This window comes from Microvirga mediterraneensis, from assembly GCF_013520865.1.
GTDB classification, from domain to species: domain Bacteria; phylum Pseudomonadota; class Alphaproteobacteria; order Rhizobiales; family Beijerinckiaceae; genus Microvirga; species Microvirga mediterraneensis.
In genome coordinates, this window is sequence record NZ_JACDXJ010000001.1 from 1,831,130 (window position 1) to 1,943,296 (window position 112,167).

108 protein-coding genes and 1 riboswitch (2 of these 109 only partly in view) are annotated in these 112,167 nt (G+C 63.7%); of the genes, 52 read left to right on the top strand and 56 right to left on the bottom strand.

The window, feature by feature from the left end; all coding sequences use genetic code 11:
- Positions 1-1,106, bottom strand: partial view of a pseudouridine synthase gene (locus H0S73_RS08630; protein ID WP_246388781.1) — the 5' portion only. It extends 958 nt beyond the left edge of the window; the window shows 1,106 of its 2,064 coding nt (coding positions 1-1,106); its start codon is at positions 1,104-1,106; its stop codon lies beyond the left edge, outside the window.
- 105 nt (positions 1,107-1,211) lie between these two features.
- Between H0S73_RS08630 and H0S73_RS08635 the strand changes: the two genes are divergently transcribed.
- Complete coding sequence (locus H0S73_RS08635) at positions 1,212-1,640, top strand: nucleoside deaminase (RefSeq protein ID WP_181054285.1); 429 nt, start codon at positions 1,212-1,214, stop codon at positions 1,638-1,640.
- Positions 1,641-1,724: 84 nt separating this feature from the next.
- Here the strand turns inward: H0S73_RS08635 and H0S73_RS08640 are convergent, their stop codons facing one another.
- The 3 genes from H0S73_RS08640 to purD all read right to left on the bottom strand — a co-directional run bounded on the left by H0S73_RS08640 (position 1,725) and on the right by purD (position 5,896).
- The gene (locus tag H0S73_RS08640; RefSeq protein WP_181051767.1) at positions 1,725-3,434 is read right to left on the bottom strand and encodes a calcium-binding protein; all 1,710 of its coding nucleotides are present in this window, start codon (positions 3,432-3,434) and stop codon (positions 1,725-1,727) included.
- Between the two features lie 126 nt (positions 3,435-3,560).
- Complete coding sequence (locus H0S73_RS08645) at positions 3,561-4,469, bottom strand: alpha/beta fold hydrolase (RefSeq protein WP_181051768.1); 909 nt, start codon at positions 4,467-4,469, stop codon at positions 3,561-3,563.
- Between the two features lie 149 nt (positions 4,470-4,618).
- Complete coding sequence (gene purD, locus H0S73_RS08650; RefSeq protein WP_181051769.1) at positions 4,619-5,896, bottom strand: phosphoribosylamine--glycine ligase; 1,278 nt, start codon at positions 5,894-5,896, stop codon at positions 4,619-4,621.
- 184 nt (positions 5,897-6,080) lie between these two features.
- Here purD and xseA point away from each other — a divergent pair, with 184 nt between their 5' ends.
- Both xseA and H0S73_RS08660 read left to right on the top strand, forming a co-directional pair.
- Positions 6,081-7,655 (top strand): exodeoxyribonuclease VII large subunit, encoded by a 1,575-nt coding sequence (gene xseA, locus H0S73_RS08655; protein WP_181051770.1) that lies wholly within the window; start codon positions 6,081-6,083, stop codon positions 7,653-7,655.
- A gap of 70 nt (positions 7,656-7,725) precedes the next feature.
- Positions 7,726-7,947, top strand: a complete 222-nt coding sequence (locus H0S73_RS08660) for a DUF2093 domain-containing protein (RefSeq protein WP_181051771.1) — start codon at positions 7,726-7,728, stop codon at positions 7,945-7,947.
- A 55-nt stretch (positions 7,948-8,002) separates the two neighbouring features.
- Here H0S73_RS08660 and lpxK read toward each other — a convergent pair whose 3' ends face one another.
- From lpxK to H0S73_RS08695, 7 genes are all read right to left on the bottom strand, one after another.
- Complete coding sequence (gene lpxK / locus H0S73_RS08665; RefSeq protein WP_181051772.1) at positions 8,003-9,019, bottom strand: tetraacyldisaccharide 4'-kinase; 1,017 nt, start codon at positions 9,017-9,019, stop codon at positions 8,003-8,005.
- Positions 9,019-10,308 (bottom strand): 3-deoxy-D-manno-octulosonic acid transferase, encoded by a 1,290-nt coding sequence (locus tag H0S73_RS08670; protein ID WP_181051773.1) that lies wholly within the window; start codon positions 10,306-10,308, stop codon positions 9,019-9,021. The genes lpxK and H0S73_RS08670 overlap by 1 nt, the downstream gene beginning before the upstream one ends.
- Positions 10,305-11,039: a lysophospholipid acyltransferase family protein gene (locus H0S73_RS08675; RefSeq protein WP_181051774.1), complete on the bottom strand. Its 735-nt coding sequence runs from the start codon at positions 11,037-11,039 to the stop codon at positions 10,305-10,307. The genes H0S73_RS08670 and H0S73_RS08675 overlap by 4 nt, the downstream gene beginning before the upstream one ends.
- A 14-nt stretch (positions 11,040-11,053) precedes the next feature.
- Entirely contained in the window at positions 11,054-11,287 is a 234-nt protein-coding gene (locus tag H0S73_RS08680) for a DUF4170 domain-containing protein (protein ID WP_181051775.1), read from the bottom strand.
- A 60-nt stretch (positions 11,288-11,347) separates the two neighbouring features.
- Entirely contained in the window at positions 11,348-12,151 is an 804-nt protein-coding gene (locus H0S73_RS08685) for an inositol monophosphatase family protein (RefSeq protein ID WP_181051776.1), read from the bottom strand.
- Positions 12,152-12,231: 80 nt separating this feature from the next.
- Positions 12,232-13,161, bottom strand: coding sequence for a 4-hydroxybenzoate octaprenyltransferase (gene ubiA, locus H0S73_RS08690; protein ID WP_181051777.1), 930 nt, complete (start codon positions 13,159-13,161; stop codon positions 12,232-12,234).
- A gap of 18 nt (positions 13,162-13,179) precedes the next feature.
- Entirely contained in the window at positions 13,180-13,650 is a 471-nt protein-coding gene (locus H0S73_RS08695) for a hypothetical protein (RefSeq protein ID WP_181051778.1), read from the bottom strand.
- A 218-nt stretch (positions 13,651-13,868) separates the two neighbouring features.
- On the opposite strand from H0S73_RS08695, the gene H0S73_RS08700 reads away from it, so the two are divergent.
- From H0S73_RS08700 to H0S73_RS26080, 4 genes are all read left to right on the top strand, one after another.
- Entirely contained in the window at positions 13,869-14,615 is a 747-nt protein-coding gene (locus tag H0S73_RS08700; RefSeq protein WP_181051779.1) for a 16S rRNA (uracil(1498)-N(3))-methyltransferase, read from the top strand.
- Positions 14,616-14,788: 173 nt separating this feature from the next.
- Positions 14,789-15,928: a carboxylate-amine ligase gene (locus H0S73_RS08705; RefSeq protein ID WP_181051780.1), complete on the top strand. Its 1,140-nt coding sequence runs from the start codon at positions 14,789-14,791 to the stop codon at positions 15,926-15,928.
- Positions 15,929-16,068: 140 nt separating this feature from the next.
- Positions 16,069-17,439, top strand: coding sequence for a glutamate--cysteine ligase (locus H0S73_RS08710; protein ID WP_181051781.1), 1,371 nt, complete (start codon positions 16,069-16,071; stop codon positions 17,437-17,439).
- Positions 17,440-17,627: 188 nt separating this feature from the next.
- A complete protein-coding gene (locus H0S73_RS26080) occupies positions 17,628-20,126 on the top strand; it encodes a hypothetical protein (RefSeq protein ID WP_181051782.1) in 2,499 nt (832 codons plus the stop codon).
- Between the two features lie 21 nt (positions 20,127-20,147).
- Here H0S73_RS26080 and H0S73_RS08720 read toward each other — a convergent pair whose 3' ends face one another.
- The 4 genes from H0S73_RS08720 to ilvD form a co-directional block, all read right to left on the bottom strand.
- Positions 20,148-21,623, bottom strand: coding sequence for a sensor domain-containing diguanylate cyclase (locus H0S73_RS08720; protein ID WP_181051783.1), 1,476 nt, complete (start codon positions 21,621-21,623; stop codon positions 20,148-20,150).
- A 43-nt stretch (positions 21,624-21,666) separates the two neighbouring features.
- Positions 21,667-21,984, bottom strand: coding sequence for a quaternary ammonium compound efflux SMR transporter SugE (gene sugE / locus H0S73_RS08725; protein WP_181051784.1), 318 nt, complete (start codon positions 21,982-21,984; stop codon positions 21,667-21,669).
- A 138-nt stretch (positions 21,985-22,122) separates the two neighbouring features.
- Positions 22,123-22,425, bottom strand: a complete 303-nt coding sequence (locus H0S73_RS08730) for a hypothetical protein (RefSeq protein WP_181051785.1) — start codon at positions 22,423-22,425, stop codon at positions 22,123-22,125.
- 130 nt (positions 22,426-22,555) lie between these two features.
- The gene (gene ilvD / locus H0S73_RS08735; protein WP_181051786.1) at positions 22,556-24,385 is read right to left on the bottom strand and encodes a dihydroxy-acid dehydratase; all 1,830 of its coding nucleotides are present in this window, start codon (positions 24,383-24,385) and stop codon (positions 22,556-22,558) included.
- Positions 24,386-24,602: 217 nt separating this feature from the next.
- On the opposite strand from ilvD, the gene H0S73_RS08740 reads away from it, so the two are divergent.
- Positions 24,603-25,199: a cation efflux transmembrane domain-containing protein gene (locus H0S73_RS08740; protein WP_181051787.1), complete on the top strand. Its 597-nt coding sequence runs from the start codon at positions 24,603-24,605 to the stop codon at positions 25,197-25,199.
- 141 nt (positions 25,200-25,340) lie between these two features.
- Complete coding sequence (locus H0S73_RS08745; RefSeq protein WP_181051788.1) at positions 25,341-25,577, top strand: hypothetical protein; 237 nt, start codon at positions 25,341-25,343, stop codon at positions 25,575-25,577.
- Between the two features lie 9 nt (positions 25,578-25,586).
- On the opposite strand, the gene H0S73_RS08750 is transcribed toward H0S73_RS08745, so the two are convergent.
- Together H0S73_RS08750 and H0S73_RS08755 are read right to left on the bottom strand one after the other, a co-directional pair.
- Entirely contained in the window at positions 25,587-26,024 is a 438-nt protein-coding gene (locus H0S73_RS08750) for a YqaA family protein (RefSeq protein ID WP_181051789.1), read from the bottom strand.
- Positions 26,025-26,172: 148 nt separating this feature from the next.
- Positions 26,173-26,643 (bottom strand): aminoacyl-tRNA deacylase, encoded by a 471-nt coding sequence (locus H0S73_RS08755; RefSeq protein ID WP_181051790.1) that lies wholly within the window; start codon positions 26,641-26,643, stop codon positions 26,173-26,175.
- A 468-nt stretch (positions 26,644-27,111) separates the two neighbouring features.
- Between H0S73_RS08755 and H0S73_RS08760 the strand changes: the two genes are divergently transcribed.
- From H0S73_RS08760 to H0S73_RS08780, 5 genes are all read left to right on the top strand, one after another.
- Positions 27,112-28,290, top strand: coding sequence for a BaiN/RdsA family NAD(P)/FAD-dependent oxidoreductase (locus H0S73_RS08760; RefSeq protein WP_181051791.1), 1,179 nt, complete (start codon positions 27,112-27,114; stop codon positions 28,288-28,290).
- 75 nt (positions 28,291-28,365) lie between these two features.
- On the top strand, positions 28,366-28,605 hold the full coding sequence (locus H0S73_RS08765; RefSeq protein WP_181051792.1) for a hypothetical protein: 240 nt from the start codon (positions 28,366-28,368) through the stop codon (positions 28,603-28,605).
- Between the two features lie 109 nt (positions 28,606-28,714).
- Complete coding sequence (locus H0S73_RS08770; RefSeq protein ID WP_181051793.1) at positions 28,715-29,653, top strand: D-alanyl-D-alanine carboxypeptidase family protein; 939 nt, start codon at positions 28,715-28,717, stop codon at positions 29,651-29,653.
- A gap of 127 nt (positions 29,654-29,780) precedes the next feature.
- Entirely contained in the window at positions 29,781-30,338 is a 558-nt protein-coding gene (locus H0S73_RS08775) for a DUF1269 domain-containing protein (RefSeq protein WP_181051794.1), read from the top strand.
- 28 nt (positions 30,339-30,366) lie between these two features.
- A complete protein-coding gene (locus tag H0S73_RS08780; RefSeq protein ID WP_181051795.1) occupies positions 30,367-30,939 on the top strand; it encodes an HdeD family acid-resistance protein in 573 nt (190 codons plus the stop codon).
- Between the two features lie 37 nt (positions 30,940-30,976).
- Here the strand turns inward: H0S73_RS08780 and H0S73_RS08785 are convergent, their stop codons facing one another.
- Positions 30,977-32,170: an aminotransferase class V-fold PLP-dependent enzyme gene (locus H0S73_RS08785; RefSeq protein WP_181051796.1), complete on the bottom strand. Its 1,194-nt coding sequence runs from the start codon at positions 32,168-32,170 to the stop codon at positions 30,977-30,979.
- A gap of 15 nt (positions 32,171-32,185) precedes the next feature.
- A complete protein-coding gene (gene kynA / locus H0S73_RS08790; RefSeq protein WP_181051797.1) occupies positions 32,186-33,016 on the bottom strand; it encodes a tryptophan 2,3-dioxygenase in 831 nt (276 codons plus the stop codon).
- A gap of 166 nt (positions 33,017-33,182) precedes the next feature.
- On the opposite strand from kynA, the gene H0S73_RS08795 reads away from it, so the two are divergent.
- Together H0S73_RS08795 and H0S73_RS08800 are read left to right on the top strand one after the other, a co-directional pair.
- Complete coding sequence (locus H0S73_RS08795) at positions 33,183-33,425, top strand: DUF3297 family protein (RefSeq protein WP_181051798.1); 243 nt, start codon at positions 33,183-33,185, stop codon at positions 33,423-33,425.
- A 92-nt stretch (positions 33,426-33,517) separates the two neighbouring features.
- Positions 33,518-33,811, top strand: a complete 294-nt coding sequence (locus tag H0S73_RS08800; RefSeq protein WP_181051799.1) for a hypothetical protein — start codon at positions 33,518-33,520, stop codon at positions 33,809-33,811.
- A 30-nt stretch (positions 33,812-33,841) separates the two neighbouring features.
- On the opposite strand, the gene H0S73_RS08805 is transcribed toward H0S73_RS08800, so the two are convergent.
- The 5 genes from H0S73_RS08805 to ampC all read right to left on the bottom strand — a co-directional run bounded on the left by H0S73_RS08805 (position 33,842) and on the right by ampC (position 40,271).
- Positions 33,842-35,236 (bottom strand): virulence factor family protein, encoded by a 1,395-nt coding sequence (locus H0S73_RS08805; RefSeq protein WP_181051800.1) that lies wholly within the window; start codon positions 35,234-35,236, stop codon positions 33,842-33,844.
- Complete coding sequence (mprF, locus tag H0S73_RS08810) at positions 35,233-37,893, bottom strand: bifunctional lysylphosphatidylglycerol flippase/synthetase MprF (protein ID WP_181051801.1); 2,661 nt, start codon at positions 37,891-37,893, stop codon at positions 35,233-35,235. Before mprF ends, H0S73_RS08805 begins: the two co-directional genes overlap by 4 nt.
- 134 nt (positions 37,894-38,027) lie before the next feature.
- Positions 38,028-38,390 (bottom strand): hypothetical protein, encoded by a 363-nt coding sequence (locus H0S73_RS08815; RefSeq protein ID WP_181051802.1) that lies wholly within the window; start codon positions 38,388-38,390, stop codon positions 38,028-38,030.
- Positions 38,391-38,828: 438 nt separating this feature from the next.
- Positions 38,829-39,095 (bottom strand): DUF7696 family protein, encoded by a 267-nt coding sequence (locus H0S73_RS08820; RefSeq protein ID WP_181051803.1) that lies wholly within the window; start codon positions 39,093-39,095, stop codon positions 38,829-38,831.
- A gap of 54 nt (positions 39,096-39,149) precedes the next feature.
- Positions 39,150-40,271 (bottom strand): class C beta-lactamase, encoded by a 1,122-nt coding sequence (gene ampC / locus H0S73_RS08825; protein WP_181051804.1) that lies wholly within the window; start codon positions 40,269-40,271, stop codon positions 39,150-39,152.
- Positions 40,272-40,656: 385 nt separating this feature from the next.
- Here ampC and H0S73_RS08830 point away from each other — a divergent pair, with 385 nt between their 5' ends.
- The gene (locus H0S73_RS08830) at positions 40,657-41,298 is read left to right on the top strand and encodes a Crp/Fnr family transcriptional regulator (protein WP_343058286.1); all 642 of its coding nucleotides are present in this window, start codon (positions 40,657-40,659) and stop codon (positions 41,296-41,298) included.
- Positions 41,299-41,378: 80 nt separating this feature from the next.
- The gene (locus H0S73_RS08835) at positions 41,379-41,621 is read left to right on the top strand and encodes a DUF6894 family protein (RefSeq protein ID WP_181051805.1); all 243 of its coding nucleotides are present in this window, start codon (positions 41,379-41,381) and stop codon (positions 41,619-41,621) included.
- A gap of 19 nt (positions 41,622-41,640) precedes the next feature.
- Here the strand turns inward: H0S73_RS08835 and H0S73_RS08840 are convergent, their stop codons facing one another.
- From H0S73_RS08840 to H0S73_RS08850, 3 genes are read right to left on the bottom strand one after another with little or no spacing between them, the layout of a single operon-like run.
- Positions 41,641-42,411, bottom strand: coding sequence for an ABC transporter ATP-binding protein (locus tag H0S73_RS08840; RefSeq protein WP_181051806.1), 771 nt, complete (start codon positions 42,409-42,411; stop codon positions 41,641-41,643).
- Entirely contained in the window at positions 42,405-43,445 is a 1,041-nt protein-coding gene (locus H0S73_RS08845) for a FecCD family ABC transporter permease (RefSeq protein ID WP_425488216.1), read from the bottom strand. The genes H0S73_RS08840 and H0S73_RS08845 overlap by 7 nt, the downstream gene beginning before the upstream one ends.
- A gap of 28 nt (positions 43,446-43,473) precedes the next feature.
- A complete protein-coding gene (locus H0S73_RS08850; protein WP_181051808.1) occupies positions 43,474-44,610 on the bottom strand; it encodes an ABC transporter substrate-binding protein in 1,137 nt (378 codons plus the stop codon).
- A 207-nt stretch (positions 44,611-44,817) separates the two neighbouring features.
- Here H0S73_RS08850 and H0S73_RS08855 point away from each other — a divergent pair, with 207 nt between their 5' ends.
- Positions 44,818-45,600: a class I SAM-dependent methyltransferase gene (locus H0S73_RS08855; RefSeq protein WP_181051809.1), complete on the top strand. Its 783-nt coding sequence runs from the start codon at positions 44,818-44,820 to the stop codon at positions 45,598-45,600.
- Positions 45,601-45,665: 65 nt separating this feature from the next.
- Positions 45,666-46,349 (top strand): hypothetical protein, encoded by a 684-nt coding sequence (locus H0S73_RS08860; RefSeq protein WP_181051810.1) that lies wholly within the window; start codon positions 45,666-45,668, stop codon positions 46,347-46,349.
- 148 nt (positions 46,350-46,497) lie between these two features.
- Here H0S73_RS08860 and H0S73_RS08865 read toward each other — a convergent pair whose 3' ends face one another.
- Complete coding sequence (locus H0S73_RS08865) at positions 46,498-47,505, bottom strand: threo-3-hydroxy-L-aspartate ammonia-lyase (RefSeq protein ID WP_181051811.1); 1,008 nt, start codon at positions 47,503-47,505, stop codon at positions 46,498-46,500.
- Between the two features lie 203 nt (positions 47,506-47,708).
- Here H0S73_RS08865 and H0S73_RS08870 point away from each other — a divergent pair, with 203 nt between their 5' ends.
- Complete coding sequence (locus H0S73_RS08870; protein WP_181051812.1) at positions 47,709-48,746, top strand: hemerythrin domain-containing protein; 1,038 nt, start codon at positions 47,709-47,711, stop codon at positions 48,744-48,746.
- A 57-nt stretch (positions 48,747-48,803) separates the two neighbouring features.
- Here H0S73_RS08870 and H0S73_RS08875 read toward each other — a convergent pair whose 3' ends face one another.
- From H0S73_RS08875 to H0S73_RS08885, 3 genes are read right to left on the bottom strand one after another with little or no spacing between them, the layout of a single operon-like run.
- A complete protein-coding gene (locus H0S73_RS08875; RefSeq protein ID WP_181051813.1) occupies positions 48,804-49,577 on the bottom strand; it encodes an ABC transporter permease in 774 nt (257 codons plus the stop codon).
- On the bottom strand, positions 49,574-50,380 hold the full coding sequence (locus tag H0S73_RS08880; protein WP_181051814.1) for an ABC transporter ATP-binding protein: 807 nt from the start codon (positions 50,378-50,380) through the stop codon (positions 49,574-49,576). The genes H0S73_RS08875 and H0S73_RS08880 overlap by 4 nt, the downstream gene beginning before the upstream one ends.
- The gene (locus H0S73_RS08885) at positions 50,380-51,354 is read right to left on the bottom strand and encodes an ABC transporter substrate-binding protein (protein WP_181051815.1); all 975 of its coding nucleotides are present in this window, start codon (positions 51,352-51,354) and stop codon (positions 50,380-50,382) included. The genes H0S73_RS08880 and H0S73_RS08885 overlap by 1 nt, the downstream gene beginning before the upstream one ends.
- Before the next feature lie 353 nt (positions 51,355-51,707).
- Here H0S73_RS08885 and minD point away from each other — a divergent pair, with 353 nt between their 5' ends.
- The 12 genes from minD to H0S73_RS08945 all read left to right on the top strand — a co-directional run bounded on the left by minD (position 51,708) and on the right by H0S73_RS08945 (position 63,478).
- On the top strand, positions 51,708-52,517 hold the full coding sequence (gene minD, locus H0S73_RS08890) for a septum site-determining protein MinD (protein ID WP_181051816.1): 810 nt from the start codon (positions 51,708-51,710) through the stop codon (positions 52,515-52,517).
- Positions 52,514-52,792: a cell division topological specificity factor MinE gene (gene minE / locus H0S73_RS08895; protein WP_181051817.1), complete on the top strand. Its 279-nt coding sequence runs from the start codon at positions 52,514-52,516 to the stop codon at positions 52,790-52,792. Before minD ends, minE begins: the two co-directional genes overlap by 4 nt.
- 166 nt (positions 52,793-52,958) lie before the next feature.
- Complete coding sequence (locus H0S73_RS08900) at positions 52,959-53,894, top strand: DUF5996 family protein (protein WP_181051818.1); 936 nt, start codon at positions 52,959-52,961, stop codon at positions 53,892-53,894.
- Between the two features lie 182 nt (positions 53,895-54,076).
- On the top strand, positions 54,077-54,808 hold the full coding sequence (locus H0S73_RS08905; protein ID WP_181051819.1) for a ComEA family DNA-binding protein: 732 nt from the start codon (positions 54,077-54,079) through the stop codon (positions 54,806-54,808).
- A gap of 65 nt (positions 54,809-54,873) precedes the next feature.
- Positions 54,874-54,985, top strand: a riboswitch (TPP riboswitch).
- Positions 54,976-55,584, top strand: coding sequence for a YkoF family thiamine/hydroxymethylpyrimidine-binding protein (locus tag H0S73_RS08910; protein WP_181054287.1), 609 nt, complete (start codon positions 54,976-54,978; stop codon positions 55,582-55,584). Its footprint overlaps the riboswitch before it by 10 nt.
- A 39-nt stretch (positions 55,585-55,623) precedes the next feature.
- Positions 55,624-56,208 carry an ECF transporter S component gene (locus H0S73_RS08915; protein ID WP_181051820.1) on the top strand — a complete coding sequence of 195 codons (585 nt, stop codon included), beginning with the start codon at positions 55,624-55,626 and terminating at the stop codon, positions 56,206-56,208.
- Positions 56,180-57,880 (top strand): ABC transporter ATP-binding protein, encoded by a 1,701-nt coding sequence (locus H0S73_RS08920; RefSeq protein WP_181051821.1) that lies wholly within the window; start codon positions 56,180-56,182, stop codon positions 57,878-57,880. The genes H0S73_RS08915 and H0S73_RS08920 overlap by 29 nt, the downstream gene beginning before the upstream one ends.
- Positions 57,874-58,614 (top strand): energy-coupling factor transporter transmembrane component T family protein, encoded by a 741-nt coding sequence (locus H0S73_RS08925; RefSeq protein WP_181051822.1) that lies wholly within the window; start codon positions 57,874-57,876, stop codon positions 58,612-58,614. Before H0S73_RS08920 ends, H0S73_RS08925 begins: the two co-directional genes overlap by 7 nt.
- 150 nt (positions 58,615-58,764) lie before the next feature.
- A complete protein-coding gene (gene pepT / locus H0S73_RS08930; RefSeq protein ID WP_181051823.1) occupies positions 58,765-60,000 on the top strand; it encodes a peptidase T in 1,236 nt (411 codons plus the stop codon).
- A gap of 391 nt (positions 60,001-60,391) precedes the next feature.
- Positions 60,392-61,765: an MBOAT family O-acyltransferase gene (locus tag H0S73_RS08935; RefSeq protein ID WP_181051824.1), complete on the top strand. Its 1,374-nt coding sequence runs from the start codon at positions 60,392-60,394 to the stop codon at positions 61,763-61,765.
- Between the two features lie 15 nt (positions 61,766-61,780).
- Positions 61,781-62,803: a hypothetical protein gene (locus H0S73_RS08940; RefSeq protein ID WP_181051825.1), complete on the top strand. Its 1,023-nt coding sequence runs from the start codon at positions 61,781-61,783 to the stop codon at positions 62,801-62,803.
- 117 nt (positions 62,804-62,920) lie between these two features.
- Entirely contained in the window at positions 62,921-63,478 is a 558-nt protein-coding gene (locus H0S73_RS08945; RefSeq protein ID WP_181051826.1) for a hypothetical protein, read from the top strand.
- Between the two features lie 65 nt (positions 63,479-63,543).
- On the opposite strand, the gene H0S73_RS08950 is transcribed toward H0S73_RS08945, so the two are convergent.
- Positions 63,544-63,810: a hypothetical protein gene (locus H0S73_RS08950; RefSeq protein ID WP_181051827.1), complete on the bottom strand. Its 267-nt coding sequence runs from the start codon at positions 63,808-63,810 to the stop codon at positions 63,544-63,546.
- 351 nt (positions 63,811-64,161) lie between these two features.
- On the opposite strand from H0S73_RS08950, the gene H0S73_RS08955 reads away from it, so the two are divergent.
- A complete protein-coding gene (locus tag H0S73_RS08955; RefSeq protein WP_181051828.1) occupies positions 64,162-66,702 on the top strand; it encodes an arylsulfatase in 2,541 nt (846 codons plus the stop codon).
- A 109-nt stretch (positions 66,703-66,811) separates the two neighbouring features.
- Here H0S73_RS08955 and H0S73_RS08960 read toward each other — a convergent pair whose 3' ends face one another.
- The 8 genes from H0S73_RS08960 to H0S73_RS08995 form a co-directional block, all read right to left on the bottom strand.
- Complete coding sequence (locus H0S73_RS08960) at positions 66,812-67,138, bottom strand: hypothetical protein (protein WP_181051829.1); 327 nt, start codon at positions 67,136-67,138, stop codon at positions 66,812-66,814.
- 196 nt (positions 67,139-67,334) lie between these two features.
- Positions 67,335-68,051: an SURF1 family protein gene (locus tag H0S73_RS08965; RefSeq protein WP_181051830.1), complete on the bottom strand. Its 717-nt coding sequence runs from the start codon at positions 68,049-68,051 to the stop codon at positions 67,335-67,337.
- 35 nt (positions 68,052-68,086) lie between these two features.
- A complete protein-coding gene (gene cyoD / locus H0S73_RS08970; protein ID WP_181051831.1) occupies positions 68,087-68,497 on the bottom strand; it encodes a cytochrome o ubiquinol oxidase subunit IV in 411 nt (136 codons plus the stop codon).
- A complete protein-coding gene (gene cyoC, locus H0S73_RS08975; protein WP_181051832.1) occupies positions 68,494-69,120 on the bottom strand; it encodes a cytochrome o ubiquinol oxidase subunit III in 627 nt (208 codons plus the stop codon). The genes cyoD and cyoC overlap by 4 nt, the downstream gene beginning before the upstream one ends.
- Before the next feature lie 4 nt (positions 69,121-69,124).
- Positions 69,125-71,128, bottom strand: coding sequence for a cytochrome o ubiquinol oxidase subunit I (gene cyoB, locus H0S73_RS08980; protein WP_181051833.1), 2,004 nt, complete (start codon positions 71,126-71,128; stop codon positions 69,125-69,127).
- Positions 71,129-71,145: 17 nt separating this feature from the next.
- Positions 71,146-72,375 (bottom strand): ubiquinol oxidase subunit II, encoded by a 1,230-nt coding sequence (cyoA, locus tag H0S73_RS08985; RefSeq protein ID WP_181051834.1) that lies wholly within the window; start codon positions 72,373-72,375, stop codon positions 71,146-71,148.
- Positions 72,376-72,378: 3 nt separating this feature from the next.
- On the bottom strand, positions 72,379-73,722 hold the full coding sequence (locus H0S73_RS08990) for an MFS transporter (RefSeq protein ID WP_181051835.1): 1,344 nt from the start codon (positions 73,720-73,722) through the stop codon (positions 72,379-72,381).
- 553 nt (positions 73,723-74,275) lie between these two features.
- Positions 74,276-75,685, bottom strand: a complete 1,410-nt coding sequence (locus H0S73_RS08995; RefSeq protein ID WP_181051836.1) for an FAD-binding oxidoreductase — start codon at positions 75,683-75,685, stop codon at positions 74,276-74,278.
- Positions 75,686-75,792: 107 nt separating this feature from the next.
- Here H0S73_RS08995 and H0S73_RS09000 point away from each other — a divergent pair, with 107 nt between their 5' ends.
- The 6 genes from H0S73_RS09000 to H0S73_RS09025 all read left to right on the top strand — a co-directional run bounded on the left by H0S73_RS09000 (position 75,793) and on the right by H0S73_RS09025 (position 83,419).
- A complete protein-coding gene (locus tag H0S73_RS09000; RefSeq protein ID WP_181051837.1) occupies positions 75,793-76,698 on the top strand; it encodes a LysR substrate-binding domain-containing protein in 906 nt (301 codons plus the stop codon).
- 295 nt (positions 76,699-76,993) lie between these two features.
- The gene (locus tag H0S73_RS09005; RefSeq protein ID WP_181051838.1) at positions 76,994-78,067 is read left to right on the top strand and encodes an NAD(P)-dependent alcohol dehydrogenase; all 1,074 of its coding nucleotides are present in this window, start codon (positions 76,994-76,996) and stop codon (positions 78,065-78,067) included.
- A gap of 128 nt (positions 78,068-78,195) precedes the next feature.
- On the top strand, positions 78,196-79,029 hold the full coding sequence (locus H0S73_RS09010) for a universal stress protein (protein WP_181051839.1): 834 nt from the start codon (positions 78,196-78,198) through the stop codon (positions 79,027-79,029).
- Between the two features lie 46 nt (positions 79,030-79,075).
- Positions 79,076-79,657, top strand: a complete 582-nt coding sequence (locus H0S73_RS09015; RefSeq protein ID WP_181051840.1) for an NAD(P)H-dependent oxidoreductase — start codon at positions 79,076-79,078, stop codon at positions 79,655-79,657.
- Between the two features lie 111 nt (positions 79,658-79,768).
- Positions 79,769-81,688, top strand: coding sequence for a heavy metal translocating P-type ATPase (locus H0S73_RS09020; RefSeq protein ID WP_181051841.1), 1,920 nt, complete (start codon positions 79,769-79,771; stop codon positions 81,686-81,688).
- 126 nt (positions 81,689-81,814) lie between these two features.
- Complete coding sequence (locus H0S73_RS09025; protein ID WP_181051842.1) at positions 81,815-83,419, top strand: MBL fold metallo-hydrolase; 1,605 nt, start codon at positions 81,815-81,817, stop codon at positions 83,417-83,419.
- Between the two features lie 27 nt (positions 83,420-83,446).
- Here H0S73_RS09025 and H0S73_RS09030 read toward each other — a convergent pair whose 3' ends face one another.
- From H0S73_RS09030 to H0S73_RS09040, 3 genes are all read right to left on the bottom strand, one after another.
- Positions 83,447-83,884 carry a universal stress protein gene (locus H0S73_RS09030; protein ID WP_181051843.1) on the bottom strand — a complete coding sequence of 146 codons (438 nt, stop codon included), beginning with the start codon at positions 83,882-83,884 and terminating at the stop codon, positions 83,447-83,449.
- Between the two features lie 44 nt (positions 83,885-83,928).
- Positions 83,929-84,771 (bottom strand): universal stress protein, encoded by an 843-nt coding sequence (locus H0S73_RS09035; protein WP_181051844.1) that lies wholly within the window; start codon positions 84,769-84,771, stop codon positions 83,929-83,931.
- 63 nt (positions 84,772-84,834) lie between these two features.
- On the bottom strand, positions 84,835-85,818 hold the full coding sequence (locus H0S73_RS09040; protein ID WP_181051845.1) for a zinc-dependent alcohol dehydrogenase family protein: 984 nt from the start codon (positions 85,816-85,818) through the stop codon (positions 84,835-84,837).
- A 437-nt stretch (positions 85,819-86,255) separates the two neighbouring features.
- Here H0S73_RS09040 and H0S73_RS09045 point away from each other — a divergent pair, with 437 nt between their 5' ends.
- Entirely contained in the window at positions 86,256-87,653 is a 1,398-nt protein-coding gene (locus H0S73_RS09045; RefSeq protein WP_181051846.1) for an MFS transporter, read from the top strand.
- Between the two features lie 19 nt (positions 87,654-87,672).
- On the opposite strand, the gene H0S73_RS09050 is transcribed toward H0S73_RS09045, so the two are convergent.
- Positions 87,673-88,275: a nucleotidyltransferase family protein gene (locus H0S73_RS09050; RefSeq protein ID WP_181051847.1), complete on the bottom strand. Its 603-nt coding sequence runs from the start codon at positions 88,273-88,275 to the stop codon at positions 87,673-87,675.
- A gap of 131 nt (positions 88,276-88,406) precedes the next feature.
- On the opposite strand from H0S73_RS09050, the gene H0S73_RS09055 reads away from it, so the two are divergent.
- The 5 genes from H0S73_RS09055 to H0S73_RS09075 all read left to right on the top strand — a co-directional run bounded on the left by H0S73_RS09055 (position 88,407) and on the right by H0S73_RS09075 (position 95,723).
- Positions 88,407-88,571, top strand: a complete 165-nt coding sequence (locus H0S73_RS09055; RefSeq protein WP_181054435.1) for a hypothetical protein — start codon at positions 88,407-88,409, stop codon at positions 88,569-88,571.
- 201 nt (positions 88,572-88,772) lie between these two features.
- A complete protein-coding gene (locus H0S73_RS09060; protein ID WP_181051848.1) occupies positions 88,773-89,837 on the top strand; it encodes a patatin-like phospholipase family protein in 1,065 nt (354 codons plus the stop codon).
- Between the two features lie 219 nt (positions 89,838-90,056).
- Positions 90,057-91,205, top strand: a complete 1,149-nt coding sequence (locus H0S73_RS09065; protein WP_181051849.1) for an efflux RND transporter periplasmic adaptor subunit — start codon at positions 90,057-90,059, stop codon at positions 91,203-91,205.
- A gap of 23 nt (positions 91,206-91,228) precedes the next feature.
- On the top strand, positions 91,229-94,414 hold the full coding sequence (locus H0S73_RS09070) for an efflux RND transporter permease subunit (RefSeq protein ID WP_181051850.1): 3,186 nt from the start codon (positions 91,229-91,231) through the stop codon (positions 94,412-94,414).
- A gap of 61 nt (positions 94,415-94,475) precedes the next feature.
- Positions 94,476-95,723, top strand: a complete 1,248-nt coding sequence (locus H0S73_RS09075; RefSeq protein WP_181051851.1) for an adenylate/guanylate cyclase domain-containing protein — start codon at positions 94,476-94,478, stop codon at positions 95,721-95,723.
- An 87-nt stretch (positions 95,724-95,810) separates the two neighbouring features.
- Here the strand turns inward: H0S73_RS09075 and H0S73_RS09080 are convergent, their stop codons facing one another.
- The 6 genes from H0S73_RS09080 to H0S73_RS09105 form a co-directional block, all read right to left on the bottom strand.
- A complete protein-coding gene (locus H0S73_RS09080) occupies positions 95,811-97,514 on the bottom strand; it encodes an ABC transporter substrate-binding protein (RefSeq protein WP_425488217.1) in 1,704 nt (567 codons plus the stop codon).
- Positions 97,515-97,667: 153 nt separating this feature from the next.
- The gene (locus H0S73_RS09085) at positions 97,668-97,949 is read right to left on the bottom strand and encodes a DUF2160 domain-containing protein (protein WP_181051853.1); all 282 of its coding nucleotides are present in this window, start codon (positions 97,947-97,949) and stop codon (positions 97,668-97,670) included.
- A 10-nt stretch (positions 97,950-97,959) separates the two neighbouring features.
- A complete protein-coding gene (locus H0S73_RS09090) occupies positions 97,960-98,736 on the bottom strand; it encodes a carbohydrate ABC transporter permease (protein ID WP_181054288.1) in 777 nt (258 codons plus the stop codon).
- Between the two features lie 104 nt (positions 98,737-98,840).
- Positions 98,841-99,737, bottom strand: a complete 897-nt coding sequence (locus tag H0S73_RS09095) for a carbohydrate ABC transporter permease (RefSeq protein WP_181051854.1) — start codon at positions 99,735-99,737, stop codon at positions 98,841-98,843.
- On the bottom strand, positions 99,734-100,834 hold the full coding sequence (locus H0S73_RS09100) for an ABC transporter ATP-binding protein (protein ID WP_181051855.1): 1,101 nt from the start codon (positions 100,832-100,834) through the stop codon (positions 99,734-99,736). The genes H0S73_RS09095 and H0S73_RS09100 overlap by 4 nt, the downstream gene beginning before the upstream one ends.
- A gap of 9 nt (positions 100,835-100,843) precedes the next feature.
- On the bottom strand, positions 100,844-101,932 hold the full coding sequence (locus tag H0S73_RS09105) for an ABC transporter ATP-binding protein (protein ID WP_181051856.1): 1,089 nt from the start codon (positions 101,930-101,932) through the stop codon (positions 100,844-100,846).
- Positions 101,933-102,366: 434 nt separating this feature from the next.
- Here H0S73_RS09105 and H0S73_RS09110 point away from each other — a divergent pair, with 434 nt between their 5' ends.
- Complete coding sequence (locus tag H0S73_RS09110) at positions 102,367-103,155, top strand: SDR family NAD(P)-dependent oxidoreductase (protein ID WP_181051857.1); 789 nt, start codon at positions 102,367-102,369, stop codon at positions 103,153-103,155.
- 87 nt (positions 103,156-103,242) lie between these two features.
- Positions 103,243-104,631, top strand: a complete 1,389-nt coding sequence (locus H0S73_RS09115) for an FAD-binding oxidoreductase (protein ID WP_181051858.1) — start codon at positions 103,243-103,245, stop codon at positions 104,629-104,631.
- A 4-nt stretch (positions 104,632-104,635) separates the two neighbouring features.
- Here the strand turns inward: H0S73_RS09115 and H0S73_RS09120 are convergent, their stop codons facing one another.
- Positions 104,636-105,208, bottom strand: coding sequence for a peroxidase-related enzyme (locus H0S73_RS09120; RefSeq protein ID WP_181051859.1), 573 nt, complete (start codon positions 105,206-105,208; stop codon positions 104,636-104,638).
- A 128-nt stretch (positions 105,209-105,336) separates the two neighbouring features.
- Here H0S73_RS09120 and H0S73_RS09125 point away from each other — a divergent pair, with 128 nt between their 5' ends.
- A complete protein-coding gene (locus H0S73_RS09125; protein ID WP_181051860.1) occupies positions 105,337-106,137 on the top strand; it encodes an enoyl-CoA hydratase in 801 nt (266 codons plus the stop codon).
- Between the two features lie 14 nt (positions 106,138-106,151).
- Here the strand turns inward: H0S73_RS09125 and H0S73_RS09130 are convergent, their stop codons facing one another.
- The 3 genes from H0S73_RS09130 to H0S73_RS09140 all read right to left on the bottom strand — a co-directional run bounded on the left by H0S73_RS09130 (position 106,152) and on the right by H0S73_RS09140 (position 109,450).
- A complete protein-coding gene (locus tag H0S73_RS09130; protein WP_181051861.1) occupies positions 106,152-107,792 on the bottom strand; it encodes an acyl-CoA synthetase in 1,641 nt (546 codons plus the stop codon).
- 89 nt (positions 107,793-107,881) lie between these two features.
- Positions 107,882-108,547 (bottom strand): bifunctional 4-hydroxy-2-oxoglutarate aldolase/2-dehydro-3-deoxy-phosphogluconate aldolase, encoded by a 666-nt coding sequence (gene eda / locus H0S73_RS09135; protein WP_181051862.1) that lies wholly within the window; start codon positions 108,545-108,547, stop codon positions 107,882-107,884.
- A gap of 36 nt (positions 108,548-108,583) precedes the next feature.
- Positions 108,584-109,450: a sugar kinase gene (locus tag H0S73_RS09140; protein WP_425488183.1), complete on the bottom strand. Its 867-nt coding sequence runs from the start codon at positions 109,448-109,450 to the stop codon at positions 108,584-108,586.
- 612 nt (positions 109,451-110,062) lie between these two features.
- On the opposite strand from H0S73_RS09140, the gene H0S73_RS25715 reads away from it, so the two are divergent.
- Complete coding sequence (locus H0S73_RS25715; RefSeq protein WP_181054289.1) at positions 110,063-110,377, top strand: HU family DNA-binding protein; 315 nt, start codon at positions 110,063-110,065, stop codon at positions 110,375-110,377.
- A gap of 183 nt (positions 110,378-110,560) precedes the next feature.
- Entirely contained in the window at positions 110,561-110,686 is a 126-nt protein-coding gene (locus tag H0S73_RS26340; RefSeq protein WP_425488218.1) for an extensin family protein, read from the top strand.
- A gap of 30 nt (positions 110,687-110,716) precedes the next feature.
- Here H0S73_RS26340 and H0S73_RS09155 read toward each other — a convergent pair whose 3' ends face one another.
- The gene (locus tag H0S73_RS09155; RefSeq protein WP_181051865.1) at positions 110,717-110,938 is read right to left on the bottom strand and encodes a hypothetical protein; all 222 of its coding nucleotides are present in this window, start codon (positions 110,936-110,938) and stop codon (positions 110,717-110,719) included.
- Between the two features lie 306 nt (positions 110,939-111,244).
- Here H0S73_RS09155 and H0S73_RS09160 point away from each other — a divergent pair, with 306 nt between their 5' ends.
- Positions 111,245-112,057, top strand: coding sequence for a DUF1194 domain-containing protein (locus tag H0S73_RS09160; protein ID WP_181051866.1), 813 nt, complete (start codon positions 111,245-111,247; stop codon positions 112,055-112,057).
- Between the two features lie 52 nt (positions 112,058-112,109).
- Here the strand turns inward: H0S73_RS09160 and H0S73_RS09165 are convergent, their stop codons facing one another.
- On the bottom strand, positions 112,110-112,167 hold the 3' portion of the coding sequence (locus H0S73_RS09165; protein WP_181051867.1) for an extracellular catalytic domain type 1 short-chain-length polyhydroxyalkanoate depolymerase. 1,148 nt of this gene lie beyond the right edge of the window; 58 of the gene's 1,206 nt are visible here — the last part of the coding sequence; its start codon lies beyond the right edge, outside the window — the gene reads right to left on this strand; the stop codon is at positions 112,110-112,112.

Below are 112,167 nucleotides of genomic sequence, written 5' to 3' on the forward strand. Positions count from 1 at the left end.
ACGAGGCCGACCTCGAGGTCGCCGAGCTGGAACGGGCCGAAGGACATGCGGATCAGGCGGTTCACCTGCATGCCGAGATGTTCGAGGATGCGCTTGATCTCGCGGTTCTTGCCCTCGCGCAGGCCCATCGTGATCCAGACATTGTCGCCCTGCATCCGGTCGAGGCGCGCTTCGATGGGACCGTAATCGATCCCGTCGATGCTGATGCCGTCGCGCAGCTTGTCGAGATCCGCCTGATTGATCTCGCCATGGGCGCGCACCTTGTAGCGGCGCAGCCAGCCGGTGTCCGGGTGGGCGATGACGCGGGCAAGGCCGCCGTCGTTGGTCAGGAGCAGCAGGCCTTCGGTGTTGATGTCGAGCCGGCCCACGGCCACCACGCGGGGCAGATCCTCGGGCAGGTTGTCGAACACGGTCGGACGGCCTTCCGGGTCGCGGGCCGTGGTCACGAGGCCGCGCGGCTTGTGGAAGAGCCACAGGCGCGTCCGCTCCTTGGCGGGCAGGGGCTCGCCGTCCACGGTGATCTTGTCGGCCGCCGTCACATTGATGGCCGGGGATTCCAGCACCTTGCCGTTGAGGGTCACGCGGCCTTCCGCGATCAGCACCTCCGCGTCGCGGCGCGACGCGACGCCCGCCCGGGCAATGACCTTGGCAATGCGGTCCTCGACGGGCTCCTGCGGCTCGGCCTGCGCGACGGGGCTTTCCTCGCGGGCGCGGCGCGGACGATCCTCGGCCGAGCGGTCGAAGCGGCGCGGGCGCTCGTCGCCGGCGCGGCTGCGGAAGGGCTTGTCCCCGCCGCTGCGCGCACGGAACGGCTTATCGCCGCCTTCGCCACGGGGCCGGAAGGATTTCTTTTCTCCGCCTTCGGAGCGGCGGGGGCGCTCACCGCCTTCTCCGCGCGGGCGGAACGGCTTGTCGCCGTCGCGGCTGCGGAAAGGCCGGTCGCCATCCTCACGGGGCTTGCGGGGGCGGTCGTCGTCGCCCCGGGCGCGGAAGGGGCGCTCGCCACCCTCGCGGGGCTTTCGGAAGGGCCTGTCACCCGAGGGGCGGCCGCGGTCGGAGCGTCCCGAGGAACGGCCCCTGCGATTATCGTCGTTGCTGTCGGTCATGAGAGCCTGATAGCAGAGGAGTTCCACAGAAGCGAGGGTTAAGGAGCGAACCGGTTGACGGATAACGCCCATCACGAGCCGCTTGATCCGGGACGGCCGGATCCCATGAGCGTCGCCTTCGACGAGGCCCGCGCCGCCGCCGCGCGCGGGGAGGTGCCCGTAGGGGCCGCCATCGTCAAGGACGGCCGGGTCGTCGCCTCGGCGGGCAACCGCCCGCGCGAGCTGCGGGACCCCTCGGCCCACGCGGAAATGCTCGCCATCCGCCGGGCCTGCGAGGCTCTGGACGACGAGCGGCTCTCCGGCTGCGATCTCTACGTGACCCTGGAGCCCTGCACCATGTGCGCGGGAGCGATCTCCTTCGCCCGGATCCGGCGGGTCTATTACGCGGCCCACGACCCGAAGGGCGGCGCGGTCGACAGCGGCGTGCGCTTCTTCGACCAGCCCACCTGCCATCACGCCCCGGAGGTCTATGGCGGCATCCGGGAAAGCGAGGCGGGTGAATTGCTGCGGGGGTTTTTCGCAGGGCGGCGGTAAGGGTCTTCGGCTGACACGAGCTTCAAGGCTCCCGCAAAGGCAGTGAACCTTGCAGGGCCCGCGATGCTCATCAGAGATCCGCGGTCAGACGACGAAGAAGTCCTTTTCCGTGAGTTTCAAATTCTTATCGAGGGTCCCGATCTGGATCTGCGGCTGCTTCCCCGTGCCGTCGGCATCATAGAAAAGCTTCCCGGACTTCTTGTCGTAGACAATCCGGTCCGAGCCATCGTGGGCCTTGTTGCCGACGAAGAAGGCATCCTTCTTGAGCTTTCCGGCCTTGAGCTTTGTGAAGATCGATTTAGCCAGGTAGATCGTGTCGTCCTTGACGTTAAAGCCGATGATCTTGTCGATGTTCGTGTTCTTCTTCTTGGCCACGGCGGCATCGAAATAAAACGAGTCCGCGCCGGCTCCTCCGCTCAGGGTGTCCTTGCCGAGCCCGCCATACAGAATGTCCGCGCCGTCGCCTCCGTCGAGGAAGTCATTGCCGGCGTCGCCCGAGAGCTGATCGTCTCCAGCGCCGCCAGAGAGCTTGTCGTTGCCGCCGAGACCGTTCACATAATCTTTGCCCGTCGTGCCGGTATAAAGGTCGTCGCCCTGTGTCGCGGTCCACGCGGGGGAGGTCGGCGTCGTGGGATCCGTGGGGTTATTCGGCGTCGTGGGACCAGGGGGAGTGCCGAACGCGCCGAAAATCTCACTTTCGAAGTGGAATGTACTGTCATCCCTCCAACTGACGACGAAGGTGCCGTTGGCGAGCGGGATGAGGGCAGGATTGAATTGGTTTCCTGCCGTGACGGTGCCGACAATAACTGCGTCCTGGGTGATGGTTCCGTTGGCGGCACAGGCCGCTACGTAGACGTCTGTGTCGTTGGCGGCCTTCCTTACCTCAAAGCTCAGCGCGAACCCGCCATTGGCCAGCGCGATAACCTGAGGACTGCCCTCGATCACCAGATCGGGAATGGGGAAATCAACGGCCGCTCCCGCAGGCTGTCCGCTGGCATTGAACACTTGCAGGTGCATCACCTTGGCGCCAGCCGCTGTCTTGTTTTCCCAGACTACAACAAAGCTGCCACTCGCAAGAGGGGAAAAGCCAGGGTGAACCGCGCTTTCCACATTCGATGTGCCAAGGATCCAGTCGGCATCGAATTCGCCTGTAGTGAGACTGGTTGGCCAAGCATGGATCGTCGTCGATCCAATGCCCGATTCCGCATACAGCGTAATGGTGCTCCCGTTCGGCATGGCTCCCGTTGCCGCAATGTCTCCTTCCAAATGGGGGGCATCGTGAACAGGAGACCATGTCGAAGACCATGTCGCGTTGCTTGGACTCAGGACGCTTTTGAACAGAGCATTCTGTGAATCCGAAGTGCCAGCGTAGAGGACGGCGAAGCCGCCATCGGCCGTGGCGCCGATGCTATGCAGGTTCAGGCTGGATGCCCGTGCGTCGCTGACCGCGAGAGGATCACCCGCAAGCAAGGCATGGTTCTGCTGGGGAGAGCCGAAGAATTTAGCCGCGAGTTTGCCGTCGGATCCATCGTACCAGACCAGTACCGTTCTTCCGTCGGCCAGGGTCACGCCTTCGAGTTGTGTGAAATCGGTGCTCGCCTTCTGATATGCCAGTTCCTTCCCACGCAGAATTTGTCCTGCCGGGCTCATGATCTGAGTGAAGACGCTTGCGACTTGAGTTGGCCCATCCGTCTCTGTCCAGGCAATCATGTAATTGCCGTCAGACAGGGCAATTGCGGTGCTCGCAAATGAATTGGGGATGCTCAGAGGCGTGCTGTGCGGAAGAGAGGCCATGATTGTGGTACCGATTGATGTTTATATACGATATATCGTTAATAAACTCCGGCGCATTTGGCCATCCCTGATAGCGGAAAGACGTGCGCGAGCGCACGTCTTTCTAATTTCCTGAAATGGGCTGCATCAAGCAGCCAGAAAAGCCTGCAGTGCCTCCAGCGTCGCGCTCGGGTTTTCTTCAGCCACGAAATGTCCCGACGTGATGCCGTTGCCCGTCGCTTTGGGGGCGAAACTCCGGTGCCAGATCTCCAGCGGCTGCTTCCGGTCGCCGATGGGGCCGCTGACGAGATAGTAGTCGCTCCAGATCAGGTGGGTCGGGCATTGGATCGTCCTGCCCGCGGCCAGATCCGCTTCGTCGGCTTCGATGTCCTGTGTCGCACCGGCCCGGTAGTCCTCGCAGAAGGCGTGGATGCGGCTGGGCTCGTTGCAGCTCTGCCAATAGGAGTGCAGGGCCTTGGGATTGAAAGGGCTCAGATCGCCCGTGGCCGACCATTGCCGCATAAGACCTTCGAAATAAGGGATCGGATCGCGTCCGATCTCCTCTTCCGGTTTCGGGTGAGCTTGCGAGAGATAACCCCAATGCGTTTCCGGAATTTCCCCGGACCGCATCTGCTCCCACACATGATAGGTCGGGAGGATGTCGAGAAGGGCGAGCCGCTCCACCCGGCCCGGATGGTCGAGGGCGAGCCGGTAGGCCACGCGGGCTCCGCGATCATGGCCGGCCACGGCGAAATGCACATGCCCCAGCGCTTCCATGACCCGGATCACGTCCCGGCCCATGGCGCGCTTGGAATAAGTCTCGTGCTTCGGATCGCCCTTGGGGGCCGCGGACCAGCCATAGCCGCGCATGTCCATGCAGACGACCTTGTAGGTCTCGGCCAATGTCGGCGCGAGGCGGTGCCACATGGCATGAGTCTGAGGAAAACCGTGCAGCAGGACCAGCGGCTTTCCATCGCCTTTCGTGCGCACGAAGATGCGTCCTACCTCCGTGTCGATCCAGTGGCTTTCGAAATCAGGAAAGAGATCGTCGCTCATGGAAGGCTACTCGCTGATTTGGGACAAGGACGACGCGAGAAGATAGGGCATTTGTTCCCAAAAGGGATTGCGCCCTTACGGAAAATGTGGCGCAACTCTAACGAGAATCATCTGCCGTTGCGTCATCCCTCGATGGAAGTATGCGACGGTCAGCTCCGCTCTCGCTCCACGGCGCGCCAGCCGATGTCCTTTCGGCAGAAGCCCTCAGGCCAGTCGATCTGCGACACCGCCTCATAGGCCTTGGCCTGGGCCTCGGAGATGGTGCGTCCCAACGCCGTGACGTTGAGCACGCGTCCGCCATTGGCAACGATCCTGTCGCTGTCTTGTTTCGTGCCGGCATGGAAGACGATGACGTCGTTCAAGGCCTCGGCCTTGTCGATGCCGCGGATCTCCGATCCTTTCTCGATGGCTCCAGGATAGCCCTTGGCCGCCATGACGACGGTGAGTGCGGCCTGATCCGACCATTGCAGCGAGATGCTGTTCAGAACGCCGTCGCAGGCGGCCAGGAGCGCCGTCACGAGATCGGATTTCAGGCGCGGCAGCAGCACCTGGGTTTCGGGATCTCCGAGCCGGGCGTTGTATTCGATGAGCTGCGGCCCGTCCTTGGTGAGCATCAGTCCCGCATAGAGGATGCCCTTATAGGGAGTGCCACGCGCCTTCATGCCGGCGAGCGTCGGCTCGATGATCTCGCGCATGGCTTGGGCTTGCAGCTCCGGCGTCATCACGGCGGCGGGCGAATAGGCCCCCATGCCGCCGGTATTGGGGCCCTGGTCGCCGTCGAAGACGCGCTTGTGATCCTGCGCCGTGCCGAACGGCACGGCGTGCGTGCCGTCGCAGAGCGCGAAGAAGCTCGCCTCTTCGCCTTCGAGAAAGGCCTCGATCACTACCTCGGCCCCGGCGGCCCCGAGGCCGCCGCCGATCATCATGTCGATGGCCTCCTCGGCCTCCTCGAACGAGGTGGCGACCACCACGCCCTTGCCGGCGGCGAGGCCGTCCGCCTTCACCACGATCGGCACGCCGTAACTGCGGATATAGGTTTTGGCCGCTTCCGCATCGGTGAAGCGCCGGTAGGCGGCGGTGGGGATGTTGAACTCCGCGCACAGATCCTTGGTGAAGGCCTTCGAACCTTCGAGCTGGGCGGCTGCCCTGCTCGGCCCGAAGGCCTTGATCCCCTCGGCCTGGAGATCGTCTACGAGGCCTGCCACCAGGGGTGCCTCCGGCCCAACCACGACGAAATCGACCTTCATCACCCGGCAGAAATCGATCACCGCCCGATGGTCCGCGACGTCGAGCGCCACATTGGTGCCGTGCTGCGCCGTGCCGGGATTGCCGGGGGCAATGAGGAGATTGTCGCACAGGGCGCTCGCCGAGAGGCTTCTGGCCAGAGCATGCTCCCGCCCGCCGGATCCGATGAGAAGAATGTTCATGATCTTCGCCTCCCTGTGCTGCCTGCGCTCTTAAAGGCTATGGGCTTTTGCGCCTAGTCTGGAAAGCGTGAAGCGCCAGGGTTTCGCGGGCGCGGCGAAATGCACAGGGGATAGTTTGGCATTGTGAACGGCTGTTGCGTCCGCGCCCTTGGCAGGGTGCCGCCGGGCGGATTAGGTTCACGGCATGTTCGCAGAAAAAGCTCCCTCGAATGCTCCCGAATGGTCGGTGTCCGACCTGGCGGGGGCCCTCAAGCGCACCCTCGAGGATGCGTTCGGTCATGTACGCCTGCGGGGCGAGGTGTCGGGCTATCGCGGTCCCCATTCGTCGGGCCATGCCTATTTCTGCTTGAAGGATCAGAATGCCCGCATCGACGCGGTGATCTGGAAGGGATCCTTCGCGCGGCTCAAGTTCCGCCCCGAGGAGGGGATGGAGGTCATCGCCACCGGGCGCATCACCACCTTTCCGGGCTCGTCCAAGTACCAGATCGTCATCGAGACGCTCGAGCCCGCCGGCATCGGCGCGCTCATGGCGCTGCTCGAGGAGCGCCGCCGCAAGCTCAACGCCGAGGGGCTGTTCGCTCAGGAGCGCAAGCGGCCCCTGCCGTTCCTGCCGCGGGTGATCGGCGTCGTCACCTCGCCGACCGGGGCGGTGATCCGGGATATTCTGCACCGGCTCGAGGACCGTTTCCCGCGCCGGGTTCTGGTATGGCCCGTGCGCGTGCAGGGCGAGACCTGCGCGGCGGAGGTGGCCGCCGCCATTCGCGGCTTCAACGCCCTGGCGCCCGGCGGGCCGATTCCACGCCCCGACGTGCTGATCGTCGCCCGCGGCGGTGGTTCCATTGAGGACCTGTGGGGCTTCAACGAGGAAATCGTGGTGCGCGCTGCCGCCGAGAGCGCCATCCCGCTCGTCTCGGCCGTTGGCCACGAGACCGACACGACGCTGATCGACTATGCGTCCGACCGAAGGGCTCCCACACCTACGGGTGCCGCCGAGATGGTGGTGCCGGTGCGGGTCGAGCTGATGGCGGCCGTCAACGATCTCTCCCGGCGCCATATGGAAGCGACGCTGCGCCTCGTGGAACGCCGGCGGTCGGACCTGCGCGCCACGGCCCGTGCCCTGCCGACGCCGGAAGCCCTGTTCTCGCCCAAGCGTCAGCGGCTCGACCTTGCGGCCGCCAAGCTCTACCCGGCGCTCGCCCGCAATGCGCGCGGCCATGAGGAGCGGCTGCTCAAGGTCGCGCGCCAGCTGACCCATGTTTCTCCGGTGGCCAATGTCGCACGCATGCGCGCCCGGCTCGATGCGGTCGGCCCGCGTCCCTACAATGCGGTCTGCCGCTCCGTCCTGCTGCGCGAGGAGAGCCTGAAGCAGATCGGCCGCCGCCTGGTGGTCTCGCGCGAGGCGCTGCTGCGCGCCGAGCGGACGCGCGTGGCGCAGGGACGTGAACTCACCCAGAGGGTGGCCGAGCGCCTCGTGCCGGCCCTGCAGGGGCAGATCGCCCGCAAGGCCGACAGGCTCGAAGCGGTGTCGAAGCTCTTCGACAGCCTCAACTATAAGTCCGTGCTCAGGCGCGGTTTTGCCCTGGTCCGGGATGCGGACGGGCAGCCGCTCAATTCGGCCGATGCGGTGCTGGACGGCCAGGCCCTGGTGCTCGAATTCGCCGACGGCAGGGCGGATGCGACTGGCGGGCGGATCGGATCGCGACCGAGGGTGGCCAAGCCGAAGCTCGTGGTGGCGGAAGAGCAGGGTGCCTTGTTCTGATTGAGGATTGGAAATCCTCGGCTCACCTGCTTATGTGAGGAAAGGCGCAACGCATTTCTCGATGTCATCGATGTTGAACAAGATCGAACGCAGCGGCGGCGAAGCCGTCGTGCAATATCTCGACAGTAACCTTCGGGTCGTGAAGCCCGGGGCCTATGTGCGCTGCGCGGTGACGGGCGTCCAGATTCCCCTCGACGAGCTGAAATATTGGAGTGTCGAGAGGCAGGAGGCCTATGCCTCTCCCGAGGCGGTCATGATGCGCATCACAGGCCAGCCCGTGCCTCGACAGTAGCGCTGGAGCCCTTTTCGGCGAACCGGATCCACTTCGCCGGAAAATGAGCTAACCTTCAGGCAACGCGCAACCGCCTCTCGTTGATGTGGCGAAGGAGCAGGTTACGCAGGCCGGCCTCGTTCTCGATCCGGAGCCGCACTGGCAGTACCATCAGGTCCGGCCAAGGATTGGCATTCCCTACCGCCCAGATCCGGGCGAAGTCCTTTTCCGTCGTTACGGCGAGAAGCCCTCGTGACTCAGCCTCCCGTTGCAGAGCCGCGAGTTCTGCCGCCGTGTAGCGATGGTGATCGGGAAACGAACGGGCGACTTCGACGATGGCCCCGCAGGCGCTTAAAGTCTTGAAGAACTTGTCGGGTCGTCCGATTCCGGCGAAGGCCAGAACCTTCCTGCCATCAAGGGACTGGGCGGCGTCCAGGGGCGGTGCAAGCCTTGCCTCGAACACGCGTTTGCCGCGCTGTCCGGCCTCCTCGGCCACCTGTCTTCCTGGCGCGCCATCGCCGATGATCAGGACCGCATCGACCGCGGGCCATTGAACGTCCATCGGAGCGCGAAGCGGCCCCGCCGGCAAAGACAGCCCGTTGCCGATCCCGGTTGCTCCATCCACGACCGCGATGGCGCAATCCTTGATCAGAGACGGATTCTGAAGTCCGTCATCCATGACCACGACGGTCGCGCCGGACTCGTAGGCCAGCCGCGCCCCGGCCGGCCGGGTGCGTGACACGAAGGTGCTGGCCATCCTTGAGAGCAGGATGGGTTCGTCGCCCACATCCGAGGCCGTATGTTCTGGCGTGCGGACCTGCAGGGGACCCGGAAGGCGCCCGCCATATCCTCGCGACAGGAAGGCCGGGCTCTCTCCCGCCGCCTCGAGAATTCTTGCGACCGCCAGGGCCGTCGGCGTCTTTCCGGCGCCGCCTGCGGTGAAATTCCCGATGCAGATGACGGGAAGGTCCGCTTTTTCGCCCGGGCGGCGCATCCGGCGCGCCGCGATGGAGGTGTAGATGAGGCTGGCCGGGCGCAGCAGGTTGGCCGGCAACGTAGGGGAAGGGTGCCACCAGAAGCGCGGCGCGCGCATCAGCGGCGCGCCCCCAGTTTTGCCTGGACGATGAAGGGTTCGACCGATTGCATGGTGCGATCCACGGCGCCGCCGAGTGCCTGAACGGCCTCTCCGGCCTTGCGGGCCATGTCGCGCGTCAGCGCCGCGTTGCTCAGCAATTCGTTGACGGCGCGGGCCAGGGTCGCGCTGTCCTTCACCATCACGGCGCCTCGCGACTGATCGAGAGCCTCATAGATCTCGGTGGCGGTATGAACATGCGGGCCATGCAGGATGGCTGCGCCCAGCTTGGCCGGCTCGATCGGGTTGTGCCCACCGACGGGCACCAGGGTGCCTCCCATGAGGACGACCGGGGAGAGCCGGTAGAACAGGCCCATCTCGCCCACCGTATCGACCACGTAGACGTCCGTCGCCCGGTCCGGGTGAATGCCCTCGGAACGCCGGCCCGCCCTCAGGCCGGCCTGTCCCGCGATCGCCGCGACCTCCGGCCCGCGATGGGGATGGCGTGGGGCAATGATGGTGAGCAGCTGAGGATAACGCTTGGCCAGGGCCCGGTGCACGGCGATGATCGCACTTTCCTCACCGGGATGCGTGCTGGCGGCAAGCCAGACGGGGCGACCCGCGATCATGCCCGAAAGATGCGCCACCACCCGCGGGTCGGCCGGGGGCGGGGCCGCGTCGAACTTGATGTTGCCCGTCACGATCACCCGGGGGGCACCGAGCCGCGCCAGCCGCTCGGCGTCCTCGGCCGTCTGGGCAAGGCACAGGGCGAACTGGTCCAGAAGGCCCTTGATGATGCGCGGCATCTTCTGCCAGCGCCGGTAGGACCTGTCCGACATGCGCCCGTTCACCATAACGAGCGGGATGTCGCGCTCGGCGAGCGCCATGATCGTGTTCGGCCAGATCTCGGATTCCGCGATGAGGGCGAGGTCGGGCTGCCAGTGCTCCAGAAACCGCCTAACATAACGCGGCACGTCCAGGGGGACGAACTGATGGATGGCACCTGGTGGAAGCCGGCGGGCGATGAGAGACGCGGAGGTCTTCGTGCCCGACGTGACCAGAACCGCAAGGCCCCGCTGGGTCATCCGCTCCACGATCGGCAGGAGGGAGAGGGTCTCGCCGATGCTGGCGCCGTGGACCCAGATCAGGTGGCCCTTGGGTCGCTGCCGGCTGGGATAGCCTTGCCGCTCCCCGAGCCGAGTACGGTCCTCGCGTCCCTTGTGCCGACGCCAGTACAGGAGGCCCAGAACGGCCGGTTCCAGCGCGGATACGGCCGCGCGATAAGCCTTGAAGACGATCGGGAAGCTCATGCCCGGGAGCCTTCCATGAGCACGGGATCGGGCTTGGCACCCGGATCCCTCGATCCGACAAGAGCATAGGCCCGCTCATGGACCCGGTCGAGTTCCCGCTCGACTGTCTTCCTCAAGGCTTCCAGCGTCGGCTCGTCCGCGTCGCGCGGCACATGCACCGGCTCGCCGAGCACCATCGCTCCGCGCCCGAAGGGCAGGCCGATGCTGGCCTTGTCCCAGCTGTCGAAATCGATGCGGCGGCTCGTGACCACGGCCACCGGTACGATGGGGCGGCCGGACAATTGCGCGAGCGTGACGATGCCCTGGCCGCAGATCCGCGAGATCTTCGGGATGTCGGCGGTCATCACGACCATTTCGCCATCGCTCAAGGCCCGCAGCATGGACCGCATCGCCTGGGCGCCGCCCTTCTTGCGGATGTCGCGGCCGCGGGCTCCGGAGCCGCGGATCGCCCGCACGCCCAGATGACGCAGGGCGACGGCGTTGAACTCGCCGTCGCCGGAGCGCGACACGAGGCTCGCGGCGCGGTCCTGCGGCCTTTTGGCGAAATGGATCATGAAGTGCTGGCCGTGCCACATGGCGGCGATCACCGGCATCTCGATCCGGCCATAGGCATCGGCCGGTTCCATGACGAACCGGTTCGTGCGCTGGACGAACTTGAGATAGCCCGCGACGACGAAGCCCAGGGTTTCCTGAACGGCCCGCGACCGGATGATGCGCTTCATGAGCCCCATGGCGACTTGAAGGGTCAGCCGTTCTGCGGATCCAGAAGGCGGTGGAGGTGGACGATGAAGTAGCGCATCTGCGCGTTGTCCACGGTAGCCTGCGCCTTGGCCTTCCAGGCTGCATGGGCGCTGGCATAGTTCGGGTAGACTCCGACGATGTCGAGCTTGGAAAGATCCTTGAAATCGACGGATTCGAGGCTGCTGAGCTCGCCGCCGAAAACCAGATGCAGGAGCTGCTTGCCAGGCGTGTCGGTCATGGTGATAGGGCTCTTCTGAAGAGTGTTGGTAGGGTTTGGTGTCGATGCAAGCCGACGATGTCAGGCTCTCATGGCTCCAATAGCACGAGGATGCAACCGTGACGCAACGGCAATCATCTCATCGTGAGAGGGCTGAGGCCTGTTGTAGATCGGGGTCGAACCATCGAATCCGGTCAGGCGGCCGCCCGCCTCCTGCAGGATGAGGTCGGCCGCGGCGATGTCCCAGTCCTGGGCATTGGCGGAAACGAGCCCGACGTCGATGGCACCGTCCGCCACCCGGGCGAGCCGGAGCGCCAGTGACGGCACCTTGGGCAGGCGCTCGACCGGGCCCATGCGGCGCTCGAACCTGTCCACGAGGGGCTTGGGGCCTGCCACTCTGGCACGGGAGAAATCGTCGACCTGAGCCAGCGCCAGCCGTTCGCCGTTGCACCAGGCTCCCTCGCCGATCCGTGCTTCATAAAGACGCTCATGGACGGGCGCGTGGAGAATGCCGAGGACGGGCCTGCCGTCCTTGACCAGGGCGATGGAGACGGCCCAGTCGGATAGCCCCGAGGCGAAGGCCCGCGTTCCGTCGATGGGATCGACGATCCACACATAGCTCTGGTCGAGGCGCGACGGATCGTCGGCGGTTTCCTCGGACAGCCAGCCGGCCTGGGGGAACAGCCCGGACAGATGCTCTTTCAGGAAGACGTCCAGGGCGATGTCCGCTTCCGTCACCGGGGAGCTCTGACCCTTGTACCAGAGCCTGGCGGCCGTCTGCGCGCCGGCGCGGTAATAGGGCAGGGCCAGCTCGCCCGCCCGGCGGGCGGCGTCACGGACGGCGGGAGCGAGAGCGGCGATCGATTGGGGTGAGGAAGACAGCATCGAACCTGAGATGGTAGCTATTGGCAGGAGATACCATAGGCCGGCTATCTGAACCTTCCATTTAGAAGGATCTGCTGTCTTCAGATGAAGCAGTCGAGAATCATGGCCGCGAACAGGATCAGGCCCGCATCCCGGTTCGCGCGGAAGAGCCGCAAGGCCCCCGCGCCGTCCGCCCGGTCGATCCGCGCCACCTGCCAGCCCAGGTGGAGGGCAAAGAGGCTCAGGCCGGCGAAGGACGGCCAGCCCGCCCGGGCCAGGGTCAGGGAGGCGGTGATGAAGATCAGGGTCAGCGCATAGCAGATGCCGACGCCGAGCTTCACGTTCTCGCCGAAGAAGCGGGCCGAGGACTTGATCCCGGCGATCTCGTCGTCCTCGATGTCCTGAAGGGCGTAAATCGTGTCGTAGCCCACCACCCAGGCGATGCTGCCGAGATAGAGAAGGATCGGGGCCCAGCCCAAGGAGCCGAACGCGGCGGCCCAGCCCATCAGGGCTCCCCAGGCGAAGGCGAGGCCCAGGACGATCTGCGGCATCCAGAAAAAGCGCTTCATGAAGGGATAGAGCGCCACGATCCCCAGCGAGGCGAAGCCGGTCGCGATGGCGAAGGCGTTGAACTGGAGCAGGACCACGAGACCGACGATGCCCTGGAGCGCGAGGAAGGCCAGGGCCCCTTTCAGGCTGACCTGACCCGAGGGCAGGGGTCGCTGGCGGGTGCGCTCGACGCGGGTGTCGATGTCCCGGTCGACGATGTCGTTATAGGTGCAGCCGGCCCCGCGCATCGCCACGGCGCCAATCAGGAAGAGGAGGCAATGGACCGGGTTCGGCCAGGGCTGTCCCGCCGCGATGGCGGCGAGCGCCGCCGACCACCAGCAGGGCAGGAGAAGCAGCCACCAGCCGATGGGCCGCTCGATGCGGGCAAGGCGCAGATAGGGCCTGAGGCCCGCGGGCGCCCACCGGTCGGCCCAGTGGCCCTTCACGGCATCGGGCAGGGAAGGCGCTCCGGGACGCTCCATGGCTTTCGGGAACCCCTCTTAGAGGGCGCCTTTCGGGATGCTCAGGGTGCCGGTCAGGCCCCCGCCCATCTTGCCGCCGGCGCCGCCGCCCTGCTGGGCCTGCTGCTTGGCGCGCTTCTCCATCTCGGCCATCTTCGCGGCGGCGCCGCAGGCCTGGCCCTTGAACTGCTGGGACCGCTTGTGGTCTTCGGAGAAGCTCTGGACCAGCTGGTCGGGAACCTGACACCAATCTTTGTTGGCGGTCATCCACTTCTCACCGGCGGTTCCGTTCGTCACCAGCTTGGAGAAGATGGTGCAGGCCTCCCGCGGGTCGAGCTTCTTGTTCTTGCCGCCGTTGGTGAGCTTGTTGACCTGCTGGATGAGGCTCTGGCGTTCCTGCAGGATCTTCTGTCCTTCCTGGCAGGTGCTCGACTGCGCGAAGGCAGGAGCGGTCACGAAAATGCCGGCGACGGCCAACGCAGCCAGGATATGCGAACGGATGTGCGTCATGCCCAAAATTCCCTCACTTGACACGCGACGTCTCGCGCGCCTGTGTTCTGTTAACAGGTTCAGAGCCTTGAGGCCAAGAGGCGATTGGTCGCCTAAATCACAGCCTGTGCCATCCCGCACCTGAATTTTTAGTGACCAAAGCGGCCGTCCTCCTCCCTCTCCCCTCCCTCGGGGCGGCGGAACTTGATACAGGGGAGGCCGTCCAAGATGAGACCCCCATGGCCGAATACGACTTCAACGCCCCCCGCCTTTTCGTCGACGCGCCCCTCGCGGCCGCGTCCAGGATCGCGCTCGACCGGGGGCAGGCCAATTATCTCCTGAACGTCCTGCGCCTCAAGGCGGGGGAATCCGTCCTGATCTTCAACGGGCAGGACGGGGAATGGCGGGCCGAGGTCGCGGTCGAGGGGCGCAAGGCCGCCGATCTCGTCTGCGTGGATCGGACCCGGGAGCAGGAAGCCGCTCCCGATATCATTTATGCCTTCGCGCCGCTCAAGCATGCCCGCCTCGACTATATGGTCCAGAAAGCCGTCGAGATGGGGGCAGGCGTTCTCCAGCCCGTCCTGACGCGCCGGACCCAGGCCACCCGGGTGAACCTCGACCGCATGCGCAGCAACGCCATCGAGGCCGCCGAGCAATGCGGGATCCTGGCAATTCCCGGGGTGCGGGAAGAAGAGGATTTGGAGCGTTTTCTCAAGGGCTTGGAGAAGGACCGGCTGGTCGTCTTCTGCGACGAGAACGCGCCTGTTTCCAACCCGGTCGAGGCCCTGGCCAAGCTTGGGAACAAACAAGCTGGTCTGGCCGTTATCGTGGGCCCCGAAGGGGGGTTCACCGATCAGGAGAGAGCGCTTGTCGCCGCCCACGAGAGATGTGTTTGCGTATCGTTGGGTCCGCGAATCCTGCGAGCTGACACAGCCGCTGTGGCCGCGCTGGCGATCGTTCAGTCCGTGCTGGGCGATTGGAGCTGATCGCGCCAGCCGACAACGACTGAATTCAATCGGCCTATAGTTTCAGAAGCTTAGCAGTTTCGCGTCGATTCGCCCCAATCTGGCCCCATTGCGCCGGAGTTTGGGCCGGGTCGACGCAGGCCGATCCGTACGTGCGAAGGTCATTCCCTAATAAGAATAGAGGTAGCAAGGAAATGAGCTGGGATTTCAAGTTCGGCATCGAGGAAGAGTACTTCGTCAACGATGCGCCGAAACGGGATATCGCCAAGGGGAAGATGAGGGAGTTCTTTGCCGCCTGCCGGGACAAGGTTTCGGGTGACATCCACCCTGAAATGCTCGAGCCGCAGATCGAGATCGCCACCAAGCCCGTGCTGGAATTTTCCGAGGCCCGCGCGCAGCTCGCCGGGCTCCGGTCCTCCGTCGGGGCCGTCGCGCGCGAGTTCGACCTGTCCATCATGGCCTCCGGTACCCATCCGCTCGCCGTCTGGTCGCGGGTCCGCCCCACGGCGCAGCCGCGCTACGGCAAGGTCATGCACGACCTGCAGATGCTCGGCAGCCGGAACGTCCTGTGCGGCATGCACGTCCATGTCGAGGTGCCTGACCTGGGCATGCGCGTCGACATCATGAACCGGATCCAGCCCTATCTGCCGCTGCTGCTTGCACTCTCGACATCCTCGCCGTTCTGGCAGGCGCAGCGCACGGGCCTTCTCGGCTACCGACTCGCGGCCTATCGCGAGCTGCCGCGCACGGGTCTCCCGGACCTGTTCGAGAACGCGCAGGACTACCAGCGCTACATCGACACCCTCGTGGCCGCCCGCGCCATCGAGAATTCCACCTATGTCTGGTGGGTGATCAGGCCGTCCCTGAAGCACCCGACCCTTGAGCTGCGCGTGGCCGATAGCTGCACGCGCCTCGACGATACCATCGCGATCGCCGCCCTCTACCGCTGCCTCGTGCGCCACCTGAGCCTGGACACCACGCTCAATGCCGGGCAGACCGGCGCCTCGCGCGCCATCAACGACGAGAACGGCTGGCGGGCTCAGCGCTACGGCATCCACGGCAGTTTCGTGGACGAGAAGACGCGCACCGCCAAGCCCGTGCGGGAACTCCTCGAGGAGACGCTCGATCTCGTGGCCGAGGACGCCAAGGCGCTCGGCTGCCAGCGGGAGCTCGATCTCGCCCGCTGGATCGTGGCCCGCGGCACCAGCGCCGACCAGCAGCTGACGCTCTATACGGAAGCGGTCGGTCGCGGCCTGTCGAACCGCGACGCGCTCGCCGGCGTGGTCGACTGGCTCAGCGCGGAGACGATGGGGGAGATGACGATCCGGCACTAGCGTTAGCAAGGACCGGCGAGGGCGGCAGCGCCCTCGTCGTTTTGTGCTTTCGTCCCTCATTGCGCCCTGGCCTTAAGCCCCTTATTGAGTTCCGACCCTGAGTCGGCGCGCCTTGAACGCGCTTTTTGATGAGGTGATGCATGGCGCGGGACGTATCCGATACGACCCCCATTGGTGCGCGGTCGGAGCTCGTGGATTGGATCGCCTCCGGCGAGAAGCCGCGGGATGCTTGGCGGCTCGGCACCGAACACGAGAAGATTCCGTTCTACACGGCCGATGCCACTCCCGTTCCCTATGAGGGCGGAAAGGGTATTCGCGCGCTCCTGGACGGCTTGGCAGAGCGCACCGGCTGGGCGCCGATCCTGGAGCACGGCCAGCCCATCGGCCTTGCCGATGACGTGGGCGGCGGGGCGATTTCGCTCGAGCCCGGCGGACAGTTCGAACTGTCCGGGGCACCTCTCAAGACGCTGCACGAAACCGCTCGCGAGACGGCGCAGCATATCGCCGACGTGAAGGCGGTCGGGGAGGGACTTGGCCTCGGCTTCCTGACGCTTGGCATGAGCCCGCTCTGGACCCGTGCCCAGACCCCGGTGATGCCGAAGGCGCGCTACCGCATCATGACGAACTACATGCCGAAGGTCGGCTCGCTCGGCCTCGACATGATGTACCGCACGTCGACCGTGCAGGTGAACATGGACTATGCGTCCGAAGCCGACATGGTGAAGAAGCTGCGCGTTTCTCTCGCGCTCCAGCCCATCGCGACCGCGATCTTCGCCAACTCGCCCTTCACCGAAGGCAAACCCAACGGCTATCTCTCCATGCGCTCGCAGATCTGGCGCGATACGGACCGCGACCGCACGGGCATGATGGCCTTCGCCTTCGAGGACGGCTTCGGCTACGAGCGCTATGTGGACTGGGTGCTCGACGTGCCCCTGTATTTCGTCAAGCGCGACGCGACCTATCACGACGTGGCGGGTTCCTCGTTCCGCGATCTGTTCGCCGGCAAGCTCGCGCAATTGCCGGGCGAGCGCGCCACGCAATCCGACTGGGCGAACCACGTTTCCACCGTGTTCCCGGAGGTGCGCCTGAAGCGCTATCTCGAAATGCGTGGCGCGGATGTGGGCAACGTCGAGCACATCGTCGCCCTCTCGGCCTTCTGGACCGGCCTGCTCTACGACGAGGCGGCCCTCGACGGAGCCTGGGAACTGGTGAAGAACTGGACCGCCCAGGACCGCGAGCAACTGCGCGCCGATGTGCCGAAACTCGCCTTGAAGGCAAGCATCGCAGGACGGTCCGTGCAGGATGTCGCGCGCGATGCTTTGGCGCTCTCGCGCGAAGGTCTCAAGCGGCGCGGATCTCTCGACGAGGCGGGCTGTGACGAGACACGGCATCTCGCCTACGCGGATGAGATTGTCGCCTCGGGCCGCACGCAGGCTGAGCGGATGCTGGAGCTGTATCGCGGCGCTTGGAATGGATCGGTCATACCTGCCTTTAGGGAATACGTGTTCTAAACTGCGTTTCCCTTGCAAAGCGGGGTCTCTCCGGCCCCCTTTGCAGGGGGGAGAGCGTAACGGAAAGACCGATTCGGTTATTGAAATTATATATCGTTTAAATTAAATCTAACCTCCAAGAGCATGTCCTTGGTTGCAGGGCAGGCCCGTTGGTGCCGGTCCGAACGACAGATGGCTTGGAGGAAGTGATGCCGACCCCGGAAATACAGAATCTCGACTACATTCTGAGGGAGCCCAATACGGAAGTTCTTATCGACCGGGATCAGAATGTGATCGTGGTTGCGGGGGAACATCCCTTCCAATACCTGGACATTATCGCCTGGGGGCCTGAAGCCTTGTTCGGTGTTCGGACCGGGTCCGGTCAGGTTGAGCTTCCTCAAGGCCTCGGCGTCGGCAAGCCGGTTGTGGTCGCCGGTACCGAGATTGGAACGATCTCTTATGTCAACGGGGCTGGCATCGGGTTCGAGTTTACCGGGGCTGCAACGGAAGCCCTTGTTAGGACGCTCATCCAGTCCCTCACCTACAAGGATTTGTCAGGTTACGACGGCTTCACCACGTCACGAGGCATCGATGTGTATCTTACGGATGCCGAGGGCCAATTGGCCGTAGAAAGTGTCTCCATCGGCGATAATGTCATGGGGACCGATCTGGATGACACCTTGACGGGAGGGAATGATACCTTCTCGGCCAATCGAGACTTGATCGGCGCGGGCGACAGCCTGAACGGCGGCGGCGGCAACGATGAGCTGATACTGACCGGCGGCGGCTTTTTCGATCTCTACCGAATGGTCGGTCTTGAGGGCGTCGAGACGATCAAGGGAACGGCAGACGTCGACTATGTGACCATAAGGGCTGATCAGCTCGCTGATGTTGTGGCGATCAATGGTCAAGGAGGAGATGACAATCTCTTCATCCAGGGCTCGGCTATCGACCTGACCGGAAAAGTGATCTCCAGCTTCGACATTCATCTCATGACCAATGGTGCCACGATCACGGTCGGCAATTTGGAGACCGCGCGGCTCGTCCACGGCTATGATACCTCCAACGATAAGCTGGTCATTGATACGGGCATGGTGAGTGCGGCCGATCTTCTTTTCCTGCATCGGCAGGGAATCGATAGAATCGTTGCGCACGACCTGAATGGACAGCTGGTCGAGTCGGTTCATAACGCTCCATCGCTGTTGCGATTTGGTGAAACGGCCATTACGGCGGCAGTTGGCGCCACCGTTTTCCTGGACACGGGACAAGACGCCACACTTAGTGTGGATAGTGGACTTCTGAAATCCCTGCTCATCGGTGCGGATCAATCCAGCGACAGCGCTGCCATTGGAGTGGATCAATCAAGTGATGTGACGCTCTCCGAAGAGGGTCCCGGACATGCTGTATTCGTTTCCGGAGTCAAGATCGGACATGTTTCTGGAATAGGCTCCCACGGAGCGAGTTTCACATTCAACGATCAGGCTACGACCGAACGCGTTCAATCGCTTATTCACGCGCTGACATTCAGCAGCCCATCGGGTGGAGAGGCTGGAACCCATATCGTTCGAATGTCTCTGCGGGATGTCGGGAATCGAGAGTTGAAGACTCAGCTCACAGTCACTCTCACCCCCGGCGAAAATCCAGACAATCCTAACGAAGCCCCGACTGGTCTCACCCTCACCGGAGCTTCAATTCGTGAGGCGTCTGCCACAGGCATGAAGGTCGGCGATCTGTCCGCCACGGACGCGGCAGGGACCGTTCTGACCTATACGCTTCTCGACAATGCAGGTGGCCGCTTCGCCATCGGTGCGGATGGGAAGTCCATTGTCGTGGCCAATGGCACATTGCTCGACTACGAGCAGGCCCAGTCCCATGTCATCAAGGTGCAGGTCAGCGACGGCGGTCTGGCGACGACGAAGGAATTCACCGTCCAGGTGAGCGATGTCGATGAGGTTCCGGCCCATCTGAGCCTCACCGGTGCTTCCGCGCGCGAAGCCGCTGCAACAGGCACGAAGGTCGGCGATCTGTCGGCTGTCGATCCAGAGGGCAAGGCTCTTGTTTACACCCTGCTCGACGATGCAGGCGGCCGTTTCGCCATCGGGCAGGACGGCAAGTCTATCGTGGTGGCCAATGGAACGCTGCTCGACTTCGAGCAGACGCGGTCGCACGTCGTCAAGGTGCAGGTCAGCGACGGCATTCTGAAATCGGTCAAGGAATTCACGATCCAGGTGAACGACTGGATCGGTGAGACCGTGACGGGCACGCCCGGCCACGACATCCTGGTCGGCGGCAGCGGCAATGACGTCTTCGTCGGTGGCCTTGGCAACGACAAGCTCAACGGCGGCGCCGGCAACGACGCGCTCTATGGTGGTGCCGGCAGCGATATCTTCGTCTTCGACGTCAAGCCTCACAAGAAGGCGAACCACGACATCGTCAAGGACTACAACGTGAAGCAGGACGCCATCTACCTCGACAATGCCGTGTTCACGAAACTAGGGTTGGGCAGCGCTTCCCTTCCGAAGATGCTCAAGGCCAAGCACTTCAAGCTGAGTAGCCAACAGCAGGACAAGGACGACTACATCATCTACAACAAGGGCACGGGCGTGCTCTATTATGACGCCAACGGAAGCGTCGCGGGCGGCCGGACGGAGATCGCCAAGTTCTCCAATAAGCCCCTGCTGAAAGTTTCCGAGTTCTTCGTGATCTAACGCGGCGAGGTCTCCGCCCGCTCAGGCGGCTTTCGCGGTCGCGACGCGGTTGCGGCCATCCTGCTTGGCTCGATAGAGAGCGGCATCGGCGAGGGTGATCAGTTCCTCCGGACCGTGCCGGGATCGGTCCAGGCTCGGGATGCGGGTCGCGCTGCCGACGCTGACGGTGAGGGTCTGTGTCGGGATGTTCGCCTCGTGCCGTACCCGAAGCGTCTCGACCTTGGCGCGGATCTCCTCGGCCATGGCCACCGCGCCGGCCTCGTCGAGATCCGGCAGGAGAACCACGAGTTCCTCGCCGCCGTACCGCGCCACCAGATCGCCCGGCCTGCGGGCCGCGCCCGCGATCGCACCGGCGATGGTGCGCAGGCACTCGTCGCCGGCCTGATGGCCGTAGATGTCGTTGTAGGCCTTGAACTGATCCACATCGACGAGGAGAAGGGATACGGGAGACTTCTCCCGCGCGGACCGGAGCCACGCCGCCTCGAGCTGCCGGTCGAACATGCGCCGGTTGGCGAGGCCCGTCAGGCCGTCCGTGACGGCGAGCACGGAGAGTTCGACCTCCGCTTCCTCCCGCCTGCGCAGCTCCGCGGACAGCATCCAGCCGAGGGTGGCGATGATGACGACGAGAAAGCTCATGACCGCCGTTCGGAACACGAATTCCCGGTTCCAGCTCGCCAGCGCCTCGTCCTGCCCGACCGACGCAAGGACCCCGATGGGGAACATGGGGTTGCGATAATAGCCGCCCATGCGCGTCACCCCGTCGACCGGGGAGACATACTCGTAGGCGCCGGAGCCTCTTCTCTCCAGGAACTGCGGTTCGTTCGAGATGTCGGACCCGATGGCGCGCTCGATATAGGGATAGCGCGAGATGAGCGTCCCGTCCTTGTAGATGAGGGTGATGCTGCCCTGCCGGCCGACATCGAAGCGGCTGAAGAAATTGGCGAAGTATCGGGGCGGGATGCTGGCCTGGACGACGCCGCCGAAGCTGCCGTCCGCCCGGTCGATGCGGCGTGACAGGGTGAGCACCCAATCGCCGCCGAGCGGATCGCGGATCAAGGGCCCGAAGAACCAGTCCTTGTTGGTCGAATCCCTGTGATGCTGGAAGAAGACCTGCTTCTCGGCGTTCACCTTTCCGCGATGGCCGGGCAGGGAGCTGGACAGGAGAAACCCGTCCTCCTCGTAGACCGTGAGGGACTTGATGCGAGGAAGGGACTGGACCCGGTCCACGAGGAAGGTGTCCAGCCTCTTGACTGCATTGGGCAGCATGCCGCCCGACTCGATGCGGTCCACCACGTCCACCAGAAGGGCGTCCGCCACCTCGAAAGTATCCTCAGCGTGCTGGACGAGGGATTTGGCGAGGTTCAGGTTTTCGGCGTTGATCCGGGCGATCTCCTGCTCGCGGTCGTTCCAGTCGCGCCACCCCCCCAGTCCGAGGATCACGAGGCATACCACGACGACGAAGGCTCTCAGCCCTCGTGCCGCGGACCTCGGTCTCATCTGAGCGATTGCAGTCATGATCCCCCAACGATAACTGCCGGGGCTAGCCTGAGGCTAACTTGAGGCCGAGGATGCCGGACACGATCAACCCGATGCAGATAAGGCGCATCACGGTCGCGGGCTCGCCGAAGAGATAAATGCCCAACAGGGCCGTGCCGACGGTTCCGATCCCGGTCCAGACCGCATAACCCGTTCCCACAGGCAGGGTCTTCAGCGCCAGGCCGAGCAGGACGACGCTGACGATCATGCTCAGGGCAGTCAGAGCCGAAGGGATGGGACGGGTGAAGCCGTCGGTGTATTTCAGGCCGATCGCCCAGCCGATCTCGAACAGACCGGCCAGACCGAGCAAAGTCCATGCCATGACAGGACCTCCGTCATTGGCAGGGCCGTCCCCACCGGTGTCATGAAGGTGCGAGGTCGTCCTCACCTCTCCAAATATAGGGGGGGCAGAAAACCTTCTCAATACGGGGAATACGCAGCCGGCGGCCTGTTTGTCGGCTTAGTTACCGGCTTCTTCCGAAGGCTGCGGGGGGCGGCCGCCCAAGGCGGCGAGGGGGTTGAAAGGGGCGTAGATCTGATGCTTCCAGCTGTCGCCGCAATTGATGCAGATCGAACGCATCATATGGTCGCTCTGCTCGAGCCGCTTGAGCAGCTTCTGCTGCCGCTCCGTCGCCTCGTTGGCCTCCGCGTCGAAGCCGGAGGGCCGCACGGTCAGCTGGAGAGCCCGGCCTTCCGGGGCGTCTTGGGCGAAGCCGGGCCCGGCAAGGAGAAGGAGACTGGCGGTCAAGGCGAAACGGGTCATCAGGAATCCTAGGCTGATTTGGGCTTTACCCGAAAGGACCCCAGGAGACAATGTTTCGTCAAGGCTTGCCGGCTCCGGGGAGACGAGATGTCCCGCCGGAGCCGTCTTTGTTCGTTTCCAGCCGGAAGGGTCAGATCTGCCGGACGGCGCCCTTGGCGGCGCTGGTGGCCAGCATGGCATAGGCCTTGAGGGCGGCCGAAACCTTGCGCTTGCGCGGCGCGGCCGGCTGCCAGCCCTTGGCCTGCTGCTCGGCGCGGCGGCGCTCCAGCTCCGCCTCGTCCACGGCGAGGTTGATGCGGCGGTTGGGGATGTCGATCTCGACCCGGTCGCCGTCGCGCACGAGGCCGATCGTGCCGCCTTCCGCCGCTTCCGGCGAGACGTGGCCGATGGACAGGCCCGAGGTGCCGCCGGAGAAGCGCCCGTCGGTGATGAGCGCGCAGGCTTTGCCCAGGCCCTTCGACTTCAGGTAGCTGGTGGGATAGAGCATCTCCTGCATGCCCGGTCCGCCGCGCGGGCCCTCGTAGCGGATGACCACCACGTCTCCGGCCTTCACCTTGCCGTTGAGGATGCCGCTCACCGCGTCGTCCTGGCTCTCGAACACGATCGCAGGGCCCGAGAACACCAGGATGCTCTCGTCGACGCCCGCCGTCTTCACGATGCAGCCGTCGAGGGCGAGATTGCCGGACAGCACGGCCAAGCCGCCGTCCTTCGAGAAGGCGTGCTCGGCGTCGCGGATCGTGCCGGCTGCGCGGTCCGTGTCGACGCTGTCGTAGCGGCTCTCCTGGCTGAACGCGACCTGCGTCGGCACTCCGCCGGGAGCGGCGCTGAAGAACTCGTGCACGGCGTGGCTGTTGGTGCGGCGCACGTCCCAACGGTCGAGGGCGCTCTTCATGGTCTCGGAATGGACCGTCGGCACGGACGTGTCGATGAGGCCCGCCCGGTCGAGCTCGCCCAGGATGCCCATGATGCCGCCGGCGCGGTGCACGTCCTCCATGTGCACGTTCGCCACGGCGGGTGCGACCTTGCACAGAACCGGCACGCGGCGCGACAGGCGGTCGATATCCGCCATGGTGAAGTCGACCTCCGCCTCGTGGGCGGCGGCCAGGAGGTGCAGCACCGTGTTGCTCGACCCGCCCATGGCGATGTCCAGCGTCATGGCATTCTCGAAGGCCGCGAAGGACGCGACGGCGCGCGGCAGAACGCTCGCATCGTCCTGCTCGTAATGGCGGCGGGCGAGATCGACGATCAGATGGCCGGCTTCCACGAAGAGGCGGCGGCGGTCGGCGTGGGTGGCGAGCGTCGAGCCGTTGCCCGGCAGCGACAGGCCCAGCGCCTCGGTGAGGCAGTTCATGGAATTGGCCGTGAACATGCCCGAGCAGGAGCCGCAGGTCGGGCAGGCGGAGCGCTCGATGACCTTGATGTCCTCGTCGGCGATCTTGTCGTCGGCGGCCGCCACCATGGCGTCGACGAGGTCGGGCTTCTTGGTCACGCCGTTGAGCACGCCCTTGCCCGCCTCCATCGGTCCGCCGGACACGAAGACCACGGGGATGTTGAGGCGCAGGGCGGCCATCAGCATGCCGGGGGTGATCTTGTCGCAGTTGGAAATGCACACCATGGCGTCGGCACAATGGGCGTTGACCATGTATTCCACGGAATCGGCGATCAGCTCCCGCGAGGGCAGGGAGTAGAGCATGCCGTCATGGCCCATGGCGATGCCGTCGTCGACCGCGATGGTGTTGAATTCCTTGGCGACGCCGCCTGCCTTCTCGATCTCCCGCGCCACGAGCTGGCCGAGGTCCTTCAGGTGGACGTGGCCGGGCACGAACTGGGTGAAGGAGTTCACGACGGCGATGATCGGCTTGCCGAAATCGGAATCCTTCATGCCCGTGGCGCGCCAAAGGCCGCGGGCCCCCGCCATGTTGCGGCCGTGGGTGGTGGTGCGAGAACGATAGGCTGGCATGGTTTCCCCTGAACATCGGACCCAAGAGTGGCCTTCACCTTTGGGGTCGATCCCTTTAAGCGGCATAGTGCCGGATGCGCTGGTCTTTGCCGCCTTGTTCGACTGAAATTGCGTAACTTGCAAGAAAAATTGCCATTCCTTGTGGTCGTGCCTGCTTTGTCGCAATGGAATTGCCGGGCCGTCCGGAGTAAGCAAAGGCCGCGAAGGGGGAATTCTCGTGAATGATGCGCATTCCAGCCAGAAGCTGCGCCGTATCGTCGCCATCGTGGCGGCTCTGAACCTCGGCTATTTCGGGATCGAATTCGCGGTCGCATTGTCCATCGGCTCGGTGTCCCTGTTCGCCGACAGCGTCGACTTCCTGGAGGATGCTTCGATCAACCTCCTCATTCTCGCGGCTCTCGGCTGGGGCGCGAGGATGCAGGCACGGGCCGGGATGGCACTCGCCGGGATCATCCTGGTGCCGGGCATCGCCACTCTCTGGACGGCCTGGGATAAGTTCTGGCAGCCCGTGGCGCCGGATCCGGTATTGCTTTCCCTGGCCGGGACGGGAGCCCTGATCGTCAATCTCTCCTGCGCGTTCCTTCTCGCGCGTTACCGTCATCACAGGGGCAGCCTGACAAAGGCGGCCTTTCTGTCGGCCCGCAACGATGCCGCGGCCAATGTCGCCATCATCGGGGCGGGACTGGTCACGGCCGGAACGCTCTCGGCCTGGCCGGACCTGATCGTCGGTCTTGCCATCGCGGCGATGAACGCCGATGCCGCACGCGAGGTCTGGGAAGCCGCCCGCGAGGAGCACAGGGCTGCAACGCCTTGAGCATTCTTCGGCGAAGTGGCTCCGGTTCGCCGTCGAGAGAATGCCGCAAAGAGAAAAGGGCTGGTTGCATGGTCGTGGAACCGGCTCTGGCATGAAGAACGTTGTCCTGCTCAAATCCCCCTGACGAGGCAGGACTGCGCCATGCTGACAAAAGCCGAACTGGATGCCCCGGCCCATCTGCAATACGAGCCGATCGGAACGGCCGGCCAGGGCCACCCGAGCGACGTGAGGGAATTCGCCACCCTTCGCGAGGCCGTTCACTGGGCCATGAACAACGAGCCGCCTGCCGGCATGGAGGCCGTCATCCGGGCCGCCTCCGGCGCGGTGCTCGGGCCGCGGCACCTCGAGGAAATCTGGGCGAGCCTGCAGGGGCCGTAAACAAAACTGTCAGACCCACCCCAGGCTCAGCGCCGCAACCGCCAGATACCGGCCGGTCTTGGCGAGCGCCACGAGCGGGATGAAGAACCGCAGCGGCTCGCGCATCACGCCCGCCACGATGGTGAGCGGATCGCCGATGATCGGCGTCCAGCTCAACAGCAGGGTCCAGCGCCCGTAGCGGTGGTACCAGGCTTCGGCCCGCGCCATCTGCTTGCGCTTGACGGGGAACCAGGGCCGATCCTCGAAATGGGCGAAGAACCGACCCAAGTACCAGTTCACCACGGAGCCGAGGATGTTGCCCACGCTCGCCACGAGAACGAGAAGCCACCATGGGTAATGGTCGGCCACCAGCATGGCGAAGAGCACAGCTTCCGATTGGAACGGGAACAATGTGGCCGAGAGGAAGGCCGCGGCGAACAGGGCGCCGTATTCGGCAAGATGGGGCATGAGGCGAGGGATCACGCAAGATGGCAGGTCGGCAGGCTCAGGGCTCCAGCGGAAGCCTGAATGAACCGAGCCTTATCATGCTTCCATGTGACTGCCGAGCCGACCCGCCTTGAGCAGGCCGGCTCTGGGGCTTCACACGTTCGCGAGGCTACATCCGCTCGCTGAACGTGCCGTGCTGAGCGCGCGGATTGAGACGCGCGAAATCGTCGCCTTTCACATGAACCAGCGTGGCGTGGTCTCCGCCTTCGAAATAGATGTCGGGCTGGCGCTCCATGCTGTTTTCGACGATCACGTCGAGGCCGTAGCAGGTGCCGACGGGCGGGATGGCGCCGCGGTCGCAGTCGCGGAAGATCTGGACGATCTCATCTTCGGACGCCAGGCGCAGCTCCTGGCCCAGCTCCGACTTGAGATCAGACAGGCGCAGGTGATGCGAGGCCGGCAGAACGGCGAGCATGTAATTGCGTCCGTCGCTGAGCATGATGCCCTTGGCCATCCGGTCGCCCGGCACATGCCCCGCATGAGCCGTGCCCAGCGAAGTCATCGCCGGTTCGTGTTGGATCAGGTCGTAGCTGATGTTCTGATCGGACATGTAGCGCTGAAGAGTGGGCGCGATCGTCATGACAACCTCCTGTGAGACGAGGACGCTCGCATGCCGGGAGGCGGCTGAACTGACACACCGTCGCGTCGGGATGCGCAGTTGCTTTGACAGGCCCCGATGGTACACCCCTGGCGGATCGGCTTCAATTGGCGGAGGGTTGCAGGCGAAAATAATGCCTGGGATCGATTGGACCGAAGGCGCCTTAACCCACGTCATCACCGGCCTTGTGCCGGTGATCGCGATTCTGGAGAGCTCTCCGCTGTCATCCCCGGCGAGCCGAAGGCGAGGGAAGGGGATCCACGATCAAGCGAGCCGCCATGGTTTCCCTTCCGCTCCGCTCCGGCCGGGAATGACAATCGCCATATCATGCCATAGGCCGATACTTGCACCTTGCGCACAGGTTTAATACCAACGATTGACACGGGCCCAATCCAGGCCCGCCATGCGCCTCCCGTGAGACGCCCAGGATTTCTCTCAGGAAGACCTCACTTGGATCAATTCGACGTTGTGGTGATCGGCGCCGGTGCCGCCGGGATGATGTGCGCGGCGGAGGCCGGCAAGCGCGGCCGTTCCGTGCTGGTCGTCGACCATGCCGCCAAGCCCGGCGAGAAGATCCGCATCTCCGGCGGCGGGCGCTGCAACTTCACCAATCTCAACGCCGCTCCGGCCAATTTCATTTCGCAGAACCCGAGCTTCGCCATTTCGGCCCTGCGCCGCTACACGCAGCGGGACTTCATCGCCCTCGTGGAACGCTACGGGATCGCCTATCACGAGAAGACACTGGGCCAGCTCTTCTGCGACGGCTCGTCGAGGCAGATCGTCGATCTGCTCCTGACCGAGATGCGGCAGGCACATGTGGAGCTTCGTCTCGCGACCTCTGTCGAGAGCGTGGAAAAGACCCCGCAAGGCTTTGCGATCGAGCTGTCCCACGGTTCCGTTCAGTGCCGCTCCCTCGTCGTGGCGACGGGTGGAAAGTCCATTCCGAAAATGGGCGCGACCGGGTTCGGCTACGACCTCGCGCAGCAATTCGGCCTGAAGATCGTCGAGACGCGGCCGGCGCTGGTTCCGCTCACCTTGGAACCGACGATGCTCGAGCGCCTCACGCCTCTGGCAGGCGTGTCGGTCGATGCAGTCGCGAGCTGCCGCAAGACGTCGTTTGCCGAGGCCATGCTGTTTACCCATCGCGGCCTGAGCGGCCCCGCGATCCTGCAGATCTCGTCCTATTGGCGCGAGGGAGAAGAAATCGTGCTCTCCCTGCTGCCGGGCGTGAACCTCTTCGAGGAGTTGCGCGCCGCCCGCGCGCAGAACGGGCGGCAGGCGCTGCGGACCGCTTTGTCGGCCTTCCTGCCCAAGCGCTTGGCGCAGCTGATCGCCGAGACGGAGGAGGGGCCCGCCAATCTCGCCGATTACTCAGACAAGAGGCTTCGCGCCGTCGATGAGGCCGTGAACCAATGGCGCTTCAAGCCGGCCGGGTCGGAAGGATATCGCACCGCCGAGGTGACGCTCGGCGGGGTCGATACCCGCGAGCTCGATTCCCGCACCATGGAGGCCAAGGCGATGCCCGGCCTCTACTTCATCGGCGAGGTGGTGGACGTCACGGGCTGGCTCGGCGGCTATAACTTCCAATGGGCCTGGTCGTCCGGCTGGTGCGCCGGGCAGGCGGTCTGAAGGTCATCCGATCCCTGGGCTCTCCCCAGGCCCTGTGATATGCTTTTGATGGTCGCAGCTCATGGGGAGGGTCTCATGCGTTCGGGCATGGTCCTCATCTGGATCGGAGCGCTGTTCATCGTCGCCGGGATCGTGCTTGCAGCGGGGCGGGTTCTCTGGAACGGACGCCTGAGCGAACCGCATCGCACGGACTCGACAGCGGGCGGCACGACGCTGGAGCCGAGGGAGCGGGCCCTGCAGCCGAGGCACCACTGGCCGAGCATCATCCTGGTCGCTCTCGGCATCGTCGTCCTACTGGCGGAAGCGGCCGTCTGACGGGGGAAATGGCTCCGGACCGGCTTTCGGCAGTCCGAAAGAGGTAGAGCCGCGTGCTTTTAGCCGCTGGGCGCTTGCGCAAGGCCGCGGTTCGGGCAACGATCCCTCCATGAAGCCGCTCTCGATCCTCCTGGCTGCCGGCCTTCTCCTGACGCCCGTCTCGGCCGGCGCCTCTCCCATGCTGCTGGTGGATGCGTCGACCGGCGACATTCTCGCCGCCCAGGAGGCGACGCGCTCCTGGCATCCGGCATCGCTCACCAAGATGATGACGGCGCACCTCGCGCTCACGGCCGTCCAGGCGGGACGGGCCAGCATGGACACGTCCATCGTCCTGAGCCCGAAGGCGGCCGCCCAGGCTCCGACGAAGCTCGGCGTTCCGCCGGGCACGTCCCTCCGGCTGGAGGATGCGCTCACCGTCATCATGGTCAAGAGCGCCAACGACGTGTCGATGGCGATCGCGGAGGCCATCGGCGGCAGCGAGGAGGCTTTCGTCGCGGCGATGAACCAGGAGGCGCGGCGCCTCGGCATGACCGGGACCCGGTTCGTCAACGCGACAGGCCTGCACGACGACCGGCAGGTGACCAATGCGCGTGACATGGCCCTGCTGATGCTGGTTCTCCTGAGCTTCCACGCCGATTACCTCGATCTTCTGAGGACGCCGGCCGTGACGGTCAACGGGCGGATGCTGAAGAACACCAACAAGCTGGTCGAGGAATATGCGGGCCTCGAGGCTTCCAAGACCGGCTATGTCTGCGCATCCGGGTTCAACGTGGCCGTCTCGGCCCTTCGCGGGAACCGGCGCGTTATCGGCGTCGTCCTCGGGGCACCCAGCGCGGCGACGCGGACGCTGGTGATGCGGGAGCTCCTGGACAACGGCCTGTCGGAGGGGACCAGCCCCGTCGGCAACCTGCGCACCATGAGGGCCGCGGCACCGACGCCCGCCGCCGACCTGCGCCCGCTCAAATGCGGCCGGCAGGCTTCTGGGCGATTGGAGGCGAAGGTCTCCGGAAGCGCTGCGAAACGCACCGACGCCCAGCCGCTTCGGTGATGGCAGGCAGGCCGGATTTTTCACCCGGGTCTCGTGACAATTCCTGCGCCGGTTCCGGGTTAAACCCGATGGACCTGTCAGCGTTGCCCATTACTCTTCAAATCCTGGCAAAACAGGAGGGCGTATCATGTCCGAACTCGTGGTCGTTGGATTCGACAACCCGAACGACGCGGATCGCGTCCTGACCGAACTGACCCGGATGCAGAAAGAATACCTCATCGACCTGGAAGATGCGGTCGTGGCCATTCGCGGTTCCGACGGAGCCGTGCGCATCAAGCAGAGCATGAACCTCGTGCGCCTCGGCGCAGCCTCCGGCGGCCTGTCCGGCGCGATGTGGGGCAGCCTCATCGGGCTTCTGTTCCTCAACCCGCTCGCGGGTCTCGCCATCGGCGGCGCCGTGGGGGCAGGCTCCGGAGCCTTGTCGGGAAGCCTGATCGATTACGGCATCAACGACGAATTCATCCGATCCCTGGGCGAGACCCTCAAGCCCGATACGTCCGCCCTGTTCCTGCTGATCCGCAAATCGCAGCCCGAGAAGGTGCTGGCCGAGCTGTCCGGCTTCAAAGGGCGCATCATCCGCTCGTCCCTGTCGCCGGAACAGGAAGCCAAGCTTCAGGACGCCCTCTCGAAAGCGCATGCGCCAAGCCCGGGCGAGGGGGTGGCGGCGGCGGCGCCGGCAGCGTAGGATCTTCTGCGATGGTCCGGAGGGTGCGATGGCAATATCGGTGGACGCCGCCGCGGAGGTGTTCCGCGAAGCGATGCGGGATGCGGTCAAGCGTTACGCGCTGTGGTATCTCGTCGAGGGCGTGCTGCTGATCGCCGCCGGTTTCCTGGCGATCCTCTATCCCGTCTTCTCGTCGACGGCGGTCATCGTTCTCCTCGGCTGGCTTTTGGTGATCAGCGGCTTCGTGCAGGCGCTCAGCCTCATCAGCGCGCGGCACGTGCCGCATTTCTGGCTTCAGCTGATCTCCATCTGCCTTGCCGTTCTGATCGGCTTCCTTTTCCTCCGCGATCCGGCCCAGGGACTGACGACGATCACGCTCCTCCTGATCGTGTTCTTCATGATCGAGGGCATTTCGAAAGTCGTCTTCGCCCTGACGATCCGGCCCTTTCCCAATTGGGGCTGGGTGTTGGGGAGCGGCATGGTCGGGATCGTGCTGTCCCTCGTCCTCTGGGCCAATCTGCCGGTGACGTCCGTCTGGCTTTTGGGGTTTCTGCTCGGGCTCAACCTCATCAGCGTCGGCACGGCGATCGCCTACCTCGCCTGGCAGGTGCGTGCAAGCTAGCGGAGCAGCCTTGGGCTGCTCCTCCTTCCTTTGAACCTCACGCCGCCGAGGATGTATTGACGGGCAGGGATTCGAGCGCGCCCGCCTCGTCGATGCGGCGCACGAGATCGTCCACTTCCTCTTCCGTCTGGTAGATGCCGAAGCCGATCCGCAGGCGTTGTCCGCGCACGTCGGTGACCACGCGCAGCTCCGCGAGGTCGCGATGGATCGATGGGGCTTCTGCGGCCTGGAAGGTGAGGAAATTGCCGCGCCGCATCTCGTCGGCCGGCACCACGAGCGAGGCCTTCTCGAACAGGGCGGAACCGCCGATGCCGCGCAGGAAATGCTGCTGCAAGGCCTTGGCATGGGCGTGGATAATGCCGGGCGTGATGCCTTCCTCGGCGAGCCAGCGCATCACCGCGTTGAAGCGGTAAAGACCCGAAGGGTCGAATGTCGAGCCCATGAAGCGCCAGCCGTCCTGGCTGTAGCCGACCTGTCCGCCCTGCGCGTTCGTAAGATTGCCGAAAGCGGAGTACCAGCCCGTGTCGCGCGGGCGCGGGCCCCATCCGGGCGGGCAGTGCATGAAGCACGCGCCTTCGCCGGCCATCGCATACTTATAGCCGCCGGCGATGTAGAACACGCGGTCGGCGATGCTACCGAGATCGGTCGGCCGCGCCATGAAACCGTGATAGCCGTCGATCACGATCATCGCGCCGTCGCGATTGCATTCCGCAAGATGGCGCCCGTCTAGCGCGAAGCCCGAATTGAAGAAGACCTGACTCACGAAGACGAGGTCGTAGCCCTCCTGCGCGGCGGCGTAGAAGCGGTCCTCGAAGGTTGCGAAGGGCTCCGCCGGCACGCGGGTGACGGCAACGACCCGTTCCTCCTCCAGCCGCGCGATCTGGCGCGTGAAGGAGTGAAATTCCCCGTCCGAGGTCAGGATACGGATCGGCCGGTCCGTGGGGAAGCAGGACAGGATGCGCTTCAGGAATTCATGGGTGTTGGGCGCAACCGCGATGGTCGAAGGATCCGGAAGATTGAGATGGCCGGCCACATGGCCGCGATACTCGTCGAGAACGGGGCCGAGGACATGCTCCCACTTGTCGTCGATGAGGCGCGCCGCATCGTCCCAGGCCTGGAGCTGCGCGTCGCGCGTCACGTCCGGCCAGGGATGGTGGCTGTGGGCGGCGAAATGCAGGCGGTCCGGTTCGGTGTTGAGGAAGCGGGAGAAATGCGAGCGAAGGTCAAGCATGGCGCATCTCCTCCGTCAAAGCTTGCCGCGAACGGACCAGAGTTCGGGAAAGAAGTATCGCTCCAGCGCCTTGCGCAGATAGGTCACGCCGGTGCTGCCGCCGGTGCCGCTGCGCATGCCGATGATGCGCTCCACGGTCTTCATGTGCCGGAACCGCCATTGCTGGAAGGCGTCCTCCAGGTCGACCAGCTCCTCGGCGAGTTCATAGAGATCGAAATGCTCGCCCGAATGGCGGTAGATCTCCTCCCAGACGGCTTCTACGCCAGGGGGCGCCGTGTAGGGCTGCGTCACGTCGCGCTCGAGCACCTCGGCCGGGATCGCATAGCCGCGCCGCGCCAGCAGGCGGAGGGCCTCGTCGTAGAGGCTCGGCGCCCGGTAGGCGGCGTCGAGCTGCCCCGCGAGATCGCTCCGGTGGCGATGGGGCGCCATCTTGACGGCATCCTTGGCGCCGAGCTTGAACTCCACGAGACGGTACTGCCAGGACTGGAAACCGGAGGATTTGCCGAGCGCCGGCCGGAAGCTCAGGTAATCGGAGGGCGTCATGGTGGAGAGCACGGTCCAGGCCTGGATCAGCTGCTCCTGAATCCGGTTGATCCGCGCGGTGCATTTGAACGCCGGCTGGAGCTGATCGGCCCGGATATGGGCCAGCGCCGTGTCGAGTTCCCGGTTCAGGAGCTTCAGCCAGAGCTCCATCACCTGATGGATGGTGATGAAGAGGAGTTCGTCGTGCTCGGCCGTCAGGGGAGATTGGGCGGAGAGGAGAGTGTCGAGCCGGAGATAGTCTCCATAGCTCATGCCTTCGGAAAAGTCCGTGTGAATCCCATCTGTCGCTGCGGACAACGCCATCTCCCTAGAACTGCTCCGCTTCCTGGCGGATTATTGTTACCTTAGAGTCATTCAACGAAAGTAGGACATCCTAATGGGCTTGTCACGTCAAGTGGACGGAATTGGCTTTCGCGTCCCGAGAGAGTAGGTTGCCGCCCCGCAAGACCTAGCCTGGAGAAACCTTCGTATGACCGACACGCTTCCCGACCGCTTGTCCTCGAACCCGGATAGCCCTTACTACAATGAGGAGTTGCTCGCCAAAGGGGTGGGGATCCGCTTCAACGGGGCCGAGAAGACCAACGTGGACGAGTACTGCGTCAGCGAAGGATGGGTCCGCGTGACGGCGGGCAATGCCAAGGATCGGTTCGGCAATCCCATGACCATCAAGCTCAAGGGCAAGGTCGAGCCTTACATTCAATCCAAGGAGTAAATGCTCCAGGGCTGGACGCGCCCGGCAGCCCGCACCAAGATCAAGGATAAGCTTGTCGATCGGGGGAAAGCCCCGGGAAAGGCTTATCCGGGATGGCCGTCGACCGGCAGCGAACGATCCTGATGGTTGCGGGCTGGCTTTTCAGCGCGCCGGCCCTGGCGCATAGCTGGTACCCTGTCTGGTGCTGCAGCGAGCAGGATTGCCGCGAGCTGCAGGAGGACAGGGGCGAGACCGTGACCGAGACGCCCGAGGGCTGGCGGCTCTGGGACGGGCGGCTCATCGGCCGGGATTATGCCAAAGCGTCTCCCGATTCCAAATTCCATCTCTGCGAGGAGCCCGCCACACGGGCGATCATCTGCTTCTTCGCGCCGGAGGGATCGTCATGATGGGCAAGCTTCCTTGCCCATCGACGTGTCTCAAGGCGTAGGGTTCATTCGAGTCCAGATCGCCTCCGCGGCTTTGCCGTAATCCCCATCGAAGTGATGCCCGCCTTCCAGCGCGAGACGCTGCGCGTCGCCGAGTTCGGGGGCCGTGCAGGACGTCTCGTTGTCCTCGGCCTCCTCGCGGCCGTAAATGCACAGGGTCCTGTCCAGCGGCAATTGATGCAGGAGAGGAGCCAATGGGCGGCTCTCGGCCGAAGCCGCGCCGATGAAGCCTTCGACAGTCACCTCGAAATCGGCATTGGTCCCGAGGGCCAGGAGCGACACGAGCCTGACGTGATCCCTGACGGCTTTCGGCAGTTCGGGCCATACGTCGGGCATGATGTCCGATCCGAACGAGAAACCGACGATCGCGTAGCGGTTGGTGCCGAATTCGGCCCCGTAATGATCGAAGAGCAGGGCGAGATCGGACGCCACGTCCTTCGGGCTCTTCTTGGACCAGAAGTAGCGCAGCGAATCCAGTCCCACGACGGCAACGCCCTTCTGCGACAGCCACTCGCCGATGGACTTGTCGATATCCCTCCAGCCGCCGTCCCCGGAGATGATCACGGCCAGTCCCTTTACCAGGCCCTCGGGCCTGATGATGGAAACGGGCAATTGCGAGTGCCCGCGCTCACCGGTCTTGCCCAGCGCGACGGCATTATCGACCAGGGCCTGACGGGTGGCGGCATCGTCCTCGGCCGGCACGAACGCCACATCGCCGTCGCTTCCCTGGAAGGTCTCGATGCCTTGGCGGTCGCGTTCGGGCGCAATCGCACGCCAGGGCGCAGGCATGTCGGGTATGCGGCGCAGGGCGAAGTATCCGTCGCTCGCCCGTTCGAGCTGTGGGTCGAAGCAATAGGTCCTGTCGGTTTCCAGCAGGAGCTTGAAGCCGATGCCGATGGCACCGCCCAGGGTGTTGGCCGGCGCCTGCGCCAGGGCCGCATAGGCGAAGGCCGCGCCGTCCCCGCGTCCTGCGACCACGGGGAAGAAATAGCGCTCGAGCCCGAGCTTGCGCTGAACCGCCTGAGCCAGGTCCTTCATATCGTCCGAGACGTAGTGGCATTCATCGGTCGGAGGCGACTTGGCCAGCTCCGCCCGCAACGCGTCGAAGTCGAAGGACACCGTGATCATATCGGCCTTCGCCAGCGCCAGCGCGTCCTGCCGTCGCATCTCTGCATCGGCCTCATGCGCTACCAGGATCACCAACCCGCGGGGATTGCGATTTCCGGACCGGACGATTTCGACGGAACCGAATTCATCGACGTCGATCTTCGTCGTTTCGATGGTCGGTGGCGTCAGCGCCGACCATGCCGAACGGCCGAGGAGGACGCTGCCGACCGTGAAGGCCGCGAGCGCGGCCACGATCGTGAGGATCTTGAGGGGCTTCATGATCTGGCTCCCTTGCTGAAGGTCCTGGCCTGGGTGCCAGAAATCAGGTTCGTCACGTCGAGCAGGATCTGGGGCAGCGCCCATCCGCCAGGGCTGGCGAGATAGCGCGGCTCCCAGACAGGGCCGAACTTTTCCTTGTAGGCCCTTAAGCCCTTGAAGCCGTAGAAGCGCTCGCCGTTACGGGCGACGAAGGCTGCAATCTTGTGCCAATTCGGGGCGAGACGATGGTCGGACAGGCCCGAGAGCGGCGCCATGCCCAGGTTGAACCAGCGGTAGCCCCGCGCCTTGCCCTCCTGCATGAGGCTGACGAAAAGCAGGTCCATGATGCCGGAAACATCCGGCAGGTAGCGCATGAGATCGACGGTGATCTCGCCACCCGGCTGGCCGTACCAGATATTGGCGAAGGCGACGATGCGGCCCTCGCGGCGGATGACCGCGACATCGAAATGCGACAGGTACCGCTCCGACCAGAAGCCGATGGAGAACCCTTTTTCGCCCGCGCCGCGCTCCGCCAGCCAGGCATCTGAGACACCTTTAAGCTCGGTGAGATGGGAAGGCACCTCGGCGGCGGGAAGGATCGCGAATTCCAGGCTCTCGCGCTTGGCGCGGTTGAGCGCAGCGCGCCAGTCCTTTCCGGCCTTGCCTTCGGTCGTGAAGGCCTCGAGGTCCACATGCGCCTCCTCGCCGAGCTTCACGAGCGACAGGCCGCCATCAAGGTAGAGAGGCAGATGGGTGGGGCTGACCTGATAGAACACGGGCCATCCCGCATGCCGGTCGACCTCCTCCAGGAACTGCCACATGAGGTCGGCGGCATGCTCGGGCTTTCCGATCGGATCGCCCATGGCGATCCAGCTCTTGCCGCGCACAGCATACATCAGGAAGGCCTCGCCGGATTCATGGAAGAGGAATCGCTTGTCCTCCAGGAGGGCGAGATGCGCATCGGCCCGCTCCGCATGGGCCAGAGCGGGCGTGATGACATTTGCCGTGACCGGATCGACCCGGCATATGCCGGGCTGCCGGTGGATCATGGCATAGAGCGACAGGGCTGCTCCGATGATGATGGCGCCGAGGCTGCTGCGCAGGAAACGGGACGCATCGTCGTGCCAGTTGAACTGCCACCACAGATCATGGCTGTAATCCACGTCGTGAAACGCCGTGAAGCCGAGCCAGAGACTGCAGCCGACGATGAGGGCGATCGCCACCAGCCAGCGCGGTTCCAGCGGTTCCGCGAAGATGCCGGCCTTGCGGTAGAAGGCGGAGCGGTGCGTCAAGAGGAGGGCGAGAACGGCGCAGAGGACAAGCGCCTCCTCCCAGTCGAAGCCCTTGGCCAGCGACACCACGATTCCGGCGCCGATCAGGACGACGGACAGGGTCCAGGCGCTCGACAGACGGCGCATCAGGCCGCGCGACAGGATGAGGAGCATGACGCCCACCACGCTGCCGACGAGATGCGAGACTTCCGCGAAGGGGAGGGGCACGAGAAGCCGTAGGGCACGCACGCGTGAGTAATCGTTGGGGAGCGCCCCGGAGGTGAGCAGCACGAGACCGCCGATGAACGTGAGGGTGGCGAGCGCCGCGGGCACGAAGGGCAGGACGAACCGCCTCACGCGCCGCGCGGCCTGCGAGAAAGGCGCGTCCGAGCGCCTGATCTCGTGCACGGCGAACAGCGCGATGGCGAGCAGGAACGGGATCAGCGTGTAGGTCAGGCGCCAGACGAGGATGGCGGACACCAGCCCGGCCGTCGGCGCCTGCGGGAAGGCGAGCAGGATCGCCGCCTCGAACGCACCGAGCCCGGCCGGGACGTGACTGACGACGGCGAGCAGGATCGCGCCGGCGAAGACAGCGGCGAAGATCGGGAAGCCGATCCCGACGTCGCCGGGAAGGAGCACCCACAGGGCCGCAGCGGCCGCGCAGATGTCGGTAAGGCCGAGAGCGATCTGAACGAGAGCCGACGATCCGCCCGGAAGGCGGATCCGGATATCGCCCCGACCGATCTCGCGGCCGCCCTTGCGGCTCCATGCCCAGTAGGCGGCAAGGACCGCCAGCAGGGCTGCGCCGAGGCCCTGGTTGAGTCCGGCGGGCAGATAATCCAACGCGGCCAGAGCCTGCGGCTCGGAGGCGGCGCTAAGGCCGATGACGCCCGCCATGCCGACCCAGAGAGTCATGGCGGCTACGGCGGTGAGCTTCGCGACCTCGGCCAAGGTCAGGCCGGCGCCGCCATAGATCCGCCAGCGCACGGCTCCCGCCGTCACCAGGGGGAAGCCGAGAGTATGGCCGATGGCGTAGCTGGTGAAGGACCCGAGCGCGATGGTCTTCAACGGCACCGGCTTGGCCGTTGCCGCGCGAACGCCGAAGAGGTCGTAGCCCACCAGGGCGATATAGCTGATGGCCGCGCAAAGGAGCGACAGACCGATGAGAGGCGAGGGCGTGCCGAGGGCGCTTGCGGCGACAGCCGAGACATCGAGGCCGGACAGGAGCTTGAAGAGAAGGGCGGATAAGCCGGCGCATCCCGCGAGAGCGGCGACGGGTGTGCCCCATCGCAGAAGCGCGTGTCGGCGGGGCGAAGAAGGAACCGCAACAAGGCTGGGGGAAATAGGCGCCTGCTGAGCTTCGGCGGCAGGGCTCGCATGGTCGGCCCGAAGAGCGTTGGTGGGCATGGAAGATCTCGTCTGATGGTCTGAGGGCGCCTGTCATTCCGGCGCCCGGATGCCTCGGCGAGGCATGGACAGGGAATGTGCGGTGGCGGCACATGGCGACGCTGGCGCACGCGAGGATGCGGCGCGGCGATGGCTCAGACGAGAGGTGGGCCGGTGGGCGGGGCGGCGCAGGGCCGATGAGACGGCGGTGCGTTGGGATAGGCGACGCGCCCCATCCTGATCAGCCGGGCCTGATCGAGAATGATCACCGGCGCAGCGGTGGGCAGGATGTAACCCGTATCGTGGTCGCTGTCGCCGCCGCTGACCGGCGCATGGAGGCTCGCCGCGACATCGTCGAGCGGAGCGATGACGTCGCCGGTCAGGTTCAATATGCGTTCGACGGCACCGTTCCGATCCCTGTCCTCGAAGAAGCACGGCTCAGCCTGAGCCGTTCCTGCGATCAGCAGGAGCGCCAGCAGGGGCTGAACGAGCGCCAATAGGATGCGGTGAACGGGCACGGAGAATCGCCTCAACTCGACGCGAGTATTTCACACGAAAGCTGAATGGTTGCTGATCGGCGCAAATACGACACGAGGGCATTCTTCAAAAAGAAAGCGCCCGCTTTGCAGGGGGCGCTCTAAGGTCCGACCCGTAGGGGCAAATAAGAGGCCGGTAGTCCTATCTATTTAAAGAGTATTTTGTCTAAATTGTGACGCCCGGTGACCCAAATGGGGCATGTCAATAGAGTTTATGCTATGCGCAGGCGGCTGGATAATTCATTCCCAAACGATTTGGCTTGATCGGTTGCTGTATATGTTCTATGCGGTATCCACCGTAGGGGCAAATACGGTTCAAAGGGTCGCGAACACGGTCGGTAAGGCCGGATGCGGCCCTTTTTATTTGTATCTTACTTTGCTTTTTTTGCTAAAGGCCGCCGCTTTTGGGAATGTGGTCCGTCACTTGGACCTGCTGCGAACTTCCTGCAGCCTTTCGACCATGGCCTTGATGTCCTCGACGGCCTTCGAGCCCCGGATGCCGATCACGCCACGGTCGACGGTCCGCCCGTTCTCGTCCTTCCGTCCGTTGAAGAACACATCCCGCTCCTGCTTGGACATCTTCAGGACGGTGCGAGCCTCCGTTTCGATCCGCCATTCCTCAGACCACGTGCTGACGGTTTGGCCGGTGAGTTCGGAGGTGACTTCGGTATCGCGGGAATAGGTCATGGCGGCCGTTATGGCATGCAGCCATGAACAAAGGCTTTCGGTGCCGCGGCAGGCTCACTCCGCCAGGCGGGATAGAACCTGATGGGCCGCCTGCACCCGAGCCTCGTTGGGATAGGCTTTATTGGCGAGCATGACGATGCCGATCTTCCTGCCCGGCACGAATGCAACATAAGCGCCAAATCCGAGGGTTGATCCGGTCTTGTTGACGATCACATCGTCGCGCGGCGCCAGGGGCGGGTCGATCAGGGTAGCCGGATGAGCCTTTTGGTTCATTGTGTTGCCGGCAATGAAGGTGTCGAGCGCAACCGGATAGGGATATTGCTCCCAGATGAGATCCTGAGTCAGTTCGCCAGAGCGGAAGTAGCCGATCCTTGTCGCGTGGAGGGATTTTGCGATCCGTTCAGGGACCGTGCCGATCCCCATATTCACCTCGAGGAAGCGGATCATGTCGACGGCGTTCGACTTCACGCCATAAGCTTCGTCCGCGAGCAGTGCCCCGGAGACACGCACGGGCTTGCCGTCGCGGCTGTAGCCCCAGGCGTAGGATTTCATTTCCGCCGCAGGGACGTCGATATAGGTCCGTCGCATCCCGAGATCGTCGAACAGGCCTTCGGCCAGGGACGTGAAGCTCGCATCCATGGCCCGGGCGGTGACGATGCCGAGCAGGCCAATGCTCGGATTGGCATAGCTGCGCCGGGTGCCGGGAGCGGATGCGGGTTTCCACGCGCGGTAATAGGCGATGAGCTGCCCGCGATCCTTCACGTTGCCAGGCAGCTGGAGCGGGAAGCCGCCGGCCGTGTGCGTCGCGAGATCCAGGAGCCGCACCTTGTCGAAGGCGCTGCCCTTCAGCTCCGGCATGTGCCGGCTGACGCTATCGGTCAACTTCAGCCTGCCTTGCACTTCGGCAAAGGTCGCCAGTGTGGCCGTGAATGTCTTGCTGATCGAACCTAGTTCGAAGAGCGTGTCGCGGGTGACGGGTAGCTGAGGATCCTTCGATGCCAAGCCATACGCGATGAAATGGCGCTGTCCGTCGACGGTCACGGCGACAGCCATTCCTGGTAGGCCGAATTGCGCGATGATCGGCTTCACCGCTTCATCGATGATCTGCCGGACCTGCGCATTCTGGAAGGGCCCTGCCGCGAGAGCGGGGGACAGAGCACAGAAGGTGGATGCCATGAGGATGACCGCACGGCGCGCACGACGTAGTGGCTGCAAGAGGGTGGCCTTCCAGGGCTGACATGAAACTGTCGGGCGACACTTCATACGCCCGGGCAGGCGTGGGGGTATCGCCTCATGGGATGCGCTCGGGCATCGGTTGCGCATAAGTCGCGGAGCATCGGGGCGTGGTCTCGTCAACAAGGCTTCGCCTGTCACATCCTCTTCAGGATGTGCTCGGACGCACCGCATTTCCGAGGCCGGCGGCCTAGCCTGACCTGTCAATCGACAGTGGGGAGATAGCATCATCCGAGCCAGGACTCCAACCGCGTTTCATCATAGCAACTGGCTTCTGGGAGCGCTGGAGCCTGAAGATCTGGCGTACCTCGAGCCTCATCTTGAAATCGTGATCCTGCCAAAAGACACCGTTCTCTACAAAGCCGGGGATCTCATCAGCTACACCTATTTTCCGCATGACGCCATCGTGGGGCTGATCAATGTCATGGAAGAGGGGCAATACGTCGAGGTGGCGTCCATCGGGCGGGAAGGAATGTTCGGCCTGATCAGCGCTCTTGTCTCCCGCGAGTCCTTCGGGCGCTACAAGGTGCAGGTTCCCGGGTCCGCTTCCCGGATCACCATCGAGTGGATGCAGGAGGCCATCCGGGTCCGGCCGAAGTTGCGCCGGCTGCTTCTGAGTTACACCGAGGTTCTGCTGGCGCAGACGTTCCAGGCGGTCTCCTGCAATGCCGTTCATACGGTTGAAGAGCGCTGCTGCAACTGGATCCTGAACGCACGCGACCGGATCGATGAGGATGTCCTCCCCCTGACCCATGCCGATCTGGCGGAGTTGCTGGGTGTCCAGCGCTCCACCATCAGTACGGTCCTGCGCGCGTTCCAGAGGCAGGGCCTCATCGCGCAGCAGCGCGGCGGCATCGTCATTGCTGATCGATCAGGTCTCGAAGGCATTTCTTGCGAATGCTATGACAGGACAAGACGGGTTTACCGGCGCCTGCTGCCACGTTCCTATCCTCCGGCCCAATCGTCGTAGAGAATTCAGGTGGAAATTCCTTTTTCTGCCCTGAAACCGCCCTGCGGATGAGGCGTCATGTCTGCCGGAAGGAGATTGACGTGGCCCGATACTATTTCGACGTCCACGATGGAGCGCAGCTTGTCCGTGACGAGGACGGCTCCGAGTTCGAGAACGACGATGCGGCCGTGCAGGCGGCGGCGCGGTCGGCGACAGAGATCGGCCAGGGCCGTGTGGCCAAGGGCGACTTCAGGGAGGTCGTCATCGAGGTGCGCAAGGCCCGCAGCCGGAATATCTGTACCGTGACGGCATCGATGAAGATCGAATGGCGCTCGAAGTCATAGCAGGATCTTGGTTCCCTATTCACAGTCGCGCGAGCGGCCCATCGATGATGACGTGGGGACACAGGCGCGAGCATTGTTCGATGCGCCCTTCCACCTTATAGATATTTTGAAGCAGGGTTGGAGTGATTACCCTGTCCACCGGTCCGCAGCTCACCATGGTGCCGGCATCGATCACCATCACCCGATCCGCCACGCGCAGAACCTGGTTAAGGTCATGGATGGCAAGGATCACGCAGATGCCGCGATCCCTGGCGAGGGAGCGGATCAGAGCCAGCACTTCCACCTGCCGATGCAGATCGAGCGCACTCGTCGGCTCGTCGAGAAGGAGGACCCTCGGATCGCGGACAAGCACCTGGGCGAGCGAGACCAATTGCCGTTGCCCGCCGCTGAGTTCGTGCAGGCCCTTGAAGGCAATGGGCTCGATCTGCAGGCCGTGGAGAACGCGGTCGACCTCTTCGAGATCTGAATCGGTCACCTTTCGGCCCGCGCCCTGCTTGCGGGCGAGGAGCACGGATTCATAGACGGTCAGCACCGTATTCACCGACGTGTCCTGCGGCATGTAACAGACTTGGCCCGGCCCGGGCAGGGAGCCCGCGCCGTCGATCCGGATGCTTCCGGGGCCGTCGAGCAGACCCGCGATGCGCCGGAAGAGGCTCGACTTGCCGGCGGCATTCGGTCCGATCACGGCGGTGACCTCGCCGCCCTTCAGCGCCGGTGTGGTGACGCCGGCGAGCACCTCCTGTTTGCCGTAGCGGACGCCGACATCGGTGAGTTGCAGACTCGCTACCATGAGCGCCTCCGGCTGGACATGATCAGGCTGAAGAGGAACGGCACGCCCACGAGGGCCGTAATGATGCCGATGGGAAAAATCGTTCCCGGCACGATGGATTTGCTGATGACGGATGTCAGCGAGAGGATCGCCGCGCCGGAGAGAACCGACGCCGGCAGAAAGTAGCGCTGGTCCTCGCCCACGAGCATGCGGGCGATGTGCGGTCCCACCAATCCGATGAAGCCGATGGTGCCCACGAAGGCGACGGGCACGGCGGCGAGTAGGCTGATGATCATCATCGTCTCGAGACGCAGACGTCGCACGTTGACGCCGAAGCTCGCGGCCTTGTCGTCGCCGAGCCGAAGCGCGGTGAGTGCCCAGGCGCGGCGGATGAACAGGGGCAGGGAAACGGCGAGCACGGCCGTGGCGATCGCAAGCTTCGGCCATGTGGCGCGGGTCAGGCTGCCCATCGTCCAGAACACTACGGCGGCGAGCGCCTGCTCGGACGCGAGATATTGCACCAGCGCGAGAAGCGCATTGAAGGTGAATACGAGGGTTATGCCGAGAAGCACGATGGTCTCGACGGTGACGCCGCGCTTCTGGCTCATGAAATGGATGAAGAGCGCCGCTGCCATGGCCATGAGCAGGGCGTTGATCGACACCACGTAATCGATGGCCCAGGGCAGGATGCCGACACCGAAGACGAGCGCGATCGAGGCGCCGAAGCTCGCGGCTGCCGAGATACCGAGCGTGAAGGGGCTCGCGAGCGGGTTGTTGAGGATCGTCTGCATCTGCGCGCCAGCGGCCGACAGCGCCGCGCCGACAACGACGGCCATGAGCGCCACCGGCATGCGGATGTCCCAGATCACCACGCTGATCTGCAGCGAAACCTCGGGCGAGCCCGTGAGCGCCAGCACGACCTCGCGCATGGTGTAACGGGCAGGTCCTAGACCAAGGTCCGCGATGACGGAGAGAACCAGAACGAGGCCGAGAGCAAGAAGCACGAGCTTCTTGCGCTGCACGAGGACGCGGTAGGCTCCGCGTCCTTTCGGCATGGCGATGGCGGGCGAGTGAGCCAAGAGCTTACTCCTTGTCCGCGAGCGAGACCCAGTAGCCGGTCTTGTACGGAACGGGCAGGAAGCGCTCGTAGAGCGTCTTCATGGTCGCTTCGGGATCGACATCCCTGAACAGGTCCGGATGCAGCCACTTGGCCATCGCCTGGATGGCGATGAACTGATAAGGGCTGTTGTAGAACTGGTGCCAGATGGCATGAACCTGATGGTCGCGCACGGCCTTCACCCCCGTATAGGCGGGACGCTTCATCAGGGCGGCGAGCTTGTCGCGCGCCTTAGCCTTGTCGGCGCCGGAGCCCACGCCGACCCAGGCGCCGCCCGGGACATAGAGTTCCCAATTCGAACCGGTGACGATCACCTGATCCGGGTTGGCCGCGATGATCTGTTCCGGATTGACCACGCCGAAGGTGCCGGGGATGATCTTGGCCGCGAGGTTCTGGCCGCCTGCGACTTCCACGAACTTGCCGAAGTTCTCGTTGCCGAAGGACATGCAGCAATCGTCGGAATAGCCGGCCGCACGCTCGACCATCACCACCGGCCTCGGCGGATTGGCCTTCGCGAGGCGCTCGGTCACGAGATCGATCTGGGCCTTTCGGAACGCGATGAACTCTTCCGCCCGCGTTTCCTTGCCGAACAGCTTGCCGATGATCCGCATGCTCGCATCGGTATTCTCGAACGGCTTCTCGCGGAAATCGACAAAGACCACCGGTATGTCGATCCGGGCGAGCTTCTCGATGAGCTTGGCGTCGTCGGTCGCGGTCTTCGCCTCGATGTTGAGGAGGATCACGTCGGGCTTGAGTGAGACGGCCTGCTCCACGTCGAAAGTGCCTTCCTTGAAGCCGCCGAAGGTCGGGATTTTATCGATCTGCGGATATTTGGCGAGGTAGTCCTTGTAGCCGTCGAGATCCGCCTTCTGCAGGTCGTCGCGCCAGCCGACCACGCGCTTGAAGGGATGGTCGGTGTCGAGGGTCGCGACGAAGTACATCTGGCGCCCCTCGCCGAGGATGACCTTTTCCACCGGCGCGTTGACCTGAACCTGACGGCCCGCGATGTCTGTTACCGTGATCTTGTCGGCGGCATGGGATGGAACGGGCAGGAACCCGACGAGTGCCAGGACGGCACCGAGAGCCAGTTGGGAGAATTGCATGACGCGCCTCGGTTCAAGGGAAAAACAAGCGGTTTCTATGGCGATGCTATCCAACGGGCAAGAAATATCTTTTAGAATTACTTCAATTAAAATGTAATCCTGTCAGTTTAAAACAATTCTATTCTACAGTTTAAAGTCATTATAAATTGACGTATTTGTATTTTAGCCATAAAGGGCGTCGAAATTAGCTATATCCGTGAGCCTTCGATGAACGCGAACTACACCCTCCGCGACGAGATCCGTGACTACTGGTCCCTGCGCGCTCCGACCTTCGACCAGCAAGTTGGGCACGAGATCTTCACGGAGGCGGAACGGCAGGCATGGCGCGATCTGTTCCTGCGTCATCTCGGCCCCGGTGCGGGCCGCAAGGCGCTCGATCTCGCCAGCGGCACGGGCGTGATCTCCCATCTGCTGCACGGCTTAGATTTCGACGTTACGGGCCTCGACTGGTCCGAGCCGATGCTGAACCAGGCGCGGGCCAAGGCCGCCCGGAACGGGGCCGACATTCGCTTCATCATAGGCGATGCCGAACGAACCTTGGAAAAGCCGGAGAGCTACGACGTGCTTGTCACCCGCCACCTCGTCTGGACGCTCATCGACCCGAGAGCGGCCTTCCGGGAATGGCATTCGCTTCTCAAACCGGGCGGGCGTCTTCTCATCGTGGATGGCGATTTCGTCTCCGACACGCTCGTCAAGCGGATGATCCGGTTCGTCGAGAAGCACGTGCCGCGCCTCACAGGCCGCGCCCATGCGCCCAATGCCCTGCGCGAGACCCATGAGCACATCCTGAGCCGGGTCTACTTCTCCCAGGGCGCGCGCGCTCAGGAGGTTGCCACGCTGCTGCAGGAAGCGGGCTTCGCGCAAACGATCATCGACCGGGATCTCAAGCAGATCCATCGCCAGCAGGCGAAGAACCTGCCGTTTCTGAAAGGGCTCGAGCGCGCGACGCAGCATCGCTATGCTGTACTCGCCGTGAAGGCCTCCACCTGAAAAGTCATGGCCGGATGCGCCGGATCATGCTCTCCTGATGCAATCCGTGCAGCGGGAGAAGGCTCATGAGACGAAGGTCGATCAAGCTTCTTGTTGTATGCCTCGCCCTGACGGGATCGATCCCGTTCGAGGTGCGGTCGCAGCAGCGTCCCGATGTAGAGGTCGCGACGCCGGAAGGCCTGCTTGCCATCGGCAAATGGATGCTGACCGCGCAAGGAGTGCCGTCCGATTGGCTCGGTGAGATCTACGAGGGCAAGAACCTGCGCGAGCCGATCAACGTCATCATCGTGGATCAGGGTGCCTCATCGGCCGGCGATGCGAAGGAAAGGCTGCTGGCCGCTGCCGCCCGCGCCGGCTATCCGATCCGCTTCGGCCATTCGACAGGCTACCAGGGGTCCATCGCCGGGCGGCTTTACGCGCAGCTCCCGCAGGGCCGGGACGATGCGTTCTCCAACGATGTCTTCGAGGTCAACAACAATCATGGTCGCGTCTTCGGCCCGCATGAATTCGAGCAGGGTTACCTTTTCATCGCAGCCTTCAGCCGCGAGGAGGTCGATCCGTTCCGGGATCCCGGACATCGCTATGGCTCGTTCAACAGGGCGCGGGACGACTTCACGCAGCGCCTCGACCGCAGCACCGATTTCCGGGTGAGCCGGTTCGTCGATCTCGGCAACGCGCTGATCGGCGACCCGAAGCTCACGACCGGGGATCACGATGGGATTGCGGTCGTGGTGCGCGTGGGGCCGTGAGATGTGAAAGTGGGGAGGCCTGTCCGCGCTCTCATGTCGTCACCGGGCTTGTCCCGGTGATCCCGATCGTCTGAAGCGCGAGCCTCACTTATCGGGATGGCCGGCACAAGGCCGGCCATGACGTGTTGGGGCATTCACGACGTGAACGCTATCCCGCCAGGAAGCCCGCCAGCGCTCGCGGGTCCACGTTGCCGCCGCTGATGATGATGCCGACGCGCTTGTCCTTGCAGGGCACCATGCCGTGAAGGGCGGCCGCGGCCGCTAGACAGCCGGTGGGCTCGACCACGATCTTCATGCGCTCGACGAAGAAGCGCATGGTGTCCACGAGCTGCGCGTCCGACACGGTGAGGATGTCCTCGGCGAGGGCGCGCATGATGGGGAACGTCTTGTTGCCCACATAGGTCGTCTGTGCGCCGTCGGCGATGGTGGCGGGCACCGGGATCCGGACGATGGAGCCTGTGCGGAAGGATTGCTGCGCATCGTTGCCGGCCTCCGGCTCAACACCGTAGATTCGGCAATCGGGCGAGAGCGCCTTGGAGGCGAGCGCCGAGCCCGCGAGCAATCCGCCACCGCCGACGCAGACGAGGAGCATGTCCAGGGGGCCGACCTCCTCGATCAGTTCCTTGGTCGCGGTGCCCTGGCCGGCGATCACGTCCTCATGGTCGTAAGGCGGGATGAGGGTCAGGCCGCGCTCCTGCGACAGCTTGCGCCCGATGGCCTCGCGATCTTCCTTGTAACGGTCGTAGAGCACGACCTCGCCGCCGTAGCCCTTGGTGGCGGCAACCTTCATGGCCGGTGCATCCTGCGGCATGATGATGACGGTCGGCACCCCCTGCAGCTGCCCGGCATAGGCAATGGCCTGGGCATGGTTGCCGGAGGAGAACGCCACGACGCCGCGCTTCCGCGCATCGGGGGACAGGCGCGCGATGGCATTGTACGCGCCGCGAAACTTGAAGGCGCCGCCACGCTGGAAATTTTCCGCCTTGAAGAACAGCCTGCCGCCCGTGCGCTCGTCAGCCGTGCGGGACGTGAGGACCGGTGTCCGGTGGGCCGCCCCGTCGATGCGCTGCGCGGCTGCGACAACGTCCTCATACGTCGGCAGGCTCACCGTGGCGGGGGATGCGGGCTCGGAATTCTGCGGGGTCTGCACGCTCATCGATCTCTCACATTTCAGGCGAAGCTTCCGAAGGCAGAGCTTCACTGCTCCTCATATCAACTTTGGGCAATCCTTGTCACCATTGAGGTTTCCTCGGCAGAAAGAGGTCTTTGGGGCTAAGGTCCGGCCAATGTTCCTCACCTGCGGAACAGCCCGTCCATTCCGGCCGTTCATGCTTATCACGGCATGATAGGAGGCCTTCCATGGAACTGTGGCAGATGGTGGTGGCGGATCACGCCAATATCGAGGAGCTCTGCCGCGAGGTGCTGCGCGCCACGGGCAGCGGTCCGAACAGCCGCGCCGAACTCTTCGCCGACCTGCGGGACGAGTTGGAGCGGCACTTCGCAGCGCAGCAGAACGTGCTTTATCCGGCCCTGTCCACCCATGATCGCACGGCCAGCTATCTGGCCGATCTCGAGAGCAAGCAGGAGGAGATCCTGCGCGAGCTCGACCGGCTTGCCGCACGCCCCGACAAGAACAGCTCTGATTGGGCATCGGACTTCAAGGAACTGACCGCATCGACCCGGCATGCTTTCACGCTTGAGGAAAACGGCGTGATGATCGTCGCCCGCGGGGCCTTCTCGCCGGACGAGCTTAAGCATCTGTGGCGGCGGTACGAGCGTGAGCGTATCGCGTCCTATGAGGCGGAGCGCTGGCACATGCCGCAATCGATGATGCCGAGCCGATACGGGCTCCCGACCGGAACAGTGTTCGGCGTACTCGCGGGACTTGCTGCCGTCGGAGCCGGCGCGCTCCTGTGGAACATGACCCGGTCCAGCCGCGCCGGCTCGCGACAGAATAGGCCGCTGCATGCGGCCCCCCGGCGCCCCCAGCCTCCATTCCCGCTTGATCGTGGGGTCATCGATCGCAGCCTGGAAGGGTCTCGGCACGGTGGAATGGGACAGCAATCCTCCGGAGCCCGAACCTACCGGGCGGCAGGTTCGTCGTCGGCCCCCAGTGCCGGCACCAATGCGGGTGCCGCTTCGAGCGGCCCAGCAAGACCTGCCACAGCAGACGACGCGCTGCTTCACGGAGCAGGGGGCGGTGCAGCTCCTGCGGCGGGCGGAAGCCCCTCGGACGATAGCTCGTTCTCTTCGGCCCATCCGCCCCATGCGCCCTCGGGCCTCTCGACACCCTTGCAGCCGGGCGGAACGCTTCCCTCAAGCGGCCCGGCCGCCTCTGCGGGTTCCATCGGCGCCGGCGGAATGGATTCAGGCCCATTCAAGCGGGACGGGCGCTAGGCACTGAAAGGACGCGCCCAATCCCCGGATCAACCCGGGGATTGGACCTGTCCGATGCTATCTCTCTCTCACATTCGTGCCCCACCGGCGATGGAGAAAGCGCTCCCAGGGCGAGAACAGCAGCCGGTCGACGAGAAGCCCGATCACCACGATGACGATCATGATGCCGATCACCTGATCCATAGCATTCAATTCACGCCCGTAATGCAGCAGGTGGCCGAGTCCGAAGCCGGTGAGGATTGTCACATAGATCTCGGCCGCCATCAGCGAGCGCCACGCGAAGGCCCAGCCTTGCTTCATGCCGCTGACGAGGAAGGGAAGCGAGGCGGGCAGGATCACCCGGGTCCATTTGTGGAAGCCCTCCGACCCCATGGTGCGTGCCGCACGCGCGTAGATGGGCGGGATGTTGCGCGCGCCGTGATCTGTCGCGATGATGACGGACCAGACGGTGCCCATGATCACCACGAACAGCATCGCGCCTTCGGTCTGTCCGAACCAGACCAGCGCCAGCGGGACCCAGCACACGCTCGGCAGGGTCTGGAAGCCGAGGGCCAGGGAGCCGAGCGTGTCCTCGAAAATCTGCGACGTGCTGGTCAAAAGGCCGAGCGGCAAGCCGATAAGGACGCCGGCCGCGTAGCCGACCAGAAGCCGCTTGAGCGTCACCCAGGTCGCCTCCTCGAGGGTGCCGTCGAGGATCGCGCCCCAGATGTATTCGCCGACGAAAATGGGCGAGGGGAGCAGCACCACGGACCAGCGGCCGGTTCGCACGGCCAGCTCCCACAGGGTGATGAGGAGCGCGAAGAACAGGAGAGCGGAGGCGAGGCGCTTCATTCCGAGAATGCCTCCGTCAGGGTGCCCTTGAGGGCCGCGGCGATCTTCGACGCATAGCCGGCGAGTTCTGGGCTGTTGATGTCGCGCGGGCGTGGCAGGGGAATGTCGAAGATCTGCTGGATGCGGCCCGGCGAAGGAGACATGAGGACGACTCGGTCACCAAGACACACGGCCTCGCGCACATTGTGCGTGACGAAAACGATGGTCTTGCGGCTCTCCATCCAGATCTGCTGGATATCATCGTAGAGCTGGTCGCGGGTCATGGCGTCGAGCGCCCCAAAAGGTTCGTCCATCAGCAGAACCTGAGGGTCCGGAGCCAGCGCGCGCGCCAGTGCGACGCGCTGCTTCATACCGCCCGAGAGCTCATGAATCTGCGCATGCTCGAACTTGCTGAGTCCGACGAGCTTCAGGAAATGACGGGCGATCTCCTTGCGTTGCGCATTCGTGAGATCGGGGCGCAGCTTGAGCCCGAACATCACGTTGCCGAACGCGTCGAGCCAAGGGAAGAGCGCAGATTCCTGGAACATGACGAGGCGCTCGCGTCCCGGCCCTTCCACGGGTTTTCCGTCGGCGAGCACGCGCCCAGAATCCGGCTTGGTGAGGCCGGCGATGATGTCGAGAAGCGTGGACTTGCCGCATCCGCTGGGCCCAACGAGGCAGACGAATTCGCCGTCGGCGATGGTCAACGACACGTTGTCGAGAGCCTGTACCATCGCTCGTGACGACATGAAGCGCTTGGAAACTCCGTCGATGATCAGCTTTTCCGGCCGTCCGGTCCTGGCATTCGCGTCGGGCGCCTCCATCAAGGCGCCTCGATCAGACGGGACAGATCGGGCGTATCGCGCAGGAATCCGACCTGCTGAGCACTGGTCACGAAGGCCTGGAAGGCTTCGCGGGACGTATCCGGCGTGATCACCATGCGGCTCCAGGCCTTGGCGACGAGTTCGGGCGACATGTCGAGGCGGAAGGAAATCTTCAATTCGTCGCCGGCCATACGCTGGGCTTCGTCCGGGTTCCTCCGGATCCAGTCGGTGAGTTCACGATGGGCCTCAACGAAGCGCTTGGCGAGATCGCGGTTCTTCGCCAGGAAGTCGACGCTGGAGACGAGGATCGTGGTAATGGCGTCCTTCTCCTCCACAAGGATCTTGCCGCCTGCCTCGGATTCGAGCCGCGACACCCAGGGCTCCACGGTCCACACCGCATCGAGCTGCCTGCTCTGGAAGAGGGAGAGCTGGTCCGGATTGCTGGTGGGAACCACATGCGCATCGCCCCCGGTCTGCGTGATGCGCAATCCGCCCGCGACAAGCCAGGCCCGGGCCGCCACGTCCTGCGTGTTGCCGAATTGCGGAGTGGCGATGCGTTTGCCCTTGAAGTCGGCGGGCTTGCTTAGGGTGGAATCCCCCTGCACGACGAGAGCCGAGCCGCCGTTGACGGCGCCCGCGATCACGCGAACCTCGGCGCCGCGGGAGCGGGCATAGGCGTTGAGCGCCGGATTGGGGCCGACATAGGACAGATCGAGAGACTTGGCGAAAATCGCCTCCATGGCACTCGGGCCGGCATTGTAGACGTACCACTCGACCTTCACGCCGGGCCCGAGCCGCTCAGAGAACCAGTTGCGTCCCTGCCGCTCGAGGGCGCGGGCCACCAGGGCCTGAACATGGGTGATGTTCGGGAAATGCCCGACCCGGACCGTCGTGGTCTGCTGAGCCCGTGTCGGCGCATGCGTCGCAACAATCGACAACGCCGACAGAAGGAGGATCCGCCATCCATGCCGCATCGGAAGATCTCCAATGACATCGCTTCAAGGCTAGGGATTCCGTGCTGAAGGTCAATGGGACGGAGCAGGGCGATGTCTGAAGGGGACACTTTGTTTCCGGTGAGAGGACAGGATTCCTCTGGCCACCTGTGGCGGGCTGAAACTCTTGTTTTCTCAACAAAAAACTTACCTGAAACGGGAAATGTTAACCGCCCGGTAACCATAACTGGCGTCGAATAAGATGCATTACGTAGCGTAATAAATACGCGACAGCCTGATCCGCCTCCGCTCTCCGACCATGTTCTGCGGTCCTCCGGGGAACCTGATGGTGGTGTCGTCGCAGGAGCAGTTTTGTAGGGCGAGGAGAACCAAGGATGGCGAAAGTACTGGTCGTGACATCGGGCAAGGGCGGTGTCGGAAAGACGACGTCCACGGCCGCGCTTGGCGCGGCGCTGGCGCAAAGCGGCAAGAAGGTGGCCGTGGTCGATTTCGACGTGGGCCTGCGCAACCTCGACCTGATCATGGGCGCGGAGCGCCGCGTGGTGTACGATCTCATCAACGTGATCAAGGGCGACGCCAAGCTCGAACAGGCACTCATCCGCGACAAGCGCATCGAGACCCTTTCCCTCCTGCCCGCATCCCAGACCCGCGACAAGGACAACCTCAGCGAGGAGGGAGTCGAGCGCGTCATCAACGGGCTTCGCGAGAAATTCGACTGGGTCATCTGCGACAGCCCGGCCGGCATCGAACGCGGCGCAACGCTCGCCATGCGCCATGCGGACGTGGCCGTCGTCGTGACGAACCCGGAAGTCTCCTCCATCCGCGATTCCGACCGCATCATCGGCCTCCTCGATTCCAAGACCGAGAAGGCTGAAAAAGGCGAGCAGGTGGAGAAGCATCTTCTGCTCACGCGCTACGACAATGCCCGCGCCCAACGAGGCGAGATCCTCAAGGTCGAGGACGTGCTGGAAATCCTCTCGATTCCCCTCCTCGCCATCATTCCCGAGAGCACGGAAGTGCTTCGCTCGTCCAATCTCGGCGCGCCGGTGACGCTCGGCAGCCCGAACTCCGCGCCGGCCCGCGCTTACCTCGATGCGGTGCGCAAGCTCCAGGGCGAGACCGTCGTCGAGGTGCAGAAGCAGCGCGGTCTCTTCAGCAAACTCTTCTCACGGAGGGCCGCATGAGCCTGTTCAGTTTCTTCAAGCGCAATACGTCCGCGCCCGTCGCCCGCGAGCGGCTTCAGGTCCTGCTCGCCCATGAGCGCACCATCGTCGGAGGCGGCGAGTCCGATCTCGTGGCGATCCTTCGCGAGGAGATCATGGCCGTGATCGCCAAGCACATGGCGGTGCCGCAGGACAACGTGCAGATCAAGATGGACCGCGGCGCCTCCGTGTCGACCCTGGAGGTCGATATCGAGATCCCGACCGATATCGCAGCCGGCATGCGCCCGGCCGCGTGATCACCCCGATCCTGTTGGAGCGGGCGTCGTCCCGATGGAACGGCATCCGCTTCAACGCTATATCGAGGCGACGCCTCTTTGGCCGTTTCCCGCTACGAGCATCCTTGCCGCCTTACCTGAACGATGATCTACTCGACTTGAGATCCGATCAACGCGGAGGAGCGCGATGCGCGACGGGTCCTGGCCCGAACTGCCCTATCCGGCTTGGCGCGACACGGCTGCGACCCTTCAGCTCTGGACGCAGATCGTGGGCAAGATTCGGCTTGCCCTCTCGCCCTGGCTCAATCACGGTTGGCAGGTTCCGCTGTATGTGACGGCCCGGGGCCTGGGAACCTCGCCCATTCCCATCGGCCACGAGATCCTGGAGATCGAGTTCGACTTTATCTCCCATCTGCTGCGCGTACGCACCAGCAGCGGGGAGGAGCGGGAACTGCCGCTGCAGCCGCAGAGCGTGGCGGATTTCCATTCCCGGCTCCTCACCATCCTGAGCGATATCGGCATCACAGTTGCCATCAACGAAATGCCGAACGAGGTGGCGGACCCTATTCCTTTCTCCGAGGACCGGATTCATGCTTCCTATGACCGCGATGCGGCCCATCGCTTCTGGCGGGCGCTCGTGCAGGTGGACCGGGTGTTCAAGCTGTTCCGAAGCGGTTTTCTGGGGAAGGTTTCCCCCGTGCATTTCTTCTGGGGCAGTTTCGATCTCGCCGTGACGCGCTTTTCCGGGCGGTCCGCGCCGTTGCATCCCGGTGGTGTGCCGGGGCTGCCGGACAAGGTGACCCGCGAGGCTTATTCGCACGAGGTTTCGAGCGCAGGCTTCTGGCCCGGCAATGATGCCTATCCGCAGCCGGCCTTCTATTCCTATGCGTATCCTGAGCCGCCGGGCTTTCGCGACACCCCGGTCACGCCCGGCGCCTCTTTCGACACCGCGCTCGGCGAGTTCATCCTGCCCTACGAGACCGTGCGTCAGGCAAAGGATCCCGGGGCATTGCTGCTTGATTTTCTCGTCAGCACCTACGACGCCGCCGCAGATGCCGGGAAATGGGATCGCACCACGCTGGAATGCCCCATCGGGGCGCCCGCTCAGGTGCGCCCGATCTGAAGGCGTGAGCCCTTCGAAAGTGACTGTGTTGCGCGCGCCGGGTTGCGTGCAGGGAATCCACCCTTATCCAAAATTGCCGGTGAAGGCACTTTACAGGTGCCATTCGCCACGCCTGCGCCACATCCGCCGTCTAGCTATAGCCCTCCCACGGTTCCGTCATCGATGTGATGTGCGAGGATCCCATGCACGTTGGCGATTTGTCTCGAACGCGGACGCCCAGCGAACCACACGACAACGTAGCCCGTCTGGCCACGCGCGTTCTGCTGGTCGTCGGTCTCATGAGTGCCGGCTGGCTCGCCCTCTGGCGGTTTCAGGACAGCGGTCCCGTCACGGAGGGCATGGTGGCCGCCGCTCCGCCGCAGACCATCACCGTGGAGACCAAGCCCCCGGCACCGCCCGACAGGGCAGCGCCCCTCCAAGTCGCCGATGCGGACCCGGTCGCGCCGATTGCGCTGCCCGTGAAACCGCAGACTGCGGCATCTCCGCAAGAGACGGACGAAGAGGATTGGGGCCAATCCTTCGCCGAACCCGCCATCGATGTCGTCGCCATCGGACAATCTAGCAATCAGTCTCTTGCCATGCTGAAGCAGTTCGAGGCCGTCATCGGGCAAGCGTCCAGGAAAGAGGCACTCAAACCCCAGCCCACACCGCGCGCGGACATGAACATGACGGGCACGGTGACCCAGCAGGCGGGTCTCGCAGATCCCTCCACCCCGGCTGGTGGACCTCCCCCCGAACTCGTCGATCTCAACAAGAGTACGATCGAGGATCTGAACAGCCTGAAAGGCGCCGGCTCGCTCGGCCGCGCCATCGTCAGGGGGCGTCCCTACAAGTCCGTGGAGGATCTGGTGAACAAGCGCGTCGTGCGCCGCGCCACCTACGAGAGGATCAAGGATCAGCTCACCGTGCAGTAGATGTCGTGATCCGCAGCAAGCATGCAGCGCGCTTGCCATGCTGCGATGAAAGGTGCTAAGACAATCACATCCGACAGGGGTGCTCCGTATCGCCGGGGCTGAGATGACGGCGCGAAGCCGTTGGACCCTCAAGCTGATCTGGGTAATGCCAGCGGAGCGAGGTGACGATGTTTTCCGGCGCACAGATTTCCCTTTATCCGATGACGGACGATTTCGTCGACGTCATCCTCGGCGCCATCGGGGCGCTCGATCCCTATAGGACCAGCGTCAGGATCGAAACCGACGATATCTCGACCTTGATCGTCGGCCCGCCCGAGCAGCTTTTTCCGGCAATGCGTGATCTGTTCCTAGCGGCATCGCGCCGTGGCATTCACTGTGTGCTGGCGGCAACCGTCTCCCGCGGCTGCCCGGGCGAACCCGACGATCCGATCTGCACGCCAGCAGACGGTTCGAGCCACGACCAGTCTCTCGAAGAACGCATTGCCGCAGCCGTCAGGCATGTGGAGGCGGCGCCTCGTACAGGGCAGGTCGTGGCCGCGCAGTTCTCGCTCTATCCGCTCGGCAGCGGACATCACATGGACGAGATCTACGGCTGCATCGATTTTCTCAAACGATCCGGCGTCTTCGACCGCTCGAAAAACTTCTGCACCAAGCTGCGCGGCGATGCCGGTCCGGTCTTCGCCACGTTGAGCGAAGCCTTCCTGCGGTTCGGCGCCCCGCAGGGCCATGTGGCGCTCGATCTCAAGGTCTCGGCGAACAGCCCGAGCAAAGCGTAATTTTCGCGAGAATTTCCGTCGTACAACAAGGAGGTCGTCATGTCCGTGACGCGTGGCTGGACGTTGAGGGAGACCCTCATCGTCACCGTGATCGGCGCGGTGTTTGCCGTGCTCTATCTCGGATGGGTGCAGGTTTGGCTGGTCGCACAGGCTGCCTTCGGTCCCCTGACGATGGACGTGGTGATGGGCTTCTGGTTCGTCGCTTCGATGGTGGCGGCGGCCATCATCCGCAAACCGGGTGCCGCTTTCGCGGCAGAAGTTCTTGCCGCAGCCGTGCAGGTGCTGCTGGGAAGCCCCGCCGGATTGCTGCTCGTGGTCAGCGGCATCGTCCAGGGTGCGGGTGCGGAAGCGGTCTTCGCCGCCACGCGCTGGCGCAATTATTCGCTCCCGGTGCTGATGGCGGCGGGCGTTGGCGCTGCGGTCTTTTCCTATGTCTATACCTGGATCAGGTTCGATTACGGCGCCCTGCAGCCGACGCTGCTCATCGCCATGTTCGTGCTGCGTACCTTGAGCGGGGCGCTGCTCGGCGGATGGCTCGCCCAGGTTATCGTGCAGGCGCTCTATAAAACCGGCGCGCTCGCGGGCCTTGCGATCGATGTCGACAAACGCTCCGCTGCCGCCTGAACCTGCCGCGGAATGGTGCGGGGTCGATGTCGTCTACCCCTTCGCCAGACGCCCCGCGGTCGGGCCCGTTAGCCTGCAGGTCCGCCAGGGCGAGCGCGTTCTTCTGCTTGGTCCCTCCGGTTCCGGCAAATCCACGCTGCTGCTGACGCTGACAGGATTGATCCCTGACAGCGTACCGGCCGAGGTCGGGGGAGAGGTCCGCCTCTTCGGCACGGATGCCGGCACGCGGAAGCCGTGGGCCTGGGCACGCTGGGTAGCGCAGTATTTCCAGGATGCGGACCAGACGCTCTGCGGCATGCGGGTCGAGGATGAAATCGCCTTCGCGCTCGAAAACCGTGCCATGCCGCCTGAGAGCATCGCGCAGTCTGTCGCGGAAGCCATGCGACAGGTCGGCGTGCCGGACGAGTGGCGTCATCGCCGCTCGACGCAACTTTCCGGCGGCGAGCGCCAGCTCGTCGCACTGGCGGCCACCCTCGTTCAGAAGGCCCCACTCTTCGTCGCCGACGAGCCGACCGCGCATCTCGCGCCGGAGGCGGCCCACCGCCTGCATGCCCTGCTGACGGACCGGGAGGACGGGCGAACCATTCTCATCGTCGATCACCGGCTTGACGGCCTCATCGAATCCATCGACCGGATGGTGGTGCTCGGCCGCGACGGCACGATCATCGCCGAGGGCGAACCGCGCAGGATCTTCCGCGAGGAAGGCGAGTTGCTGCAAGCGCACGGCATCTGGTGCCCCGCTGCGACGTCGCTCGATGCGGAGTTGGTGCGTGCAGGCGTTGCGCCGCCCGTCGCGCCGTTATCCGTCGAAGAAGCGCTTGCGCATCTCGATCCCGATCATGCTCCGGCCCATCGCCTGGAACAGGCGCGCCACGCTGTGGAGTCCTTCGTCGCATCGGCTGGACCGGGCGAGGCTGCCCGGGATGCTCCTGCGCTCGTGCAAGTGTCGAAAGCCGATTGCGCGCCGTTTCTGGGGCGTGCCGTGCTACGCGGCATCGACCTCGTCATCCGCGAGGGCGAGATTCTCGGCGTGCTCGGCCGGAACGGCGCGGGCAAGTCCACGCTGGGTCTCAGCCTCGCCGGTCTTTTGCCCCTGAAGGCCGGCATGCGCAGAGGGCCGCCGGGCGGCTATGCCTTTCAACGCCCCGAGAACCAGTTCACCGCCGGCACGGTGCGGGAGGAACTGCTCACCGCGTGGCCGAAATGCATGAGCGAGGCGGAGAGGTCTCTCCGCACGGATGAAGCGCTCGAATCCTGGGGCTTGGCGCATCTGGCGGCAAGTCATCCGTTCGAGATCTCGCAGGGCCAGAAGCGCAAGCTCGCTCTGGCAACGCTCACGCTGTCCGACCGGTGGCCGCTTTTGGTGCTCGACGAGCCCATGGCCGGGCTCGATGCCCAGGGCGCTGCGCTTCTGATGGAGGAGATCCGCGCGCTACATAGGAAGGGCCGCGCCGTCGCGCTGATCACCCACGACATGGATATCGCCCTGAGGCTTTGTCCCCGTTCCATCGTCTTAGGGGAGGGCGGCATCCTGGCGGACGGTGCGACGGAGGATCTGATGGGCGACGCCTCCCTTCTTGCACGAGCGGGGCTCGCCGAGCCGGCCTGTCTAGCGGCGCATCGTTGGCTCAAGGCTGTCGGGCCAAGGCTGGAGCGGAGCGCCACATGCTGAGAGCTCTCAATCCCTTGTCGAAGCTTTCCGTCTGCTGCGTATGGCTCGTCGCATCCGTGCTCGTCTTCGATCCACGCTTCCAGCTTGCCGCGATCCTCGTGCCTGCTCTGGCCCTTATGGCCTTCAACCGGACCTCGCCGCTGGTGCTCCTGGCTCTGATGGTTCCCTTCGCTCTGTTCGGCTTCGGTTTTCTCACCACAAACCTGCTGTTTCGCCGGGAAAGCGACTTTGCCCTGCGCATGGCGGGCGAAGCCCTTCTCGCATCATCGGCGTTCTCGGCTGGCATCACCCTGTTCCTGCGCGCGCTCGCCTGCGGCATGATCTCGGTGTTCTTCGCGCTGACCACAGATCCAGGCCATCTGGTACGCGCGCTGATGAGACATGCCGGGCTTTCGCCGCGCATCGGCTATTCCCTGTTCGCCGCAATGCAGCTCGTGCCCGATCTTGCCGGCGAGGCACAGCAGATGCGCATGGCCCGCGCCATGAAGTCCGGCCGCGGCCTGCGGCGCATCCCAGGTCCGTTGGAGATAATGAGCCTCGTGATCCCGTTGCTCGCCTTTGCCATCCGCCGCGCCGGCCGAACGGCGATTGCCATGGAGGCGAGGGGCCTCAGCCCCGACGCGCCACGCACCATCATGAACGTGCCGGACTTCGATGGCCGTGACGGGCTCTTCGTCGCCGTCGCATTGCTGATCTTAGGGCTGTGCACCGCCGTGACGGCCATGGGCCTGTAGGGCCTTCACCCTTAGGGGGTTACGAAATTTACGGCGAAACGAGAGATGGTGTCGCTCGCTGAGGCTGAGAAAGTTTCCCGCACCCCATTCACGAGATGGTCATGCCCGGCTACAAACCCATTGCATCTCCTCGCAATCCGGATCCGAGCCATGGCTGCCAGCGTTACAGACCGTTTCCTCCGCTATGTCGTCATCGACACCCAGTCCGACGCCAAGTCCCAGACCCAGCCCTCTACCGAGAAGCAGAAGAACCTCGGCCGCCTGCTGGTCGAGGAGCTGCTCGAGATCGGGATCTCGGACGCGCATCTCGACGAGCATGGCTACGTCTATGCGACCATCCCGTCGAATACGCCGAAGAACAACGTGCCGGTGATCTGCATCACGGCTCACATGGACACGGCGCCGGATTTCTCCGGCACGAACGTGAAGCCGCAGGTGGTCAGGAACTACCAGGGCGGCGACATCCGCCTGCCGGGTGATCCCAATCAGGTCATCCGCGTTGCCGACCATCCCGTCCTGAAGGACCTGATCGGGCACGACATCGTCACCTCTGACGGCACGACGCTCCTCGGCGCCGACGACAAGGCCGGCATCGCCGAGATCATGGCGGCGGCCGAGTTCCTGATCAATAACCCCGACGTCAGGCACGGCACGATCCGCATTCTCTTCACCACGGACGAGGAGATCGGCCGCGGCGTCGACAAGGTGGACCTCAAGAAGCTCGGCGCCGATTTCGGATATACCATGGACGGCGAGACGGCGGGCACCGTCGAGGACGAGACCTTCTCCGCAGATGGTGTGGACATCGCTATCAAGGGCGTGGCGATCCATCCCGGCTTCGCCTACGGCAAGATGGAGAACGCGATCCGGATCGCCGGCGACATCGTCGCGCGTCTCCCCAAAGACATGGCGCCCGAGACCACGAAGGGTCGTGACGGCTTCATTCACCCGACGGGCATCTCCGGCGTGATGGAGAAAGCCAGCTTGAGCTTCATCATCCGCGACTTCACGGAAGAGGGTCTCAAGACCAAGGAGACGCTGCTGGAGGACATCACCAAGGAGGTGATGAAAGCCTATCCGGGGTCCAGCTACACCTTCACGGTCAAGGAGCAGTATCGCAACATGAAGGTTGTGCTCGATAGGAACCCGGAGATCGTCGAAAACGCCGTGGAGGCGATCCGCCGGGCCGGCATGGACCCGGTGCGAGGCAGTATTCGCGGCGGCACGGACGGCTCGCGCCTCTCGTTCATGGGGCTTCCCTGTCCCAATATCTTCGCCGGAGGTCACGCCTTCCATTCCCCACTGGAATTCGTCAGCAGCCAGGACATGGAAAAGGCCGTGAAGACCATCGTCGAACTCGCCAAGGTCTGGGAGGAGCGCGCCTAGCGCATCGTGACAACCCGGGGGGGCGCCGAACGAGCCGCTCTTCGAGCATCTGAGAATGACCAGGGAGAAGAGCTGCTTCCATGCCCTTGGGAGCAACTCTTGGGACAGCCGGCGAGGAGGCCGCGGCGATTTTCAGTCGCGGCCCGGAGTGTGCTGCCCCAGGCAACCTCCTCCTCGGACGCTTGACAGCTTCAGGCTCAAGACTTTAGTCGAGAAACATAATTTCATGTCAATGTGATGCGCTAGATATATACGATAGTTGGGGCTCAGGACGGGTGTCGGAAACTTGACGGCGCATCGTATTGTCGATGAGGAAATCAGAAGATTCGGGGCAGGACTCTGACGACGTCGGCCTTCGTGTCGTTCAACTCACAAGTCATTCCGGTCAGCGATGCTTTTCAATTCTTTCGCGTTCCTGCTCGTATTTCTGCCGGCAGCCTTGTTGATGCACTGGTTGGTCGAGCGCTTCCAGCCACAATGGCGCTTGCCCTTGCTGCTTCTCCTGTCCTTCGTCTTCTACGGGTACTGGGATTGGCGATTCGCACCGCTGCTTGCCGCATCGATCCTGGTGAACTGGTTCGTCGCGCAGGTTTTCCTGCAAGCGCGGCAAGGAATCCTGATTACCCTGGCGCTCATCGCGAACCTCCTCGTTCTCGGCATCTTCAAGTACTTCAACTTCTTCGCCGACCTTACAAGCCTCGTTTCCAACGTTGCACTTCCCAAATGGGACATCGCATTGCCGCTGGGCATCTCATTCTTCACATTCCACCACGTTATGTATCTCGTCGACCTGAAGGCCGGGCGCGCGCCGCGTTTCGGCCTCGTGCGCTATGCCCTTTACATCGCCTTTTTTCCTCAGGTGCTCGCCGGCCCGCTCGTCCGCTGGAGCGAGATCATGCACCAGTTCGACGAGCGGCCCTACAAGCGCCCTGACGCAGCGGAGCGCTTTGGTCGCGGGTTCATGCTGCTCATCCTCGGCCTGGCGAAGAAGGTCTTTATCAGCGATCCCCTGGCCGAATATGTGAATCCCGTTTTCGCCCAGGCGGCGGCCGGCACCGCGATCCCCACTCTCGACGCGTGGCAGGCGACGATCGGCTTCACGTTTCAGATCTATTTCGACTTCTCGGGCTATACGGACATGGCGCTGGGCATGGCGCTGATGCTCGGGATCGTCCTGCCGCAGAATTTCGACAAGCCCTATATCTCGACGTCTCTCCAGGACTTCTGGCGCCGCTGGCATATGACCTTGTCCCGCTTCCTGCGCGATTACCTCTACATTCCTCTTGGGGGTAGCCGGAACGGCTTGGGTGTTCAGATCGGCGCATTGTTCGCCACCATGGCGCTCGGAGGGCTCTGGCACGGTGCCGGGCTCACCTTCATCGCCTGGGGCGTCGCGCACGGTCTCGGACTCGGCGCGGGTGTCCTCTGGCGCCGGGCCGGGCTTCGCATGCCGGCCCCAGCAGGCTGGGTGCTGACGATGCTGTTCGTCATGTTTACATGGGTCCTGTTCCGTGCGCCGAGTTTCGATGCCGCAATACGGATCTATGAAGGCATGCTCGGGCTTACGGCAACAGCCGGAACCTTCAAGTGGCGTGCCATCGCCCTCGCGGCAGCCGTGGCGTGCCTGGGGCCGACCACATGGACGATGGTCCAGCTCATTCCTCCGCGACGCTGGATCGCTGTCGGCTTCGCGGTCGTGCTCATGGCGGTTCTCCTCGAGATTGGGGATTCCGCCAATTATGAATTCATCTATTTCCAGTTCTGACGGGCGGCGCATCCAATGACGGCAGACAATCAGAACCTGGCTTGGAAGCAGTTCGCCCTATGGGCGGTTTCCTCGTCCGTCGCTCTCTTCCTGGTGTTCATGGCCGGGATGTACCTGATTGACCCCTACGATACGGGCCGCTCGCCGTTTTCCCGCAAGCCGAACCTGCGTGGGCAGAAGGAGGTCAATGCGACCGCGAGCGTCGGGCGCGACCCGAAATATGACGCCGCCGTGATCGGCAATTCGACGATCGCTCTCATCATGCCGTCGCGGCTGACGGCACTGACCGGGATTCCATTCGTTCAATTGGCCGTGCCCGGGACGCAGATTCCTGAACAGCTCACGATTATCGACTGGTTCATGAAGCATCATGGCGGCACGGCGAAAGCGCTGGTGATGGGGATCAGCCGGGACACATGGTGCGCATCCGATCCGACGCAACTCGGCAACAACTCCTTTCCACTCTGGCGCTTCAGCGCTTCGAAGGCCGAGTACCTAGCCGGCCTGATCAGCATAAGCAGTATGGAGCAGGCCGGCCGGAGGCTAGGAATCGTCCCGAGCTCCAAACCGGATTCCGCGCCGGACGGCTACTGGGATTACGATCCCCTCTACGCGAAGCTCCTTGCCGATGCGCCCCGCCGACGCGAACTCCTGTTCAAGCGCCGGAACGATCAGGAGATCCTGGGCGAGCCTTCATTTCCCGGGATTCGGGTCCTGGAGGAAAAGCTCGCGGCTCTTCCAGCCGACCTTTCGGTCGCTCTCGTGGTCCCGCCTGTGTTTACGGCAAAGCAACCACGTCCTGGCACGCCACGATATCGTTCCGAGCAGGCCTGCAGGCAGCGCCTGATCGATCTTGCATCGCGGCGGCCGAATACGGCATTGGTCGATTGGTGGGACGACCGACCGGAACTGAAGAAGATCGAGGCATTCATCGATCAGATTCACTATCGCCACGCGGTCGCGCGTACCATGGAGCAGGACATCGCGGCGGCGTTGCTCGATATCCGGGAGCGCGCGGGCTCTTTAACGCATCGCTAACCATAGAAGCGAGAAACGGCACTTGTCGCATGCGATGATGCGGATCCTGCGTTAGGTTGGGGGCGTTCCCAAGACAAGCCGTTCACATCGCACGATATCGCGCGGGCATGATCCATTATGTTGCGTTTTCTCCTTCTTCTCAGCCTCGTCACCATCTTCGTTCACCTGTATGGTCCGATCATCTTCAGCCGGGCTCCGCTTCTGAACAAGCTGAAACGCATCCCGATCCAGACGGCGGTCTTCGCGATTCTGGCGCTTGCAACGATCAACGGCTTTCGCGGCGAGTCCCAGGACACCGAGCAGCAGGCCTCCGCCACGAAGTCCGTTCCCGAGGTAGAGACGACCGCCGCCATCACGCCGCCCGTCATGATCGAACCCCTGCAGCCGAAGGAGGCCGCCGTGGCCTGCGTCGAGCAGGCCCTGAGCGAAGCACGCGCCACGGAGGACCTTGTGGGCCAGACCTGGTTGTCATCCGTCGAGGGCTTTCTCGAATCGGCGCCCGGAGAGGTGACGGTCCAATTCGCCGTCGGGCCGCGGGTCGGTCCAGCAAAGGGCCCGCAATGCCGCTCCGAGGCGCGCCTCACCTGTGCCGTCGCCGGTCGTGACGTGAAACCGGTCACGCCCGTTCACATGACGGGAGCGCAGATCGCCTGCGGGGCTGAAGGCAGCCTCTGACGAGGCGCCAGGTTAAAGACTAAGCATCGGACCCAAAAGTGGAATCCACTTTTGGGTCCGATGCTTTAGTGAAGCGCCGACATGATGCGACGGATGGTTGCCTCGAGCAATTCGATCGTGGATTCCGTTCGCCCGTCGGCGGAGAGCACCGCCAGAGAGGCATCGCCACGGCTCGCCAGGGCCGTTTCGAGAACGGCGTAATAGGCGAGATCGCGCGTCCGTCCGCTGGTCTGATCCCGCAGGGAACTGATCGCTTCGATGATCCCGAGGGACTGCCCGCTGCCGACGAGATCGCACGCTTTCCTCAAGATCGCGATGACCGTTGTTTCCATGAGAGGTGCCCCCTCCGTAGCTCTTCGACCTCACTTCGGTCCATTGTGATGGCTCTGATCCCGATAAAGCCGAAATCTGAAGGATAGAGTAACATAACGTGTCGGTGCCGCACGGCGCGTATTGTCGCGCCAGCCTGGAGCAGCCGCTCTTTAGCGGATTGCAGAATAGCCGGGCCGCACCTCAGGGTTTGCCACCGCTGATTTCAGGAATGCCCCCGATAGTCCAAGTGCCCGTTGCGGGCCGATACTGTCAGCAGCCGGGACGGAACGGTCTCCGCATCATGAGCCACCCGCATGTCGGCACGGCAGTCCGTCATCTGGCGCCAAGCTTGGCTTGAGAAGGATCCGGCCATGAAAGCGATATGTGCAGCCCTGTCCCTCATCTCCGCCAGCGTTCTTGCGATCTCGGTGGCCCAGGCTCAGCAGGTCACCGGCACGCCCGGTGCACCGGATGCGACGACCGCCATCGACGGGCGCCAGCTTCCCCCGCCGGATCCGCAATTCGGCGGCGTGATCAAGGATGAGGCTCTTCAATCGCAACCTTGGTGGGCGCCGCGCATCGTGCCGCCGAAGGGCGCGCCCAACATTCTGCTGATCATAACCGACGATGCCGGCTTTGGCGTTCCCAGCACCTTCGGCGGTGTCATCCCGACGCCGTCGATGGACCGGGTCGCGAATGCGGGCCTGCGCTACAACCGCATGTTCTCTACGGCGCTCTGCTCGCCCACCCGGGCGGCGCTCATCACAGGCCGCAATCACCACTCGGCGGGCTTCGGCGTAATCTCCGAGCAGTCGACGGGCTTCCCCGGCTACAACAGCATCATCGCCAAGGACAAGGCGACCATCGGCCGGATCCTCAAGGACAATGGATACGCCACTTCGTGGTTCGGAAAGGACCACAACACGCCGGCCTTTGCGGCCAGCCAGGCCGGACCCTTCGACCAGTGGCCGACCGGAATGGGCTTCGAGTATTTCTACGGGTTCGTCGGCGGGGACGCCAACCAGTGGCAGCCGAACCTCTTCCGCAACACGACGCAGATCTACCCGTTCGAGGGCAAGCCTGCCGGGAGCTGGAACCTGGTCACCGCGATGGCCGACGACGCCATCGACTACGTGAACAGGATGCATCAGATCCAGCCGACCAAGCCGATCCTCGTCAAGTATGCGCCCGGAGCCACACACGCCCCGCACCATCCGACGGCGGATTGGGTCAAGAAGATCAGCGACATGCACCTCTTCGACGAGGGTTGGAACAAGCTGCGTGAGCGCATTTTCGAGAACCAGAAACGGCTCGGGGTCATTCCCAAGGATGCCAAGCTCGCGCCTTGGCCGAAAGATGTGCTGAAGGAATGGGACGCGCTCTCGGCAGAGGAGAAGAAGCTCTACATCCGTCAGGTCGAAATCTTTGCTGCCTATGCGGCATACAACGACAACGAGATCGGGCGCGTGATCCAGGCCTTCGACGACATTGGACAGCTCGACAACACGCTGATCATCTACATCAACGGTGACAACGGCACCAGCGCGGAAGGCGGGCCGAGAGGAACGCCTAACGAGATAGCCTTCTTTAATGGCCTGAATGAATTGCCTATCGATGTCCAGATGAAGTTCTACGATGTCTGGGGCACGGACCAGACCTACAACCACATGTCGGCCGGCTGGTCGTGGGCCTTCGACACACCGTTCTCCTGGTTCAAGCAGAACGCGTCGCAACTCGGCGGCATCAACCAGAATATGGCGGTCTCCTGGCCGGCGCGCATCAAGGACAAGGGCGCCCTGCGCGAGCAGTTCGTGCATGTGGTCGACGTCGTGCCGACAATTCTCGAAGCGACGGGCATATCTGCGCCGGAGGTCGTCGACGGGATCAAGCAGGCGCCGATCGAGGGCACGAGCTTTGCCTACACCTTCGATGCCGCAAACGCCAAGGCGCCGTCGCGGCACACGACGCAGTACTTCGAGATGATGGGGCAATGGGCCCTTTACAATGACGGCTGGCTCCTGAGCACCAAGGTCAATCGGGCACCCTGGGAGGCGTTCGGGCCGGCCAATCCGGATCCGCTCAACAACCAGGAGCTCCAGCTCTATGACCTGAACACGGATTTCAGCCAGACCACCGACGTCGCCGACAAGAACCCGCAGAAGGTCGACGAGCTGAAGCAGATGTTCATCGCTGAGGCGAGGAAGTACCAGGTGTTCCCGATGGATGCCTCGGTGGCCGCGCGCATCGTCGCGCCGCGTCCCAACATCACCGCGGGGCGCAGCGAGTTCGTCTACACGCGGCCTATGACCGGCCTCCCGCAGGGCGACTCGCCGGTTCTGCTGAACACCTCCTATACGATCACGGCCGATATCGAGGTGCCGCAGGAAGGCGCGGAGGGCATGATCCTGACTTCGGGAGGGCGCTTCGCGGGCTACGGCTTCTATCTGCTCAAGGGCAAGCCCGTTTTCCTGTGGAATCTGGTTGACCTGAAGCGGGTCAAATGGGAAGGACCGGACGTTCTCGCGCCCGGCAGGCACAGCGTGGAGTTCGACTTCCGGTATGACGGCCTGGGTGCCGGTACGCTTGCGTTCAATAACATGAGTGGTGTCGGACGCTCGGGAACGGGCACTCTCAAGGTGGACGGCAAGGACGTGCAGTCGATCAAGCTGCCGCAGACACTGCCGATGATCCTGCAATGGGACGAGTCGTTCGACATCGGCTCCGACACGCTCACCGGCGTGAACGATGCCGACTACAAGCCGCCCTTCCCGCTGACCGCCAAGCTGAACAAGCTGACGATCAAGGTGGACCGTCCGAACTTAACGCCCGACGACATCAAGAAGCTCGAGAGCGCTCAGGCCACGGCGGTTGACGGCACGCCGCTGACACGGGTTCAGGCCGGGCCGCAATAGAGCATCTGGGCCTAAAGGAGAACCCCTTTGATTTGCATCCGATGCGCCAGTAGATCCGGAAAGGAAGCGGAGCGCCACAGGCTTGGGCCTTGGCGCTCCGGGGCAGGGGTCAGCCCTGAAGATTGAAAATGTCGGCGTCCTGGTTGGTGAACGCGAGGGCATCCCCACCGTGGCCGAAGAGGCCGAGGCCGCCGACTGCTGTCGTGTCCGCCACCTGGGTGATCGGGCTGGCATTCACGTTCATGTCAGGGCCGAAATCTTGGGCCGGTCCGCCCCAGGGGAAGTGATAGCCGTCCATCAGCTGGACATTCGAGCTCTCGGCATGCTGGTTCGTCACCGCCGTGGCATCGCCGCCATTGCCGAAGATGCCGGGGCCGCCGATGGCCGTGGTGGTGGCGACCTGGGTGATCGGGCTGGCATTCACGTTGATGTCCATGACATATCCTCTGCAGTTCAAGTGTTGCGTTCCGTATCGCCTGGGATGCGATCTCCGTTGGCGATGACTGGACTTTGAACGATTGTGCGGAGGTCGGCTGTGAAGCGCATCACAGGAGCAGGCGTTTCAATCCCGCACGGATCCGATTCATCCCCGTTCTGCGGAAAAGCGAGTGAACGGATGCTCCGGTTTCAGATCATGACTCGTGCAGGTTTGCATGCTGTAATCTGAACCAGCGGGGACGCAGCACATCCAGGTTGACGAAGATCGTTCCGGCCGCGGCCATGAGGGCCAAAGCGGCCCAGGTGAGTGCATAGACGAGGTGATTGTTGGAGAAGGCGATCACGGTCAGCCCCGGGACGGGCAGGCCCTTTCGGCCGGGTGTCCGTTCGGCGTCGATGAAATATGGCGCGACCCTGCCGAGCCCATGGGCCGCAGCGATCGCCTCCACGTCGCGGGAGTACCACCGATCGGACTTGGGGTCGTTCGCGCGCAAAAAGCCACCGCCTGGCTCCGACATGCGTAACAGGCCGACCACCATGACGGGTCCGGAGCCGTCGGGCCGCCAAGTGGTTGGGTCACGCTCGGTCTCGGGAACGAAGCCGCGGTTGACAAGGATCATTGTCCCGTCGTCCCGGGCCAAGGGCGCCATGACCCAGTATCCGCCGCCCAGTTCGGTCACCGCCTGCACGAGCACGGAGCGATTCTCGAGCCAGCTGCCCGTCACGATCACGCGGCGGTACTCGTCCGTGGCCGCCGAAACGTCGCCCCAAAGCGTCGGTCCCGGCGCAGGCGCGGGGGCCGCGTGAACCCGCGCCTCCACGCGCGTGATCAGGTCCAGCTTGTAGGCACGGCGATGGACCTGCCAGACCGCGAGCGACGCGAGACCGACCACGAGCAGCAGTGCGACCATGTCGAAGGCGACCAGCGCTGCGATGCGCCTACCCGTCAGGGCTTCTGGAGCGCCTCGTGCGGCGGCATCTGCATCATGTTCTGGTCGAGGTGGTACATGACCCATATGGAGCCAACCAGCGTGATGACGACGAGAATGAGCGTGAACAACAGGGCCAGGAAGGTCCAGCCGCCCTCGGATTTGGTGTTCATATGCAGGAAGTAGATCATATGAACGACGATCTGCACGGCCGCGAGCGCCATGATGACGATGCCGGTCGTGCGGGTGTCGTCAAGCACATTGCCCATCACGAGCCAGAACGGGATGGCCGTGAGGATGACCGACAGGACGAAGCCGGTCATGTAGCTTCTGAACGTGCCCTGCGATCCGTGCGCATCATGCCCTCCGTGCGCCTCGCCGTGGCCCTCCGGCCTCCCGGCGAGTCCAGGCTCGACAATGTCGCTCATCGCATGACTCCCATCAGGTAGACGAAGGTGAACACGCCGATCCAGACCACGTCGAGGAAGTGCCAGAACATGGACAGGCACATGAGCCGGCGCTTGTTTTCCAAGATCAGCCCACGCAGGCGCACCTGGACCATCAGCGTCACGAGCCAGACGATGCCGAATGTGACATGCAATCCGTGAGTACCCACCAGCGTGAAGAACGAGGACAGGAAGGCGCTCCGCTGAGGCGTGGCGCCCTCACGGATCAGGTGGGCGAATTCATAAAGCTCGATCGCGAGGAACGCCGCGCCGAGCAGGCCCGTGACCGCGAGCCAGATGAGGGTGGTGCGGACCCGCTCCTTGTCCATCTCCAGCATGGCGAAGCCGTAGGTGATCGAGGACAGGAGAAGGAGACCCGTGTTGACCGCGACCAGCCGCAGATCGAACAGGTCGGCGCCCGATGGACCTGCTGCGTAATTGCGGCCGAGCACGCCATAGCAGGCGAACAGGACCGCGAAGATGAGGCTGTCCCCCATCAGGTAGATCCAGAAGCCGAACAACGTGCCCCCATCGCCGTGGGCGTGCTCTTCTTGCTCGTAGAAGACCGGCGCCGTGGCGCCCGGCGGTGGGGTCATCTCATGCATCGGCTCAGGCCCTTCCTGCGAGTTGCGCCATACGCTGGCTTTCGAGCCGGACGACGTCCTCGGCCGGAATGTAATAGTCCCGGTTGTAGTTGAAGGTGTGGATGATGGCGGTTGCCAGGAGCGCGACGAACGACAGGGCAGCTAGCCACCAGATGTACCAGACCAGAGCAAAGCCGAGCACCGTGCTGAGCCCGGCCAGCACCACGCCCGCGCCGGTATTCCTGGGCATGTGGATCGGCTTGAAGCCTTCCATGGGATGATCGAAGCCGCGCCTCTTCATGTCCCACCATGCATCGAGATCGTGGACCACGGGCGTGAAGGCGAAATTGTAGGGCGGTGGCGGCGAGGACGTTGCCCATTCGAGCGTGCGCCCGTCCCATGGATCGCCGGTGAGGTCACGCAGGCTCTCGCGCCGGAGATAGCTGACAATGAGCTGAATCAGGAAGGCCAGGATACCAGCCGCGATGATGAAGACGCCGATGGCCGCGACCGTCAGGAAAGGCTGCACGCTCGGGTCGTCGAAATGCTGAGTCCGGCGCGTCACGCCCATCAGGCCTAGGATGTAGAGCGGGCCGAATACGGTCCAGAAGCCGACAAGCCAGCACCAGAACGACGCCTTGCCCCAGAACGGGTCGAGCTTGTAGCCGAAGGCCTTGGGGAACCAGTACTGGACGCCCGCCAGCAGCCCGAACACCACGCCGCCGATGATGACGTTGTGGAAATGGGCGACGAGGAACAGGCTGTTGTGCACCACGAAATCTGCGGGCGGCACCGCGAGCAGAACGCCTGTCAGCCCGCCGATCACGAATGTGGGAATGAAGCCTACAACCCAGATGAAGGGTGTCTCGAACCGGATTTTGCCGCGATACATCGTGAAGAGCCAGTTGAACACTTTCGCGCCCGTCGGGATCGAGATGATCATGCTGGCGATGCCGAAGAAGGCGTTGACGGTAGGGCCTGCGCCCATGGTGAAGAAATGGTGCAGCCAGACGAGCCATGATACGAGGGCGATCACCATCGTGGCGTAAACCATCGACGTATAGCCGAACAGCCGCTTGCTGCAGAAGGTCGACGTGACCTCCGAGAAGATGCCGAAGGCGGGCAGGATGAGAACGTAGACCTCCGGATGGCCCCAGATCCAGATGAGGTTCATGTACATCATCGAATTGCCGCCGAAATCGTTCGTGAAGAAATGCGTCCCCACGTAACGGTCGAGGGCAAGAAGCGCCAAGGTCGCGGTCAGGACCGGGAAGATCGTCACGATGATGGCGTTGCTGGCAAGCGTCGTCCAGCAGAAGACGGGCAGCTTCATCATCGTCATGCCCGGCGCGCGCATCTTGACGATGGTGGCGATCAGGTTGATGCCTGACAGCGTCGTGCCGACGCCCGCGATCTGGAGGCCCCAGATATAGTAATCGACCCCGACGCCCGGACTGTAAGCCGCCCCCGACAGCGGTGCGAAGCCCAGCCAGGTGGCGCGCGAGAATTCACCCACGAACAGGGACATCATCGTGAGAATGGCGCCGCCCGCCGTCATCCAGAAGCTGAAATTGTTCAGGAACGGGAAGGCGACGTCGCGAGCGCCTATCTGCAGCGGCATGATGTAGTTCATGATGCCGGTCACGAAGGGCATGGCCATGAAGAAGATCATGATCATGCCGTGGGCGCTGAAGACCTGATCGTAATGGTGCGGAGGCAGATAGCCTTCAGATGCGCCTACCGAGAGCGCCTTCTGGGTGATCATCATGACCGCATCGGCGAAGCCGCGCAGCAGCATCACGATGGCGAGAACCACGTACATGATGCCGATCTTCTTGTGATCGACGCTCGTGAACCATTCGTGCCAGAGGTAGCCCCACTTGCCGTACCATGTGATGGCGGCCATGAGCGCGAGCCCACCCAAGGCCACGACCACGAATGTCACGAGCAGGATCGGCTCGTGATAGGGGATAGCCTCGAGCGACAGGCGCCCGAAGATGAGTTGCTGGAGATCGAGGTTCGAGAACATGGGAATGCTCGTCCGGATCAGTGCGGGTGTGAGTCGGGCGGTTGGGTGTTCAATTGGGATGGGGCGGGGCCGCCCTCAGGGCCGGGCGGCAAGTTGCCGCGCGGGGGATTGACCTGCCCTTCGCCAGGCTGGTCGCGCGGCATCACGCCTTCCGGCTCTTCGAGACTCCTGGGGGCGCGGCCGGAGGCGGGGAAGGTCGCCCCTGACGGCTCGTCGCCGCTTTCCAGGCGTCGGTTGTCGTAATCGAGACGCCTGCGGTTCTCCTCGCCTCCCTCGGCCGAGCCGCCCATCCTGTCGATATGGTGCATCTCGCTAACGCACATCTGGCCCGGCGCGACGCACAAGCCGAGAATGGCCTCGTAGAGTCCGTTCTCAACGGAGGCGAAATAGCGGACCGGTTCGGCCTCGCTCGGCTTTTCGAGCGCGAGATAGGCTTGTCGGTCGAGGGGCGCTCCGGCCGATCTGGCGTTCGCGATCCACTCGTCGAAGCCCTGCTGGCTGAGGCTTTGGAAGCCGAACGTCATGCGGGAGAAGCCGGATCCGCTGTAATGGGCCGACAGACCGTTGAACGTCCCCTCTTCGTTCATCACGGCATGAAGCTTCGTCTCCATGCCCGGCATGGCGTAGATCATGCCCGCCATGGCGGGAACGAAGAACGTGTTCCACACGGAGGAGGACGTGATCTTGAAGGAGATCGGCACGTTCGCCGGCGCGGCCATCTCATTGACGCTCGCGATGCCGTAGTCAGGATAAATGAACAGCCATTTCCAATCGAGCGCGACGACCTCGACCGTTAGGGGCTTCATGTCGGGGGGCACGGGCTTGTCGGGACCGATCCGCGCGAGCGGCCTGTAAGGGTCGAGCGTGTGCGTGCCGATCCAGGTCATGGCGCCTAGCGCGATGATGATGAGCAGAGGCACGGTCCAGATGACAACTTCGAGCTGGGTCGAATGGTGGAACTCAGGATCGTACGGCGCATCCGTGTTCGATGCGCGGTAGCGCCATGCGAAGATGAAGGTGAGCGCGATCACCGGCAGGACGACGAGCAGCATGAGGGCGACGGATGCGACGACGAGGTTGCGCTGCTGGACCGCCACGTCGCCGGACGGAAACATGACGGTCATGTTGCATCCGGCGAGCAGGCCCGCTGTGGCGAGCAGCGCCAGAACGCGGAGGGACTTGCGCTTCAAGGATTCGCCCGGGTGGCGGCAGGCGTTTCGACGGGATGGTCGCACCGGCTCATGCATGGTTCAAACCTGCCGGATTTCGGAGCGGGACAGGCTGAGTGCCACGAGGGTCGTGATCGCCCCCGACAACAGATACAAACCGACGCAGGCAAGCCCGTAACGGGCCGACAGGAACAAGACGATCAGCGGCGCAAAACCGGCGCCGAGCAGCCATGCGAGGTCTGTCGTGAGGGCCGCGCCCGTATAGCGGTAGCGCCGTTCGAGTTGCGACGTCACCGCTCCGGACGATTGGCCGTAAGACAAGCCGAGCAGCGTGAAACCCGCATTGACGTAGATCGTCTGGCCGATAGCGTTCTCCTCGATGATCAGGGGCGCGATGGTGCTGCAGAGAGCGAAGATCGCGATGAGACCGGCCGAAAGGATGAGCAGCCTGCGGCGGCCGATCTGGTCGGCGATCAGTCCGGACGCCACGACGGCTCCAGCGCAGATGAAGGCGCCTGAGCATTGGATCATCAGGAATTCACCCGCCGAGCGCTGCGTGAACAGGGTAATCCAGCTGATGGGAAACACGGTGACGAGATGGAACAAGGCGAAGCTTGCCAGCGGGATCAGCGCTCCGACGACGAGAACGCGCCCCTGGGTGCGGATCAGTGGGATGACGGGTGAGGGTTCGAGCCGACGCTGTTCGAGAAGGCGCGAAAACTCTTCCGTCGCCACGAGCCGCAGCCGCGCGAATACGGCGACGACGTTGATGGTGAACGCGCAGAAGAACGGATAGCGCCAGCCCCAATCCAGAAAATCGGCTTCGGACAGGTTAAGCATGAAGAACGCGAACAGGACGCTGGCGACCATGAAGCCAAGTGGAGCGCCGAGTTGCGCGACGGCGGTGTAGAAGCCCCGCCGCTCTGCGGGCGCATTGAGCGCGAGGAGGGAGGCCAGCCCATCCCAGGCGCCGCCCTGGGCGAGGCCCTGCCCGATGCGCAGGGTGGCCAGAAGATAGAGGGACCAGGCTCCGATCTGCTCGTAGCGGGGCAAGAAGGAGACCGCCATGGTCGAGAAGCCGAGCAGGAAGAGCGCGATGGTCAGTTTGACGCCGCGCCCATGCCGGCGGTCGATAGCCATGAAGATGATCGTGCCGATTGGCCGGGCAATGAAGGCCAGCGAGAACAGGGCGAAGGAATAGAGCGTCGCCGTCACAGGCTCCGCGAACGGAAAGAACACCTTGGGAAACACCACCACGGATGCGATGGCGAAGACGAAGAAGTCGAAATATTCCGCCGCCCGGCCAATCACGACCCCGATGGCGATCTCGCTCGGTGCAACCCTGTGGTCCGTAGACACCAAGCGGGCGTCGCGCTCGAGAGCCGTGGAGGAGGCCTGCGATCCTTGAACCTGATCCATCGTCATCCGGGCGAACGCCTCCAGCGAGAATAGTTCAGCTCAGTCGGTCAATTCCGGTTCAGTCCAACGTCGGCCTGTGCTCCGGCTACTCGATCTGAGGCCTTGCTGCCGCAATTCAGGTTAAACTTAGCCAAGTGTTGTAGGGCCGTTGTCATGTTCAACAACCCGATGGCAGTGAGTATTTGCGCGGAATGACTTCGAGTACCCCAGAGGGTTTCGTCGGGAGGACCGGAAAATCCGGGCTTCTCGTGACAGATCCTACAACAGTTCGCCTTAGCGAGCCTGTCCCGGATAAGGGGTGACCACCCTCCGTCTGCGCTCGCCTCATCCTGATCCTCAGGCAGATCAATCTCCTCCTTCGCGGGCGCTGCCGGCGGTAGGCCGGTTGTCTCGATGTGATCGATATCTTGTTTCGGATGATTGGGATATGGTCAAGAAGCCCGCGACCAGATCGGGCTGGCAGCGTTGCCCCCGGCCAGGACATGAGGAGCGGCTCAGCTTGCTTCAGATCCTCCAGGACCTGCGGCACACCTTGTATGTACCCATCGCAACGGATGTCCTATCCGCCCTCGATACCGACGCTCGGTTTGATGTTCTGGTTTAGAAAGAACATGTTCAACGGATCATATTTGTTCTTCAGCTTGGCAAGTCTCTCGTAGTTTGGACCGTATGCCGCCTTCACTCGGTCCTGACCTTCGTCGCCGAGATTGTTCACATAGACGGCGCCGGTCGAGTAGGGCCGTAGGGCCGCCCACATCTCGCGGGTCCAGCCGATATTGTCCTCGTCCCGGCCAGGGTCGTCCCAGATAGCGATGGGGAAACAGTCGAGTTCGGCACTTCGGCACGCATACGCCGTGTCTGAGACGGGGACGCGGGAAATCGCACCGCCGACCTGCTGGAACACCAGCAGCGCTTCGCTGCTTGGTGCCCTCCTGTAGGTCTCGAGGAGAACGCTGATCGCCTCGTCGCTCAACTCGCGCATGAACTGAGCCTTCCAAGCATAGCGACGTCCCCGTGGAAACAGAGCGTCACCGGAAGACTGCACGTCAAGGTAACGGACACGCCCGAGCCGCTCGCTCACCGCCTTGCCCCGAGCATAGGCGAGGAGAGGGGCGACCGCCTTATTCGCCTCGGTAGGTGAACCGGAGTGGAAGATTGAGATCGAGAACATTCGCTCTCCCGCCGATGTAACGAGCGCGGCGTCAAGGCTGAGCTCGTCCGGTGCCACCCTGGCGAACTCGCTGTAAAACCGCATCGCAGATCGCGCTTCTGGCTCCGGGAATGTAATGCTGCCTGCGATAACCTCGGTGCCGATCGGATGGAGCCGATACTCGAAGCTAGTGACGATGCCGAAGTTTCCGCCACCGCCGCGAAGTCCCCAAAAGAGGTCTGGGTTTTCGTCGCTGCTGGCGCGAAGCACCCTGCCGTCGGCCGTCACGATTTCCGCGGACACGAGATTGTCGCAGGCGAGCCCAAAGCGCCGTCCGAGCTTGCCGAAGCCCCCGCCAAGCGTCAGACCGGCAATGCCGGTGTCGCCGTTCACGCCCATGGTCGTTGCCAAGCCGCAAACCTGCGTGGCGCTATCGAACTCGGCGAGTGTCAGCCCGGACTCGACCCACGCAAGACGCCGCTTGTCGTCCACCACCCTGTTCTTCATACGAGACAGATCGACGACGAGGCCGCCCTCGCACACGGAGTTTCCGGCCACGTTGTGCCCGCCGCTGCGTACCGAAAGGGGCACGGCGTTGGCTCGCGCGAAGGAAAGAGCTGTGACGACATCGTTCACGCCGGAACAATAGGCAATTGCAGCCGGACGCCGGTCGACGAGACCGTTCCAGACCTGCCGTGCCTTTGCGAAACCCGAATCTGTGGGCAGTACCAACTCTCCGCTTAAGGCGCGGCGCAATCGGGCGAAGTTTAGACCCTTGCTTTCGGTGGCAGAATTGAGGGTGGTGACTTCCAGCGGCATGCCATTTCTCCCCTCCGAAACTCAGTGCAGCGTCTCACAAGGGGCAAGCGGTGACAAAATCGAAGAAATCAGGTGATGGATGAATCAAATTCATCTACACTTCAGCAATGAAGAAGCTGCCGCCGCTCAATGCTTTAAGGGCATTTGAAAGTGCCGCCAGGCACTTGAGCTTTCGACTTGCCGCAGCGGAACTCGGCGTGACTCCGACGGCGATCAGTCACCAGATCCGCCTTCTGGAGGAGAGTTGCGGCCAGTCCCTTTTTCGTCGAAGGCCGCGCCCCCTTTGCCTCACCGCCGCGGGAGAGTTGCTCTTTCCGGTCCTTCGCAATGGGTTCGACGCGTTCGCAGCGGCGCTCGCAAGCCTTCCCGGCGACCTGACGGGGGAGACATTGCGCGTCACGACACCCAATGCCTTCGCCAGCCGGTGGCTGGTGCCGCGCCTCCCAAAATGGCGAGATGCGCAGCCTCAGATCGCCCTCGAGGTGATCGGTACGGACCGGGTTCTGAACCTCGCAAGCGGCGAGGCCGACGTAGCGATCCGCTATGCCCGGCATGTGCCCCCCGATCACATTGCACACGAATTGCTTCGCGACAGCTATTTCCCGGTATGTCGACCCGAGCTTCTCCCTGGCGGAAAACCTCTCACAGAGCTGGCGGACATGTGCCGATTGCCACGTATCCATTATGACTGGATGAAGATGGATTCCGAGAGTCCGATCTGGAGGCGCTGGTGGAGAGCAGCGCGCGAACAGGTGCCCAATCTGCCTCGCGACGCCGAGACCTGCCAGGTCAGCTTCCGTGAGGAGGCGCATGCGATTGCCGCTGTATTGGCGGGTCAGGGAGTGGCGATCTGCAGCGATACCATTCTGGCACCGGAACTCGGACGGGGTGAGCTGGTGAAAGCGCACCAGCTTTCGCTGCCGGGACTGAGCTACTACCTGATCCACCGCCCCGAACATCGCCGCAAGGCATTGATTGCGCAGTTCGCCAGTTGGCTACGCTCCACGATCTGAATATTGCTCCAGGTCTCATCGAGCCTCGAAACCATAGCGTGGCAACCCATCGGATTGCCTCCCGTGCCTTCGTCGGTAAGCCTCGCTGGGAGGCAAGGCAGGCATGGAAGCCCGGTCGTCATGAGATCAGGATATCACTTGATCGCGTTCGCTGCCCTCAGGCTGGGGGATTCCATAGGCACGGAGACAGGGCGCCAATGGCTCATGCGTGATCCAGGCCGATCTCGCCATGGGTGGCGGATTTGGCGCTGTCCTGTAATATGATGAAGGCAAATCAGCCTTGGGAGAAATGGACATGCCCAAGATGAAAGCGGCCATTTTCGTCGAACCCGGACGCATCGTCCTCGACGAGAAGCCAATTCCCGATATCGGACCGCTCGATGCGCTCGTCCGTATCACCACCACGACAATCTGCGGCACGGACATCCACATCCTCAAGGGCGAGTATCCGGTGGCCCGTGGACTCACCATCGGGCATGAGCCCGTAGGCATCATCGCGAAGCTCGGCTCGGCCGTGCAGGGGTACCGCGAGGGTCAGCGGGTCATCGCCGGCGCCATCACGCCGAGCGGGCACAGCGAGGCCTGCCTGTGCGGTTGCCACTCTCAGGACGGCGCCGGCACGAAGCATGGCTGGAAACCCATGGGCGGCTGGAAGTTCGGCAACACCATCGACGGGTGCCAGGCCGAATATGTACGGGTGCCCGACGCCATGGCGAACCTCGCACCGGTCCCTGACGGGCTGACGGACGAGCAGGTGCTCATGTGCCCGGACATCATGTCGACCGGCTTTTCCGGGGCGGAGAGCGGGCGTATCCGCATCGGCGACACCGTGGCCGTGTTCGCCCAGGGGCCCATTGGGCTCTGCGCCACGGCTGGGGCGAAGCTGATGGGTGCCACCACCATCATTGCGGTCGAGAGCGTCCCGGAGCGGATCGAGATGTCGCGACGGATGGGCGCGGACCATGTGGTCGATTTCACGAAAGCGGATCCGGTCGAGGAGATCAGGCGTCTTACCGATGGCCGGGGCGTCGACGTTTCCATCGAGGCGCTCGGGCGCCAGCAGACCTTCGAGGCGGCGCTGCGCGTGCTCCGTCCCGGTGGCACCCTGTCGTCGCTCGGCGTCTATTCCGGCGATCTCAAGATCCCGCTCGACGGCTTCCTGGCCGGACTGGGGGATCATACGATCCGGACGACGCTCTGTCCGGGCGGCAAGGAGAGGATGCGCCGGCTCATCAGCGCGATTGCCTCGGGGCGTGTCGATACGCGTCCGCTTGTGACGCATCGCTTCAAGCTCGACCAGATCGAGGAAGCCTATGACCTCTTCTCCCATCAGCGCGACGGCGTGCTGAAGGTGGCAATCACGCCGTAAGTCGCGGCCACGGTTCGGACCTTTCGGGACAGATTGCTCCAGATCAAGGCGGGGCCCCTGTTCCGACCGCATGATGGTCCCGCTGCTTCCGGCACGAAGCCGTGTCTGGACCGATGGAGGACGAGTTGATGACCAAAGACATCATGGTGCATCTGGATGGGAGCGCCGAGGACGAGATCCGGCTGGAATATGGGCAGGCGCTTGCGACGGCGGGCCAGAGTCATCTGATCGGGATCTTCACCAATCTGCTGCCGGACCTCACGATCCCCATGCCGATGGATGGGGGTGCTGCCGCCATGCAGGTGCTTGCGGAGCTCGACGAGCGCGCCCGCCGGGACGGCGATGCGACGGCGAAGCGCCTGATGGAACGGCTGGCCGGCCTCCAGGTGCAGAACGAATTCCGCCGTCTCGACGAGACTTACGGCGTCCTGTCCGCCAAGGTCGCGGAACTGGCGCGTTGCGCCGACCTCTTCATCGCCACGCGCCCCCACCGCGAGCCCGATGCAACCGATTGGTCGGATCTCGCCGAGGCGGTGCTCTTCGGCAGCGGCCGGGCGCTCCTGCTCGTGCCGCCCGGCCGCCATCGCCAGGGACCGATCCGGACCGTGCTGGTGGCCTGGAACGGCAGCCGCGAGGCGGCCCGTGCCCTGCGCGAGGGATTGGGCTTCATCGAGCAGGCGGCTCGCACCATCGTGCTCGTCGTCGACCCTCCGGAGGACAGCGAACCATGGAACGAGGTGGAACTCCATCTGGCGCGCCATGGGGTGATCGCGGAAGTGGTCTCGACCGAGAGCGGGAACCGCGGCATCGGCGAGGTTATCCTGGATGAGGCAAACCGCCTGTCCGCCGATGTCATCGTCATGGGCGGGTACGGCCATGCCCGGCTGAGAGAGCAGGTTTTCGGAGGTGCGACGCGGGATGTGCTCCACACCGCGGCAAGCCCTCTGCTGATCGCGCATTGATGTCGTCCCAGGGAGCTCCCCCGGGCCTTGGACTACGGACGCGGCCGTGACGCGCATCGCCATCATTCAGGGGCATCCGACGCCTGGCGGCGGGCATTTCTGCCACGCGCTCGCGGAAGCTTATGCTGAAGGGGCGCTGGGGAGCGGCCATCAGGTCCGCATCGTCCCTGTTGCCGATCTCGATTTTCCACTGCTGTGCGAGAAGGCCGATTGGGACCGAGCCCGGCCGCCATCGGCCATCGCGGAGGCCCAGGAGACGATGGCATGGGCCGAGCACCTCGTCATCGTCTACCCGCTGTGGCTGGGAGGCATGCCAGCTCTCCTCAAGGGGTTCCTCGAACAGGCCCTGCGGCCTGCCTTCATGAGCGGAGGCAAGGCAGGCGGCGATTGGAAGACCGCGCTCAATGGGCGCTCGTCGCGCATCGTCGTCACCATGGGCATGCCGGCCTTGGTCTACCGGTGGTACTTTGGGGCGCACAGCCTCAAGAGCCTCAAGCGCAGCATCCTGTCCCTGGTCGGTATCGGTCCGAACCGGCATACCCTGATCGGCCGGATCGAGGGCATGAACGACGGCAAACGGAAAGCCTGGATCGCCGCCCTCCGGGATCTCGGCAAGAGGGCGCGGTAGCGGGATGCCCGATCCGTTCTTCTTGCAGCCCGCCCCGCCCGCCCGCAAACTGGCGAGTGTCACGCAGACCTGCGGGGATCGTCGATCCCTGCGCCGTGAATGGACCTGACGATGCCCGGTCTCGAGAAAACCGATCCGCCGGCCCTTTCCGGACTTGGGCTGTCCCGAACGCCGGGCTTGCCGTCCTTGCAGGAGCTTCACCGGTTCCTCCGCCCCATCCTGGTCATGGTCCCCGCTTTCGGCCTCGTGCTGGGTCTCGGGATGCGGATCGCCGGGAGCGGGCAGGGGGCCGGGATGGTCTGGGCACTGGCGACCCTTCCGGTTCTCGTTGCGCTGCTGATCGAGATCGTCGCCAGCCTGCGGCGCGGCGATGTCGGCCTGGATATCGTCGCCGCCCTCTCCATGTCCGGGGCGCTCGTGTTCGGGGAATACCTTGCGGCCGTCGTCGTAGCCTTGATGTATGCCGGCGGGCAGTACCTCGAGAGTTTCGCCGAACGCCGCGCCAACCGCGAGATGACCGCGCTCCTGGCACGCGTGCCGCGTGTCGCCCTCCGGCATCGCGACGGCAGGCTCGAGGAGGTCGCGCTCGAAACCGTCGCACCCGGCGATCGCCTGCTGGTCCGGCAGGGCGATGTAGTTCCCGTCGACGGGCTGATCGAGAACGGTGTCGCCGTCCTCGACCAATCGGCGCTGACGGGCGAGTCGATCCCTGTCCAGAAAAGAGCGGGCGAGCCGGTCATGAGCGGCGTGACGAATGCCGGCGATGCGTTCGACCTGACGGCCACGCGCCGCGCGGACGAGAGCACCTATGCGGGTGTCATTCGCCTGATCGAGGCAGCCCAGCGATCGAAGGCCCCCATGTCGCGCTTGGCGGACCGGTACGCCATGGCGTTCCTGGCCTTGACGGTCGGGCTCGCCGGAGGCGCGTGGCTGTGGAGCGGCGATCCGATCCGGGCGCTGGCGGTACTCGTCATCGCAACCCCGTGTCCTCTCATCCTCGCCGTGCCCGTGGCGATCGTTTCGGGTGTCTCCCGGGCTGCGAAGGCCGGTGTGCTGGTGAAGGGCGGGAGGGCTCTGGAGGGGCTCACCCGCGTCACGGGCCTGGTCATCGATAAGACCGGAACACTTACGCACGGGCAGGCACAGCTCGCTGAAATTCTCTCAGTGTCGGACATGCCGCACGACAGGATTCTGCAGCTCGCGGCATCCCTCGATCAGGCATCGAAGCACGTCATCGCGCAGGCGCTGGTTGCGGAGGCGCGGGACCGGCGGCTCGATCTCCTGCCGCCGACGGAGGTCGTGGAGGTTCCGGGCGAGGGCCTGGAAGGGATTGTGGACGGCCGCCGCGTCGCCGTCGGCGGGATCCGGTACGTCTCGCAGCGCGTCCCCAGAATCGTGCAGACGGTGTCCGAGAACCACCGGCCCGCCGGAGCCGTCATCGTCGCCGTATCGGTCGACGGCCAGGAAGCCGGGCTCCTGGTCCTGGCCGATCCTCTGCGGATGGAGGCCGCCCGGGTGGTCGACAGCCTCCGTAGCCTGGGCATCACCCGGATCGTCCTCGCGACAGGAGACCGTCGCGAGGTCGCTCAGGCCGTCACGGTCGGATTGCACCTCAATGAAGTTCATGCCGAACTCACGCCGGACCGGAAGATCGCCATCGTGCAGGACGAGAAGCGATACGGGCCCGTCATGATGATCGGCGACGGCGTCAACGACGCGCCGGCCCTTGCGGCGGCCGATGTCGGTGTCGCCATGGGCGCAAGAGGCGCGGCGGCGTCCGCCGAAGCGGCCGATGTGGTTCTCCTCGTCGACCAGCTCGATAAGCTCCCGGCCGCCATTGTCGCTGCGCGTCGGTCCCGACGCATTGCGCTTCAAAGCGTCTATGTCGGGATCGGCCTCTCGCTGGTCGGCATGGTTGCCGCCGGTTTGGGCTACATCACGCCGGTGCAGGGAGCCCTGATCCAGGAAGCCATCGATGTCGCGGTGATCCTCAATGCCCTGCGGGCCCTGTGGGGACCGGAACCATCGTGATCGCGATCAGCGGCGCTCTTGGAGCCGTTCGATTTGCATTGCCCGAACCGCCACCCGCCGCTCGACGAGAATGGATCGAGATGCGATTGTTCCCGCTGGACCCACCCTCATCTCAAGGAGGTTTTCTTGTCGCTCCGCCTTCACTTCTACGGTGCCGCCCGCACGGTGACCGGATCCTGCTTCCTGCTCGAAACGGAAACGGCGCGCATCCTGATCGATTGCGGAATGTTTCAAGGGTCCAAATCCGAGCGGGAGCTCAACTACCAGCCCTTTCCGTTTAGGGTCGGCGGCGTGAGCGCACTCTGCCTCACCCATGCCCATATCGATCACAGCGGCCTCGTGCCGAAGCTCGTGAAGGCCGGCTTCGACGGGCCGATCTTTGCGACGGCCGGGACGGCCGACCTCGCTTCCATCATGCTTCCGGATTCCGGCTACATCCAGGAGATGGAGGTCAACCAGCTCAACCGCCGCAACAGCCGTCGCGGGCGCGAGACGGTGTCTCCCATCTACACGGAAGCGGACGCTATCGCGTGCCTCAGGCAGTTCCGCCCGGTGGCCTATGGCCAATGGCTGGATGTCGTTCCGGGCGTGCGGGCTCGCTACTGGAATGCGGGCCATCTTCTGGGCTCGGCCTCGATCGAGATGGAGGTGATGCAAGGCGGTGCCGAGCAACCGCTTCGCCTCCTGTTCTCCGGCGACGTCGGGCCCGACCACAAGCTCCTTCAGCCCGATCCGGACGGCCCGCGCGATCTCGACTACGTCGTTCTCGAATCCACCTACGGCGATACGGACCGGGCCGGCATCACCATCGAGCGTCGCCGCCGGATGCTGCGCGACGAAGTTCGCGCGGCCATGCGCCCGAGCGGGGTACTGCTCATCCCATCCTTTGCGGTCGAGCGGACGCAGGAACTCCTCGTCGATCTGTTGGAGCTGATCGAGGCGGGCGAACTGCCGGCCATTCCGATCTTCATCGATTCTCCGATGGCCTCGAAGGCCAGTGCCGTCTTCAAGCGCCATGCCGGCGAACTCAGAAACGGCTCGGACTTGATCCAGGCGCTCGGGTCCCACTCGGTCCACTTCACGGAGTCCGTGGAGCAGAGCAAGGCCATCGACCGCATTCACAGCTTCCACATCGTCATCGCGGCCAGCGGCATGTGCGAGGCAGGGCGCATCCGGCATCACCTGAAGGCGTGGCTCTGGCGGGACGAGGCCACGGTTCTTTTCGTGGGTTTCCAGGCTCAGGGAACGCTCGGGAGAATTCTTCAGGAGGGTGCCTCGACGGTCCGGATCCACGGCGAGGAGGTCAAGGTCCGGGCGCGCATGCGAATCCTGGACCTCTATTCGGGGCACGCGGATGGCCCCGAGTTGAAGGCTTGGCTTGTAGATCGCCTGCCGGTTCGGCGCGGCGTCTTTCTCGTGCATGGAGAAGATCCGGCCTTGAAGGCGCTGCAATCGTCCCTCGCGGATCTTAGCCACGTGCCCGGCGCCGTCATTCCGGAGATCGACGATGTCTATGATCTGGCGGGCGAGCAGGCGGTCCGGATCGAGCGTCATGAGGAGCGCCTGCCGAGCGCGGGTGCGGGGCATCGGGACTGGCACAATGATTACGCGCAGCTGATTCTCGAGATCAACGCTGCCGTCGAGGCGGCGGCCGACAGGAAAGCCAAAGGAGTCATCATCAGGCGCATCCGGAATGCCTTGAAGGATGGATCCGAAGAACAGGTCCGTTGAGCCTTCCGGAGCACTTGCAGCAGCGTCTCACCTGACGACGAGGACAGGGATCTTTGAATGTGCAAGCACCTTCATGGTCTCGCTGCCCAGGAGCAAGGCCGAGACCCCGCCGCGTCCATGCGAGGCCATGACGATGACGTCGCAGCGCTTGTCTTCCGCCGTGCGAATGATCGCCTGGTAAGGCGTGTCGTCCTCCACGTGAAACGTCGTGGCTTCGACACCGAGATTGTGTGCGATGTCTGAGGATTCCGACAGAGTGCGCTCAGCCTGCTTTCGCATCTGTTCGCGGAACGAAGACGGTGTCTCCTCAACCTGATCGGCTTCCAGCGCGAACACGTGGAACCGTTCGGTCACTGTCAGGAGCACGACATGGGCGCCTAAAGACTTGGCGAGGTTCGTTCCGTGTTCGACCGCCCGAGCCGCCAAGGACGAGCCGTCCGTGGCAATCAGAATCTTCTTGTACATGCAAACCTCCTCCATGAAGAGCAAGCAGATGCCGAGCCCTTTCGTCAGTAGGAGAGGAACAGGGGCACCGGAGCGTCCTCGAGCAGTGACTGTGTCGTGCCGCCGAGCACCATCTCGCGCAGGCGCGAATGGACATAGGCGCCCATCACGATCATGTCGGCACGGGTCAGGTGGGCGTGGTTGCGCAGCGTCTCGGCCACGTCGCCCTGCACGGCCGGAAGGGCCAGGACATTCACGGCAACACCGTGGCGGGCGAGATGCGGGGCGATCTCGGCGCCCGGCACCGTATGCGCCAGGTCCTTCTCGCCCGTGACGCTGATCAGTTCAACCTGGGAGGCGGTCCGCAGGAAGGGCATGGCATCGTTGAGCGCGCGTGCCGCCTTGGCGCTGCCGTCCCACGCCACGATGATCCGGTCTCCTCCAAACGACTCGCGGCCTTCCGGGACGACGATGAGCGGCCGTCCGCTCTCCATCAGGACGGCTTCGATCAATCCCCGGTCGACGGCCAGGGAAATCCGCTCCAGGTCGAGGATGGTCAGGTCATGAGTGCGGGCGAGAGAGGTGAAACTCCGAATGAGATCCGGATAGGCAAGCTGCGGCGCCTGCGTGGTGCAGGTGATGCCCGTGGCCGCCGCAGCGCGTTGCGAGGACTCCGCGGCCGCATGGGCCAGAGCGTTCAGGCGTCGGTTCTCGGCGGCCACAAGCCCTTCCGCGAAGGTGCTGACGAAGGCATGGGTCAGAGTGAGCTTCAGGGATGCCGCCTGAACGGTGACATGGGCGTTCGCCTGCCTGGCGAGGGAAAGCCCGTACGGCAGAGCCGAGGAGCGCTCCTCGGCATCGCCTTCTTCCGTGATTCCGATCAGGATGCTGCGGATGTTCTGGATCATGAATTCCTCTCTTTGAGCGTTCGGTTCTGTGTCCGGATGCAGTGACATCGGGTGTGCTCCACTTCAGGGGATCAGGACTGCTGCCCCTTGGAGCCGTCCCGATCGTAGGTCTTCCAGGGCCTCGTTGGCGGCTTCCAGCGGGTAGCGCACGGTCTGCGTCTTGACGTGGGCCTCGGGGATGATCGCCAGGAAATTCAGGGCGTCCTGCCGGGTCAGGTTGGCGACGGACAGGATCTGCCGCTCCTCCCAGAGAAGCCGATATGGAAATCGCGGGATGTCGCTCATGTGGATGCCGCCGCAGACGACGCGCCCGCCCTTTCTCACGGCCCACAATGCCACAGGCACCAGATCGCCCACCGGCGCGAAGATGATCGCCGCGTCGAGACGCTCGGGAGGATCCTGATCGGAGCCGCCGGCCCAGACGGCACCATGGGACCTGGCGAAATCCTGAGCCGCAAGATCGCCCGGGCGCGTGAAGGCGAAGACGCGGCGTCCTTGCCAGTTGCAGACTTGAGCGATGATATGAGCCGCCGCGCCGAACCCGAAGATGCCGATCCTCTCGCCCGGGCCGGCGGCCGCCAGCGAGCGCCAGCCGATCAGTCCGGCGCAGAGGAGGGGCGCCAGAGCGACGGGATCACCGTCTTCCGGCAGGCTGAAAGCATAAGCTTCATCGGCGATCGCATGGGACGCGAAACCACCGTCTCGGGTGTATCCCGTAAACAGCGGATCGTCGCACAGGTTCTCATGTCCCGACGTGCAATAGGGGCAATGTCCGCAGGTATGGCCGAGCCATGGAATGCCCACGCGCTCGCCCAACCTGCGGTTTCTGGCTCCAGGATCGAGCGCATCCACCCGTCCGACGATCTCGTGGCCTGGAATGACGGGAAGCTTGGGATGCGGCAGGTCGCCATCGACCACATGAAGGTCGGTCCGGCACACGGCGCAGGCCTCCACCGCGATGCGGATCTCGCCTTCTCCAGGCTCCGGGAGCGGGCGCTCCTCCAGGATCAGAGGCGTGCGCACCGTGTGGAGGACCATGGCCTTCATGGCATCGCCTCAATGAAATAACGCTTTTATCCTCACCTGCTGGCGATCGTCCCCGACGATTGCTCGGCTCGACGGGAGACGCAGGAGACAAGCTCAACAGGTTTAGGAAAATCATGATCATTCTGCACGTGGACGCATTGACCAAGATCAAACTGCGCCGCCTGAGCCTTCCCACGGAATTCGACCGGCAGCCGATATCGACTTCCCCACGAACCATTGCTTGCAACGTTCAGCGGCGGCCGAACGATCCGTTGGGGGAGGGGAGTGAATTCCTTGGTTCACAACGGTTCCCGTATGCGTTAGGGCATTAGCGGAAAGCCTCGCGCTCAGAGGCGGCTCTTGGTCACCGATGCGCCTGGGGCATCATGCAGGCTCGGCCGGAGCCCGCGCGATTCTCGAAGATCCCTCCCGAGCCGGCCGATCGACAGCGCCCCGCCATGGACACGACCCCAACCCGGACTTCGCTTGCGGCAGGGAGCACGGATGGCCTGCCCAATCCCGAGCGGCTCCTCGCCTTCCTTGCCATTGCGGTCGCTCTCACCATGGCGGTTCTGGACAGCGCGATCGTCAACGTGGCTCTTCCGGTGATGGCCCGGGAGCTTCAGGTGGATCCGGCGACGACCGTCTGGGCGGTCAATGCCTATCAGCTGGCTATCACCGTGTCTCTGCTGCCTCTGGCTTCCCTCGGCGATTCATTGGGCTACCGCCGGATCTACTGGGCCGGGCTCCTGGTGTTCACCGTGTCCTCGCTGGGCTGTGCCCTTGCCGGGTCTTTTCCGATGCTGATCGCCGCGCGTGTCTTTCAGGGGTTCGGTGCTGCCGGGATCATGAGCGTCAACATCGCTCTCGTGCGTTTCATCTATCCGGCGAAGCTCCTGGGCCGGGGTGTGGGTAACACCGCCCTCGTGGTCGCCATCTCGTCGGCCGCCGGTCCCACGGTGGCGGCCGCCATCCTGTCGGTCGCGTCCTGGTCCTGGCTCTTCCTGATCAACGTGCCCCTCGGCATCTTCGCGCTCATCGTGGCGGCGCGGACTTTGCCCGATACGCCCCGTTCGGCCCGGCGGCTCGACGGTTGGAGCGTCGGTCTCAATGCGTTGACATTCGGGCTGCTGATCACCGGGATCGATGCCCTCAGCACCGGCAGTTTAACATATCCGCTCTTCGCTATTGCAGGCGCTGTCGTGGCGGGGTTCGTCTTCGTGCGCTACCAACTGTCTCTGGCTATGCCGCTGCTGCCCCTCGATCTCCTGCGGTTGCCGGTCTTTGCCCTGTCGATGATGACGTCAATCTGTTCATTCTCCACGCAGGCGCTCGCCACCCTGGCGCTTCCCTTCTATTTTCATGACGAACTTGGTCGGAGCGTCGCCGAGACCGGCATGCTCATGACCCCCTGGCCCTTGGCGATCGCCGTGGCGGCCCCCATCGCCGGGCGCCTCGCCGACCGCTTCTCGCCGGGCCTGCTCGGCGGGCTCGGGCTTGCCACGCTATCGGCCGGCCTGGCCCTCGTCGCCATGCTGCCGGACAATCCGTCGACTGCGGACATCGTCTGGCGGCTGACGATCTGCGGCCTCGGATTCGGTCTGTTCCAATCGCCCAACAACAAGGCCATCATCACCAGCGCGCCGCCGGAGCGCAGCGGCGGAGCGAGCGGCATGCAGTCCTCGGCCCGGCTGGTGGGTCAGTCCCTCGGAGCGGCCCTGGCGGCGGTCCTCTTCGGCCTGGTTCCCGGCAGCCCGACGTCGATCATCCTATGGCTGGGGGCGGCCCTGTCGCTGATCGGCTGCGTGACGAGCAGTCTGAGGATACTCAGGGGCGGGCGGCCTTCGGGCCGGTGAGGAAGTCCCGGCGGAATTCCTAGCTCTGCCGCGGTTCACGGCCGACATGGCCGAGATCCGCCGGCGTATCGACGTCCTGAAGAATGGCGGGATCGTCGACTGGATACTCCGCCACATCGGATCGTCCGCGCAGGATCGGCCCAGCACCGCTATCACCCGAAAGCCGTTCGATCTCGCCTGCGAGGTCGCGCGAGAGCACGACCGGGTTGCCGCGCCGGCCGTCGACGGTCGGAACCAACGCCATCGGTTCGCCCATCTCCCGCCAGCCGCGCACGAGGGTGTCGATCAGGCCGGCTTCGATGAGGGGCATGTCTCCCAGAAGGACGATGGCGGCCCGGGAGTCGGGAGGCAGGGCAGCGAACCCGGCCTTCAGGGATGTGGAGAGCCCGTCCATGAAGGCATCGTTCCGGACGACCTGGATCGGGAGCTCTTCCAACGCCCCTTCGATCTCTTCGGCATGATGGCCTGTGACCACGATCACGGGTTCTGCCACCGACTCGACGGCGGCGCTGACCACACGGTGGAGCAGGGGCCTGCCGTCCACCCGGGCCAGGAGTTTCGGGTCCGGCCCGAAGCGTGTGCCCCGCCCGGCGGCGAGGATGACAGCCGCGACATTGCTCATCGTCTCGATATGGTCTCAAGCCCGCAGGTCCGTCAACCCAGGCCGGAGCAGGCTCAGGGAGGGCTATCCGCAGGCCTCCACGGAACGGGTTGATCCTTCGCGGCATTAGAACTCCCGTGAATGAAAGCCCCATGACAGCTTCATCCAAAGCCATCGACGTGACCTTGGTCCTGAACGGCGAGATCGGCATCGTCGTAACAGCCGCCGTCGTGGCCAACGCGATCTACCACGCCACCGGCAAGCGCATCTGCGACTTGCCGATTACGATCGATAGAATCCTGGCGGCGCAGGAGTGATGGGCCGGTGTGGATTGGGGATCGATGCTCCATGATTCCCAAGCCTCTCACAGGTGCTTGATATGATAGGGCGCGGACACCAAGCTTGACTGCATCGTCTGTCGAACCCGGATAGCCGGCTCCCGCTACATGGGCCATGCTCCGACTTGTCTTCGGGAGGCATCCGGATGGTAATCTGCTGGCCCAGACCTGGAGGCTGCAATGACTGGTCGAGCCGAAATCCGTAGAAACCCTGTCCGCGGGCTCGTGTGTCCCAATGCCGAGAAATCCGTCTCCCTGGCGCTGCAGGGCGGTGGCGCGCATGGTGCCTTCACCTGGGGCGTTCTCGACTATCTCCTTGAGGACGGACGGCTGACCGTCGAGGCGATCACCGGCGCGAGCGCCGGATCGATGAACGCGGTCGTCCTCTTCGAAGGGTGGCTCGAGGGAGGGCGCGACGGGGCCCGGGAGCAGTTGCGCAAGTTCTGGAAGCGGGTGAGCCTCGACGGCGTGCTCTCGCCCATTCAGCGGTCGCTCTTCGATCGCCTGTTGAGCTATTGGAGCATGAACGGATCTTCGAACCTCTGGCTCGACGCCTGGTCCAGGGTGGCGAGCCCTTATGATCTCAATCCCCTCGACATCAACCCTTTGCGTGATGCCCTCAACAGCCTGATCAACTTCGAGCGGGTGCGCGCCTGCAAGGATGCGAAGCTCTTCATCGCGGCGACGAGTGTCTGGTCCGGGAAGATCAGGATCTTCACCGGCCCTGAGCTGACCGTGGATCATATTCTGGCCTCGGCCTGCCTGCCGATGCTCTTCAAGGCCGTTGAAATCGATGGCGAACCCTATTGGGATGGGGGCTACACTGGTAATCCGGCCCTCTTTCCGCTGTTCTACGAAACACAGTCGGACGATATCCTGTTGGTGCAGATCAACCCGATCGAGCGCCGGTCGACTCCGCGGAGCGTGCAGGAGATCCAGAACCGCCTGACCGAGATCACGTTCAATGCCAATCTGCTCGAGCAATTCAGAGCGGTCGAGTTCGTGACGCGGCTGCTCGACGAAGGAAAACTCTCGACAACGGATTATAAGCGGGTCCTCATGCATCGGATCCATGGCGGCGAAAAGCTCGATGAGTTCACGGCTGCGTCGCGCCTCAGCGCTCAGTGGAGTTTCTTCAAGGAACTGAAGGACCTCGGCAGGAACGCAGCACGCACGTGGCTTGCGGAGAATTACCGGTTCATCGGGCAGAAAAGCACTCTCGATCTGCGCAATGCCTATACCTGAGACCCGTCCTGACGGGCTCAGGAAGGGTGCCCCCGCAGCAATGGCGAGCGTTCGTCGATCATATGTATCAAAGTTGCATATCTTGTCAGGGTTGCGGCAATGCGTAATATTGCGTTGCAATAAGAACAAAAGCTCTTCTGCGTGCCTCCGCGCATAGCGCCACAAGGCGGAATTCGGAGGCGTAGTGCTGCGTCCATGAAGCCGATCAGGAGGTTACGCATGCGCTTTCCTCTGTCCGAATTTGTTTTCAGCGTGTTGTTTACATGGTTCGCGGCGAATCCTGTATTAGCGCAAGGCGCACCCGCGCCACCGCCGCCCGTGACCGTTGCGAAGCCCATCGTGAAGGATATCGTCGAGCAGGACGATTTCATTGGACGATTCGAAGCCATCGATCAGGTCGATATCCGCGCCCGGGTCTCGGGCTATCTCGACAAGGTCCACTTCCAGGACGGCACTTTCGTCAGGGCGGGCGACCTTCTTTTCACCATCGACCCGCGACCCTACCGCAATTTGCTCGAGCAGGCGCAATCGGCCGTCACATCTTCGCAGGTCCGCCTGGAATTCGCGCAAAGCGATCTTGATCGCGCCGAGCAGTTGCGGAAGACCGGGAATATCACCGACCAACTCTACGACCAGCGCCGCCAGTCGTTCCTGACGGCGAAGGCCGAGTTGGATCGCGCTCAGGCGGCCCTTCGGCAGGCCCAGCTCGATGTCGAGTTCACGGAGATCAAATCCCCTTTATCGGGGCGCATCTCGCGCAAGCTCGTGTCCGAAGGCAATCTGGTCAATGCCAACGAGACGATCCTGACGAATGTCCTTTCGCTCGATCCGATCCAATTCTACTTCGATGTGGATGAGCGCTCATTCCTGGCCTTTTCCAGGCAGTCCCGTGGAGGCACGAACACCTCCGCCAACGGGGAGACCAACGAGGTCGTGCTCAGACTGACGGATGAACGCTTGGAGCCGCGCAAGGGACATCTCGATTTCGTCGACAACCGGCTGGATTCGGCAAGCGGTACGATACGCGTTCGCGCGGTGTTCGATAACAAGGATCGCTTCCTCACTCCAGGCCTGTTCGGGCGTGTGACGGTCGGTGCGTCGGATCCCTACCGGGGAATCCTCCTGCCCGACGAAGCCATCGGCAGCGATCAGGACAGGCGGGTCGTCTATGTGATCGGCGAAAACAACACGGTCAATATCAAGCCTGTCCGCATCGGCCCGCGGATCGACGGCTACAGGGTGATCCGCGACGGGCTGACCGGTAACGAAACAGTGGTCGTGAACGGCCTCGTCCGCGTGAGGCCCGGCGCGCCCGTTACCCCCCAGACGACCACGCTCCCCCCGGTACGGGAACGAAACGGAAGCTGATCCCACACGAGGAGGGCGCTTCCATGCGCTTTGCCCATTTCTTCGTCGATCGCCCCATCTTCGCGACGGTTCTGTCCGCACTTTTCCTGATCATCGGGGGGATCGCCTATTCGACCCTGCCGGTTGCGCAGTATCCGGATATCGCGCCGCCCACCGTGGTGGTCAGAGCCAATTATCCGGGAGCCGACGCGCAGACGGTCGCGGCCACGGTTGCGACGCCTCTGGAGCAGCAGATCAACGGGGTCGAGGACATGCTCTACATGTCCTCCTACTCCACCGGCGACGGCGCCATGGCGCTGACGATCACGTTCAAGCTCGGCACCGATCTCGACAAGGCCCAGGTGCTCGTCCAGAACCGGGTGGCGATTGCGACCCCGCGTCTGCCCGAGGAGGTGCGCCGTCTCGGCGTGACGACGCTCAAGAGTTCGCCCGACCTGATGATGGTCGTGCACATGCTCTCGCCGGACGGATCCTACGACCAACTCTACGTCTCGAACTATGCCCGCAACTACGTGCGCGACATCCTGCTGCGGCTCGACGGCGTGGGAGATCTCATCATCTTCGGCGAGCGGCAATACTCCCTGCGCGTCTGGCTGGATCCCGAGAAGCTCGCCTCATACGGCCTGACATCGAGCGAGGTGGTGCGGGCGATCCAGGAGCAGAACGTCCAGGTCTCCGGCGGCGCCCTGGGGCAGGAGCCGACTCCGACGGATGCGGCCTTCCAGCTGACGGTGACGACGCAGGGGCGGTTCGAAGACCCACGCCAGTTCCGGCAGATCATCGTCCAGGCGACGCCGCAGGGACGTCTCGTGCGGCTGCAGGACGTCGCACGCATCGAACTCGGCGCCCAGGATTACGTCACGAATTCCTATCTGAACGGCAATCCTGCGGTGGCGCTCGCGATCTTCCAGCGGCCCGGGACCAATGCGCTCGCCGCCTCTGAGCAGATCACACGGACCATGGAGGAACTCAAAACCAACTTTCCGCCGGGCATCGCCTACCAGATCGTCTACAATCCCACCGAGTTCATCTCCGAGAGCGTGAACGAGGTCTACAAGACGCTGTTCGAGGCCACGGCGCTCGTCGTGATCGTGGTCTTCGTGTTCCTGCAGAGCTGGCGCACGGCGATCATTCCCATCGTGGCGATCCCAGTCTCACTGATCGGCACCTTCGCGTTCATGGCGGCCCTCGGATTTTCGATCAATACGCTGACCCTGTTCGGCATGGTCCTGGCCATCGGCATCGTGGTCGACGATGCGATCGTCGTGGTGGAGAACGTGGAGCGCAACATCGCGCTCGGCATGTCCCCGCGGGACGCCGCGCACACCACCATGGATGAGGTCGGTGCCGCGCTCGTGGCCATCGCGCTGGTCCTTGTCGCCGTCTTCGTGCCCACGGCGTTCATCCCCGGCATTTCAGGTCAGTTCTACCGGCAATTCGCCCTGACCATCGCCGTGTCTACGGTCATTTCGGCCTTCAATTCCCTTACGCTGTCGCCGGCTTTGGCGGCCTTCCTGCTGAAGCCGCACGGCCACGAGCATTCCAGGAACGCTGCCGCCCGCTTCGGACGAACATTGGCCAACGGATTCAATCGCGGTTTCGACGCCACATCGAACGGCTATGCGAGGGCGGTCGGAACGCTGGCGCGGCACAAGTTCATCGTGCTTCCGGTCTATGTCGGCCTCCTGGCCGGTACATTGTGGACCGCAAATCACGTGCCGCGCGGCTTCATCCCGACCCTGGACCAGGGCTATGCCATCGTGGTGATCCAGCTGCCGGACGGAGCGTCCCTGGCGCGCACGGATGCGGTGGTGCAGCGGGCATCCAAGATCATGCAGGAGACGCCTGGCGTGAAGAACGCTGTCGCGTTCGCAGGCTTTTCGGGCGCGACCTTCACCAACGCGACCAATGCGGCGGCTATCTTCGCCGGATTCAAGCCGTTCGACGAGCGGATCGAGGCGGGCGAATCCGGGGCGAAGATCATCGCCGACCTCTTCGCGCGCATGCAGCAGATCGAGGAGGCATTTATCATCGCCATCCCGCCGCCCCCGGTCCGCGGCCTCGGCAATTCCGGCGGGTTCAAGATTCAGATCCAGAACCGTACCGGCGATGATGTGCGCGGTATTCTGTCGGTCGCCTACCAGCTGATGGGGCAGGCGCGGCAGAACCCGAATCTGGCCGGCGTCTTCACGACGTTCTCGGCAAACTCGCCGCAGGTCTATCTGGAGATCGACCGCCAGAAGGCGAGTATCCTCAATGTCCCGATCCCGAACATCTTCGAAACGCTCCGCATCAATCTCGGCACCGCTTATGTGAACGATTTCAACGCGTTCGGCCGGGTCTACCAAGTGCGGGCGCAGGCCGATCAGCGCTTCCGGATCGACCAGGAGGACATCAACCGGCTGCGGGTCCGCTCGTCCACGGGTGCTCTCGTGCCCCTGGGCACCCTCGTCGAGATGCGGGAAGTGTCGGGGGCTGACCTGATCCAGCGCTACAACATGTTCACCTCGGTGGCCCTGCAGGGCAATGCCGCCCCCGGCATGTCCTCCGGTACCGCACTCGATGCCATGGAGGCGCTGGTCCGGCAGAACCTTTCTCCCGGAATGGGTTTCGAATGGACGGAGCTGGCGTTCCAGGAGCGGCAGACCGGCAACACGGCGGTGTTCATCTTCGCTTTGTCCGTGCTTTTCGTGTTCCTCGTGCTGGCGGCCCAATATGAAAGCTGGTCGCTGCCCATCGCCATCATCCTGATCGTGCCGATGAGCGTTCTCTCGGCGCTGATCGGGGTCATGATCAGAGGCCAGGACAACAACATCCTGACCCAGATCGGTCTCGTGGTCCTTGTCGGTCTGGCGGCGAAGAACGCGATCCTCATCGTGGAATTCGCCCGGCAGGCGGAGTTCGACGGGAAGTCGCCCGTTGAAGCCGTCGTCGAGGCATGCCGGCTGCGCCTGCGCCCCATCCTGATGACGGCTTTCGCCTTCATCCTCGGTGTGTTGCCGCTCGCAATCGCAACCGGACCAGGCGCCGAGATGCGCCAATCCCTCGGCACCGCCGTGTTCTCGGGCATGCTCGGCGTGACCGTGTTCGGCCTGTTCTTGACGCCCGTCTTCTATGTGGCGGTTCGGCTCGTGGTCCTGCGCCTTTTCAGGCGCCATGGCCCGAAGCAGGCGGAGTCCGTGGGAACCCAACCGTCTCCGGCCGAGTAGATGGAGGGCCTGCAACGCGGGCATGGAAGCTCGCGCGCAACGACATTGTGAAGAGGTCTCCATGGATACAGCCCAGGCGGCAGGCATTGCGAAATGGGTCACCGAGGCAGGCTTGGCAGGCATGTCGGAGCTGGAACTCCTGCGTGGCTTCTGCACCCGGTTGACCGGAGAGGGATTGCCTCTCTCGCGGGTGAACATCATCATCGACACATTGCACCCGATCCATGAGGGGCGGGTCTTCCGCTGGCGTCGTGACGACCAGGACAACCTCGATCCGATCGTAGAGTACGGCCGGACCAACGTCGAAGGGCAGGCGGCGGAGAATTGGCGCCGAAGCACCTATTATCATCTCTGGTCGACCGGAGAGGACTTCCTGCGGCGGCGGATTGGCCCCGGGCAGATCGAGGATTTCTCGATTCTCGCGGATCTCCGCGCCGAGGGGCAGACCGATTATCTTGTCCTGATCCATCGCTTCGAGGCCGAAGGCGTCATCGGCGAGATGGATTGCTTCTATTCGTCCTGGACGACCGACGCGCCGTCTGGCTTCGCCGACGGAGAGCTCGCGATTCTGCGCGAATTGGCATCGCCCCTAATGCTGGCCATGAAATGCGCCTCGCTCGCGCGCATCGCGAAAACCCTCGTCGAGACCTATCTCGGCCGGGATGCCGGAAGACGGGTTCTGAGCGGCCGCATCGCCCGCGGCGTCACGGACCGGATCCAGGCCGTTCTGTGGTTCAGCGACCTGCACAGCTTCACTCATATCACGGAGACGGCGGATCCCGAGCAGATCATCCCATTCCTGAACGACTATTCGGAAGCGATCATCTCATCCATCTACGAGGCGGGCGGCGATGTCCTGAAGCTGATCGGTGATGGCGCGCTCGCAATCTTCAAGGAGGAGGATCCCGGTCAGGCCTGCCGGTGCGCGCTCAAGGCGGAGCGACTGATGCATTCCAGAATCCGGGCGCTGAACGAGGAGCGCCAGTCGTGCAATCTGCCCGTCACCTCGGCTTATCTCGGCCTGCATATCGGCGAGGTGTTCTACGGGAACATCGGCAGTCAGGATCGCCTCGATTTTACTGTCGTCGGGCCAGCCGTGAACGAGGTGAGCCGGATCGGCGCCTTGTGCCGCTCCGTCGAGAGGGATGTTCTCGTGTCGTCCGCTTTCTTTTCTGCCGCGGCGATGGATAATCGGGAAAGTCTAGTGTCGGTCGGCCGCTATGCTCTGAGGGGCGTTGCCCGACCGCAGGAGCTGTTCACGCTCGATCCCGCGTGGCTGGACGAAAGTGAACCGCAGGCAGAGCCGTAATAGGCGGTTTCACTCGTCGTGGCGTGAGCGCCTCGAAGCAGATGCCGTCAAGAAAGCCCCGCCCATATAGGGCGGGGCCGGGGCTCGTCAGCTGCGCTTCGGCGGGGAGGCGGGCCAGCTCTTGATGAGCGTGTCGTAGTCCACCGTCTCGCCCTTGGGCTTCTCGTTCGCGAGCTTGCGCTGGGGCGCGATGGTGCCGGCGGTTTCAGCCTTCTTGAACCATTCCTCGGCGGAGGTCTTCGGGTTCAGCTTCGGGCCGCATTCGCCCTGCACATTGGCGCGCTCCAGACGTCCGAGCACCTCGTCCTGTGCGTTGGCCAGCGAGGTCATCGCCTCCTGCGGGGTCTTCGCACCGGATGCCGCGTCGCCGATGTTCTGCCACCAGAGCTGGGCGAGCTTCGGATAATCCGGCACGTTGTTGCCGGTCGGGGTCCATTGCACGCGAGCCGGCGAGCGGTAGAACTCGACCAGACCGCCGAGCTTGGGTGCGCGCTCGGTGAAGCTCTTGTCCCAGATATCGCTTTCGCGGATGAAGGTGAGGCCTACATGGCTCTTCTTCAGCGAGACCGTCTTGGACGTGACGAACTGGGCATAGAGCCAGGCCGCCTTGCGCCGCTCGACGGGTGTGGACTTCAGCAGGGTCCAGGAGCCGGCGTCCTGATAGCCGAGCTTCATGCCGTCCTTCCAGTACGATCCGTGCGGGGAGGGCGCCATGCGCCATTTCGGCGTGCCGTCCGCATTCACCACCGGGAGACCGGGCTTGACCATGTCGGCCGTGAAGGCGGTGTACCAGAAGATCTGCTGTGCGATGTTGCCCTGAGCCGGCACCGGGCCCGATTCGGAGAAGTTCATACCTGCCGCCTGGGGCGGAGCATATTTCTTCATCCACTCGAGATATTTGGCGATGGCGTAGACGGCCGCCGGGCCGTTGGTGTCGCCGCCGCGCTCGATGGAGGAGCCGACGGGGCGGCAGCCTTCCATGCGGATGCCCCACTCATCCACCGGCAGGCCGTTCGGGATGCCCTTGTCGCCATTGCCGGCCATGGACAGCCAGGCATCGGTGAAGCGCCAGCCGAGCGACGGATCCTTCTTGCCGTAGTCCATGTGGCCATAGACCTTGACGCCGTCGACCTCCTTCACGTCGTTGGTGAAGAACTCGGCTATGTCCTCATAGGCCGACCAATTCACCGGCACGCCGAGATCGTAGCCGTATTTGGCCTTGAATTTCTCCTTGAACTCCGGGCGCTGGAACCAGTCGTAGCGGAACCAATAGACGTTCGCGAATTGCTGGTCCGGCAGCTGATACATCTTGCCGTCGGGGGCCGTGGTGAACGACTTGCCGATGAAATCGGCGACGTCGAGAGTGGGCGACGTCACGTCCTTGCCCTCGCCCGCCATCCAGTCGTCGAGCGGGATCGCCTGCTTGTAGCGGAAGTGGGTACCGATGAGATCGGAATCGTTGACCCAGGCATCGTAGATGTTGCGTCCGGACTGCATCTGCGTCTGGATCTTCTCCACCACGTCGCCTTCCTGGATCAGGTCGTGGGTGAGTTTGATTCCGGTAATCTCAGAAAATGCCTTGGCGAGTGTCTTTGCCTCGTATTCATGGGTCGTGATGGTCTCGGAAACCACGTTGATCTCCTGGCCCACGAACGGCTTGGCCGCATTCACGAACCATTCCATCTCCTTCAGCTGCTCATCCTTGGAGAGGGTGGAGGGCTGGAATTCGCTATCGATCCAGCGGCGGGCCTCTTCCATGCCCGCGAGAGCAGCGCTTGAGCCGAGCGCCATAGCAAGGACGCTTGTCGAGATGAACAGTTTAAAGTGCCGGTGAGATTGGGTGAGCTTCATTCGTTCCTCCCAAGTAATGCCCTGGCCGGCTTATGCGCTGGTCTTGATCCTTCCGGTCCGGGCAAACCGGAGGGTTTTATTGAGCCGTTCCTCCTATACGTAGCGAAACACGGCTGCTGCGTAGAGCAGGGACAGGCCGGATGCCCACCACAGGTCCGGGCCGACGAGGCCCAGCCATGCGAGGTGGATGAAAGCCGCACCGAGAAGCGAGATGAAGAGACGGTCGCCGCGTGTCGTCGGGATGCGCAGCACGCCGATGCGTTCCGTCTCTGGTCGCCAGGCCGCCAGCAGTGTCATGACCAGCAGGAGGCTGGCAATGCCGACGAAGAAGAGGCCCGTCTGCCACGTCCAGGCCATCCAGGCGAGATCAGGCATGACGCTCTCCTCAAACCCGGCCCAGGGCAAAGCCCTTGGCGATGTAGTTGCGGACGAACCAGATCACGAGCGCGCCCGGCACGATGGTGAGCACGCCGGCAGCGGCGAGCAGCCCCCAATCCATGCCGGCGGCCGAAATTGTGCGCGTCATGGTAGCGGCGATGGGCTTGGCGTTGACCGAGGTCAGCGTGCGCGCCAGCAGCAGTTCGACCCACGAGAACATGAAGCAGAAGAAGGCCGCGACGCCGATGCCCGAGGCGATCAGCGGCATGAAGATCTTCACGAAGAAGCGCGGGAACGAATAGCCGTCGATGGCGGCCGTCTCGTCGATCTCCCGTGGCACGCCCGACATGAACCCTTCCAGAATCCACACGGCCAGCGGCACGTTGAAGAGGCAGTGGGCGAGGGCCACGGCCCAGGGCGTATCGAAAAGCCCGATGGCGGAGTAGAGATTGAAGAAAGGCAGGGCGAAGACCGCAGCCGGCGCCATGCGATTGGTGAGCAGCCAGAAGAACAGATGCTTGTCGCCGAGAAACTTGTAGCGCGAGAAGGCATAAGCCGCAGGGAGCGCGAAGGAGATCGACAGCACCGTGTTGATGACCACATAGCTCAGCGAGTTGATGTAGCCCGAGTACCAGCTCTGATCGGTGAAGATCCTGATATAGTTGTCGAAGGTGATCTCCCTCGGCCAGAGGGTCAGGCCGGACGTGATCTCCATATTGGTCTTCAGGCTCATGTTGAGGAGCCAGTAGATCGGCAGCATAAGGAACAGAAGGTAGAGCGTCATCACCACGACGCGGCCGCTGACGCGCGGACCGGACAGGGCGCGGTTCGTCGCGAGAGGAGCTGCGGCGGGCTTCGCTTCGGATGTGCCGACGGCGATGGTTCCGGTCATGCGTCCACCCTCTCGCGCTGGGCATCCACGTTGGTCATGACGGTGTAGAAGACCCAGCAGATGGCGAGGATGATCAGGTTGTAGACCAGCGACATGGCCGCCGCCTTGCCGAGATCGAACTGGCCGAGCGCCAGCTTCACCAGATCGATGGACAGGAACGTGGTGGCGTTGCCCGGACCGCCCCCGGTAATCACGAAGGGCTCGGTATAGATCATGAAGGAATCCATGAAGCGCAGGAGCACGGCAATGAGCAGCACGCGCCGCATCTTGGGCAGCTGGATCGTCCTGAAGACGGCCCAGCGTGAGGCGCCGTCGATGCGGGCCGCTTGATAATAGGCGTCGGGAATGGACTTGAGGCCCGCGTAGCAGAGAAGCGCGACGAGACTCGTCCAGTGCCACACATCCATGACGATGAGCGTCGCCCAGGCGTCGATGGGATCGCTGGTGTAGTTATAGTCGATGCCGAGATGGTTGAGCGCCCAGCCGAGCAGGCCGATATCGCTACGGGCGAAAACCTGCCAGATCGTGCCGACCACGTTCCACGGGATGAGAAGCGGCAGGGCCATCAGGACGAGGCAGAGCGCGACGGTCCAGCCCTCGCGCGGCATGGCGAGCGCCACCGTGATGCCGAGCGGCACCTCGATCATGAGGATGATCGCGGAGAAGAGAAGGGTGCGCCACAGGGCGCCGAAGAAGCGCCCGCCGAGTTCCGTCGAGGGATCGAGCAGTTCCTGGAACCAGCCGATCCCGTTCCAGAAGAACTGGTTGTTGCCGAAGGTGTCCTGGACCGAATAGTTCACCACCGTCATCAGCGGCAGGACGGCCGAGAAGGCCACAATGGCGAAGACGGGGACAACGAAAAGCCAAGCTTTGTTGTTGACGGTTTTCGTCATGCCCGGCCCCCTTCGATGGGCTCGCCCGAGACAAGGTGCCCATTGGCATAGATGTGGATCTGGCGTGGATCGAGAGCGAGGGCCGCCTCGTCTCCGTCGATGGAGATGTCGTCCGGAACGCTGGCCGCCAGAGGGCGCCCGCTCATCTCCACGCGGGCGATGCGGGCGCGGCCGATATCGTCGATGCGGCGGACCTGGACGGGCAGTCCAGATCCTCGCGGCTGAAGGCGCACGAATTCCGGTCGGATACCGAGTTCCACCCGCTCCCCATCGGAGAGGGGGCGATAGATCCGATGCAGAGCGACGCTCTGATCGCCGATGAAGGCGGTGGCTCCTTCGACCTTGCAGGGCAGGATGTTCATGCCCGGCGAGCCGATGAAGTGCCCGACGAAGGTGTGCGCCGGGCGCTCGAACAGCTCATCGGGCGTTCCCGTCTGCACCACGGCGCCGTCATGCATGACCACGACCTTGTCGGCGAAGGTCAGGGCCTCGGTCTGATCGTGCGTCACGTAGATCATGGTGATGTCGAGGGCGCGGTGGATCTCCTTCAGGGTCGAGCGCAGCTGCCATTTCAGGTGCGGATCGATCACCGTCAGCGGCTCGTCGAACAGGATGGCCGCCACGTCGGGACGCACGAGGCCGCGCCCGAGGGAAATCTTCTGCTTCATGTCCGCCGTCAGGTTGCTCGCCTTGCGATCCAGCACGCGGGACAGGTCGAGAAGACGCGCGATCTCCTCCACACGCTGGGCGGTCCTGTCGCGGGGGACGTTGCGGTTCTTGAGCGGGAAGGCGAGGTTCTCGCGCACGCTCATCGTGTCGTAGACCACGGGGAACTGGAAGACTTGGGCGATGTTGCGCGCCTCCGTGGCCAGGTCCGTTACATCGAGATCGTCGAAGAGCACGCGCCCGCGTGTGGGCCGGACAAGGCCGGAGATGATGTTGAGCAGGGTGGTCTTGCCGCATCCTGACGGACCCAGCAAAGCATAGGCGCCGCCCTGGCTCCACACATGGTTGATCTCCTTCAGGGCGTAATCGTCCGCCGTGTGGGGATCGGGCCGATAGGCATGGGCGAGATGGTCGAGGGTGATGCGGGCCATCGTCTCTCCTCACGCCGCTTTCTGGGCTTGGTCGGCGGCAGCCAGGTGGCCCGCCCCGTCGAACAGGAACAGGTGCCGAGGATCGATATAGGCCGTGACTCGAGATTTCGGCTCGAGCCGTCTTACCCCTGGAACGAGCGCCACGAGGCGATGCTTGCTGGCGTCGAGATGCACATAGCTCTCCGATCCGGTGATCTCCGAAACGGACACGATGGCCGGAATGGCGATGTCATCGGCACCTGTGGGTTCGAAGGTGAGCTGATGAGCCCGGAAGCCGATCGTGTAGTCCCCATCCGGAACGGCAGCGAGCGGACCGGTCGCGCCGATCTCGGCTCCCGTGCTCAGCACTGCGCTGCCGCTGCTTTTCCGAACCGTCAAGGTGTTGAGCGGCGGATCGGAGAAAACGCGGGCCGTGATCAGATCGCCAGGGCGGCGATAGACCTGCGGCGTCGGCCCGAACTGGGTCACCCTGCCCTCGAACAGGGTCGCCGTGTTGCCGCCCAGGAGCAGGGCTTCCGACGGCTCCGTCGTCGCATAGACGAAAACGGCCCCCGAAGCCGCGAAGACACGCGGCAGTTCCTCGCGCAATTCCTCGCGGAGTTTGTAGTCGAGATTGGCCAGGGGCTCGTCGAGTAGGACGAGATCCGCGCGCTTCACCAGTGCGCGGGCAATGGCGGTGCGCTGCTGTTGGCCGCCGGAAAGGTTCAAAGGCTTCCGGTCGAGATAGGGTTCCAGTTTCAGAAGCTTGGCAGCCTCCCGGACGCGCTTGTCGATCTCGGCCCTCGGCAGCTTGGCGACGCGCAGAGGCGACGCGATGTTCTCGAACACATCGAGGGACGGGTAGTTGATGAACTGCTGGTAGACCATGGCCACGCTGCGTCGCTGCACGGGCCAGCCGGTGACGTCCTGCCCGTCGACGAGGACGCGGCCGCTCGCCGGCACATCGAGTCCTGCCATGAGTCGCATGAGCGACGTCTTTCCGGCAAGCGTCGCCCCTAGAAGGACGTTGAGAGAGCCGCGCTCCAGGGTCAGGTTAACGTCGTCGATATGCGTTGCTGCTCCGACTTTCCTCGAAACGCCTTCCAGAGCAAGAGTCATCGGCATGCCCCTGTTCTGCGGGAGGCCTTGAGAGCGGCCGAGATGCAATATGGAGAGATTGTCGCGGTGATGTGCTCCACCGCGTTTCGGGCCATGCCATGCCCGCATGCGCTACCACTCACCGCGACGTCGGACGTCGCCGATTCTTGCGGACCCAAGAGCGCTTCTCCCAGCCACAGCCCTTGAGGGCCTAAGCTTTCTTATGTTGTTACGGTGAAGGTAACTTGCCCTTATGGCGAAAGCAACTGCCTGATAACTTCACGGAAGTGGTCTTTGATTGGACTGAACTGTCAAGGTGCTTCGCGCAGGAAGGCCTGCTGCTTGATGCATATCTTTGAACCGAAGTGCCCTTCGCGAGTTCAAGCACCACATGCCGGTTGCGCTCCTCTCCGATAGTGGCCGGGTCATTCCTTAGAATCGCCTGGGAGAACACCATGCCCGAAACCGCAAAGCCGCTTGCCATCGTGACCGGAGCCTCCTCGGGCATCGGGTACGAACTCGCGAAGCTCTGTGCCCAGAATGGGTACGATCTGCTGGTCGCCGCCGATCAGGCTGCGATCCACGACGCGGCGAGGGACTTCCAGGTGCTCGGGGCGAAGGTCGATGCCGTCGAGGCCGACCTTTCCACCCTCGAGGGGGTCGACAGGCTTTATGCCGCCGCCAAGGGGCGGCCGGTCGCGGCGCTCCTTGCCAATGCAGGCCATGGCCTCGGTCACGCGTTCCTTGATCAGGATTTCACCGAAGCACGCCACGTGATCGACACCAACATCACCGGCACCCTCTACCTGATCCAGAAGGTCGGTCGGGATATGCGATCCAGGAATGAAGGCAGGATCCTCATCACCGGTTCGATCGCCGGGTTTATGCCGGGTGCCTTCCAGGCCGTTTACAACGGCACCAAGGCTTTCATCGACTCCTTCTCCTTCGCGCTGCGCAACGAGTTGAAGGATACGAACGTTACGGTGACCTGCCTGATGCCCGGTGCGACCGATACCGAATTCTTCGAGCGGGCCGGTATGGAAGACACACAGGTCGGGCAGGATAAGAAGGACGATCCCGCCTTCGTCGCGAAGGTCGGGTTCGATGCCATGCTGAACGGGGAAGGCGACGTGGTGAGCGGTTGGAAGAACAAGTTCACGACCATCCTTGCGAACGTGACGCCAGCCGGCGTGCTCGCCGAGCAGCACCGCAAGATGGCCGAGCCCGGATCAGGCAAGCGCTGAGCCTTCGTTCTATCCCTCGCGATTGTCACGTTGACGATTGCGTCCTGATCGGTCAGGAGCGGGGGTGAAACCGCGAGGGATTATTCCATGACCAACGCGACGGATCTGCTGCATCGCCTGACGAGCCTTCTCGGTCCTGCGGCCGTCATCACGGAAGGGGCCGATCTCGAGCCCTATGCAGTCGACTGGCGCCGGCTCTTCCCGGGCAAGCCCGCCTGCGTCGTTCGTCCTTCCAATGCCCAGCAGGTCGCCCGGATCGTGCAGATCTGCCGCGAGGCCGGCGTCGCCATCGTTCCCCAGGGCGGCAACACGGGCCTTGCAGGCGGTGCGGTGCCGGATGCGACCGGCACGCAGGTCGTCCTGTCCCTCAATCGCATGGCGGCCATCCGCAGCGTCGATCCGGTCGGATTGACCATCGAGGCCGAGGCCGGATGCATCCTGAAGATCGCCCAGGATGCCGCCGCTGCCGCCGGGCGCCTGCTGCCGATCAGCTTGGCGGCGGAGGGTTCGGCCACCATCGGCGGGGTGGTCGCAGCCAATGCGGGGGGCGTGAACGTCCTGCGCTACGGCATGACCCGCAGCCTCGTGCTCGGCCTCGAGGTAGTTCTTCCCGATGGTACGATCGCCCATGGCCTGCGGAAGCTGCGCAAGGACAATGCGGGCTATGATTGGAAGCAGCTCTTCATCGGCAGCGAGGGAACGCTCGGGATCGTCACGGCGGCGGTCCTGAGGCTTGTGCCGCGTCCGAAGCACTCCGTGACGGCTTTGCTATCGGTCGCCGATCCCGCGGCGGCCCTGCGCCTTCTGGAACTCGCCCAGGATGAGTTGGGCGATCAGATCTCGGCCTTCGAGTTGATCTCGGCCACCTCGATGCAGCTTGTCGCCAGGCACGCTGGCCTGAAAGCTCCCATCGCGGAGGGCGAATGGTTCGTGCTCATCGAAGCGGCTTCGAGTCTCGCAGGCCTGCGCGAGGCGGCCGAGACGATGCTGGGCGCGGCTTTCGAGCAGGAGATCGCGCTCGACGGCGTGATTGCCGAGTCAGGTGCCCAGGCCTCTCAGCTCTGGGCCCTGCGGGAGCATGTTACGGAATCCGAGGCTCGGGAGGGTAAGAGCGTCAAGCACGATGTCTCCGTCCCGCTCACGGAGGTCCCGCGCTTCCTCATCGAGGCCGGGGAGGCCCTGGCCGCCGGCGCGCCGGGCACGCGCGTGAATGCTTTCGGCCACCTCGGAGACGGCAACATCCACTACAATGTTCTCGTCGATGCGAACCATGACGCCGCTCACGTGAACCGCATCGTGCATGACGTTGTGGCGGCTTTCGGCGGCAGCATCTCGGCCGAGCACGGCATTGGACAGTATCGCGTGGGCGAGCTGGCGCGCTACCGCGCGGCGCCCGAGATGGAACTCGCCCGCACGATCAAGCGGGCGCTCGACCCCGACAACCGGCTCAATCCGGGCAAGGTGCTCTCGGCATGAGCGTTCAACCTCGGCCGAGCGAATAGAACTCGTCGTTAGGCCGCATGCTGGTGACGTTGGCGAGGCGGTTCGACATGGAGAAGAACGCCGCAATCGCCGCGATGTCCCATACATCGTCCTCCGTGAAGCCGTGGGCGGCCAACGACTCGATATCCGCGTCGCCGACCGCATAGGCCTCAAAGGATACCTTCATGGCGAAATCCAGCATCGCCTTCTGCCGCGGCGTGATGTCGGCCTTGCGGTAGTTGATCGCGACCTGGTCGGCGATCAGCGGGTTCTTGGCCCGGATCCGCAGGATCGCCCCGTGGGCGACGACGCAATACTGGCATTGGTTGGCGTTGCTCGTCGCCACCACGATCATTTCCCGCTCTGCCTTGGTGAGATTGCCGGGCTTTTCCATCAGGGCGTCGTGATAGGCAAAGAAGGCGCGGAACTCGTCCGGGCGCCGGGCCAGCACGAGAAAGACGTTCGGCACGAAGCCCGACTTCTCCTGAACCGCAAGAATCCGCGTGCGGATATCCTCCGGCAGGTCGGAGATCTCAGGGACGGGAAAGCGGCTGATGGGCGGCTTGCTCACGATGGCACCTCTTGTCGTTCGGACCCGGCCAGGAGGTGGCGTTCCTCGAGGGTCTTGTTGCCATATGGAGCTTATTCAGGTTGGATCCTTCAAACAATGCGCCAGGAACGATCCGGAGGACAATGCCGATGAGTGCCCAGCAGGCCGTTTCCAGCCCCGACATTCTGCTGCGCGACGAGCGGGATGGGGTCGTCATGCTGACCCTCAACCGTCCGGCCCAGTTCAATGCCTTATCCGAGGACATGCTGTCGGCGCTTCAGCAGGCGTTGAATACCTTGAAGGAGGACGAGACGGTTCGCTGTGTCGTTCTCGCCGCTTCCGGCAAGGCTTTCTGTGCGGGGCATGACCTCAAGCAGATGCGGGCCAACCCGCGTCAGGAGTATTACCAGGCGCTGTTCGCGCAGTGCAGCCGGGTGATGCAGGGAATCGTCGATCTGCCCGTTCCGGTGATTGCCCGCGTGCACGGTATGGCGACTGCGGCGGGCTGCCAGCTTGTTGCCTCCTGCGATCTGGCGGTGGCGGCCGAGAGCGCGACCTTCGCCGTGTCGGGCATCAATGTCGGTCTGTTCTGTTCCACGCCCGCCGTGGCGCTGTCCCGCAACGTTTCGCCCAAGCGAGCCTTCGACATGCTGGTGACGGGACGTTTCATTTCATCCGCCGAGGCGCTGTCTTTCGGTCTCGTCAACCGGGTGGCGCCGGATGCCGGGCTCGATGAGGCCGTTGCCGCATTGACGGCGGATATCTGCGCCAAGAGCCCGCTGGCGATCCGGACGGGAAAGGCCATGTTCGTCCGTCAGCGCTCCATGAGCCTGGAGGAGGCTTATGCCTATGCGGGCGACGTCATGGCCTGCAACATGATGGCGGAGGATGCCGCCGAGGGCATCGATGCCTTCATCGAGAAGCGAAAGCCCGTGTGGAAGGGGCGATGAGCCGCCCCATCCGATCAGCCCGCAGCCTTGTGAGCCCGGGCCATTTCCCTCAACTGGAACTTCTGGATCTTGCCCGTCGAGGTTTTGGGCAGTTCCGTGAAGATCACCGTGCGGGGACACTTGTAGGAGGCGAGGTGCTGACGGCACCAGGCCACGATGTCCTCCGCCGGGACTGACTGATCGGGCTTCAGCTCCACGAAGGCGCAGGGCGTCTCGCCCCATTTCTCGTCCGGCATCGCGACGACGGCGGCGGCCTGGATGGCGGGGTGCCTGTAGAGGGCATCCTCGACTTCGATGGATGAGATGTTCTCGCCGCCGGAAATGATGATGTCCTTGGAGCGGTCCTTCAGCTGCACATAGCCGTCGGGGTATTTCACGCCGAGATCGCCGGAATGGAACCAGCCGCCCTCGAAGGCCTTTGCCGTGCCGGATGGATTCTTGAGGTAGCCCTTCATGACCACGTTCCCACGGAACATGACCTCGCCGAGAGTCCGTCCGTCGGCGGGCACGGGCCGCATGGTTTCCGGGTCGAGCACGTCGAGTGATTCCAGAACCGGATAGCGCACGCCCTGACGGGCCTTCTTGGCCGCATAGCCGCCCTGGTCGAGCGCGTCCCATTCATCGTGCCATTCGTTGACCACCGCTGGACCGTAGACCTCCGTCAGGCCGTAGAGATGCGTCACATCGAAGCCTGCAGCCTTCATCGCGGCGAGCACCGCCTCCGGCGGCGGCGCGGCGGCCGTCAGGAATTTGACCGTATGGGGCAGGGGACGCTTCTCGGAGGAGGGTGCATTGAGCAACGTCGACATGACGATGGGCGCGCCGCAGAGATGCGTGACCCTTTGGTCGGCAAGCGCGTCGTACATGGGCTTTGCGCGCACGGCGCGCAGGCAGACATGGGTGCCCGCGACGATGGACAGGGACCAAGGAAAGCACCAGCCGTTGCAGTGGAACATCGGCAGCGTCCACAGATAGACGGGATGCTGTCCCATGCCGGCAGTGAGGATATTGCCCATAGCGAGCAGATAGGCCCCGCGATGGTGATAGACGACGCCCTTCGGGTCGCCCGTGGTGCCCGAGGTATAGTTCAGGGTAATGGCGTCCCACTCGTCCCGAGGCGGGCTCCATTCGAAGCCAGGATCGCCTTCGGCGAGGAGTTCTTCGTATTCCATGGCTCCCAGCCGCTCGCCCGGGCCGGTGAATTCAGGGTCGTCGTAATCGATGACGAGGGGCTTCACAGAAGATTGCGCAAGCGCCGCCTCGATGGTGGCCGAGAACTCCCGGTCGGTGATGAGCACCTTGGCTTCGCTGTGCTCCAGGGAGAAGGCGATGATCTTGGCATCGAGGCGCGTGTTCAGCGTATTGAGCACGGCACCGGCCATCGGGACCCCGTAATGGCATTCGAGCATGGCGGGCGTGTTGGGAAGCATGACCGACACGGTATCGCCGCGCCCGATCCCACGCTGGGAGAGCGCCGACGCCAGCCGCCGGGCGCGCGCGTAAAAGTCACGATAGTCGCGAACCAGGGAGCCGTGGATCACTGCCGGTCGGTCGGGATGAACGCTCGCGGCCCGCTCCAGGAAGGAAAGTGGCGTCAGCGGCTGGTAATTCGCCGGGTTCTTGTCGAGGTTCGTATCGTAGATCGTTGAGGTCATTGGCTTTCCTCCCCCGCCGATGAGTATCGCCAGGAGACGGAAGGCTGACAATGCTACGAAGTGTCAGTCGATGGACCGACCGCCGAGCCTCATTCCTTGATCGACATCAAGGCGCGCTGCGCTTTCGCCGTGATCTCACTCCAGGCCTGGGCGCGGATGTCGGAAGTCTGGCAGACCCACGAGCCGCCGATGGCCACGACGTTCGACAGGGCGAGCCAGTCGCGGGCATTCTTTTCGTCGATTCCGCCCGTCGGGCAAAAGCGCGCCTGCGGGAACGGTCCGGCAAGGGCTTTCAATGCCGGAATGCCGCCGGCCGCAACGGCCGGGAAGAATTTTACGGTGTGAAAGCCATGGGCAAGGGCCGCCATGAGTTCGGACGCGGTGGCGATGCCGGGAATGAACGGCATCTCGCCCCGGCTCGCCGCTTCGAGCAGGTCGGGCGTGGCGCCGGGGCTCAGGGCATAGCGTGCGCCAAGGGCCTCAGCGCGCTCAAGATCCTTCGGGGTCAGAACGGTCCCGATGCCGACGATGGCTTCGGGCACCTCCCGGATGATGGCCGCTGCCGATTCTGCCGCGGCGGCAGTGCGCAAGGTGATCTCCAGCAGGCGTAGCCCGCCCGCGACGAGAGCCCGCGCAAGGGGAACGGCGTCCTCCACACGCTCCAGCGTGATTACCGGAACGATGGGGCCAGCGCGGAGGAGGTCGGCCAGCATCTTGCTACGGGCGCTGGCGAGATCCTTCTGGTCTTGAGGCATGAGAGAAACTCCCTGGATGGAGGTGGTCGAAAGATTTTATGGCATGGCCTCGCGCGGGATGATCGCGCCGCGATAGCGCACGACCTGTCCGGCGAGGCGATGGCCTGCCGCCGCAGCCGAGCGAGGGGGCTCACCCGACAGGCGCGCATTCAGATAGGCGGCAGCGAAGCTGTCGCCCGCCGCTGTGGTGTCCACCACGTCCTCTGCGGGCTTGCCGGGCACGAGGATATCCTCACCTTGCGACAGGACGCGACAGGTCAGGTCGGGATGTTTGAGGACGATCTCTGCGCGGTTGGAGAAGGCCAGCAGTTCTTCCACACCCGTGCTGCCGAACAGGAGCTCGAGGTCTTCCGTGGAGGCCAGGATGATATCGGCGCATGCGAAGGCTTGACAGAAGGCGGCCCGCGCGATGTCCGGATCGGGCCAGCCGCGCGGGCGGAAATTCGTGTCGAAGGCCACTCGCTTGCCTTTGGACCGGACATCGCGAAGAACGTCGAACAGGCGCTCGCGTCCGCTCTCCCCATACAGTGAGAGGGAGATGCCCGACAGGTAGACGAGATCGTAGCTGCCGATGGCGTCGATGATTCTCGCAGCTTCAGGCGCCTGGAACAGCAGACGCGCGGCTGCGGTTTCGCGCCAGTAGGAGAAACGGCGTTCGCCCTTCGGATCCGTCTGGATGATGTAAAGCCCCGGAAGGCGTCCGGGGAGGCGCAGCACCCGTTGCGTGCCAACGCCTTCCTTGTTCCAGGCCGCGATCAGCTCATCGCTCCAGCTGTCGTCTCCCAGCGCGGTGACGTAATCGGTCTGCGTCCCGAGGCGTGCCAGGTAGACCGCGGTGTTGAACGTATCCCCGCCATAGCCCCTCGATAGCCGGCCGTCGGCCTCCTCCCGAAGCTCGATCATGCATTCACCGATGCAGGCGACATTTGTCATAATTTCACCGTGGCGCTTTTCGGAATGTGGTGAGCGTCAGCCCTTTTCCGATCCAATAACCGGAATACCGAGATTTTGCGACAGGAGAGGTGACATCAAAATATCCCCGGATGTCCAGCCCCGAGACGATGAGGAACGGGCGACGGTGGGATAACCCGCGTGCGGACTCGCAATGCGGTTCCGCCAGCGACGTTTCCGCATTCTAGCCGCTTCGATTCCCTCTCAGGCTCGGACCGCGAACGCGCTTCAAAGCCCCGTAAACCTAGCATTCAGGCCCTTCTTGACGAGAAATCGACAAGTAACCCGCACTATTGTGCGGAAAGCTGGCTTTGCCATCTTTAATTCTTGGCTGAACGCGTTATTGAGTATCTGCTGTCTTACGCATTCACCATCTACAATAAGGAGTTTCTGATGGCCAAGACTGCAACCAAGGTTTCCAAGAAGGCCCCGGCCAAGAAGGCTGCGGCCCCTAAGGCTGCAGCGAAGGCATCGTCGAAGGCTGCCAAGGCACCTGCAAAGGCTGTCAGCAAGGCTGCTGCGACCAAGGCTGCTGCGACTAAGGCACCGGCGAAGAAGGCGGCTGTGAAGAAGGTTGCAAAGGCATCCTCCTCGGCATCGTCCCCGATCCTGACGCTGCGCCATATCGCGGAGAAGCTCTCCGAGCTGCACGAGCTTCCCAAGCGCCAAGCCAACGAGATGCTGACCCACGTTGTCGAGATGATCACCAAGAGCCTGAAGAAAGGCGACAAGATTCGCCTGACCGGACTCGGCATCCTCCAGGTGCGCAAGCGTGCCGCTCGCATGGGCCGCAATCCTCAGACCGGCGAGCCGGTAAAGATCAAGGCATCGAAGAAGATCGCCTTCCGCGCTGCCAAGGACCTCAAGGAATCCATCTGATCCTTGGGCGAAGGGGACGGCGCTTGACGTGTGTCCCGGTGAATTCCAGCCAGAGAGCAAGGCGGTTCCCGCCTTGCTCTTTTTCATTCGCACAGCGGTGTCACGTTCCTGAATGTCCTGGTAGACGTGTCCCGTTTCTCGATGAGATCGAAACGAGAGTTCCCGGCCACTTGATCGCTCACGATAAGCCAAGGGACGGTACGCAATTTTTTTGATGTCGTGCTCAGCCCTGACTACAATGAGGCTCGCCGCGAGCACTTTCATTTCAATTTAAAACTTATACTGGGCGTGTCGCTGACAGGCGACTGATGTTCATGATTTTTGAAAGGAACGCATCAATCAGTTGAACGCGTAGCTCGGTGCCTCGCCCATTTCGGCCGCCCGGGCCGCGAGCAGAAGAGCCTCGCCCAGTTCCCGGGCGTGTTCGGGCGTCATGGCAACCGGCATCTGGTGGCGGATGCCCCGCTCGTATTCCTCGGGCGTTGTCGCAAGTTCGATCACCATCATCGCATCGCGGCCGTCGAGCGTACCGACGGAGAAGCTGGTGAGTGCGCCGATCATATCCATATCCGGTTTCATGGTTTTGCCCTTTGCGTAGCGTAATAAATCATTACTCGAACGCTCACCCCCTGTCTGCTCTGCGTATGGAGGGTGGATTTTGTTACGTATTGCAGGGCGCTTACGGAATGGGGCGCCGTGTAGTTGCTCGTCGTTCTCGAGCCCATTCAAAGTAAGGAAATGCGACTGACGTGAAGTAGATTTGCCGATTAATCGGCCAAATATGCGTATCAAATGCCTGTTTGGAACGTTGACAGACCGTAATCTTGGCCGCGATCGCGGGATTGTGGGCCGGGAGCGGAGGTGGTCATGGCGAATCGGTTCCTGAGTACTCTCGCGTTCTTTCTGCTGGCCGGTGATGTTCTTGCCGCCAGTCCCGTCGCCCCGGAAACCCAGCTCGATGTCGCCCTTGTGATTGCGGTCGATGTATCGTCCTCCATGGAGAGCGACGAGCAGGGGCTTCAGCGCGAAGGTTTCATCGACGCCTTCCGATCCTCCCTCGTTCATGAGGCCATCGGAAGCGGCGTGAATGGCCGTATCGCCGTGACCTATGTCGAATGGTCGGGTGTCAAGGATCAGCGGGTCATTGTGCCATGGATGGTTATCGACAGCCCTGAGAAGGCGATGTCGTTCTCCAACCAACTCTCCTACCAGCCTATTCGCCAAGCGGGGATGACCTCCATTTCCGGCATCATCGACCAGAGCCGCAAGCTCTTCGAGCAGTTGGGAGGCGCTCCGCTCCGCCGCGTCGTCGACATATCCGGCGACGGCCCCAACAACGACGGCCGCCCCGTCACCTACGCTCGCGATGAGGCGATCACGAACGGCATCATCATCAATGGTCTTCCCATCATGTTCAAGCGTGGCGCCGGCAACGCCGAGCAGGAGGATCTGGATCTCTACTACAGGGAATGCGTGATCGGGGGCGTCGGCTCCTTCGTGATTCCCCTGCATGATCCGGAGCAGTTCGCCATGATCGTGCGCACGAAGATCATGCGTGAGATCGCTGGAATTGGCGACACACGCTCCTTGGTCGTTCCGGCCCAGTCAGGAAGCATGAACTGCATCACGGGCGAGAGGCGTAAGCAGGAGGATCTGCTGAGCCAGGAGAAGAAGCCCTGAGCGGGCTCCAGCTCCTCTGGAGCAAGCATCATGACGGGGTCGGAATGCCTGCTCACTTCATGAGGCCAGCGGACCTGAGCGCCTTCGTGATCACCGAGCCGATATCCAGG

Excerpts from the sequence above, each read along its gene's own strand:
- H0S73_RS08635 (WP_181054285.1), top strand. The coding sequence starts at position 1,212 with ATGAGCGTCGCCTTCGACGAGGCCCGCGCCGCCGCCGCGCGCGGGGAG.
- H0S73_RS08640 (WP_181051767.1), bottom strand. The coding sequence starts at position 3,434 with ATGGCCTCTCTTCCGCACAGCACGCCTCTGAGCATCCCCAATTCATTT.
- H0S73_RS08645 (WP_181051768.1), bottom strand. The coding sequence starts at position 4,469 with ATGAGCGACGATCTCTTTCCTGATTTCGAAAGCCACTGGATCGACACG.
- purD (WP_181051769.1), bottom strand. The coding sequence starts at position 5,896 with ATGAACATTCTTCTCATCGGATCCGGCGGGCGGGAGCATGCTCTGGCC.
- xseA (WP_181051770.1), top strand. The coding sequence starts at position 6,081 with ATGTTCGCAGAAAAAGCTCCCTCGAATGCTCCCGAATGGTCGGTGTCC.
- H0S73_RS08660 (WP_181051771.1), top strand. The coding sequence starts at position 7,726 with ATGTTGAACAAGATCGAACGCAGCGGCGGCGAAGCCGTCGTGCAATAT.
- lpxK (WP_181051772.1), bottom strand. The coding sequence starts at position 9,019 with ATGCGCGCGCCGCGCTTCTGGTGGCACCCTTCCCCTACGTTGCCGGCC.
- H0S73_RS08670 (WP_181051773.1), bottom strand. The coding sequence starts at position 10,308 with ATGAGCTTCCCGATCGTCTTCAAGGCTTATCGCGCGGCCGTATCCGCG.
- H0S73_RS08675 (WP_181051774.1), bottom strand. The coding sequence starts at position 11,039 with ATGGGGCTCATGAAGCGCATCATCCGGTCGCGGGCCGTTCAGGAAACC.
- H0S73_RS08680 (WP_181051775.1), bottom strand. The coding sequence starts at position 11,287 with ATGACCGACACGCCTGGCAAGCAGCTCCTGCATCTGGTTTTCGGCGGC.
- H0S73_RS08685 (WP_181051776.1), bottom strand. The coding sequence starts at position 12,151 with ATGCTGTCTTCCTCACCCCAATCGATCGCCGCTCTCGCTCCCGCCGTC.
- ubiA (WP_181051777.1), bottom strand. The coding sequence starts at position 13,161 with ATGGAGCGTCCCGGAGCGCCTTCCCTGCCCGATGCCGTGAAGGGCCAC.
- H0S73_RS08695 (WP_181051778.1), bottom strand. The coding sequence starts at position 13,650 with ATGACGCACATCCGTTCGCATATCCTGGCTGCGTTGGCCGTCGCCGGC.
- H0S73_RS08700 (WP_181051779.1), top strand. The coding sequence starts at position 13,869 with ATGGCCGAATACGACTTCAACGCCCCCCGCCTTTTCGTCGACGCGCCC.
- H0S73_RS08705 (WP_181051780.1), top strand. The coding sequence starts at position 14,789 with ATGAGCTGGGATTTCAAGTTCGGCATCGAGGAAGAGTACTTCGTCAAC.
- H0S73_RS08710 (WP_181051781.1), top strand. The coding sequence starts at position 16,069 with ATGGCGCGGGACGTATCCGATACGACCCCCATTGGTGCGCGGTCGGAG.
- H0S73_RS26080 (WP_181051782.1), top strand. The coding sequence starts at position 17,628 with ATGCCGACCCCGGAAATACAGAATCTCGACTACATTCTGAGGGAGCCC.
- H0S73_RS08720 (WP_181051783.1), bottom strand. The coding sequence starts at position 21,623 with ATGAGACCGAGGTCCGCGGCACGAGGGCTGAGAGCCTTCGTCGTCGTG.
- sugE (WP_181051784.1), bottom strand. The coding sequence starts at position 21,984 with ATGGCATGGACTTTGCTCGGTCTGGCCGGTCTGTTCGAGATCGGCTGG.
- H0S73_RS08730 (WP_181051785.1), bottom strand. The coding sequence starts at position 22,425 with ATGACCCGTTTCGCCTTGACCGCCAGTCTCCTTCTCCTTGCCGGGCCC.
- ilvD (WP_181051786.1), bottom strand. The coding sequence starts at position 24,385 with ATGCCAGCCTATCGTTCTCGCACCACCACCCACGGCCGCAACATGGCG.
- H0S73_RS08745 (WP_181051788.1), top strand. The coding sequence starts at position 25,341 with ATGCTGACAAAAGCCGAACTGGATGCCCCGGCCCATCTGCAATACGAG.
- H0S73_RS08750 (WP_181051789.1), bottom strand. The coding sequence starts at position 26,024 with ATGCCCCATCTTGCCGAATACGGCGCCCTGTTCGCCGCGGCCTTCCTC.
- H0S73_RS08755 (WP_181051790.1), bottom strand. The coding sequence starts at position 26,643 with ATGACGATCGCGCCCACTCTTCAGCGCTACATGTCCGATCAGAACATC.
- H0S73_RS08765 (WP_181051792.1), top strand. The coding sequence starts at position 28,366 with ATGCGTTCGGGCATGGTCCTCATCTGGATCGGAGCGCTGTTCATCGTC.
- H0S73_RS08770 (WP_181051793.1), top strand. The coding sequence starts at position 28,715 with ATGAAGCCGCTCTCGATCCTCCTGGCTGCCGGCCTTCTCCTGACGCCC.
- H0S73_RS08775 (WP_181051794.1), top strand. The coding sequence starts at position 29,781 with ATGTCCGAACTCGTGGTCGTTGGATTCGACAACCCGAACGACGCGGAT.
- H0S73_RS08780 (WP_181051795.1), top strand. The coding sequence starts at position 30,367 with ATGGCAATATCGGTGGACGCCGCCGCGGAGGTGTTCCGCGAAGCGATG.
- H0S73_RS08785 (WP_181051796.1), bottom strand. The coding sequence starts at position 32,170 with ATGCTTGACCTTCGCTCGCATTTCTCCCGCTTCCTCAACACCGAACCG.
- kynA (WP_181051797.1), bottom strand. The coding sequence starts at position 33,016 with ATGGCGTTGTCCGCAGCGACAGATGGGATTCACACGGACTTTTCCGAA.
- H0S73_RS08795 (WP_181051798.1), top strand. The coding sequence starts at position 33,183 with ATGACCGACACGCTTCCCGACCGCTTGTCCTCGAACCCGGATAGCCCT.
- H0S73_RS08800 (WP_181051799.1), top strand. The coding sequence starts at position 33,518 with ATGGCCGTCGACCGGCAGCGAACGATCCTGATGGTTGCGGGCTGGCTT.
- H0S73_RS08805 (WP_181051800.1), bottom strand. The coding sequence starts at position 35,236 with ATGAAGCCCCTCAAGATCCTCACGATCGTGGCCGCGCTCGCGGCCTTC.
- mprF (WP_181051801.1), bottom strand. The coding sequence starts at position 37,893 with ATGCCCACCAACGCTCTTCGGGCCGACCATGCGAGCCCTGCCGCCGAA.
- H0S73_RS08820 (WP_181051803.1), bottom strand. The coding sequence starts at position 39,095 with ATGACCTATTCCCGCGATACCGAAGTCACCTCCGAACTCACCGGCCAA.
- ampC (WP_181051804.1), bottom strand. The coding sequence starts at position 40,271 with ATGGCATCCACCTTCTGTGCTCTGTCCCCCGCTCTCGCGGCAGGGCCC.
- H0S73_RS08840 (WP_181051806.1), bottom strand. The coding sequence starts at position 42,411 with ATGGTAGCGAGTCTGCAACTCACCGATGTCGGCGTCCGCTACGGCAAA.
- H0S73_RS08845 (WP_425488216.1), bottom strand. The coding sequence starts at position 43,445 with ATGCCGAAAGGACGCGGAGCCTACCGCGTCCTCGTGCAGCGCAAGAAG.
- H0S73_RS08850 (WP_181051808.1), bottom strand. The coding sequence starts at position 44,610 with ATGCAATTCTCCCAACTGGCTCTCGGTGCCGTCCTGGCACTCGTCGGG.
- H0S73_RS08855 (WP_181051809.1), top strand. The coding sequence starts at position 44,818 with ATGAACGCGAACTACACCCTCCGCGACGAGATCCGTGACTACTGGTCC.
- H0S73_RS08860 (WP_181051810.1), top strand. The coding sequence starts at position 45,666 with ATGAGACGAAGGTCGATCAAGCTTCTTGTTGTATGCCTCGCCCTGACG.
- H0S73_RS08865 (WP_181051811.1), bottom strand. The coding sequence starts at position 47,505 with ATGAGCGTGCAGACCCCGCAGAATTCCGAGCCCGCATCCCCCGCCACG.
- H0S73_RS08870 (WP_181051812.1), top strand. The coding sequence starts at position 47,709 with ATGGAACTGTGGCAGATGGTGGTGGCGGATCACGCCAATATCGAGGAG.
- H0S73_RS08875 (WP_181051813.1), bottom strand. The coding sequence starts at position 49,577 with ATGAAGCGCCTCGCCTCCGCTCTCCTGTTCTTCGCGCTCCTCATCACC.
- H0S73_RS08880 (WP_181051814.1), bottom strand. The coding sequence starts at position 50,380 with ATGGAGGCGCCCGACGCGAATGCCAGGACCGGACGGCCGGAAAAGCTG.
- H0S73_RS08885 (WP_181051815.1), bottom strand. The coding sequence starts at position 51,354 with ATGCGGCATGGATGGCGGATCCTCCTTCTGTCGGCGTTGTCGATTGTT.
- minD (WP_181051816.1), top strand. The coding sequence starts at position 51,708 with ATGGCGAAAGTACTGGTCGTGACATCGGGCAAGGGCGGTGTCGGAAAG.
- minE (WP_181051817.1), top strand. The coding sequence starts at position 52,514 with ATGAGCCTGTTCAGTTTCTTCAAGCGCAATACGTCCGCGCCCGTCGCC.
- H0S73_RS08900 (WP_181051818.1), top strand. The coding sequence starts at position 52,959 with ATGCGCGACGGGTCCTGGCCCGAACTGCCCTATCCGGCTTGGCGCGAC.
- H0S73_RS08905 (WP_181051819.1), top strand. The coding sequence starts at position 54,077 with ATGCACGTTGGCGATTTGTCTCGAACGCGGACGCCCAGCGAACCACAC.
- H0S73_RS08910 (WP_181054287.1), top strand. The coding sequence starts at position 54,976 with ATGTTTTCCGGCGCACAGATTTCCCTTTATCCGATGACGGACGATTTC.
- H0S73_RS08915 (WP_181051820.1), top strand. The coding sequence starts at position 55,624 with ATGTCCGTGACGCGTGGCTGGACGTTGAGGGAGACCCTCATCGTCACC.
- H0S73_RS08920 (WP_181051821.1), top strand. The coding sequence starts at position 56,180 with ATGTCGACAAACGCTCCGCTGCCGCCTGAACCTGCCGCGGAATGGTGC.
- H0S73_RS08925 (WP_181051822.1), top strand. The coding sequence starts at position 57,874 with ATGCTGAGAGCTCTCAATCCCTTGTCGAAGCTTTCCGTCTGCTGCGTA.
- pepT (WP_181051823.1), top strand. The coding sequence starts at position 58,765 with ATGGCTGCCAGCGTTACAGACCGTTTCCTCCGCTATGTCGTCATCGAC.
- H0S73_RS08935 (WP_181051824.1), top strand. The coding sequence starts at position 60,392 with ATGCTTTTCAATTCTTTCGCGTTCCTGCTCGTATTTCTGCCGGCAGCC.
- H0S73_RS08940 (WP_181051825.1), top strand. The coding sequence starts at position 61,781 with ATGACGGCAGACAATCAGAACCTGGCTTGGAAGCAGTTCGCCCTATGG.
- H0S73_RS08945 (WP_181051826.1), top strand. The coding sequence starts at position 62,921 with ATGTTGCGTTTTCTCCTTCTTCTCAGCCTCGTCACCATCTTCGTTCAC.
- H0S73_RS08950 (WP_181051827.1), bottom strand. The coding sequence starts at position 63,810 with ATGGAAACAACGGTCATCGCGATCTTGAGGAAAGCGTGCGATCTCGTC.
- H0S73_RS08955 (WP_181051828.1), top strand. The coding sequence starts at position 64,162 with ATGAAAGCGATATGTGCAGCCCTGTCCCTCATCTCCGCCAGCGTTCTT.
- H0S73_RS08960 (WP_181051829.1), bottom strand. The coding sequence starts at position 67,138 with ATGGACATCAACGTGAATGCCAGCCCGATCACCCAGGTCGCCACCACC.
- H0S73_RS08965 (WP_181051830.1), bottom strand. The coding sequence starts at position 68,051 with ATGGTCGCACTGCTGCTCGTGGTCGGTCTCGCGTCGCTCGCGGTCTGG.
- cyoD (WP_181051831.1), bottom strand. The coding sequence starts at position 68,497 with ATGAGCGACATTGTCGAGCCTGGACTCGCCGGGAGGCCGGAGGGCCAC.
- cyoC (WP_181051832.1), bottom strand. The coding sequence starts at position 69,120 with ATGCATGAGATGACCCCACCGCCGGGCGCCACGGCGCCGGTCTTCTAC.
- cyoB (WP_181051833.1), bottom strand. The coding sequence starts at position 71,128 with ATGTTCTCGAACCTCGATCTCCAGCAACTCATCTTCGGGCGCCTGTCG.
- cyoA (WP_181051834.1), bottom strand. The coding sequence starts at position 72,375 with ATGCATGAGCCGGTGCGACCATCCCGTCGAAACGCCTGCCGCCACCCG.
- H0S73_RS08990 (WP_181051835.1), bottom strand. The coding sequence starts at position 73,722 with ATGACGATGGATCAGGTTCAAGGATCGCAGGCCTCCTCCACGGCTCTC.
- H0S73_RS08995 (WP_181051836.1), bottom strand. The coding sequence starts at position 75,685 with ATGCCGCTGGAAGTCACCACCCTCAATTCTGCCACCGAAAGCAAGGGT.
- H0S73_RS09000 (WP_181051837.1), top strand. The coding sequence starts at position 75,793 with ATGAAGAAGCTGCCGCCGCTCAATGCTTTAAGGGCATTTGAAAGTGCC.
- H0S73_RS09005 (WP_181051838.1), top strand. The coding sequence starts at position 76,994 with ATGCCCAAGATGAAAGCGGCCATTTTCGTCGAACCCGGACGCATCGTC.
- H0S73_RS09010 (WP_181051839.1), top strand. The coding sequence starts at position 78,196 with ATGACCAAAGACATCATGGTGCATCTGGATGGGAGCGCCGAGGACGAG.
- H0S73_RS09020 (WP_181051841.1), top strand. The coding sequence starts at position 79,769 with ATGCCCGGTCTCGAGAAAACCGATCCGCCGGCCCTTTCCGGACTTGGG.
- H0S73_RS09030 (WP_181051843.1), bottom strand. The coding sequence starts at position 83,884 with ATGTACAAGAAGATTCTGATTGCCACGGACGGCTCGTCCTTGGCGGCT.
- H0S73_RS09035 (WP_181051844.1), bottom strand. The coding sequence starts at position 84,771 with ATGATCCAGAACATCCGCAGCATCCTGATCGGAATCACGGAAGAAGGC.
- H0S73_RS09040 (WP_181051845.1), bottom strand. The coding sequence starts at position 85,818 with ATGAAGGCCATGGTCCTCCACACGGTGCGCACGCCTCTGATCCTGGAG.
- H0S73_RS09045 (WP_181051846.1), top strand. The coding sequence starts at position 86,256 with ATGGACACGACCCCAACCCGGACTTCGCTTGCGGCAGGGAGCACGGAT.
- H0S73_RS09050 (WP_181051847.1), bottom strand. The coding sequence starts at position 88,275 with ATGAGCAATGTCGCGGCTGTCATCCTCGCCGCCGGGCGGGGCACACGC.
- H0S73_RS09055 (WP_181054435.1), top strand. The coding sequence starts at position 88,407 with ATGACAGCTTCATCCAAAGCCATCGACGTGACCTTGGTCCTGAACGGC.
- H0S73_RS09060 (WP_181051848.1), top strand. The coding sequence starts at position 88,773 with ATGACTGGTCGAGCCGAAATCCGTAGAAACCCTGTCCGCGGGCTCGTG.
- H0S73_RS09065 (WP_181051849.1), top strand. The coding sequence starts at position 90,057 with ATGCGCTTTCCTCTGTCCGAATTTGTTTTCAGCGTGTTGTTTACATGG.
- H0S73_RS09070 (WP_181051850.1), top strand. The coding sequence starts at position 91,229 with ATGCGCTTTGCCCATTTCTTCGTCGATCGCCCCATCTTCGCGACGGTT.
- H0S73_RS09075 (WP_181051851.1), top strand. The coding sequence starts at position 94,476 with ATGGATACAGCCCAGGCGGCAGGCATTGCGAAATGGGTCACCGAGGCA.
- H0S73_RS09080 (WP_425488217.1), bottom strand. The coding sequence starts at position 97,514 with ATGGCGCTCGGCTCAAGCGCTGCTCTCGCGGGCATGGAAGAGGCCCGC.
- H0S73_RS09085 (WP_181051853.1), bottom strand. The coding sequence starts at position 97,949 with ATGCCTGATCTCGCCTGGATGGCCTGGACGTGGCAGACGGGCCTCTTC.
- H0S73_RS09090 (WP_181054288.1), bottom strand. The coding sequence starts at position 98,736 with ATGACGCTCTACCTTCTGTTCCTTATGCTGCCGATCTACTGGCTCCTC.
- H0S73_RS09095 (WP_181051854.1), bottom strand. The coding sequence starts at position 99,737 with ATGACGAAAACCGTCAACAACAAAGCTTGGCTTTTCGTTGTCCCCGTC.
- H0S73_RS09100 (WP_181051855.1), bottom strand. The coding sequence starts at position 100,834 with ATGGCCCGCATCACCCTCGACCATCTCGCCCATGCCTATCGGCCCGAT.
- H0S73_RS09105 (WP_181051856.1), bottom strand. The coding sequence starts at position 101,932 with ATGACTCTTGCTCTGGAAGGCGTTTCGAGGAAAGTCGGAGCAGCAACG.
- H0S73_RS09110 (WP_181051857.1), top strand. The coding sequence starts at position 102,367 with ATGCCCGAAACCGCAAAGCCGCTTGCCATCGTGACCGGAGCCTCCTCG.
- H0S73_RS09115 (WP_181051858.1), top strand. The coding sequence starts at position 103,243 with ATGACCAACGCGACGGATCTGCTGCATCGCCTGACGAGCCTTCTCGGT.
- H0S73_RS09125 (WP_181051860.1), top strand. The coding sequence starts at position 105,337 with ATGAGTGCCCAGCAGGCCGTTTCCAGCCCCGACATTCTGCTGCGCGAC.
- H0S73_RS09130 (WP_181051861.1), bottom strand. The coding sequence starts at position 107,792 with ATGACCTCAACGATCTACGATACGAACCTCGACAAGAACCCGGCGAAT.
- eda (WP_181051862.1), bottom strand. The coding sequence starts at position 108,547 with ATGCCTCAAGACCAGAAGGATCTCGCCAGCGCCCGTAGCAAGATGCTG.
- H0S73_RS09140 (WP_425488183.1), bottom strand. The coding sequence starts at position 109,450 with ATGATCGAGCTTCGGGAGGAGGCCGACGGCCGGCTATCGAGGGGCTAT.
- H0S73_RS09155 (WP_181051865.1), bottom strand. The coding sequence starts at position 110,938 with ATGATCGGCGCACTCACCAGCTTCTCCGTCGGTACGCTCGACGGCCGC.
- H0S73_RS09160 (WP_181051866.1), top strand. The coding sequence starts at position 111,245 with ATGGCGAATCGGTTCCTGAGTACTCTCGCGTTCTTTCTGCTGGCCGGT.